We start from the raw sequence: 115343 nt of genomic DNA, 5'->3' as shown, positions 1-115343 counted from the left end.
TGTGACAAGATTGCTTCGGTTGTGACGAAGTATGCAAAGACGGAACGGCAGATGATTATGGCAATCATGATCCTGTCCACCATCATGTCGGCTGGACTCAGCAACTCCGGCACGGTCGCTGTATTTATTCCGATTATCATCGGTATTACCGCTACAACGAACTTTTCACGATCCAAACTGCTGATGTCCGCATTTCTCGGGGCAATGGCGGGCGGCAGGCTGACGCTGGTAGGAGATGCGGCGGTCAATGTACTGATCGGTGATCAGATTAAAGAACTGGGACAGTCCTTCGGTTTCTTTGAAATTTCCAAAATCGGCGTTCCGCTTACGGTAATCATGCTGATTTATATGTACTTTATCGGCTATAAATTTTTACCGGACATCAAAGCGTACAATGATGAGAGCCAGATTTTCTCCGAACGGGCGCCGAAAGATGCGCCGAAGTGGAAGCAGATTACTTCCGTGGCCGTTCTTCTCTGTGTTTTTGTGGGAATGATTTTTGAGGACAGGACAGGAATTCCTTCCTACATGGTGGCAATTATGGGAGCGGTTGCTGACGTGCTTTTGGGAATATTTACAGAAAAGCAGGCATATCAGCTTGTAAGCATTAAGACGGTAATTCTGCTCGGAGGAATGACGCCGCTGGCTACGGCCCTCAAAAATACGGGAGCAGCCCAGATTATGGCGGATACCCTGATAAGAATCATCGGAGGGTCCACCAACGTGTATTATATAACAATTGTGATTTTCGTCCTGACATGCGTAATGACGCAGTTTATGTCCAATGTAGTGACGATTACGCTGCTGATGCCGATTATCATTGCCATTGCGGAAACGATCGGGGTATTCCCTTCAGCGCTGCTGATGGTGCTGTGCATCGCATCCACTATGTCGATTTTAAGTCCGATTGCCTGCCCTCCGGCTAACCTGATTTATGCTTACGGGGGATATAAGTTCTCAGACTATCTGAAGAGCAACATAGGAATGACGGTTGTATTCCTGGCTGCCTGTATCATACTGATACCATTTATCTGGCCTTTATATGTATAATGGAGGAAAAGAATGGATTTACTCATCAATAATGCGGTGGTTACGGACCCGGATACGGGCATAGAGCGTAACATTGCGGCGGGAATCAATAAGGGGATGATTCAGTTTATCACGGAACGTCTGACGGAGAGGGAGGCGGAGAAAGCGGCCAATGTAATACTGGATGCGGAGGGCGCTTATCTTCAACCCGGCTGGATTGATTTCCATACACATCTGTTTACAAAGGGAAGTGGTTTCGGGATAAACGGAGATCTGCTGCTGGCGTCGGGTGCCGTGATGGCCGTGGATATGGGCACAGCCGGCTGCGCCGGGTATGAGGCGTTTCATCAGCTGGACATTATGCCGAGGACAATTAAAATCAGGAGTTTTCTGAACCTTTCACCGTTAGGCCAGCCGGGCGCAGGTATTATGGAACCGCTTGCCCGCACCGCCGTGAAAGAGGAACAGATGGCTGCGCTGATCGGGAAATACAGGGATGAGATACGCGGAATCAAGGTCAGAATCAGCCGCCCGATTGTAGGTAATGAAGGCATTGCCCCTCTGGAACACGCACTGGAGCTGGGGGAGCGGTTTGGTCTTCCGGTATGCGTCCACACAACGGATCCTCCGGTGAGGGCGGAAGAGATTGTAAGACGGCTACGGCCCGGTGACATTTACAGCCATATGTACCACAACAAGGGCATGACAATCCTGGAGGAGGACAAAACCGTACAGCGCGCGTTCCACGATGCCAGGGGGAGAGGCGTCTTTCTGGAAGTGGGAAACGGCAGGATGAATTTTAATTTTGAGGTGGCGGAAAAGGCACTGAAAGAAGGAATTTATCCGGATATTATCAGCAGTGACGCGACCGCGGCCACCTTCGGCAATGCGCCCGATATGAAGGATCTGGCCTTTGTGATGTCGAAATTCCTGAATATGGGAATGCCGCTTCACCGCGTATTCGACTCGGTAACCCGGATTCCGGCCCGCTGTCTCGGGATGGAGAAAGAGGCCGGTGTACTGGAGGAAGGAAGAAAAGCCGATCTGACCCTGGTGAGGCTTGTCAGGAAGAATGTGGAATTTTCAGATTCCGACGGAAATACCAGAATCGGAGACCGAATCCTTATGCCGGAAATGACAATGATTGACGGAAAAATAGTATATCTTCAGGGACGTCCAGCAATCAGAAAAGGGCTCCGCTGATCATCGGCGGATGCAAACGCTATTGTAAAAAGCTGTGTAATACGGAGTATCCCGTATTACACAGCTTTTTTGGGTAAGGAAACCGCGGTACCCGGAATACTTTCAAAATGTAAAAGGTTCACGACTGCATAGTGGCCGCGTCAATACCTCTCCCCCGCACTTGACGAAAGAGACAATCAGCCCCTGAAGCCGGCGGACGGGGCAATACCCTTCGCTGAGTCTTCAGTCCCGCCGACAACCTGCCCGGGGAAGGAAGGAGAAAACTTTCCGAAGGGGACCTTGGAGCCCACCGGTGCTTGCTGACACATTGAGCACTTAGCGAGGACCTATCGAGCTTAGTGCAAAAGCGTGCGGTGGCAGGTTTTTCACGAAGCTAGCATCCGCTGCGCATTCCACAAGCGGGAGCGAGTCCCCGCAGGAATTTTTTCTCCTGGATTCCCCCTCACGACACCCTACAAACCGGGACTGAAGACTCATACACAACCTCCCACCACCCCGTCCGCCGTCTTACAGAGGCGTCCTCGCATCTCAACTAAATCCACATCGCATTGACTCCGCGTCCAGAAATCGCTATACTGTATGTATTCATTAAAGTAAACTTAGCGGCAACAGAGGAGACGTTTTATATGGATGACGGTAATTACAACTGGAGTAAGGTCCAGGAATACAGAAGCGAGGTCAGGCATATCTGCTCCGTGCTGGGATGGTCCCTGGTGGCGCTTGTCCTGCTGACTCAGCTTGCGGGAATCCTTTTTGGGCTGATTGGTTATTTGCTGTCCCACTACAAGGTGATGGGCATTGGAGCGGAATTATATAAGGCGCTGAATTCGGGCTGGTTCTCGATTGCAGGGAGCCATCTGCTCGCCTATGTGCTGGTGCTGCCGGTGACATTTGCCGTCATGGAGCATGTACCTGAAGTCATACCCGAGAAGAAGAGGATGCGGCCCAGTAAATTTATCATGTTTTTCGTCATGACAATGGGAGCCGGATACATTTTAAATATTGCGGGAAGTGTGCTGAACCTGATTGTGGCTGTCTTAACCGGCAGGAATACCTATAATATGAATCCCGTCAACAACCTGTTCGACAGCCTGAATATTGTGGTGATTCTGTATGTTTCTGTGCTTGGGCCGATTATAGAGGAATATATATTCAGATGGAAGCTGATAAACCGTTTAAGGCCGCTGGGGGAAAAAGCAGCGATCCTTTTTTCGGCCCTGATGTTTGGGCTGATGCATGGGAACCTGTCCCAGATTCTCTATGCAACCGCCATCGGCGTGGTGCTGGGATATGTGGCGGTAAAAACGGGAAGAATGAAGTATAACTGCATCCTGCATATCATGATTAACAGTTACTCCACGCTGCTCGTATTGCTGATGTCCAAAGAACAGTTCTCAATTGCCTATCTGTTCATTGTCCTGGCGGTTCCGGTGATTACGCTGGGGGTTATCATTGCGTCTATCGTCATTTTCTGCGTCAATGTGAAGAAGACGAGGCTGCTTCCGGGAAGATGGCCGGAAGGGATTGAATACAGGGATTTTTCTTCGGCCATGTACTTAAATTCGGGTACAATTGTATTTATTGTGCTGAATCTGCTGCTGGCTGCGTTCTACCTGTTTCTGGCTTAGAGCGCCCAAAAACTATCAATGTGCCGGCATACCGGCGCCTTGAAGTACTTGACTTTCATTCATGTGGTTACTATAATAGATAGTAATGAATACTATGTGATGCGAATCGCATGACAGGAGGACGATTATGACATATAAAATTATTGGAGACAGCTGTCTGGACCTGACGGAGGAACTGAAGAAGGACGCCCATTTTCAGATGGTGCCTCTCACACTGCAGGTAGATGATGTCCAGGTGATAGATGATGAGACGTTTGACCAGAAGTCATTTCTGGGATTGGTGAAAAGCGGAAAGGAGTGCCCGAAGACGGCATGTCCTTCCCCTGAGAAGTTTAAAGAGGCATTTGAGTGTGAGGCGGACAATGTGTTCGTCATTACGCTGTCGAGCCATCTGAGCGGCACATACAACGCGGCCGTCCTGGCGAAGGAATTATATGAGGAAGAGCACGGGAAGGACAAGAATATTGCCGTGATTGATTCCCTGTCGGCATCCTCCGGTGAACTGAACGTGGCTCTTACTATAAGGGAACTCTGTGAACAGGATCTTCCCTTTGAAGAGGTGGTAAAGCAGGCCGAGAGCTACCGGGATTCCATGGAAACATTTTTCGTATTGGAGTCGCTTGACTTTTTGAGGAAGAACGGACGCCTGACGGGTCTTCAGGCCTTCTTTGCGACAACCCTGAACATCAAGCCGATTATGGCCGGTGACAAGGGTGTCATTGTGAAGCTGGAACAGGCGAGAGGCATGAATAAGGCGCTGTCCCGCATGGCCGACATTGCGATTGCGCGCGGCGGAGATACGAAGGATAAGAGGCTGATTATCGCCCACTGCAACAACAGGGAGAGGGCGGAGCAGGTCAAAGAGCTGCTTTGCAGAAACGCCTCCTTCCGGGAGACGGTTATAACGGATACCGCCGGTGTGGCAACCGTATATGCCGGTGACGGCGGAGTGATCGTGACACTTTAACTGAGGACAAAAGAGGTCCGCCATATTGAGGAAACGATGAAAAGAAGAAAGAAATTCAGGAAAATATTCATACTGCCGCCGGTGCTTCTGGCGGCAATATTTATATGGCTGGTTGCGTCGCAGAGGGCCAACAGCCGGACTGCGCCAGATATTCTGTCGGGAGGGCCTGTGGAGAATTACAGGGCGTCCGGTAACGGCGGAGATCCGGATGGGAATCAGGATTTGAGTACGGAAAAGCGGGAGAGGGAGACGGAAGAGCTCCTCTTGAAGATTGAAACTGCGCAAAAGGGAGATTTTTCATCCGGTACGGGTAATGAATTCGGCCATCTTCCGGGAGAGGAGGACGGCAGGGTATCACTGTTATTCGGCGGTGATATCTATCTGTCCGATCATGTCCTGAACGCCTATGACAAGGCCGGCGGCGTGGCCGGAATTCTGGATGAGGGGCTGCGAAATGAGATTGCGTCCGCCGATATTTTTATGGCAAATGAAGAATTTCCGTTCAGTGACAGGGGAAGCGCCGCGGAGGATAAACAGTTTACCTTCCGCCTGCCGCCGTCGCGTCTTCACATCATGCAGGAAATCGGCCCCGACATCCTGACGCTGGCTAACAACCATATTCTCGACTACGGAACGGACGCCCTGCTTGATACATGCGCTCTGTTAGATGAGGCGGGTATCAGGCGGGTGGGAGCGGGAGCCAATCTGGACGACGCAAAGAAGCTGGAAGTGATGGAGATTAAGGGGAAAAGGATAGGATTCCTGGCTGCCTCCAGGGTAATTCCCGTTTCGTCCTGGACGGTCGGGAAATCGCACCCGGGAGTGCTGACCACCTATGATCCTTCGATTCTCCTGAAGGAGATACAGGCCGCTGAGGAGCAGTGTGACTATCTTGTCGTTTATATACATTGGGGAATCGAAAGAAATACGGAACCGGAAGAATACCAGAGAACCCTGGCAAGGCAGTACATCGATGCAGGCGCCGATCTGGTGGTGGGAAGCCATCCCCACGTGCTCCAGGGGATCGAATTTTAAAAAGGAAAGCCTATCCTGTACAGCCTGGGGAATTTTGTGTTTGGAAGCTCGATACCGCAGACCATGCTGGTGCGCGTGGATGTGGATGAGGAGAAGGGGGCTGTCCTGTCGGTCATTCCCGCCACATCCTCGGCCGGTTATACAAGGCAGATGGATGCGGGAAAGAAACCGGGATTTTATGAGGGCCTGAAAGCGCTCTCCTTTGATATTACGGTTGACGAGGCGGGCACCATTCACCCTGATACGCCCCAGTCTCCTTAAATGCCCTGGTGAGGGAGTTTAAGAACAGCCGCTTGTTGCCGCTCCATTCTGGTGCAATCAGCAGTTTTTTCGGTCCGTCGCCGCTGAGCCGGTGGATGACGATGTCCGGCGGCAGCAGGCGGATGCATTTCAGAATCAGTTCAATATATTCGTCCATAGACATGACAGGGAACGGGGCCGCCTCATAGAGGGCGGCCAGTTCTGTTTCTTTGAGGATATGGAGCAGCTGGAGCTTGATTCCGTCGATATGAGGGGTGAAGCTGCCGATATAACGGATTGTTTCAAGCATCATTTCTTCCGTCTCTCCGGGCAGGCCGAGGATGACATGGACGATTACCGTGAGTCCGGCTTCCTTCAGTCTTTTAACGGCTGTCTCAAAGCAGGAAAGCTCATATCCTCGGCGGATCAGAACGGCCGTCGGTTCATGGATGGTCTGGAGTCCCAGTTCCACCCACACCGGTTTTTCCAGGCTGATATCCGCAAGCAGGCCGATTGTTTCCGGCGGGAGACAGTCGGGGCGCGTGCCGATGGACAGGGCGGCTGTACCGGGATGGGAGACCGCCTCCCGGAAAAGCGTTTCCAGATAGCCGACGGGGGCATAGGTGTTTGTATAGGACTGGAAATAGGCAATGTAACGTCCGTCCTTTATCTTGGACCGGACGAGTGATTTTGCAGCTTCGATCTGTTCGGTGACCGAGCCGCGCCGGGGTTCGGCGAAATCACCGGAGCCTCCCCGGCTGCAGAAAATACAGCCGCCGGTTCCGGCTGTGCCGTCCCGGTTCGGACAGGTCATGCCGCCGTCCAGCGCCAGTTTATAAACCTTTTCACCAAAGGTCTGTTTCAGATAATAATTCAGGGAATAGTAGGGCTTGTCGCCCCAAAGAGGTGAAGCTGATGGTTCCATGATGCCGTCCCGCCTTTCCGGAATTTTTAGTAAATGTTTTTATCAGCGCTTTTTTACAAAACACTTCTAATAGTATACAGGATATATGTCCTTTCTGGCAAGATCCCGGGATCTATCGGGAAAACCGGCGCAGACGTGTTCTGTCCCGCCGTCTGAATTGTTGCAAATAATTTATAGAAAAATCAGAGAATATCGTATTGAGACATGACAAATGGGATGGTATACTGTAATTAAGGGTAACTATGAAGGTACTGAATAGTTATAATTATAGAAAACATGGGGAAAAGGAGAAAAATCATGACAGTACAGGACACTCTTCAGAAGCTTGACACGCAGGAAGCAAAGAAAATCATGACAGAGCTTTACGGCGGGGCAGGCGCCGCTGAGAATACGGAACGTTACCGTCAGGTGGCCAATGGTTTTAAGAAGACATATGGGGACAATGATATTCTGCTGTTCAGCGCTCCCGGACGGACCGAAATCAGCGGAAACCACACGGATCACAACCATGGCAAAGTGCTTGCCGGAAGTATTAACCTGGACTGCGTGGGCGCGGCCGCGAAGAACGGAACGGACACGGTCCGCATCCTGAGCGAGACGTTTAATCAGAAATTTATCATCAGCCTGAAGGATTTAAAACCCAGCCCGCAGATGGCGGGGACTATCGATTTAACGAAAGGGATTCTTCAGGGATTTAAGGAAAAGGGTTATGAGATAGGGGGCTTTGACGCATACATAACAAGCAACGTCATAAGCGCGGCCGGAGTCAGCTCCTCCGCGGCATATGAGATGCTGATCTGTTCCATGCTCAATACCTTCTTCAATGATGGAAAGATGGATGTGGTTGCATATTCCCATATTGGAAAATATTCGGAGAACAATTTCTGGAATAAGGCATCCGGACTTTTAGACCAGATGGCCTGCGCAGTTGGGGGACTTATCACTATCGATTTTAAGAATCCTGAGAAACCGGTTGTGGAGAAAATTGATTTTGACTTTGGAGCCCAGGATTACAGCCTGGTTATCGTTAATACAGGCAAGGGCCATGCGGATTTGAGCGCGGATTATTCCTCCGTGCCGTTGGAGATGAGAAAGGTAGCGGCCTATTTTGGAAAAGAAGCTTGTGCCGATATCACGGAGGAGGAAGTCATCGCTAATATGTCTGAGCTGCGTGCCTGTGCAGGAGACCGTTCTGTGATGAGGGCGCTCCATTTCTTTGAAGAAAATAAGAGAGTTGAGGCGGAAGTGAAGGCATTAAAGGAAGGTGATTTTGGAACATTTCTTGAAAATATCACCGCATCCGGCAATTCTTCCTGGAAATGGCTGCAGAATGTATATACGACGGCCGATGTGCAGGAGCAGGGAATCAGCATTGCACTGGCTCTTACTGAGCTGTTTATCGGTGAAAAGAAAAAGGGGGCATGCCGTATTCACGGAGGAGGATTTGCCGGTGTGATCATGGTGATGCTGCCAAATGAACTGATTGAAGAATATGTGGCGTATATAGAGAGGGCCATCGGGGAGGGCAATGCGTACCGGATGAGCATCCGGCCGTACGGCGCGATCTGTGTCAACGAAAAGATGTGAGGAAGGAAAATGCCGGATACCTTGGAGGAACAGACTGACGTTTTAAGAGAACTTAAGGAGCTGGCCGACGAGCCGTACAGGATTTTTCAGAGCAGGCTGATCCCGGGGACGGAAAACATTCTGGGGGTACGTATTCCAAAGCTCTGGAAGCTTGCAAGACGGCTTGTAAAGGAAGAAGGAAGCGGCTATCTGGAACGGGCGTCGGACGGCACTTATGAGGAGATTATGCTTCAGGGTATGGTAATCGGCCTTCTGAAGGAAGATGTCGGGCAGATGCTTAAAAGACTTCCGTCCTTTCTGGCGAAAGCAAATAACTGGGCGCACTGCGACATTGTCTGCTCCGGCCTTAAGAAGGTGAAGGATGACAGGGAGGGCGTGCTGGCTTTCCTGAAACCGTATATCACCTCGGAGAATGAGTTTGAGGCAAGGTTCGCCGTAGTCCTGCTCCTGAATTATTATATTGACGGCGTTTATATCGATACGACGCTCAATCTGCTGCAGCAGGCGGTCCACCCGGGATATTACGTCAAGATGGCGGTGGCCTGGGCCCTGTCGGTCTGTTACGTGCAGTTTCCGGAGAAGACGCTCCGGTGTATGAAGGAAGGAAATTTTGAAGATTTCACATATAATAAGGCGCTCCAGAAGATTACGGAATCCTATAGGGTGAGTAAGGAGGAGAAAGCGTTCATACGCAGTCTTAAGAGGTAAAAGTTTATGCCTGTACCGGAGGGGATAGGCAAAAGCAGGGAGGGAGATTTATGGGAAATAAAAATCTGATTATCACTATTGAGAGAGAGTACGGAAGCGGCGGACGTATCGTGGGAAAGAAGCTGGCCGAGGAGCTGGGAATTCATTTTTACGACGACGATATCCTGAAGCTTGCATCCGAGAAGAGCGCCGTGGGAGAGCAGTTCTTCCGTCTGGCGGATGAGAAAGCGGGCAACAACCTGCTCTACAGGCTGGGAGGAGGCAGAAAGCTGGATATTTCCTCAAAGCCTTCACCCAACGCGAAGCTGACTTCGCCGGAGAACCTTTTTAAATTCCAGTCCGAGGTAATCCGCGAACTGGCGGAGAGCGAGCCGTGCATCTTTGTAGGCCGGGCCGCCGGTTATGTACTCGATCAGGACGAGGACGTGGAACGCCTGATCCGGATCTTTGTTTATGCCGACAAGGTGAAAAAGGTGCAGAGGGTTATGGAAGTAGACTGCATCGACGAGGAGAGGGCAAAGAGAAGAATTAAAAAGATCGAGAAGGAAAGAAAAGAGTATTATAAGTATTTTACAGGCAGTGAATGGCACAGCATCAAGAACTATGATCTTCCTATTAATACGACGAAACTGACGCTTGATGAGACCGCGGAGCTGATCAAGGCATATATTAAACTGAAAGGTTTTATGGACTGATTTCCGAGAGAGGAGCGCACTGCCAGCCCGCGTGCAGGCCTGCGAAAATAAAACGTAAAGAATGACCTGTTTAACGGAAAGTGAGGCCGTTTCTCTTGACAGCGGGGGAAACCCCTGCTAGACTGATCGCATAAGAAACGGCACGGCAACACGGCCGATCCGGATAACTCCGTACAGGAGAGATTCCTTGATATGAGGGAGTAGTCAGACACAGGAAATGAACAGCCTGTGCGGCAAGTCAACATGCATGGCGATTACGCCTGGTTTGCCTTAAATGACGAGACTCATATGCAGTATTTGTTTACTGCATATGAGTCTTTTTTTTGCAACCGCGCGGCAGCGCAAGAATCCCGCGGGCGGGAATCGTTTTTTTATTTTACAGGAAATGCTCATATTCGGAGGGAAAAGACGGCATAATATCCAAAATGGGGATTTTACGCCTGTACGTAAGGATTTCCGGGCGTGTGTAGTGCAGATAGAAAGGTAGGAGCCTATGTCAACAATGAAATATTACATGGAACATGCCGAAGCGGCGGTGAAGGAAACGGAAAGCACCCTTCAGGGCCTTGCGGACGGCAATGCAAAAGAGCGGCTGGAACGCAACGGCCCGAATAAGCTTAAGGAGGCTGAGAAGGAGCCTCTTCTCACCCGTTTTGCAAAACAGCTAAAGGATCCGATGATTATTGTCCTCCTGGCCGCGGCGCTGGTGTCGGGAATCACGGCTTTTTATGCGGGAGAATCCTTTGCAGACGTGATTATTATTCTGGCTGTGGTTGTTATCAACGCCGTCCTGGGCGTTTACCAGGAGAGCAAGGCGGAGAAGGCCATTGAGGCTCTGCAGAAAATGTCGGCCGCCGTCTCCAGGGTTTACAGGGACGGTAAAATACAGAGCATTAAGAGTGAAGAACTGGTTGTGGGGGATGTAATCCTGCTGGAGGCCGGAGACGCTGTCCCGGCCGACGGGCGTATTCTGGAATGCGCCTCCATGAAAGTGGAGGAAGCGGCGCTGACCGGTGAATCCGTGCCCGTGGAAAAGCAGAGTGAAGTTCCCGGAGCGGCCGACGGCGTACGGAGCGGGAAAACGAAAGATATCCCTCTGGGAGACCGGAAAAATATGGTCTACATGGGAGGTACGGTTGTTTACGGCAGGGGCACGGCCCTTGTGACGGCAACAGGTATGGATACGGAGATGGGAAAAATTGCCGATGCCCTTGCAAAAGCCAAAGAGAGCCAGACTCCGCTCCAGAAGAAACTGACGCAGCTCAGTAAGACACTCAGCATTCTGGTTTTAGGAATCTGCGTTTTCATCTTCATATTCAGCGTGGTAAGAGCAGGTGACTTTCACGCCGAGGTTCTGATTGATACATTCATGGTAGCGGTCAGCCTTGCCGTGGCGGCAATCCCGGAAGGTCTCGCCACCGTGGTCACGATTGTTCTGGCCATCGGCGTCACTAATATGTCGAAGAAAAAGGCCATTATCAGAAAACTGACAGCGGTAGAGACACTTGGCTGCGCCCAGGTGATCTGCTCGGATAAAACGGGCACCCTGACCCAGAATAAAATGACGGTGACTGAATTTTCGGGAAATGACAGGGAACTCCTTGCAGAAACCATGGCCCTCTGCAATGACGCGGAGGCCGGGGAGGGAGAGGAGGCCGTCGGTGAACCGACGGAGGCTGCTCTCGTCAATTACGCTTCATCCCTGGGAATGTCTAAAAATGAGCTGAAAAACCGCTTTCCGAGAGTGGCGGAGGCCCCCTTTGATTCTATGCGCAAGATGATGTCCACCGTCCATAAAAAAGCGGAGGGCGGTTTTATCCAGTTTACGAAGGGAGCGCCTGATGAGGTCTTAAAATGCTGTATCTCCATATGGGAGAACGGTTCCATCCGCCCGATGACGGAAAAAGACAGAAAGTGGATTGAGTCCGAGAACAAGAGGATGGCCGACAGGGCGCTCAGGGTGCTGGCCGGAGCGCTGAAGGAAACGGCAGAAAAGCCGGAGGATACATCACCTGCAGCCCTGGAGCGCGATCTTGTATTTGTCGGGCTTACCGGAATGATTGACCCTGTGAGGCCGGAGGTGAAAGCGGCGATTCAGGAATGCCGGCAGGCAGGAATCCGCCCCGTTATGATTACCGGTGATCACCGCGATACGGCGGCGGCCATCGCAATGGAACTGGGAATTATAGATTCTGCGGATCAGGCCGTGACTGGAGCCGAATTGGATGATATGGATGAGCAGGAGTTCCGGAACAGGATCGGGAATTACTCTGTTTATGCCAGGGTCCAGCCGGAGCATAAGGTGCGCATTGTACAGGGCTGGCAGGCAAAAGGCATGGTGACCGCGATGACCGGAGACGGCGTCAACGATGCCCCGTCGATCAAAAATGCCGATATCGGTGTGGGAATGGGTATCACGGGAACCGATGTGACAAAGAATGTGGCTGATATGGTTCTGGCTGATGACAACTTTGCAACCATTGTTTCGGCGGTGAGCGAGGGACGGAGAATTTATGACAACATCCGGAAGGCAATCCAGTTCCTGCTTGCCTCCAACTTAAGCGAGGTATTGAGTGTCTTTGTGGCGACCCTGCTTGGTTTTGTTATCCTGAAGCCGGTGCACCTGCTGTGGATTAACCTGATTACAGACTGTTTTCCGGCTCTGGCCCTTGGAATGGAAGAGGCGGAAGAGGATATTATGAGGAGAAAACCAAGAGAAGCAAAGGACGGCGTCTTCTCAGGAGGTCTGGGTACCGATGTAATCTACCAGGGAATTCTGGTTTCTATCCTGACGCTTGCCGCTTACTTTATCGGCCACCGGATAGAGGCAGGAGTATGGGAGATTGCACCCAGCGCCGACGGAATTACAATGGCTTTCCTGACTATGTCCATGACGGAGATTTTCCATTCCTTTAATATGCGTTCACAGAGAAAATCTGTATTCACCCTGAAGGGACACAACAAAGCGCTGTGGGGAGCCATGTTATTTTCATTGGTTCTTACTACCATTGTTATTTATGTGCCGTTCCTGGCAGATGCTTTTGGATTCGAACACATTTCCCTGATGGAATACATCACCGCACTGCTGCTGGCTTTCCTGATTATACCGGCGGTGGAGACGGTGAAGTGGATTCAGAGACGAAGATAATGTGTGATTGACAGACTTGAGATTGTTAGAGCATTCACGGGATTCCTTGTGAACCCGGAAGAGAAAGATAAAATGCCCCGGAACTGAAAACAAGAGTTCCGGGGCATTTTACTGTAGATTGGCAATATAAAATTTATAGAGCAGCTTTTAGCTGTCCGATGGTGAGGCCTCCTGGCAAGATTAGAGGCCTGCCTATAAGACGGTTTCCCTGGCATCCGGCACATTGATTTTTGTGTCCAGCAGCATTCCGGCGAGGATGATGACAAAACCGGCCAGAACGATAGGGGAGGGGTACTCTTTCAGGAAAAGGGCAACCCAGACCGGTCCAAGTATCATCTCCCACAAAGCAATAACCGATGCTTTCTGGGCGGAGATCATCTGGATGCCCAGATTGTAGAACGCATAGCCTGCTCCGATCTGGATGATTCCGAGAATCAGAAGAACCGTCCAGTCCGTTGCAGCCAGAGTTCCTATGTAACCGGCCGTGGAGGGAAATGCCACGAAAACAAAAATGCCGGTGAACAGATTGGCAATAGCGGTAAGCCCGATCGGGTTGCTTCCGGCAGACTTCTTGGCTCCCACACTCATACAGGCAAAGAAAATGCCTTCCAACAGGGCGATTGTGTTGCCGGAACTGCTGCTCTTGTCCGTGCCGGAGAACATAAAAAAGACAACGCCGGCGAAAATAACGCATACAGGCCAGAATGCCTTCTTATTAAACTTTCTTGTTATCACAAAGTTTGCAAGGAACAGCCAGATTGTTGCCGTGTACTGCATGCCGACTGCAATGGCAGCCGATGTTTTGGACAGCGCAATGATAATACTGATACAGAGCGCGCAGTAAGAGCTGATGTAGACAGCCATCCAGGGGGTCCAGTTTAACCGTTTCCATCTGATGAAGGGCATCAGGGTAATTCCGGCAATAATGGAACGAAGGCCGCAAATCAGCAGGGAATCTGCCGTAAGGAATTTCACGAGCGGAGCATTCAGGCTCCAGAAAACAGCACCTAGAAAAACCAGGAGGGTGCCGGAATTACGGATTTTTGACATTCTTGTACCTCCATCTGCAGGGGGAATAGTTGTATTGGTGTGTAACGCTTCATGCATTGCAAAAGCGTGTTATTGAACACGGAGTGAACAGTAACAAACATAAAGACACATATTCTTAAATTGAATATGATGATTGATTATAAAGTAGAAACGTGATATACTGTAGTTGGGTTGGAACCTTGATTAAAAAATAATCATGATTACAAAACTCATTATATGCTCCGCATTTTATTTTGTCAATACTTTATAATTTAATTTTCAGACGGAATTTTCAGCGGCAGCAAAAGTAACTACTCGGATGCCGGTCCACGCTTATCTGTGGAACGGCCGGCTTGACAGGAAGGGAGTTGATTGTCTATGACAGAGATTGAAAATGCCAATGATGAAATGAACTTAACACTTAAGAGAAAGCGGATGATGATTTATTTCATTGAGGCTACGGAGAAACTGATTCGTGCGGAAGGGGTAGAGAAACTTTCCATAAGAAAGATAGCGACGGAGGCGGGTTATAACAGCGCAACTATCTATAATTACTTCAACGATTTGGAACATCTGGCTCTCTTCGGCTCCGTATGTTACCTGCGTGAGTATATTGTCACACTCGGTAAGGAGTTGAAACCGGACATGAGTTCCATCGACAGATACAGAACGATATACAAATGTTTTAACCGGGTTGCTTTCCGCTACCCCGAGATTTTCCATAATATGTTTTTTGGAAGATACAGCAATAAGCTTGCCTCCGTAATCCAGGTATATTATCAGGAGTTGTTTCCGTCGGAACTGGAGGGACTGAGCGACAGGATGAAAAAGATGCTGATGGAAGGAAGTATGCGCGAGCGCGACGAGATAACGATGGAGAGTATGATCCAGGAGGGATTTATACGGGAAGAAAAGGCAGATATCACGCTGGATTTAATCATTGCCCTCCATCAGAATTTTATATATGAAGCCAGCCTGCAGGGAGAAAACCTGGATATAGAAGAACATGAGGAAAAGTTTCGCACGATATTTGAATATGTTCTGGAGATGGGCGGCAGAGATTGATACGGAATGAAGTATAGCAGAGCAGAGACCCCGGAGGAAGGAATTCCCTCCGGGGTTTTTGTCATCCCCCGGGATAAATAGTCCCCAGATTTTTTATACCGTTATTTTTCAGTGCAAAGCGCAAACAGATAAAAACAGTAGAAAAGACTTAAAAAACCAAATGAAAAATCTGAATAAAGAGAAAAATACGGAAGTATTTTGAATCGTTTTGGAAAAGTATGATTAAAAATAAACAAAAAGAAATAAAATATAAAAATAGTCTATATAAATATAAAAGTTTTGTTAAGAAAATACTATTGACAGATAGCTGATATGCATTTATAATCATGATTATAAAGTAAACATTGATTATAAAACGTGATTGAAGGTTGGGTTTAACGGCTGTTCAGGGGACGGTATTCCGTAAAACGGGAACTGTAAAAACACCGGACAGTTATGGGGATTGCAAGAATGTTAAGGAAGGAGTTTCTATGGGATGCAGTAAAGAAGAGTTGCTAAATGAGCGGGTTTTTTATCATTTTTACCAGATTTGCCAGATTCCCCATCCGAGCGGCGGGGAGAAAGCGCTCAGCGATTTTATCCTGAAATGGGCGCTGGATCTGGGGCTTGATGCAAAGCAGGATTCGGTGAATAACGTTTTTATAAGGAAGGCGGCAACGCCTGGATATGAAAATGCACCTGCCGTTATGCTTCAGGCACATATTGATATGGTATGTGAGAAGAATGATAAGAGCACCCATGATTTTACAAAGGATCCTATCTCCTGGGTGATTGACGGGGATATCATCTCAACGGGCGGACAGACAACGCTGGGAGCGGATGACGGAATCGGTGTTTCGTATGCGATGGCTGTTCTGGAAGACAAAGAACTTGAGCATCCGGCGCTGGAAGTTTTATTTACAGTTGCCGAAGAATCGGATTTTACCGGGGCCGAGAATTTTGACATGTCCTGGATGAAGGCGGAGTACCTGATTAACCTGGATCATGCCTGCGACAGGGAAATCTTAAGCGGAAGCTGCGGAGGAATGGATGCGGAAGTTATCCTGCCGATTCAGCCGAAGGAGCTTAAAGAAGACTGGAAGACTTATCATGTAATGATATCCGGCCTGAAGGGCGGACATTCAGGGGAGGATATCCACAGAGGCCATGGGAATGCCAATTCACTTCTCGGCAGATTCCTGGAGGAGGCGCAGAAGCGCTTTACATATGGAATTTCCGCAATAAAGGGAGGAACGTACCGTCTGGCTATTCCAAGGGAAGCTAAAGCGGATCTCAGCCTGGCGGTTTCCGATTATCCGAAACTGGAAGAACTTGCGCGGGAACTGGAAACTGTATTCAGAGGAGAGCTACAGGAGACTGCCGCGTCTCTTAAAATTACAGTCGGTGAGGCGTCTGAGGCTAAAACCCAGGTTGCTCCGGAGCAGATCGTTACTCTGCTTTTGCTGGCTCCGGACGGCATCTGCCAGATGAACGAAGTTCTGACCGGGCTGGTTGATACATCGGATAACCTCGGGGAACTTCACATGGACGATAAGAAGTTCAGGATGGTATTTGAGATACGTTCGGCTCAGGACAGCCTGAAGTACTATGTTTACAAAAAGATAGAGCGGCTGGCGGCCCTTGTGGGAGCTGAGTGTAAAACAGAGGTTGAATATGCAAGCTGGCATTTCAGGGCACAGTCACAGCTTCGTGAGACGGCGGTGGAGGTTTACCGTAAACTTTACGATTCGGAACCGTCTATCCTGACCGTACATGCCGGACTTGAGGTTGGATGCTTCTTCGAGGCAAGGCCGACTCTCGATGCCATTGCGCTGGGACCGGACTGCTGGAATTTCCATTCACCATCCGAGATGGTGAGTATCTCTTCCACCAGAAAGACATACCAGTTTTTATGCAGTATTTTAAAAGATTTAAAATAAAAGCAGTTGTCCGGCAGGTTTACGGATGCCGGCAAAGCAACAAAAAGGGGAAACAAAAAGCTTTATACTTTGTATGAGAAAGGAGAGCAGTATGGAAGAAAACAAATTAAACACCACGGAGGTATCTGCGGAAAAGAAGGAGAAGAAACTCAAAGCGATTAACCCGATGTTCTTTCTGGTAATCATCATCTTACTTTGCGCTCTGGCTTCCTATATTGTTCCGGCAGGTACATATGAGCGTGTATTTGACGCGGTGAGTGAGAGAGAAATTGTCGATCCAAACAGCTTCCACTATATTGATCAGAACCCGGTCAGCCTCTTCAGCCTTCTGATGTCTGTGACACTGGGAATGCAGAATGCGGCTTACGTTATCTTCTTCCTTTTAATTATCGGCGGTACATTTGCAGTTCTGGACGCAACCGGAGCAATTAATGCAGGTATGGCCAACGTGGTTAAAAAGACGAGGGGCAAGGAACTTCTGATGATTCCGATCTGTATGATCGTATTCGGATGCGGTTCCTGTTTCGCAGGAAATTTTGAGGAATTCCTGGCCTTTGTTCCACTGGTACTGGCATGCTGCCTTACCATGGGATTTGACTCTCTGACGGCGGTCGGCATTATCTTCTGTGCGGCGGCTGCAGGTTACGGCGGAGCCATGACCAACGCATTTACAGTCGGTGTAGCCCAGAGTATTGCAGGTCTTCCGATGTTTTCAGGTATTGAGTTAAGAGGAGCACTTTTTGCAGCGCTTCTGGGTGTCAGCATTGTCTATGTTATGTGGCATGCGGCAAAAGTAAAGAAAAATCCGCAGTCCAGCTCCGTATATGAGTTTGATATGGCTCATGCCCACGAGCATGTGATTGACATGGATAACATTCCGAAGATGACAACACGCCATAAACTGGTTCTTATCATTTTCGTGGCAGGTATTGTCTTCACCGTACACGGTGTTATTGTAAAAGGTTACTATATCGATGAACTGGCAGCCATTTTCCTCGCTATCGGCGTTTTAGGCGGTATTGTAGGCGGATTAAAACCGGGTGAAATCTGTGACGGTTTTGAAAAAGGATTTGGAAACATGTTGTTCCCATGTATCATGATTGGCCTTGCTAATGCAGCGATTATCATTCTTCAGGATGCATCTATCATGGATACCATCATCCATGCTCTGGCCAGCGTTCTCGATTCACTTCCCGCATCCCTGATGGCCTGCGGTATGTTCGTAGTACAGGATATTTTCAACGTAATCGTTCCTTCCGGTTCCGGCCAGGCGGCAATTACCATGCCTCTTATGGCTCCTCTGGCAGATATGCTGGGCGTTACACGCCAGACGGCAGTTCTCGCATTCCAGCTTGGCGATTCCTTTACAAACGTTCTGGCGCCTACAGGCGGAGAGATTCTGGCAGCCCTTGCAATGTGTAAGGTTCCTTACAGCAAGTGGGTTAAATACCTGCTTCCGTTATTCTTCATATGGTGGATCGTTGCATTCATCTTCCTGATTTATGCAACCCGTATCGGATATGGACCATTCTAATTACTATATTTTTTAAATAAGCCAAAACAAATCATAATAGAACCCCCAGCGGGCCGGACAATAATTGCCATTTGTCCGGCCCGCGCCCCTTTTAAAAATCCTCCTGTGGTTTTCGCCACAGGAGGATTTTGAGTTGAAGAAGCGGCCTGTCCGCAGAGCGTGCGGTCATTGTTAAGTCAGTTTTTTTCCAGACGGACGGCGGCCAGATCGGCAAAGACGTCCCGGGTGATAGAAATAAAGTCCTTCATATACTGAGGAAGAAAACGTTCCCTGTGGTAGGCGAGCACCAGGCGGTGCCTCACGGGTTCTCCGTTCAGGGCCAGAGGGAAGGTGTTGGCTCCCGGCGCCTTTTCGTTCAGGAGAGGAAGACGCATCTGCGTGCAGAAAAAGGCTCCGTAGTCGCGGGGAAACAGGGATATCAGAAGCTCCGTGGTGCTGGACTCCAAAAAGATTTTGGGTGCGAAACTGGCGTCCAGGAAACACTGATCAATCATCTTGCGAAGACGCATCGGAGGTTTTGGAAGCAGGAAAGGGAACTCCCTGAATGCGCCCAGTTTTGCGCCTTCTGCGGATTCGAGCTTGACGTTCCCGCATTCCTCACCGAGATATTTTTCCATCAGGGAATCGGAGACGACGAGAAACAGGTTGTCGTCCAGAAGGGGAAGGATTTCAAGCCGTAAATCCTCCGTATACTTAATACCGATATAGAGATCCAGTTCGCCTTCAAACACCATCTGTTCCATGACTTCCGAGGTGGCGTCCACCAGCTGGATTGATACGTGGGGCCACAGCTCGTGGAAACGCGGCAGGATGGACGGCAGGCAGATTTCCCCGCGGTAGGAGGGGATCCCGAGCTTTAAGTGGCCGGCGCCTAATTGGGAAATATCGCTCAGGCGGTTTTTTAAATCATTCTCCTCCGCCAGTATCCGGCCTGCCGCCTGAAGGAGCTGCTCACCCGCGTACGTCAGGGCCAGCTTCGGCTTGCGGTAAAAAAGTTCCACCCCATAATACTGTTCCAGCCGCTGTATGTGCTGGCTCAGATTCTGCTGTGAGATATAGAGCTTCTGGGCCGTATTTGTCATATGAAGTTCCCGGGCCAGTTCTGTAAAATAGTAGAGGCTTATCAGATTCATTTCTCCCGCTCCTTTTCTTCCTGCTATACCTTAAAATTTTTCTTCAAATCCGTTTATTTCTTTAAGTATAACACAGAACAGAAAATTTAAAAGAATGACAACAAATATTTGTTAAAAACATAAAAAAACCTTGTTTGAAATTGTGCATCTTGCTGTGCTATGATTCATCTATACAGAAAAGAACTAATTCCAACGGCAGTTTTCGCGGAGGATGAGGCACGGAAAATGACACGATTCAGACAGCAGAGTTTATGCGGAGAATTTCAGATAACACAAAATTTCAGATAACACAAAGAAAGGTATGGTGCAGAAGATGGCAGTTGGTAAACGAATTTATTTGAAGAGACAGATGCCGGATCACGATGTAATGATGCAGTTTAAAGAGATTCCGGCCTCCAATGTGGCGGACGTGATGGGGAGAAGCTGTGCGATGAATCCCAGAATCCGGCTTGTGAGCAGCCCGAAGTCCCAGATGATGGTAGGCCCGGCGCTGACGGTCAAAGCGAGAAGCGGAGATAACCTGGCGCTCCATGCCGCCATTGATATGACCCAGGAGGGGGACGTGCTGGTGGTATCCAATGAGGGCGACAATACCAGGGCGCTGATGGGAGAGATTATGATGGCCCTGCTTTACCATACGAAAAAAGCAGCCGGAATTATTCTGGATGGCCCTATCCGCGATATTGATGAAATTGGCCAGTGGGATTTCCCGGTTTACGCTACGGGAACAACACCGGGAGGCCCCTACAAGGAAGGACCGGGCGAGGTCAATGTGCCGGTTGCCTGCGGCGAAATCAGCGTTAACCCGGGAGACATTATCCTGGCTGATCCGGACGGAATCATCGTCATTCCGAGAAAAGACGCTCCTCAGATTTTAGAGGATGCTAAGAAATTCCAGGCGGCGGATGAGACAAAACTGGCGGCGGCGAAAAACGGGACATCAAAACGCGACTGGGTAAGAAAATCCCTGGAAGAAAAAGAATTTGAGATAATCGACGGAATTTATCAGCCGTAAAGTACATAGGTTTCAATAATAATATGAGAATAATTTATAATCTGAATCAATTTATGCCGCCGGCAGGGCGGCGGAATGGAGAATACGAAGATGAAAATAGGATTTATTGGCTTTGGTGAAGCTGCTTATAATATTTCCCTGGGACTTAAAGGGGAAGGCGTGACGGGGATTATTGCATTTGACAAGATGGCAAAAGACCCGGTGATGGGCAAGATGGTGACGGGCCGCGCCGCCGAGGCCGGTGTGGCGCTTTATGAAACTGCAAAAGAGGTAGCCGCCGAGGCCGATGTGATATTCGGGGCGGTTCCGTCCTCTTTTGCAATGGATGTCTGCGAAGAGATAGAAGGCGTGCTCGGCGAGGGGAAAATCTATGCCGATGTCAGCGCATCCACTCCTTCCGTGAAAGAGAAGATCTGGGATGCTGTCAAAGATACGGGCGTGAAATTTGTGGATGCCGCCATGCTCGGTTCTCTTCCTAAAGACAAACACCAGGTTCCCATCACAGCCAGCGGAAACGGCGCCGCGCTGTTTAAGGAGCTCATGAGCCCTCTGGGAATGAAAATTACGACCGCAGGGGAGAAAGCGGGAGCCGCGTCGGCGATTAAGCTGGTGAGAAGTATTTATATGAAAGGAATCGCTTCTCTGATGATCGAAATGCTCCAGGCAGCCGATGCCTACGATGTATCGGATGAAGTAATCTCCTCGATTTCCAAATCCATGGATAATATTCCGTTCACATCCCACCTGGACAGACTGGTCACAGGCACGGCAATCCACTGCCACCGCCGTGCGGCAGAGCTTAAAGGCTCCGTCGCCATGCTGGAGGAATGCGGATTCAGTCCGGCTATGACAGAGGCGGCCAAGAAGAGAATGGAAGACATGGAAGTGTTCGACTTTGCCGCACGCTATGTGGATAAAAAACCGGATGGATGGAAAGAGATTATCCAGGTGATGAAAGAAGGAAAATAAGACAGATGGTCCGGTGATTTCCCCTCACAAATTGCCGGATCGGGGTATTTTGCCATGAGTTTCTGAAAAGGAGAGTCCGTTTATTGGATTCTCTTTTTTTGGCCTGTTTTCTGAATGCGGCAGTCTTCCTGCAACCGACTGCATATTTATGAAGTATGGCAACCTTAATGGAATCTTAATCTCAAACGATATACTCTTATACTCTATTTAGACGCCTGGTGCTACAATTTAAATCCAAAAAGAAAAAATAGTAAATAAGTCAGGTGCAGTCCAGGAGGATGAGGACACAGGAGGAAGGGTATGGGATTGGAACATCTGTTTTGTACAACGGCTGAAACACTGCTCGCATTTACATTTGACGCCTGCCGGGAGACGGAGAAGAAAGCAGTATCCGTGGGGGCGGGCAGCGATACAGAGGATGTTATTTTGGGAAATATGTTTAGAGAACTGATTGAGTCAAATACCGATATTGAGGTGAAGACGTTATTTGGGCTGGATGGGATATCCGGCTGCTTTGATGCGCTTAAAGAAGGCCATATTGATATGTTTGCGGGAGATATGGGGGCAGCGCTTTCCTTTTTTTCGGCGGAGTCTGTCAATCAGAATAATAAAGGGTTAGAAAGTGCCTATGAGGCGGCAGTTTCATGTATGATGTCGGAGCATCATATCGAGATATCAAAACCGCTGGGATATAAATTTAATCATACCGGAGCGGTATATAATTTTGTGCGCCGGGAGGTACTGGAACATTATCCGGAACTGAAAGAAGTCCTGGGAAAGCTGGAGGGCAGAATCAGTGATGAGGCAATGGCGGAGATGATTCGTCAGGCCAATGTAATAGGAATAGGGGCGCAGGAGGCGGCCTGGCGATTCCTGAAAGACAATAAATTCGTGGATGGAAAATAAAACCTGCATCACCGTGTTTTACAATCCGCCCGTTCCGTGATAAACTGTCAAAAGAAGAATAACAGTTAATAGGAACGGACAAGGGAGAGTAAGGCAGATGAAGAAACTGGCGGTCGGCATTCTGGCTCATGTGGATGCGGGAAAAACTACATTATCGGAAGCAATGCTGTACACGGGCGGAGCCGTTAGGAGGCTGGGTAGAGTGGATAAAGGCGACGCCTTCCTGGATACCTATGAGCTGGAAAAGAAGAGGGGAATCACCATATTTTCCAAACAGGCCATGCTGCGGTGGGGAGAGATGCAGGTTACACTTTTAGACACCCCGGGGCATGTGGATTTTTCGGCCGAGATGGAGCGGACCCTACAGGTGCTGGACTACGCGATTCTTGTAATCAGCGGCACGGCGGGGGTGCAGGGCCACACACAGACGCTCTGGAGGCTCCTTGCAAGATACGGGATTCCCACTTTTCTCTTTGTCAATAAGATGGACCTTGCGGATGGAAGAAAAGAGGACATTTTCCTGGAACTGAAAAAGAAACTGGATGGGAACATTGCGGATTTCAGTGAGCAGGGAACGGAGAGCTTCTATGAAAATCTGGCCACATGCAGCGAGCCGGCGCTTGAGCAGTATCTGGAGAGCGGGCAGATAGCTCCGTCGGATGTGGCGGAAATGATCCGGGCGCGGGAAGTATTTCCGTGCTTTTTCGGATCGGCGCTCAAGCTGGATGGAATAGAAGAATTTCTAAAAGGCATGGAAGATTACATGCTTATGCCGGAATATCCCTCACAGTTTGGCGCCAAGGTATTTAAAATTGCCAGGGATAACCAGGGGAACAGGCTGACTTATATGAAGGTCACGGGAGGCTGCCTGCAGGTAAAAGACTTAATAGGTGAGGAAAAGGTAAATCAAATCCGCGTCTATTCGGGTGATAAATTTGAAGCGGTAAAAGAGGCGGAAGCCGGAACGGTCTGTGCGGTGACGGGACCTGCAAAAACTTCGCCCGGAAGAGGAATCGGGATAGAAGCGGCTTCGGCCATGCCGATTCTGGAACCCGTCCTCACATACAGAGTCCAGCTTCCGGAGGAAGTGGACGCCGCCGCCATGCTGCCGAAACTTTTACAGCTTGAAGAGGAGGAGCCGGAGCTTCATATCACCTGGCAGGAAGAACAGAAAGAGATCCATGCCCAGATTATGGGGGAAATCCAGATGGAGATCTTAAAGAGCCTGATTGCCGAACGGTTTGGAGTAAGGATTGAGTTTGGCGGACGAAGTATTGTATATAAGGAGACGATCCGGAATACGGTGGAGGGAGTGGGACATTTTGAGCCGCTCCGCCACTACGCCGAGGTCCATCTGTTAATGGAACCGGGTGAACCGGGAAGCGGCCTGTCCTTTGCAGCGGCCTGCAGTGAGGACATACTGGACCGGAACTGGCAGAGACTGGTGTTGACCCATCTGGAGGAAAAAGAGCATAAGGGTGTGCTGACCGGTTCTCCCATAACGGATATGAGGATTACGCTGATGTCGGGGCGCGCCCATCTGAAACACACGGAGGGCGGGGATTTCAGGCAGGCGGTTTACCGGGCTGTGCGCCACGGACTGATGCAGGCCGATTCGGTACTCCTGGAGCCGGTTTACGAATTCCGGCTGGAGGTGCCTGAAAAAATGCTGGGCCGGGCGATGACGGATGTGGAGCGGATGCATGGAACATTTGAACCTCCGGCGCTGGAGGGAGAGTATGCGGTCCTTACCGGAAATGCCCCGGTGGCCTGCATGGACGGATACCAGCAGGAGGTGACGGCTTATACCGGCGGGCGGGGACGCCTTAGCTGCACACTGAAGGGATACGTTCCCTGTCACAACGAGGAGGAAGTGATTGAGGCAATCGGCTATGACGCGGATGGCGATACGGACAACCCGTCCGGTTCCGTATTCTGCGCCCACGGCGCCGGATTTGTTGTAAACTGGGACCAGGTGGCGGATTACATGCATCTGGAAAGCTGTCTTCCCCCTGAAATTGTGGAGAACGATAGGGAACAGCCGCAGTCCGGTGGAAAAAGAGCCGGTAAGAGGGGAAAAGCCGGTACGGAGACGGAAGAAATGTGGATAGGAACGGATGAGATAGATGCGATCCTTACCCGCACATATAATGCAAATAAACGTGATAAATCCGGTGCAGCCAGACGCCGCTGGGGAAGCCGAAGCAGTTCGCCGTCCGGGTATTCCGGCTATGGGGCCGGAAACCAGACGCAGTACGGTACGGCCTACGGCAGGGACACGGCGTCCGTGAGTACAGTATCTGCCGGGACTTCTGCAATACGGCCCCATGGAAAAGCGGAGGCCAGGGAAGAATATCTGCTGGTGGACGGTTATAATATTATTTTCGCGTGGGAGGAACTGCGGGAACTGGCCGACCGGAATATGGACAGCGCCAGGGGAAAACTTCTGGACATTCTGTGCAATTACCAGGGAGCCAGGAAGTGTCAGGTAATCGCCGTCTTCGACGCATACCGTGTGCAGGGGCATGCCACGGAATTCCTGGATTACCACAACATCCATGTCGTTTATACAAGGGAGGCCGAGACGGCGGATCAGTATATCGAAAAATTTGCCCATGAAAATGCTGGAAAATATCATGTGACGGTGGCTACCTCCGACCGCCTGGAACAGATTATTATACGCGGCCAGGGATGCCGCCTTTTGTCGGCCAGGGAATTTGAGGAGGAGATAGGCCGGATGAACGAGCAGATCCGCCAGGATTTTGAGGAGAAGAAGACGGGAGAAAAGCAGTACATGACCGACTTTATTTCCGAGGAAATGATGAAGAAGATGAAAGAAGGGATGACGGAAAACGACTGAGTTTTCTATAATAATCAGCTTTTGCATAATCAGTTTCCACCATTTTACACAGATGCCCCGGTATAAGACAAAACCTGTCTTATACCGGGGCTGTTTTACGCATTGTAATTGCGTTTTCCTTAAAGTACCCCATCTCAACAGGAGCCTGCTAAATGTACAGCTCAAATTTATCCCCCACGATCAACTGCAGCGACCGGTGGGATGGCGTCCCGTCCGCATCGTTGGAAAGGCTGGCAATCGAAATAAGCGGGTAGCCGGGAGAGAGGGACAGGTATTTGGCCTGTTCGTATGTGGCGTACACAAGTTTGATTACCTTATAGCTGCTGTTGGTGAATTTTATGCCGTATTTTTCCGACAGGATAGAGAGCAGGGAGGCATTGTTTAAATCTTCGTCGAGCAGGAAGGAAAAACGCTCGGGAAAACGAGAAAACTCGATGGCCACCGGGACAGAGTTCGCATACCGGATACGTTCCAAAACAATTACCCTGGACCCGGGCAAAAGCTTTAAGGCCTCCTGATCTTCCTCTGTGGCCTCTTCAATTACAGATTTGATGGTCTTAGCTCCGGGAGTCTGGTTGGTTGCCTGGCAAATCTTTGTAAAGCTGGTATTATGGGCGATGTCACGTCTCAGCATGACCATAGAGATGAAAGTTCCTTTTCCGCGCTCCCGCACCAGCAGATTTTCCTTTTCCAGTTCTTTTAAAGCTTTCCGTACCGTGATACGGCTCACCTTGTATAAATCACACAATTCCAATTCCGTGGGGATCTTCTGCCCGCGTTTGTAGACTCCGCTCTCAATATCCTTTCGAAGCTGCTCGGTCAATTGAAGATAGAGGGGAAGGATATTGTCATTTTTCAACTCCATAAGAACGCTCCATTCTTTAAGTAATATAATTCCCAGCTTTTGGAATAACTTTATAATACATGATAAGGAATGAAAAAGCAACAGAAAACGCTCCGGCATTATAGAAAGCAAGGAGATGAATAATAACACAATATAAATAAAGAAATAAAAGGTGATATAGTGATATAATCGTTAGATTCTTATATAAAAAATCAAAAAATGAAAAGTAACTTTGAAATTTTTCCATTGTTATCATAAAATACCGTTGACAAACATAGTATGCAAAGTTATAATACAATACATAACAAATAAGAAATTTTTACATAATTGGAAAAAGCATAAAAATCAACGAAGGAGGCATAGTGATGTGGCTGGAACAGATGTTTGGCGTGCAAAAGCCGATCATAGCATTACTGCATTTGAGGGCGCTGCCGGGCGACCCGAAGTACGGGCAGAATGACAGTATGGAGAGGGTAACCGAAATTGCAAAGGAGGAGCTGCATGCGCTGCAGGACGGAGGGGTAGACGGAATTTTATTCGCTAATGAATTCAGCCTGCCTTACCAGCATAAGGCGGATTATGTTACTGTTGCGGCGATGGGAAGAATTATTGGGGAACTGCGGGGCGAGATACGTGTTCCCTATGGAGTGAACGTGGTACTTAATCCAATGGCGACCATTGAGCTGGCGGCAGCGGTGGATGCCCGATTTGTGAGAAATACCTTTACCGGGGCCTACATAGGGGAAAGCGGGATTACCGATACCGATATAGCCAATGTAATGAGAAGGAAGAGCCAACTGGGACTGGAGCATTTGAAAATGCTGTTCAAGGTGAATCCGGAATCGGACGTCTATATTGCGCAGCGTGATATTTCTCAGATCACGAAGTCCATGATTTTCCATTGTTTCCCGGATGGACTTTGTGTCTCAGGGAGCAGCGCCGGTTCGGAGACCGACGGAGAGATCCTGCAGGCTGTAAAGAAGGCGGCCGGAGATATTCCCGTATTCTGTAACACGGGATGCAACCGTGACAATATCACGGACAAGCTCAGGACTGCGGACGGCGCCTGTGTGGGAACCGCATTTAAGGCGGAGGGGCGATTTGAAAACTATGTGGATGCAGGACGGGTAAAAGCGTTTATGGAATCTGTGATTGAATACAGGAAGGCGCTGTAGCGCATTGTGTGATGCAAAGAGGGGAGGAGGAGCTGTATGGAGCACCCGTTTTCCTGCTATATGGGGATTGACATCGGCACATCGGGTACAAAGGGCGTTATCATCGGGCCAGACTGCCGGATTATTGCGGAATACCACATCACCCATGAGATAGAAAACCCAAAACCCAACTACTATGAGCATGACGCGGAGAAGGTCTGGTGGAAGGAATTCTGCGAGGTATCAAAGGGGCTGATCCGGATGGCCGGAATTGACAGCGGGGCGATTGCCGGTGTCGGAGCCAGTACACTGGGGGCCGACTGTCTTCCCGTAGACGAATCCTGCAGACCCCTGCGGAAAGCAATTTTATACGGGATTGATTCCCGCTCCCAGCAGGAGATAGCAGACCTGACCGTATACTATGGGGAGAGGCGGGTAAAGGAGCTGTTCGGCCGGCCTATCTGTTCCGGTGATGTGGCGGCTAAGATTTTATGGCTCAAACATAATGAACCGGAGATATATAAAAAGACGTATAAATTTTTAACCGGTTCTTCCTTTATCACGGCCAGGCTGACGGGGAACTATGTAGTAGATCAGTTTTTGGCCCAGGCGTCATTCCGTCCGTTATACCACATGGATGGACGTGTCAATGAAGAAGAATGCAGGATGTTCTGCAGGCCGGATCAGATTGCCCGCGCGCAGCCGGTCCACGCGTCGGCCGGGACGGTGACGGCCCGGGCGGCAGAGGAGACGGGCATCAAGGAAGGGACGCTTGTCATCACAGGAACGGGGGATTCGGCAGCGGAGGCGGTCAGCACGGGGGTCCTGAATCCGGGTGACATGATGCTGCAGTTTGGTTCCACATTGTTTCTGTACTATTGTTCGGATCACCTGATCATGGATGACCGGGTGCGGGGAAATAATTATCTGATTCCGGGCACGTTCAGTGTGGCGGGGGGAACCAATACGGCGGGGACTCTGACCGCATGGTACCGCGATGTTCTGTTTCAGGATGCGGTTATCGAGGAGAAACGGACAGGACGGAACGCATATGAGACGATGCTGGATGGAATTGAGGAGATTCCACCCGGATCGGACGGACTGATCACGCTTCCGTACTTTGCCGGAGAGAGGACCCCGATCAACGATCCGAATGCCAGGGGCGTTCTCTTTGGACTTAAGCTCACCCATGACCGGCGGCACATGTACCGTTCTGCGCTGGAGAGCATCGGCTATTCGGTGGGTCAGCATCTGAATGCACTGAAGGAGAACGGTCTGCCGATTAGAAAGGTGATGGCCATAGGCGGCGGAGCGAAGAATATCCCCTGGATGCAGATGATTTCCGATATCTGCGGAGTGACGGTCCACATTGCGGAGGTGACCACCGGCGCGGCCTATGGCGATGCGCTGATGGCGGCGCTGGGAGCCGGGCGTTTTCGGGACTTTAATGAGCTGGGTGAGGTGATTCGAATTGGCAGAGTGTTGGAGCCGGATGGCGTTAAACATGAAATTTATAAGCCGTACTGCAGGATATATGAGACCCTGTATCAGAATACGAAAGAATTAATGCACCTTTTATAAGAAATGTATGCAGCGGAAAAGATAGCAGGAAAGGTATCGTAGAAAGTTTGGAAAATACCCGTATTGTGCAGAAGGGTACATAAAAAGAACGAGAGATAAGGGAGGAGGCGCAGCGTGCTGGAAGTGATGAATAGGTTAGCGGGGATGAACTGTCATTATATCCGTCACAGCTTCGATTATTTTCTGGATAAGATGTCCGGGCAGGGCATCCGCAATATTGAGCTTTGGGGAGCATCTCCCCACTTCTACGTGCCGGACTGCGGCGCGGAGGAGGCGTCCCGGGTCAGAAGGAAGATAAGGGAGAGAGAGTTAAATTTAATTTGTTTTACCCCCGAGCAGGTAACATATCCGGTCAATATAGCTGCGAGGGAGAGCACACTCAGGAGAAGGAGCGCGGATTACTACTTAAAAGCCGTCAGGCTGTGCGGGGAACTGGGGACGGAGCAAATGCTTCTGACACCCGGATGGGGATATCTGGACGAGCCGAAGGCCGAGACGTGGAAACGGTCTGCCGAGGCAATCGGAGAGATTGCCAGGCAGGCGGAACGAGAAGGGGTTACCATTCTGCTGGAGCATCTGACCCCGGCCAGTTCCAACCTGATTAACTGCGCGGAGGACTTAAACCGGATGTGCCGGGATGTTCCATCGCCTGCGTTAAAGGCGATGGCCGATACGGTCCAGGTGCAGGTTGCGGGAGAAGAGATAGAGGAATATTTTGATGTTTTGGGAGAAAATCTCCGCCATATCCATATCGCCGACGGAACTCCCGGCGGCCATTTGGCTCTGGGCGACGGGGCGATTCCCCTGAGACAGATGCTCAGCGGGATTGTGCGCAGGGGATATTCCGGTTTTCTTACGATGGAGATTGCGGATCGGCGGTATTTTGCGGAGCCGGAAGAGGCAGACCGCAAATCCCTGCAATGGATTTTACGATATACAGGAGAGGAGGAAACCGGATGGAAAGAGCCTTTAATCCGCCGGACGGATTGGTAAAATGCCGGAAATTGTTAGATGGGGCGGCGATGGCCGCAAGGGCGGCCGGGGCGGTTTGCTCCTTTATCTTTATTACGATTCTATTTATCCAGGTTGCGCTGCGCTATCTGTTTAACAGTCCAATCTATGGGATTGAGGAGACGGTTATTGCTTTGATGGTGTGGTACTCCTCGCTGGGGGCAGCCGTGGTCTATTGGGAAAAGGGACACGCAAGTATTATCTATTTTTTAAAGTTTATGCCCAGGTTTATCCAGATTGGGATTAGACACCTGTCAAACCTTATTGTTCTTGCTACATCGGCAGTTTTTGTGTACGGAGGAATCGGATTGTTCCGGATTCAGAAAAATACGATGCCGGTGGGAGGACTGTCGATTACCAGAGCATATTACTATGCGCTGCCGATCATTGTGATGGGGATTCTGCTGGTTTTATTTTCGGCTTATGACACGGTAGAGTTTCTGGTTATGCCAAAGGATATCTATCTGAAAGAAATCCGCGAGGAGGAGGGTGGTCTGATTGAGTAGCACAGCATTTGTATGGGCGGTTTTTATCTTGTTTGTGGTTTTGATTTTACTGGAGGTGCCGATTCCGTTTGCAATGCTTGGCTCCAGCCTGCTGTTTGCCGTCAGGCATCATGAAAGCTTTGTGATGTTTGCCCAGAAGACGGCCAACTCCTTTGCCGATTACTCACTCCTGGCCGTTCCGGCGTTTATGTTTGTCGGCTGTGCCATGAATGAGATAGGTTTCAGCGACAGGATATTCGACGTAGCGAAAAAGGGGATAGGACATATTCCAGGAGGCCTGGGACACGCAAATATTCTGGCCAGCATGATTTTTGCCGGAATGTCGGGCTCTGCCATGGCGGATGCGGGGGGCCTGGGAGCCATCGAGGTCAAGGCCATGAGGGACGCAGGCTACGACGAGAATTTTTCCGTTGCCGTTACCGCAGCGTCATCCAGCATCGGGCCGATTATTCCGCCCAGCATTAACTTTGTGGTATGGGGTTTTATCGCCCAGTGTTCCACACTGTCCCTGTTTTTGGCCGGCGTACTTCCCGGTATCTTAATGGGGGTATCTATGATGATATATACCTATGTTGCGGTAAAATATCTTCACGTGAAGGCGCCTCTGTACCGGAAAGCGACCGCAAAGGAATTTCTTCATTCACTTTGGAGGGGACTTCCCGCTCTCGGAGCGCCCGCCATTCTCATCGGCGGAATCATGTCGGGTATTTTTACACCAACAGAGTGTGGAGTAGTTGGGTGTGTCTATGTGGTTATTCTGGCGTTCTGCTATAAGAAGATGTCATTTAAAACGGCCTGGATTATCCTGAAGAATACACTTTCCACCACTGCGATGACTATGTTCCTGTGTGCGACGGGAGCGGTGTTTAACTGGATGATTATCACCAGCGGCCTGATGGATCAGCTTTCTTCCCTGTTACTGATGATTCCCAATGCCTATATCGTGATGCTTCTGCTGAATCTGATTCTGCTTCTGATGGGATGTTTTATGGGAAGTATGTCGGTACTGATTATGATGGCTCCGCTTCTCATCAACCTGGCTAATGCTCTGGGGCTCAGCCTGGTTCACATCGGGGTTGTGGCCGTCCTGAACCTGACAATTGGCCTGATTACGCCGCCTATGGCTCCGGCTCTGTTTATCGCGGCAAAGACGGCGGGTGTTTCTTTTGATAAAGCGTTAAAACAAACGCTTCCATTTTTAATTCCACTGGTCATCACTCTGCTGCTTATTACATTCATTCCGGATATTGTGCTTTGCATACCGAAACTGATGAAAGTGGCGGTATAGATTCGATGGAGTACGATACATAAAAACTGCGGCGACAGCAGCCGACAAAAATTAGGGAGGTATTACATATGAGAAAATTATGGAGCACAGCATTAATCACAGTATTGTCATCTTTGGCGCTGGCAGGATGTCTGCCAAGCCAGCCGGCCGCAACAAAGGCTCCGGAAACGGAGCAGGCGGGGGAAGAGTCCCAGGATACGGCGGAATCTGAAAAGGAACAGGCAGCGGGGGAGACTGCTTCGGGGAAAGAACTTGTCATCAAGGTGGGCGCTTCCTCCGGGCCGACGCAGCCGGCCGGAATGGCGGGCCAGAAAATCGCCGATCTGGTAAATGAGCGTTTAAAAGGGCAGGTGAAAATTGAGTATTATCCGGGTGAGCAGCTGGGTAATGAGACAGCCATGCTGGAAAATATGCAGGTGGACTTACAGCAGGGTATGTTTAACTCCTTTGACACCTATGCCAATATTGCCAAGGATCTCAACATAATGAGCATGGCCTTCGCATTTGAGAGTAAGGAACATCTGTATAACTATCTGGAGTCGGATCTTGCAAAACCGGCATTCGATACGCTGGAGAAGAATGGAATCCACGTGGTTGCCTACAAATTCCAGAAGAATCCGAGAGCTATTTTCGGTAAAAAGCCTCTGACCGATGCGGCCAGCCTGAAGGGAGTGAAATTCCGTATTCCCAATATCCCAATCTGGGAAAAGAACTTCAGCACCCTGGGAGCCGTTCCGACGATCACATCCTGGGCTGAGTATCCCCTCGCTATGATGCAGGGGGTAGTAGACGCGGGAGAATGCTCCTATGAATCCATCAATGCCCTGAAGCTGCATCAGTCGGCTCCCTACATATCCCTGGTGGATTACGCCTATCCCCTGGAATGTTTCACATTGAATATGCAGACCTGGAACAAGCTGAGCGACGAACAGAAAAAGGTAATAGAGGAATGCGCGGCTGAGGTGGAAGTATGGTTCAGTGATTATGTAAGAGAGCAGTGGGAAGAGGACAAGAAGGTAATCGAATCCGAGGGTGGAAGCTTTGTGGAATTTGACAAGCAGTCCTTTATTGATGCGATGGCCCCGCTGGCTCCGGAGCTGGAGGCGGACGGATACTGGGAGACAAAGGATCTGTATAATAAAGTGCAGGCTTTAAAATAGCCTGCGCAATAGGCGGGAGGTACCAAGATGGGATATATGATAGGAGTTGACGTAGGGGGCACGTTTACCGATTTTTCTCTGTTCGACGCCGGGACGGGACGGCTTGAGAATTTTAAGCGAAGCTCCACACCCGAGGACCCGTCCAGGGCGATCGTGGAAGGAATCCGGTCCATACTGGAGGGGGAAGGAATCTCGGCAGAGGAGGTGACCTACCTGGCACATGGGACAACGGTCGCAACCAACGCTCTCATTGAGAAAAAGGGCGCGAAAATGGGTCTTATCACAACGGAAGGTTTTAAAGATCTGATGGAAATTGGCTGGCAGAAGCGTCCCTCCCTCTATAACCTGCTGAAAGAAAAGCCGGAGAGCCTGATACCCGAAGGATTAAAATGCGAGGTGTCCGAGCGGATCGTCCATGACGGATCCGTGAAGGTTCCCCTGGATGAGGAGGGAGTGCGGCGCGCAGTCAGATACTTGAAAAAGCAGGGAGTCAAATCGATCGCCGTTTGCACGCTGTTCTCATTTTTAAATCCGGTTCACGAAAATCGTATTGAGGAGATTGTGAGGGAGGAATATCCGGAGTGTTACGTGACGGCATCCAACAAGCTGATTTCTGAATTCCGCGAATATTCGCGTATGAGCACAACGGTGTTAAATTCTTATCTCGGACCGGTGATGGAAACCTATGTCCACAATTTTGAAAAATCCATCCGGGACGCCGGTATTAACGCGTCGCCCTATGTGACCCAGTCCAACGGTTCCATTATTTCCATCTCGGAAACGGTGGACTGCCCAATCAAGACGGCCGTTTCAGGGCCGTCCGCCGGGGTAATCGGCGCAGTGTTCATTGGAAAACAGTGCGGAGAAGATAAGATTATTACTTTTGATATGGGCGGCACCAGCATCGACGTCAGCCTGATTGAGAATGGAAAGGCAAAACTCTCCAACGAGAGGCTCGTAGAGGGATATCCCGCCCGGATTCCCATGATTGATATCATCACCCTGGGAGCCGGGGGCGGATCCATCGCCCGGATCGACGAGGGCGGTGCACTGAAGGTGGGGCCGAGAAGCGCAGGCGCGACTCCGGGACCGGCCTGCTATATGCGGGGAGGGGAATACCCCTGCGTGACGGACGCGAATATCGTACTGGGTAAACTGAACCAGCAGAGAATCCTGGGTGGCAGCATGGAGGTTAGTCTGTCACTGGCCCAACAGGCGATCAGGACTCATATCTGCGAACCCTCCGGGCTGACGATTGGGGAAGCGGCCGCGGGCATTATATCCGTGGTAAACTCAAATATGATGAGGGCGATCCGGGTGGTTTCGGTGGAGCGGGGCTATGATGTGCGGGAATTTACTCTGATGGCATTCGGAGGAGCGGGCCCGCTCCATGCCTGCGAGGTGGCAAGGGAAATGGGTATCCGGAACGTGCTGATGCCTCCATCCCCCGGAACCTTGTGCGCCCTGGGACTTCTGATGGCGGATACCCGTTTTGATTTGAGCCGTTCTCATATCATGCTGGCCAGGACCGAAAACCTCAGCCAGGTAAATGAAATCTTTGAGAGCCTGCTGGAGGAAGGAAACGCCCTGCTGGACAAGGAGGGAATCGCATTGGAAAAGAGGATGTTTGAGGCGGTGGTGGAATGCCGCTATAACCGGCAGAACTATGAGATACCGATCCCCATATCCCTTCCCTTTGCTCAGGGAGCAATGGAACGCATGATTGCGTCGTTCCATCTGGAGCATGAAAGTTCCTACGGGTATCATAATGAGGAGACAGAGATCCAGATGGTTAATTACAGGCTGGGTGCGATTGGACTGATTGAGAAGCCGGATTTGAAAGAAGAACCGGAGGCGGAAGGGGTGAAAGCGCCGGAGCCTGCAGCAGAACGGTTTGTCCTTTTCGACGGAGAGGAGGACTATATAGCAACCCGGATATATGACCGGAGTCAGATTATGCCGGGATGTACGATTGAAGGGCCGGCAATAATCGAGCAGATGGATTCGACCTGCGTGATTCCTCCGGGATGGAGCGCTTACACGGACGGATATCGTAATATCAGGGCAAGAGACACAGGAGGCAGAGCATATGAAGCGTAAAGTGGATGCGGTAACAGTTGAAATTGTGGGAAATCTGCTGTTCTCTATTGCCGAGGAGGTGGGCATTGCGCTGATTAAAAGCGCCTATTCCACCAATATCAAGGAGCGGAGAGATATTTCCACGGCGATGTTTGACCCGGAGGGCAATATGGTGGCTCAGGCGGAACATGTAGCCATGCACCTGGGTTCCCTGCTGGAAATCGTCAAATCAGTCTATAAAAAATATCCAAAAGAAACGATTCGTCCGGGAGATATGTTCATTGGTAATGACCCGTACAATGGCGGCGGTACACACCTGCCAGATATCACGGTCGCAGCTCCCGTTTTTGCGGACGGCGAAATCATCGGCTGGACGGCCAACTGCGCCCACCACAGTGATGTGGGAGGGAAGGTTCCGGGATCCACTCCCGGAGACGCGGTCAGCCTGTTCCAGGAGGGGCTCAAGATTCCCCTGTCCCATGTATGCCGTGCGGGAGAAGTACAAAATGAGATTATTGAGTTCATTATGGGCAACAGCCGGATCCCTCACGAGAGATTCGGTGATCTGCAGGCGCAGATAGCGGCAAATAAGATAGGCGTCAGAAGACTTTCCGAGGCGTATTCCCGATACAAGTCACTGCTGGTGGACAGTATGTATGAGCTTCAGGACTATGCGGAGCGCCGCCTGCGGGCCGGGATCAGCCGTTTGCCGGATGGAGTTTATGAATTTAAGGATTACATGGACGATGCAGGGGAGGCATGCCCGGAACCGATCTGCATCTGTGTGCGGATTACGGTGGAAAAGGATCAGCTTTCCCTTGATTTTAGCGGAACTCATGAGCAGGTGAACGGGCCGATCAATCTGACCTTTAATGGACTCCTGGCGACGGTTTTCTATTCTTTAAAGGCGTTAATCGATCCGGAAATTCCGTCGAATGCCGGAATCTACCGTGCTCTGGAAGTTTATGCGGAACCGGGGCTCATCGTTAATTCAATCAGTCCCGCGCCGGTCGGAGAGCGGATTGACACGGCCATGAGAGTGGCGGATGTGATCTTCGGAGCGCTGGCTCCTGCGGTTCCGGAACGGGCCATGGCCGGCTGTAACAGTTCCTGTACATCGGCAACCTTCAGTGGAAACGATCCGAAAGACAAGGAGCATTACTATGTTTATCTGGAGACTATTGCGGGAGGCTCCGGGGCTCATCGCCATGGAGACGGCCTGAGCGGAGTGCAGGTACACATGACCAATACCTCCAATCTGCCGATCGAGGCGCTGGAGATGGAGTTTCCACTGGTGCTGGTCCGGCGCTACGCCCTCCGGACAGACAGCGGAGGACCGGGAAAATATCGCGGAGGACTGGGGATTGAGAGAATCTTTGAGGCGGTCTGCGACGATCTGTCTTTCACGGGTCTTGGAGACAGGCAGAAGATTGCTCCCTGGGGAATTGAGGGCGGAGAAGCCGGTTACGGCGGAGCCCAGTATCTGATAAAGAAAGGGCAGGAACCGGTCCGCCTCCCGTCGAAGAGTACGGGAATTCAGGTAAACTGCGGCGACGTCATCGTGGTCCGGACTCCGGGAGCCGGAGGATTCGGCCCCGCCGGAGAGCGGAAGCGGGAGGCTGTGCTGAGGGATGTCCGGGAAGGGAAGGTATCCCCGGAGCGGGCAAGGGAAACCTATGGTGTTGAGATAGAAGAGAGAGACGGCTTTTACTATGCTGCGGACGGATATGCAACCGTGGATTGACGGCGGTTCAAGACATCGGAATAAATCATCGGAATAAATCATCGGACAAAGAACGGCCTGCCGGATTTCACAGCCAGAGGGGCGACGCTCACAAAAGACAACTCACAATATCCTTTTTCCGGCCATAAGATACTAAGAGGCAAAGATTGAAAATGACTCCAAAACGTTTTGCGTCTCAGCGGAGCGAAAGGAATTGATAGAAAGATGGCAGGTTACAGTGATTTAAGTATTAACACGAAAGCCTATCTGGATTGCTATTACAGTATCCTGAATGAAATGGTGGAGCAGATGACGTCTGCTCCTCAGGCTGGCAGCATATCGGGAAATTTTATTGTACAGATGATGCCGCATCATCGGGCAGCGATTAAAATGTCTGAAAATCTTCTGCGTTACACAACCTATATTCCACTTCAAAGTGTAGTGCTGAATATCATAGCCGAACAGAAAAAAAGCATAGAGACTATGAAAAAGGTATATCCCTGCTGCTGTACGCTTGTCAACAAGCCGGCAGAGCTTCAAAGTTACCGGAGAGACAATGAGCGCATTCTGCAGAATATGTTCCGGGAAATGAAATCGGCGGGAGTAGATAATAATATCAACGTGTGTTTTATGAGGGAAATGATACCGCACCACAAAGGAGCGGTCCTGATGTGTGAAAACATGCTGCGCTATCCCGGCTGTCCGGAATTATTGCCGATACTTGAGGCAATCACCGTATCTCAGAAAAAGGGTATTATACAGATGCAGCAGATGCTCAAAGAAATACGGTTTTGATGCTCAGCGCACAGGCCACAGGCGCCAACCAAAAAGAATTATGCCGGATAGCAATATCCGGCTGTTTTTATGCCTTAAAACGGACAGAAAGGGGAATACTGATCAAAAAGAGATTTTTACCGAAAGCGGCTGTACAGGCCGGACCGTTGTTTGGAGGCAGTGATGGATTACAGAAAACAAAGTTCAGATAAATATAAAAACCAGGAAACTAAAAATGAAAAACCGGACAACGGGGCTTTCGGCGGCGCGGCCCCGGAGCCTGCGTCACAGAGAGCAGCCAAAAGCGGCGCCTCTGAACCGTCACAGACGAATACCCGGCCTGAAAAGAGGGGTAAAAAGCAGTCCAATTCACAATCGGAAACTCGTTCAGGAACCCGCTCAGAACCCCGTTCAGGAACCCGCTCAGAACCCCGCCGTAAAAGGGCATCGGCAGATGAAAATACATCCCGAATCAAGCGGAAAAAAAGAAGGAAAAAAATCTGGACAACCGTTCTCATCATATTCCTGCTCTGTCTGATTACAGTATCCGTGGCCGGAGGATATTTCCTGAAGCGCATTATCGACAAGGCGCCCGACATAACGGCGCTGAGCTTTCGGCCGGAGGGATTTGCCACTATGCTCTACGACAGCGCGGGTAATGAGGTGGAAAAACTGGTGATGGAGGGGACGAACCGGGAGGAGGCTGCCTATGAGGAATTTCCCGATCACCTTGTCAATGCGTTTATCGCCATTGAGGATGAGCGGTTCTGGAAGAACAGCGGAGTCGACATCCGGGCGATTATGAGGGCGGTAAAAGGAGTGCTTACCGGCAATTCATCCGCCGGTGGAGGCAGCACCATCACCCAGCAGCTCATTAAAAATGCGGTGTTCCAGGGCGGCATGGAATCAACCTTTGAGGAACGTCTGGAACGGAAAATACAGGAACAATATCTGGCCGTCAAGCTGAATAAAATGGTGGACAAGAAGACCATCATGACAAATTACCTGAATACCATCAATCTGGGTTCTAACACTCTGGGCGTCAAGGTGGCGGCCAGAAGATATTTTGATAAGGACGTGTCGGAACTGACCCTTTCGGAGTGCGCTGTTTTAGCGGGAATTACGAAGAACCCGTCCAAACTGAATCCTCTTACCGGCGCGGAGGAGAATGAGAAACGCCGTAAGATTATTCTCGGTAAAATGGAGGAGCAGGGCCTGATCAGCCAGGAGGAAAAAGAGGAGGCGCTGGCGGACGATGTGTACGCGCGGATTCAGAATGTGGATGTAACGGCCAGGGCATCGGCTACGCCGTACAGCTATTTTACCGATGAAGTAATCGATCAGGTGACGGAGGCGCTGATGGACAGGCTCGGATATTCGGAGGCCATTGCCCGCAAGATGCTCTATGGAGGCGGCCTTTCGATTTATACGACCCAGGATCCGTCGATTCAGGCAATTGTGGACCAGGAAATCAATAATCCGGAAAATTACAAAACGGCATTTCTGTCGGCCGATTACCGTCTTTCCGTCCGTCATGCGGACGGCAGCGCGGATAATTATTCGGATCAGGATATCAAGACATATCACAAAAACGAACTGAAGGACAACTATACAGGACTCTATAACACCGCGGAGGAAGTGCAGGCCGATGTGGATCGGTTTAAAGCAACGGTTGTGAAAGAAGGGGACGAGATAACAGGGGAGCGCCTGCAGGCAGTGATTCAGCCGCAGGTCTCCTTCGTATTAATGGATCAGCGCACCGGCGAAGTGAAGGCCATAAACGGCGGACGCGGGGAGAAAACGGCCAGCAGGACATTGAACCGCGCGTCGGATACACTCCGCCAGCCAGGCTCCACGTTTAAAGTGATTTCCTCGTTTGCACCCGCCCTCGACAGCATGGGAGCAACACTTGCAACCACCTATTATGACGCGCCCTATTCCGTCGGGAAGAAATCATTCCGTAACTGGTACAGCCGATTTTTGGGATACTCCAACATCAGGGAAGGAATTGTATATTCCATGAATATCGTTGCCGTCCGCTGTATGATGGAAACGATTTCCCCGGAATTGGGAGTAAAATATGCGGAAAAATTCGGGATAACGTCCATGTCTGATAAAGACTACAATGCATCCACCGCCCTGGGTGGAATTACGGCCGGCGTGTCGAATCTGGAGCTGACGGGAGCTTACGCGGCCATCGCAGCGGGAGGCGTGTATACAAAACCCGTTTTCTTTACGAAAATTGTGGATCACGACGGAAAAGTCCTGATTGAAAATGAACCGGAGAGACATGAGGTCCTGAAACCGCAGACGGCCTTCCTGCTGACGGACGCTTTGCGGGAGGCCATGTCGGGCGGGCCGAAATTTGCAACCTCCCCGGTAAATCCCACCGGCGGGAGAGCCAGGCTGTCCAAGATGACATGCGCCGGGAAAAGCGGAACCACGACCGCCAGCAAGGATTTGTGGTTTACCGGTTTTACACCCTGGTACACGGCGGGAATCTGGAGCGGAAACGATGGAAACCAGGCCGTTAGCGGAGGAACCTCCTATCACAAGGATATATGGAAAAAGATCATGGACCGTGTCCATGAGGGACTGCAGGATCCGGGCTTTACGGTGCCGGAGGGCATCGTGAAGGTGCAGATCTGCCGCAAATCAGGAAAACTGGCAATACCCGGGGTCTGCACAAACGATCCGAGGGGAAATGCCGTGTACACAGAGTATTTTGCAGAAGGAACACAGCCGACCGTGCTCTGCGACCGGCATGTGATTTCAGAAATCTGTACCGAATCGGGGCAGTCCGCTACCGAATTCTGCCCTGAGATTGCCACCGGCGTATTTCTTGTCGTCCCCCTGGGCGAGGGAACGACGGATGATACCCAGTACACATTGCCGCCGAGATGCACGCTGCACGGCGACATGAGTTCGGTTATTCTGCCTCCGGGAACCGGTGAGGACGACGGTCAGAACGAGTCGGGAGGCGCAGCGGAATCCACGGCGGGCCGGGAGAGCCGGCCGTCCTGGGACGTATGGCCGACCCAGGCGACACGTCCGACCCAGGAGAGTAAACCGTCCTGGGATGTGTGGCCGACGCAGGGCAGCAAACCGTCCTGGGATGTATGGCCAACCCAGGCGACACGCCCAACGCAGGAGAGCACGCCGTCCTGGGAGAGCAGGCCGACGCAGGAAAGTACACCGTCCTGGCAAAAACCAACACAGAAACCGACGCAGGAGAGTACGCCCTCCTGGCAGAAGCCGACACAAAAGCCGACACAGGAGAGCACGCCCTCCTGGCAGAGACCGACCCAGAGACCGACAAAGGAGAGCACCCCGAGCGGAAATAATCCCTGGAATAACTGGTGGAGCAGAAATTGATGTGTATTTGCACTTTTTAGAATAAAGCGGACAATGGGGTAGAGTGCACGGTATGTCTGCCTGCTACAGTTAAATGAAGACGCGGTCTCTTTGTTCTGACGGTTTTGGGGCCTTCTCCTGTAATAATACTTACTCTCAGGTTTACATTATGCTTTGCTGGGGAATTTCAGGCACCTTACTTTTTTGACCTTTGTAAATCCTTTTAACCCCCGTAAATAATTGAAACTTCGGCCCTTCTGTGCTACACTAACATTGGTGCCTATATGGACAAAGTAAAATAGTTGTATATAGGTTTCTTTTGTTATGGTAAAATGTAAATAAAACATTCCGGCGCAAGCTGTAACAATATTTTTTAGAATGGCAGGGAAAGAAAAGGAGACAGGAAGATGCTCTCAAAAAAAGTGATTCTGGTTGTGGAAGATAATGAAATTAACCGTATGATGCTAAGTGAAATGCTTTCTTCGGAATATCGGGTACTGGAAGCGGAGAACGGACAGGCGGCGCTCTCGGTGCTGGAGGAGCACAGAGAGGATGTTTCCCTGATTCTGCTGGATATTACCATGCCCATCATGGACGGATATACGTTCCTTTCTATTGCAAAAGCAGATCCGGTTCTTGCATCTATTCCTGTAATCGTTACAACACAGAGCGACAGCGAGGCGGACGAGGTTGCGGCCCTGTCCCACGGTGCGACCGACTTTGTGGCAAAACCGTATAAGCCCCAGATTATCCGGCACAGAGTGGCCAGCATCATCCACCTCCGGGAAACAGCGGCGATGATTAATCAATTCCAGTATGATCGGCTGACCGGCCTCTACAGCAAGGAGTTCTTCTACCAGCGGGTAAGGGAAATCCTCAACCAGAATCCGGGGCATAAGTATGATATTCTCTGCTCGGACATTGAAAATTTCAAGCTGATTAACGACGTGTTCGGTGTGGCTGCCGGCGACCAGCTCCTGTGTGGAGTTGCGGATTTGTACCGCAGGCTTACGGGAGACGGAGGTACATGCGGACGTTTGAGCGCGGACCAGTTTGCCTGCCTGGTGGAACACAGGGATAAATATGAGGAGGATATGTTTATCCGTGCCAATGACGTAATAAACGCCCTGCCCAATGCGAAAAATGTTGTGATGAAATGGGGGATTTTCTTCGTTGAAAATCGCAGCGTTACGATAGAACAGATGTCCGACCGCGCCCTCCTTGCGGCGCGCAGCATCAAGGGACAGTACAGAAAGTATTTTGCCGCCTATGACGACAAGCTCCGTGATGAACTGCTGCGGCAGCAGACCATTATTGACAGCATGGAATCCGCCCTGAAAGAGGAGCAGTTCCTGATTTACCTGCAGCCCAAGTACAGGATACGGGATGAAAAACTGGCCGGTGCCGAGGCTCTGATACGTTGGAAACATCCCGAGTGGGGATTCCAGTCTCCGGCAGAGTTTATCCCGTTGTTCGAGAAAAATGGATTTATTACTAAACTGGATCAGTTTGTCTGGGATAAAACGTGTTCTTATCTGAAGGAATGGGACAGTAAAGGTTATCCGCAGATACCGGTCTCCGTCAATGTCTCACGCGCCGATATCTATAATGCAGATATTGCGGATACCCTGATTAAGATTGTACATAAATACGGTCTTCCGCCATCACGTCTTCATCTGGAAATTACGGAGAGCGCCTATACTGAGAATCCCGGCCAGATTATCGAGACGGTCAGACGCCTGCGAAAGCTGGGATTTATCATAGAGATGGACGATTTCGGCAGTGGATACTCTTCACTGAATATGCTGAACCAGATGCCGATCGATATCCTGAAGCTGGATATGAAATTTATTCAAAGTGAGACGGCAAAACCAATCAGCCAGGGAGTGCTCCAATTCATTATGGAGCTGGCGCGCTGGATGCATCTGGGCGTTGTAGCTGAGGGTGTGGAGACGAAGGAGCAGCTGGACCGCCTGCTTGAAACAGGCTGTGACTATGTGCAGGGGTATTACTTTGCAAAGCCGATGCCGGGCAAGGAGTTTGAAGAGTTGCTGAAGAAACAGGAAACTGTGGAAATAGAGGAAATACGGGAAAAAGACGGCAGAGAGGGCCGGACGGGAGAAAGGCGGACCGGATCCGGAAAACAGGTCCTCTTAGTTGCCGACGAGGATGCGAAGTACAGGAAGCAGATCATTGAAAATTTTTCAGAGTATTATGAGGTTATGGAGGCTGCGGACACTGGAACCACGTTGGAAGCCATTGCAGGAAATGCGGACTGCCTGGATATGGTTCTTTTGAGTGTTTCTCTGTCAGGTATAGGAGGAAGTTCCGTGCTCCAGACCATTAAGAGAGATAAAACAATATGGAATATCCCGGTCATTGTTACCGGACCGCCGGATATGCAGACGGAGAAACAGGCGATGGCTATAGGCGCGGACGATTATGCAGTTAAACCACATGCTCCCGAAAGTCTCAGAAAGAGAATCAACCATGCAATCAGGCTGGCGACATTCCCGAAGCGTGAGCAGGATTTGAAGGAAGAGGCATACAGGGATCCCATGACCAACGTGCTGAACCGCCGGGGGTGGGAAGCAGCCACCGCTTCCCTTCAGAAGGAGGATGCGCCATTTGCATTCTATCTCTTTGATCTCGATAATTTGAAGGAGGTCAACGATACCCTTGGACATATGGAAGGGGACCGCCTGATTCAGGAATTCGGGGATCTTCTCCATGCCCACACCAGAAAAACAGATATTCTGGCCCGGTATGGGGGAGATGAATTTGTGGCTATTATGAAACAGATGAAATCGGATGACGCCGCAATGAAAAAAGGAAGAGAAATCTGCCAGGCGCTAGCCGAAAAACGTTTCGCTGAGAAAATCACGGTGACTGCCTCTGTGGGAATCGTAATATGGAACGTGGAGGAGCCGCTTGAGGATGTCATTAAACGAGTGGATTTGGCATTGTACCGTGCAAAAGCTAATTGTAAAGGTGGATGCTACCTGTGGAAGGAATAAAACAAATGAAGTATTATACTACGGCGAAAGATACTGCCCAGGCGTTCTGCCGGGCCTGGTTTGAACAGCGTGACGGGGAAGCGGCAATCGCTTTTCTCTCTGATGATATTGACTTTGTCGGTACAGGTGAAGATGAATTTGCCTGCGGCAAAGCTGAGATGACCGCCTATGTAAATCAGGATATTGGGGAGATTGCGGAACCGTTCTCCTGTGAGATGAGGGTGATCCATGAGCAGAGTATTACGGCGGAAGTAACACATCTGTCTATGGAAATGACGCTTAAAAACAGGCAGTATATCTGGCATCTGCGGACGTTCTTTACACTGGCTCAGGAAAACGGAAAATGGAAGATTAAAAGCTTTCACGTGGCGGAACCCGGAAGCAGCCAGAGAGGCCGGGAGCACTATCCGCAGACGCTTGTAATGGAACATATTACGAGACAGAGGCAGGAGCTTTTGAATGATTCTGTGGCCGGCGGCATGATGGGGGGATATATCGAAGAAGGTTTTCCGTTCTATTTTATTAACCGGCAGATGCTGGATTATCTGGGGTATGAGAATAAGACGGAATTTGTCCGTGATATAGATGGCCTGATTTCTAACTGTATGCATCCCGACGATCGGAAATCGGTGGATGAGACGGTGAATGTGCAGCTTCTGGACGGCGACGAGTATACAGTTGAATACAGGATGCGCAAGAAAGACGGAACTTACATATGGGTTCACGATACAGGCAGAAAACTTACAGCGGAAGATGGACGTCCCGCCATTGTTTCGGTTTGCATTGATATTACGGAAGAGAAAAAGATGAGGGATGAACTGATTCATCTCTACAATAATATACCAGGAGCCGTTTTCAGGAGCCGTTATGACGAGGAACTTTCCGTGATTGACGCCAACAACGGTCTGTTTGAGTTTCTGGGATATACCAGGGAAGAATTTTCTGCTAAGGGTAATAAAATGTCTGTCGTGATCCACCCGGATGATATGCCGGTCATGCTCCAGAAAATCAGGACGCAACTGCAGTACGGGGACACGGTCCGCAGTGAGAGCCGAGTTATTTGCAGGGATGGGGCAGTCAAGTGGTTTTCACTTAAAGCGCAGCTCTTTCAGGAGAAGGATGAGGGGCAGCTTTTCAGTGTACTTCTTGATATTACGGATGAGAGGTCTCTGCAGGAGAGAAACGATGAACTGTATGAGCAGGAACTGGCCTATTTTGTGGAATTATCCTCCGAGGAGGGCAGCGCTCAGGGACGCCTCAATGTCACACGCAACCAGGTGGAGAGTTACATCTGCACGCCCCAGATGGCGGTTGCCAGTATGGGGAATTCTTATGACGAACTGGTGGAACATCTGTCGGAGGCAGCGGTGGAACCGGTGTATGGGGAGGTAATCTGTGATACGCTGGCCCGTGAGAAGGTGCTGGCGGATTATGCATTGGGAAAGACGGATTATCATTTTGAATTTCTGAGAAGACGCGGGGAGGAAGGCGTTTTCTGGAGCAGTACAAGCTTCCGCTTATACAGGGAACCGGAAAATGACGACGTAATTGCATTTTTCTATACCACGGATAGTACGGCCCACAAGATTCAGGAGGAGCTTCTGAAAAAAATTACCAGACTTGATTATGAACTCCTTACGGAAGTCAATATAAGATGCGACACCCATCGCTTGATTTCTTTTGACGAGAGCAGTCAGAAGGCAGGAACCGCCGAGGGAGAGTTCCAGGCCGAGGCCAGACTGTTTGCAGACCGTTTTATGGATGAGCCGGCCAGGCAGGAGTATCTGGAGAAGTTGGACTTTGGATATATGGAAAAGAGGCTTTCACAGGAGCCTGTGTACTCTTTTGTGGTTGAAATGATGGACGAGGAGGGGAGAAAGAGGGTAAAACGTTTCCAAATCTTCTACATCGAGAAGGAACTCGGCAGAGTCTGCGTGGCCCGAAGCGACGTGACCGATGTTGTCCAGAAGGAACAGCGCCAGAAGGAGGAACTGGCCGCCGCCCTTGTGGCCGCGGAACAGGCCAATGCCGCCAAATCAGATTTTCTGTCACGCATGAGCCATGAAATCAGGACGCCAATGAACGCGATAATCGGCATGAGTACGATTGCCGCCCAGGCGGTTGGCGACGATGAGCAGATTGCCGACTGTATCTCAAAGATAGGCATCTCATCACGGTTCCTTCTGTCGCTCATCAATGATATCCTGGATATGAGCCGGATTGAAAGCGGCAAGATGCTGCTAAAGAATGAAAAGATCCCCACAGAAGAGTTTATCGTGGGGCTTAATTCCATATGTTACTCCCAGGCATCTGCAAAAGGCGTGGAGTACGAGTGTATCGTGGATCCCGTGCTGGACGATTATTATGTCGGCGATGCGATGAAACTGCAGCAGGTGCTTCTTAATATCCTGAGCAATGCCATTAAATTTACCGGAGAGGGAGGCAAGGTCACCTTCTCGGCGTCACAGCGACAGAGAACGAAAAATACCGCTGCGCTGCGGTTTATTGTAAATGATACCGGCGTTGGCATGAGCGAGGAATTCATTCCCCGTATCTTCGAACCGTTTTCTCAGGAATCCATAGGGACTACGGCGCTTTATGGCGGTACGGGGCTGGGGCTTGCGATCTCGAAAAGTATTGTTGATTTGATGGACGGTAAAATTACGGTGCGTTCCATCAAAGGAATTGGAACGGAATTTACGGTAGATGTAAAACTTGGGATTACCGAGGAAGAGAAACTGCTCCACGGCCAGAAAAAGCAGAACTATAATTTTTCACACCTGAAAACGCTGGTGGTAGATGATGATGTGGTGGTCTGTGAGAGTGCCGTTGTCACCCTGCGTGAGATGGGAATCACCGCAGAATGGGTGGACAGCGGGCGCAAAGCAGTTGAACGGGTGCAGGGACTCTGGAATGCGGGCAAATACTTTGACATGATTCTGATAGACTGGAAAATGCCCGGGATGGACGGTATTGAGACTGCCAGACATATCAGGGCGATTGTGGGGCCGGAGGTTACGATCATTATCATGACCGCATATGACTGGATCTCCATAGAGCATGAGGCGAAACTGGCAGGAGTTAATATGCTGATGAGTAAACCGATGTTCAAGTCCGCTTTGGTATCGGCTTTTTCCAAAGCGCTGGGGGAAAAGGAAGAGAGAAAGCCGCAGATGGATGCGGCGGACTATGATTTTACCGGAAGACGTCTGCTGCTGGCGGAGGACAACGCCATTAACACAGAGGTTGCCGTAATGCTTCTCCAAAGTAAAGGTTTCACTGTGGATACGGCGGAAAACGGCCTTAGGGCGCTGGAATTATTCAGCAAATCATCGACAGGGTATTACGATGCGATCCTGATGGATATCAGAATGCCGCTCATGGACGGCCTGACGGCAACTACAAGTATAAGGCATTTGAGTAATGCGGATGCCGCAACGGTTCCAATTGTTGCAATGACAGCCAATGCATTTGACGATGATATAGAGAAGAGCAAAGCGGCCGGAATGGATGCCCACCTGGCAAAGCCGATTGATTCGGACCGGCTATATCAGACGCTTTACCATCTTATTTTCAGAGAGGAAGGATAAAATCGATGCAGAGTTTCAGGGAAATACTGGAGTCCTATGGTGTGGATTATGACAATACAATGACACGGTTTTTAGGAAATGAGACATTCTATCTGAAAATACTGGGAAGACTGCCTCAGGACAATAACCTTGCCGCCCTGGAAGATGCTCTGGACAAAGGAGATTTGGGCACTGCTTTCGAAGCGGCGCATACGATTAAGGGATTGGCCGGAAATCTGGGCTTACAGTCCATCTATGAGGCGGTTTCCGCTATGGTGGAGCCTTTACGGGCCGGGAATCTCAGGGAAGATTACAAATCACTTTATCAGGTGCTCCGGAGGGAGTACCTGAAAGTGGAGAAAATGAGGCTGGAACTGGAGGAACATGAAGGCTTTCAGCCTTTTGGCGGAGTTTGAGCCGTATTAAAAAATTGCTTCAGGAACCGTTTGACTTTATAGAGAAAATAGCTGAGAATATAGGTATGGAGAATTTAGGTTAATTCTGTATTAAAAAATTCTTTCTATGATGAAACAGAAACAAATGTCCACCGGCTGTGTTCGGCAGATAAAGAAAACTGTTGGGAAGATATGCAGGGATGTTTACATTGACGGCGGCGGATAATTTGGTATCAGTGAAGGAGTCTGTATGAAGCAAATATACGGCTGTAAGATGAAAAAATACATAATGTTTTTACTCGCGGCGCTGCTTATGATGGCAGTGTCATTTCCATGCGCGGCTGACGAGGAGGAAGAGGATAAGGTCCTTCGCGTAGCTTTTCCCAAAACGGAAGGTTATACCATGCTCACAGCGGATGGAGAAAGGTATGGACTGGTGGTCGATGTCCTCAATGAGGTTGCCAAGTATACCGGTTGGAAATATGAATATATTGATGTGGATAATGAAGAAATACTGAGCCGGTTTGAAGCCGGGGAATACGACCTGATGGGTGGCCAATATTATATGGACAGCGTCAAGGACGAGTATGGATATCCTGAATATAACTGCGGTTACACAAAACTGATCCTGCTGGCCAGAAAAGATGATGACAGTATCAAGGGATTCGACCTCAATTCCCTCAATGGAAAAACGATTGGAGTTTTCGAACGGGCTGCAGAGAATATAAGACGGCTCCAAATTTATCTGGAACTTAATAACATGGACTGTACGATTAAGTATTATAGCCGAGAACAGTTGAAGGAACATGGAAGTCTGAATTATTATCTGGAGAACGGCGAGGTGGATTTGCTGCTGGGCAACAGTGCGGATTACGGTGATAAATTTTATGTCGCCGCCACATTTGACTCACAGCCTCATTATATTGTGACACAGCCGGATAACCAGGAGGTTCTGGACGGCCTTAATATGGCGCTGGAAAAGATTTACGAGGCAGATCCCAACTTTGCAAAGAAATTATATGAAACTAATTTTCCTGCCGCCGCCAATATGAATGCGGTACTTAATACAAAGGAAAAGGAATACATAGAACAGAGGGGGACGGTGACGGTGGCTGTCCCGAGTGACTGGCATCCGCTTTTCTGCCTGGATAATAGTGACGGCCACAACGGTTACGTACCCGATATTCTTCAGAAAATTTCCGAGTATTCCGGTCTGGAGTTTTCCTATATATACTGTGACAGTTATGCGCAGACGCTCGAGAAGATGCGGAGCGGTGAGGCGGATCTTCTCGGTTTTTACCTTGGTTCGGATGAAGACGCCGTAGAACAGGATCTGGCGCTGACAACGCCTTTCGTAGAACTGAATTCTATCCTGGTGAGGAATAAGGAATCAAGCTATCCCGCACAGGGACTGGTCGGAGCCGTCCTGGAAGGGGAAGACATGCCGGACAATATTACGGTGGATAAGGAAATCTATTATTCCGATATTGCAAAGGCGCTTTCGGACGTCAACCGCGGTAAAGTAGACTTCTTTTATGGTGTATCCGCTCATCTCGAAAGCATTATACAAAAGAATAATTTTACCAATCTGATGCAGGTAAATCTGATTAATGATCACCGGGAAACCAGTTTTGCAATGAGAAGCCCTGTACAGCCGGAACTTTTTTCAATTATTAATAAAGCGATCAACAATATCAGCAGCGATGATTATGCCGCCATTAGCAGCCGCAACATGGTTTCCATCGGGGAATCCCATATGACACTCACCAGCATAGTTTATGCCAATCCATCCCTGGCTATAACGGTTGTGGCTACCGGACTCATCCTTCTTCTGGTTGTTGTCATTATCATAGGCAGATCGCGTCTGCACGCCGCAGCCATGCAGGGAGAGCTTGAAAAGGCGGAGGCCGGCAATCATGCAAAAAGTGAATTTCTGTCCCGCATGAGCCATGAAATCAGGACTCCGATGAATGCGATTGTCGGGCTGACTGATTTGACCGCGATGATGGAAGGAGTGCCTGAAAAGGCATTGAATAATCTGGAAAAGATAAAGACATCGTCCAATTATCTGCTGAGTCTGATTAATGATATTCTGGATATGAGCCGCATTGAAAATGGTAAGATGACATTTGCATCCGAAAGCTTTTCAATACATGAAATGCTGAGGGATGTTGAAAATATGCTGCAGCAGGACGCGGCAAACCGGTCGCTGGATTTTGGTCTGGAAGAAAATATCGATCACGATGTAATAGTGGGGGATGAACTGCGTCTGAGGCAGGTAATTCTCAACCTGCTTTCCAATGCATTTAAGTTTACCGGGGCCGGAGGCAGTGTCCTTCTGAGGGTTTCGGAGGAATCTTCCACGGAATCGGAAGTTTCATATAAAATTCTTGTACGTGATACGGGAATTGGAATTGCCCAGGACGAACAGCACCGTATTTTTGAGAGCTTTGAGCAGCTGGGTTCCAACTATTCAAAGAGCCAGGGAACCGGGCTTGGTCTGGCTATAAGCCGGAATATCGTTCATCTGATGGGCGGAGAACTCTGTCTTAAGAGCGAAGTGGGGCAAGGAAGTGAGTTCTATTTCACCGTGACATTTCCCAGAGGGCAGATGGAGAAAAAAACTGCACCTGAGACAAAGGTCAGGGAGGACCGGTTTGATGGTGCAAAGTTCCTTCTTGCGGAGGATAATGATCTCAATGCGGAAATTGCCATGGAACTGCTCCGTATGCAGGGAGCCGTTGTCACCCGGGCGGAGAATGGACGGGAGGCGCTGGAGCTGTTTAAACATAGCACTCAGGGAGAAATCCGGGCAATTCTTATGGATATCCAGATGCCGGAGATGAACGGACTGGAGGCCACCGCCGCCATTCGCGGACTGTCACGTCCGGACGCATCCACAGTCCCGATTATTGCAATGACTGCAAACGCGTTCCGGGAGGACCGGGAAGCGGCAATTGCGGCGGGAATGAACGGTTTTGTGCCGAAACCAATTGATGTGAATGAACTATATGAGGAGCTGCATCTCAATATTGATGTTCAGGATGGGAAGAAGAGTAATCTTCAGTAAGGGCCTGTCCAAAGGTTTAAAGAAAAGAGAACGGGCTGGCGTTTGCATGACGGACCGCAGGCCTGATCTCTATCAGAAGTTCAGTGCCGATTTTCAGAAAATAAGTGATCCGGAACCTTGATATGGAAGGAGTACGGATGACTATGTAAACAGAAATAATGGTGGGAGTTTTAAATAGTTTGCAGGATATATCCCGGCAGTTCAAAATAGTTTTGGCTTTCTGAGCTGCCGGGATAAGATTCCCACATCTGCGAGAGTATGTTCTATTTCATCTTTTTCTCCAGTAACGTAATCCCCTGGTACAGTATCGCCGATACAATACAGAGAATCACAATGCTCATCACAACGAGATCCATCTTAAATACCTGGGAACCATAGATAATCAGATATCCGAGCCCTTTGTTGGCGGCGAGGAATTCGCCGATAATAACACCCACCAGGCAGAGTCCCACATTGACCTTCATATTGCTGATGATCAGCGGAACCGATCCGGGCAGCAGAACTTTTGTAAGAACATCCTTCCGCTTTCCGCCCAGGGAGTAAATCAGTTTAATCTGATCCGGATCCGTGTGGCTGAAACCGTTGTGAAGCGTCATAATGGCTCCGAATACGGCTACCGATACGGCGGCTACGATAATTGTCTTGATGTTATTGCCCAGCCATACGATGAGAATCGGGGCCAGGGCTGATTTAGGCAGGCTGTTGAGCATGACGAGATACGGCTCCAGAATATCGGAGAGGCTTTTGCTGGACCACAAAAGGATTGCCCCGAGCAGTCCGATAGCGACGACGAGAAAGAAACTGATCAGCGTTTCCATGATCGTAACACCTGTGTGTAAAAAAATACTGCCGTCCTTCACCATGCTGATAAAGCAGAGTACGATTCGGGACGGAGAGCTGAAGATGAAGTCGTTGATAATACCCAGTCTGGCACAGACTTCCCAGAGTACCAATAAAATAAAAAGAAGCAGAATGCGGCAGACTGAGACAAATCTGCGGCGGCGTTTCTGCCTTGCGATAAATTCCTGCTGGGCCAGGGTTTCATGTAATTCCATGAGACACCTCCTGATAGGGAAAAGAATTGTTAATTTTGAAGAATCTTCCAGACCTCGTTGAAATAACCTGAGAATTCAGGATCGTTTCTCCGTTCAAGAGGACTTAAATCCGGAGTGGAAAACGGGGTTGGCAGAATTCCTTTAATCCTTCCGGGCCGCTTTGAGAGAATGATAATGCGGTCGGCAACACTGACGGCCTCCGACAGATCATGGGTGATCAGGATGGCTGTCTTACCTCTTCCTCTGATAATTGTGCTGATATCATCGCAGACAGAGAGGCGTGTCTGATAATCCAGTGCAGAAAAAGGCTCATCAAGGAGAAGAATATCAGGCTCTAAGGCCAGGGTCCGTATGAGGGCGGCACGCTGCCGCATTCCACCCGACAGCTCGGACGGACGGGCATTTTCAAAGCTGCCGAGTCCATAGGAAGTCATCAGTTCCTGGAGAGTGTTTTTATGGCGTTCGTCCATTTTATGCTGGATTTCCAATCCAAGGGAGGCATTGGAGAGAATTGTGCGCCATTCAAACAGGTGATCCTTCTGGAGCATATAGCCGATCCTCACCTGACTCTCGGAGAGAGGGGTTCCGTCTATGAAAATTTTGCCCTCGTCCGGTTTGAGAAGCCCGCTGAAAAGGGAGAGGAGAGTGGATTTACCGCAGCCGGACGGCCCGACAATGGCAATAAACTCTCCGGTGTTTACGGTAAACGATATATTAGAAAGAGCCTGAGTTTCCCCATCCATCGAATGATAGGAATAACAAAGGCCTGAAACTTCCAGTTTTGGAATCATGTAACACCTCTTAAATATACTGGCTTTAGTTTAAGATATGTGGATTTTACAGGGACGTGAGGCCGTAAAGAGGGAATCACGATGATTTTTGGTTGCCGTGGCCTCCCGCGTGTAGTAAAATAATTACCAGAAATACAGGCCGGTTTTTACGCGGCTCTGTAAAGATACGGCCGTAGCCGGGAAAAGAGGCGTTACGTGGCAGTGACGGAGAAGAAATCAGGCAGCACGCCGGAGAAAACAGACAGGAAACAGGATTTTACGCAGGGCAATATTGTGAGGCAGATTGTGGCATTCACGCTGCCCTTAATCGCATCCAGCCTCCTGCAGGCCCTTTATAATATGGTAGATATGGTGATTGCAGGCCGTTTTGCAGGTCCTTCCGCTATCTCCGCCATCAACAATTCCAGTCAGATACTGGTGATCATCACGAAGATTGCCATCGGAATCACGACCGGCGGAAGTGTGCTGATTGGGCAGTTTTATGGAGGTAAAGACAGTAAGAGCAGGGAGGAGGCGACCGGGACGCTCGTATCCCTCTCTGCTATACTGGGCATTGCCTTCTCTCTGGTTCTGTATGCCATGTCCGGGGTAATCTTGAGGCTCCTCCAGGCGCCCGCCTACGACGAGGCGCTTGTTTATCTGAGAATCTGTTCCGCAGGAATGTTTTTCGTCTACATATATAATGCATTTTCTTCTCTGCTGCGCGCCGTGGGCGACAGCAGGACACCGATGCGGATTGTCATTGCAACGACGGTGCTGAATGCCGTATTAGATGTGATTTTTGTCGGAACTTTAAAAATGGGAGTGGCAGGCGCGGCACTTGCTACGGTGATCGCTCAGATACTCAGCGCCGTGCTCAGCCTGGCGGCCATTATAAGGGAAAAAGAGCTAATACGTTTTACATTCGATTTCCTGAAAATCAGAATAGGGATGCTGAAGGAGACTTTGAAGGTCGGAATTCCCAGCGCCGTTCAGATGACGATAGCCGGATTCTCCTGGCTGGTGGTGACCTTTCTGATTAACCGTTACGGCACCGATATTTCGGCCGGAAACGGAGTGGCGATCAAGATTAAAGATATGTGCCAGCTTCTGCTCAGCGCCATGTCTACGGGAGCGGTCTCCGTAATCGCACAGAACCTGGGCGCCCGCCTTTACGACAGGGCGAAAGAAGTTATGTATACAGCCATGAAGATGGCCCTGGTGGTTAGCCTTGCGACAATCGTCCTGGTGGAAATCGGAGGCCCCTGGCTGGCCGGAATTTTTACCGATGATCAGGTGGTAATCGCCAATGCGGTGCTGAATATGCGGATTGAGATTTTCGGTCAGGTTTTCTATGCAATCTTCCTTATTTATCATGCGATGATGATCGGTGCGGGCCATTCCACATTCGCGATGATGTCCAGCTTTACGAACTGCATTATCTTCCGGGTGATTCTGGCTGTTTCCTTCGAGAAGCTTTGGGGCCTGGAGGGGATTTACATTGCCTGCGCCATTGCGCCGTTTTCCTCGGTGCCGTTCGGATATTTATATATTAAGTCGGGAATCTGGAAGAGGAGCCTCATTAAGCAGCGTGGGAATAATGTGAGTGACGAGCGGGCAGAGGGGAGATCAGACAGAGAGACGGGTGGTGGAGATGAAAGAAATTATTGATTTTATAGAGGAAAATATAAACGGTAAAACGCTGTTTACGAAGGAGTTAGTTTACCAACTGGAAGATGGTGCGTTACAGGGCGTATACTCAGATCAAATATCCTTTTCTAATCTTAAATATTCTCAAAGCGGGTTTCAGTTGGATATGTTTATTGTATCAAACGAGAAGATCTGGCTCATGGGAGAGGATGGACAACGGGAGAAACTGCGGAAGGATTTCAGCGCTGTATCCCTGTTCCGTTTTGAACTGGCAGAGCGGAAAAGTACAAATGGAATTACAGGTTGTTTTCGCTTTATCTCAGCATCGGGGAAAAACGTGGCGGCTGAAGCTGTCATAAGTGGTATTTACGACGTCTGCCTGGAAAATGAAGTATTAAAATTAATGGAAGATCAGGCGCTGTATCGGGATCAGCCGGTACAGGGCGAGCGCTTCAAAACGGTTGCATTTCAATCGGAACACCGTTTTTACAGTAAAGACGGAAAACTGCACTATGAATACGACGGCAGATGTTTTGACGTAGATACAGAAACGATGCAGCGCAGCAGCAGCCCGGATACATTTCCTCCGTTTGTCTCAATTGAGAAGTGATCCCATCGTTTCAACCTAGCCGCGGGGAGAGGCTGTGAAAACGTTTGCTCTTGAATAACATCTGAACGATAGGCACCTGAAACGGCAGTTCCGGCAGTAAAAAAGAGCTTCATAAACAGTATAGTAAGGCCAATTATATCATTCCATAAATAAGGGAATAGTGATAATATAAAAATATGAAGAAACGGCAAGGAGGTACCAATGCGTAAATACATGATAGCAATGGTCCAGATGGACACGCAGAACGATAAAGGAGAAAACCTGAGGAAGGCAAAGGCCTGGATTGATGAGGCGGCATCTATGGGTGCAAAGCTGGTCTGCTTCCCGGAGGTCATGAACCTGATTGGCCGTAACGTGGGAGAAGGCGGAGGCAAAGAACAGATTCCCGGATATACCACGGAAGTCCTCTGCAGAAAAGCAAAAGAACATGGAATTTACATCCATGGAGGCAGCATAACAGAGGAGCGCCCCGGTGAAAAGCGTTCCGCCAACACCAGCGTCCTGATTTCTCCTGAGGGTGAAATCCTTGCAAGATACAGTAAACTCCATATGTTCGACATCACCCTGGCGGACGGTACGCCGTTTAATGAATCGGACAAGGTTCAGCCCGGGGAGGAGATTGTAACCGTTGAGACGGAACTGGGGATATTCGGCATGTCGATCTGCTATGATGTCCGTTTCCCGGAACTTTACCGCCTGATGGTGCTTAAGGGAGCACAGGTGATTTTTGTTCCTGCCAGTTTTACCATGCCGACCGGAAAGGATCACTGGGAGCCGCTTCTCAGGGCAAGAGCCATAGAAAACGGCTGCTATATTGTAGCGCCGGGGCAGATTGGAAAGAAACCGGCCTATGTGGCCTATGGAAACAGCCTTGTGGCCGATCCGTGGGGAACCGTGGTGGCCAGGGCCAAGGATGCGCCGGGCATTACCTATGCGGAAATTGATTTGGACTATCTGGATCAAATCAGAAAACAGATTCCTTCTTTGGAAAACAGGAGAACCGATTTATACAGCGTGAAAAATGCAAAAGAGAGTTGATAGGAAAGGGGAAACAGATGGAAGCATTACAGGCAATCAAAGAAAGAAAAAGTTATAGGAGCACTTTTAAACAGGAACCGATTCCGAGGGAGGATTTAAAGGAACTGGTGGAAGCCGGATTTCTTGCACCGTCGGGCTGTAATATGCAGACAACCAAATTTATCGCCGTGGATGATCCGGAGTTAGTAAAAAAGCTGGCCGATATCTACGGACATGAGTGGGCGGCCACAGCGCCCGCAGCGATTCTTTTACTGACAAAGCATACGGTTGCCCCGAGCGGGGAATCCTACCATATCCAGGACTTTGCCGCCGCCGCGGAAAACATACTGATCGCCGCCGCAGCCAAAGGATATGCAACTACGTGGATAGAAGGACAGCTTCACCACAACGGTGAGGACAGGAAGATGGCAGAACTGCTGGGAGTTCCAGAGGATCTGAATGTGGCCGTTTATATGCCAATCGGCATTCCGGCTTCCACGGTGCCTGCGGCAAAAAAGAAGACGTTTGAAGAGAGGGCATGGTTTAACCGATACGGTGAGAATTAGTTGAAGAAAGAGAACGCCGCCGCACCCCCCGGGTTATTTGTGACTTCTGTTACGCTCTACTCATAAAAAACACATCGCGGAATACAACCGGTGAACAGTATCGGATGCTGTTCCTTTCCCGCGCCGCTTTAGCGCGCTTTGCAGCGCTTTAAAAGAAAACCTTGCACTTTATACAGAAAGGTGTTATACTTAGCGAGATAACATAATAAACTGACTAGAGAGAGTGGACAGAAGTCCACTCTTTCACTTTGTTCAAAGTCCGGTTCGGGATGCTGCGGCGGAATGATGGGCAGCAGAGAAAAAGTCGGTTACCTGCTAAAAAGGTGGTGTAAATATGACAAAAAGAGAGCAATATGAAAAAAAAGTAGAATCGTGGCTGCTTCCCCTTCTGGAGGAACACCATTTTGAACTTGTGGATGTGGAATACGTCAGGGAAGTCGGAGTATGGTATCTTCGCGCTTATATTGATAAAGAGGGTGGAATCGCCGTTGACGACTGTGAGATTGTCAGCAGAAAGCTTGGAGAATGGCTTGATAAAGAAGACTTCATAGACGACAGCTACATTCTGGAAGTCAGCTCCCCCGGTCTTGGAAGACCGCTTAAGAAAGAAAAGGACTTTGTTAGGAATACAGGAAAAAATGTGGAAATAAAGCTCTACAAACCGCTTAACAAACAGAAAGAATACACAGGGGTTCTCAAAGCCCATGATGCAGATACGGTTACAGTTACATTAGAAGACGGCAATGATCTGGTGTTCGCAAAGACGGATATTGCTTTAATACGTCTGGCCTTTGATTTTTAGACGGTAGGAGGATAAAAGAAAATGAATAAAGAGTTGATTGAAGCGTTAAACGTGCTGGAGAAGGAAAATAATATCAGCAAAGATATTCTTCTGGAGGCAATTGAAAATTCTTTACTTACAGCCTGTAAAAACCATTTTGGTAAAGCAGACAATGTAAAGGTCACCATCAACAGGGAAACCGGTGATTTTTCCGTTTATGCCGAGAAGGAAGTTGTTGAGGACGTGGAAGATCCGATGCTGCAGATCAGCCTTGCGGAAGCAAAGATGATGAACGGCAGATACGATCTTGGCGATGTTGTCCATGTACAGATTAACTCCAAAGAATTCGGAAGAATCGCAACACAGAATGCGAAGAATGTGATTCTCCAGAAAATCCGTGAAGAAGAGAGAAAAGCGCTTTTCAATGACTGGTACTGCAAAGAGAAAGATGTTGTTACAGGAATAGTGCAGCGTTATGTAAACCGTAATATCTGTATTGACCTTGGAAAGATTGATGCCATTTTAAATGAAAGCGAACAGGTGAAGGGCGAGGTATTTAAACCGACGGAGCGCGTTAAGCTGTATGTCCTGGAGGTAAAGGATACGAACAAGGGGCCGAGAATCACGGTTTCCAGAACCCATCCTGATCTTGTTAAACGCCTTTTCGAGTCGGAAGTGGCGGAGGTAAGAGACGGCACAGTTGAGATTAAAGCAATCGCCAGAGAGGCAGGTTCCAGAACCAAGATTGCGGTATACTCCAACAACGAGGATGTGGATCCGGTCGGCGCCTGTGTCGGTCTTAACGGAGCAAGGGTTAACGCGATTGTAAGCGAACTTCGCGGAGAGAAGATAGATATTATCAACTGGGATGAGAATCCTGCCTACCTGATTGAGAATGCGCTCAGCCCGGCCAAGGTTATTTTCGTTGCCGCAGACGAAGATGCAAGAGAGGCGCAGGTCATTGTTCCTGATTACCAGCTTTCACTGGCAATCGGTAAAGAGGGACAGAACGCAAGGCTGGCTGCAAGACTGACCGGTTATAAGATCGATATCAAGAGCGAGACCCAGGCAAGGGAATCCGGACTTTTAGACGACCTGGAACTGGGATATGAGCAGGGCTTTGAGGGATATGCGGAAGAAAACTTTGACGGTTTCGGTGAAGAAGCTTATACAGAGGAGATAACTGCAGACGAAAACATTGAGACGGCAGCGGATACGGAGCAGGCCGTTCAGACGGCGGAGGATGCCGTCCGGGAGGAAGAATAAACTACCTGGAACAGTAAGATGTGACGCGCAGCTGAAAAAGAAAAAGAAGATTGGGAAGTGAGAAACGTTGAGTACAAAGAAGATACCGCAGAGACAGTGCATCGGGTGCGGAGAGATGAAGAACAAGAAAGAGATGCTCCGGGTGCTGAAAACAACCGACGAACAGATCATAATTGATGCCACAGGCAGGAAGAACGGCCGGGGCGCCTACATCTGTCCATCTATGGACTGCTATAAAAAAGCGGTGAAGAATAAAGGACTGGAGCGTTCTCTGAAGATGGCCATTCCAAAGGAAGTATATGAAGCATTGGAAAAGGAGATGGACAGCATTGGAGAACAATAAAAAGATATTTAACCTTCTGGGCCTGGCCACCAAGGCGGGGAAAACCGCCAGCGGCGAGTATATGGCTGAGAAGGCGGTAAAAAGCGGAAAAGCTCATCTGGTTATCGTATCGGAAGAGGCATCCGACAATACCAGGAAGATGTTCCTGAATATGTGTACTTACTACAAAGTCCCGATTTACTTTTTCGGAAAAAAAGAAGAGCTGGGGCATGCAATGGGAAAAGAGATGCGCGCATCTCTGGCCGTACTGGATGCAGGTTTTTCCAAGGCACTCGTGAAACAGATTGAGCTGAACGGAGGTAGTGAGTATGAGAGTTAACGAATTGTCGAAAGAACTGGGTAAAACCAATAAAGAAGTTTTAGAAATATTACAGAAGAATCAATTTGATGTCAAAAGCCACGCATCCAGTATTTCGGATGAACAGGCAGCTTTAGTAAAAAGAACGCTGTCGTCAGGGCATGCATCACATAAGGCGGCAACGCCGGTGACGGGGACTTCAAAACCAGGTACAGGAAAGGCGGAAACGAAGCGAGTGGAAGAAATTAAGAAAGAGCCAGTAAAGGCAGAAATAAAAGAAACAGAGACAAACGCGGCTAGCAGGGCGGAAGGAACGACTGAACCGCCGAAGAAGAGAATCGCGGCAGTATACCGTCCGCAGAACAGCACCCAGATGAGAAATAATAACCGTCCGGCAGGACGTCCCGCACCACAGCAGAAAGACAGACCGGTTCAGGCCCAGAGCGTTGCCGAGGCTGTAAAACCGGCAGCGCCGCAGAGCCAGCCGGCAGCGGCTCCAAGCCCGGCGGCAGCTCCAAGTCCGGCAGCAACTTCAAGTCCGGCAGCAGCTCAGGCTCCGCAGTCTCAGGCACCAGCGCCGCAGGTCAGCCAGGGAGGCTATCAGGGAAACCGCGACGGCCAGAGGACCGGAGGCTACCAGGGAAACCGTGACGGCCAGAGAACCGGAGGCTATCAGGGAAACCGCGACGGCCAGAGGACCGGGGGCTACCAGGGAAACCGCGACGGCCAGAGGACCGGAGGCTACCAGGGAAACCGCGACGGCCAGAGGACCGGAGGCTACCAGGGCAATCGTGACGGCCAGGGAGGCGGCTATCAGGGCAACCGCGGAGGCTATCAGGGTAATCGTGACGGTCAGGGAACCGGAGGTTATCAGGGAAACCGTGACGGCCAGAGAACCGGAGGCTATCAGGGCAACCGCGATGGTCAGGGAGGCGGCTATCAGGGCAACCGCGGAGGCTACCAGGGCAATCGTGATGGCCAAACCGGAGGTTATCAGGGAAACCGCGACGGCCAGAGAACCGGAGGTTATCAGGGCAACCGTGACGGTCAGAGAACCGGAGGCTATCAGGGCAACCGCGATGGTCAGGGAGGCGGCTATCAGGGCAACCGCGGAGGCTACCAGGGCAATCGTGATGGCCAAACCGGAGGTTATCAGGGAAACCGCGACGGCCAGAGAACCGGAGGCTACCAGGGCAACCGTGACGGTCAGGGCGGAGGCTACCAGGGCAACCGTGACGGCCAGAGAACCGGAGGTTACCAGGGCAACCGCGACGGTCAGGGCGGAGGCTATCAGGGCAACCGCGGAGGCTACCAGGGCAATCGTGACGGCCAGGGCGGAGGCTATCAGGGCAACCGCGGAGGCTACCAGGGCAACCGTGACGGCCAGGGCGGAGGCTACCAGGGCAACCGCGACGGCCAGAGAACCGGAGGCTATCAGGGCAACCGCGGAGGCCAGGGCGGAGGCTACCAAGGCAACCGTGACGGTCAGAGAACCGGCGCTCCAAAGCCGTCATTCGACGGACCTGTAGTACAGAAACCACAGAATAATAAGCAGAATAAGAACGCTTATAAGAGTGATAAATACGATAAGAAAAACCACGATGACGGAACACACGCAAAACAGGGCAAGGGCGGAAAGAATACCAAGGCTCCTGTACTGCAGCCACTGCCACGCAAGGAAGAGCCAAAGGTGGAGGTGGTTAAGACCATCATCATTCCTGAGGTGATTACGATCAAAGAGCTGGCTGAGAAGATGAAGCTGCAGCCGTCCGCAATTGTAAAGAAACTGTTCCTTCAGGGCAAAGTTGTCACAATCAACCAGGAAGTGGATTACAACCAGGCAGAAGAAATCGCCATGGAATTTGACGTACTCTGCGAGATGGAAGAGAAGATCGATGTCATCGAAGAACTGCTGAAAGAGGAAGAGGAGAATGAGGCAGATATGGCTGAAAGACCGCCGGTAGTCTGCGTAATGGGTCACGTTGACCATGGCAAAACCTCTCTTCTGGATGCGATCCGCCAGACCAATGTAACAGCCAAAGAGGCAGGCGGCATTACACAGCACATTGGTGCTTATATGGTTGAAATCAACGGACATCCAATTACGTTCTTAGACACACCAGGCCATGAGGCATTCACGGCTATGCGTATGAGAGGCGCCAAATCTACCGATATCGCAATTCTTGTAGTTGCGGCAGACGACGGCGTTATGCCTCAGACGATTGAGGCGATCAACCATGCCAAAGCGGCAGGCGTTGAAATCATTGTTGCAGTGAATAAGATCGATAAGCCAAGTGCTAACATTGAGAAAGTAAAACAGGAATTAATCGAATATGAACTCGTTTCAGAAGACTGGGGCGGCAGTACTATTTTCGTTCCCGTATCTGCCCATACCAAGGAAGGTATCCCGGAACTTCTCGAGATGATCCAGCTTACCGCCGAGGTGAAAGAATTAAAGGCAAACCCGGATCGTACGGCCAGAGGCCTTGTGATCGAGGCAGAACTTGACAAGGGCAAGGGTCCTGTTGCCACTGTTCTTGTCCAGAAGGGTACACTCCATGTAGGAGATCCGATTGCGGCAGGCGCCTGCTATGGTAAGGTACGTGCAATGATGGATGACAAGGGACGCCGCGTCAAAGAAGCGACTCCATCCACACCGGTCGAGATCCTGGGACTGAACGATGTGCCGAAGGCCGGAGAAGTATTTGTTGCAACTCCTAGCGAGAAAGAAGCAAGAAGCTTTGCGGAAACATTTATTTCCGAGGGTAAGAATAAATTAATTGAAGATACTAAGGCTAAATTATCATTAGACGATCTGTTCTCACAGATTAAAGCCGGAAACGTCAAAGAACTTCCTATCATCGTAAAAGCGGATGTACAGGGTTCGGTAGAGGCGGTAAAACAGAGCCTTGTCAAACTGTCCAACGAAGAGGTAATGGTAAAAATCATCCACGGCGGTGTCGGCACGATCAACGAGTCCGACGTCAGCCTGGCGGCGGCATCCAATGCCATCATTATCGGTTTCAACGTGCGTCCTGACGCTACGGCGAAATCCATCGCAGAGCGCGAGAAAGTGGATATGCGTCTGTACCGCGTAATTTACCAGGCTATCGAGGACGTGGAAGCAGCCATGAAGGGAATGTTAGACCCGATCTACGAGGAGCAGATCATCGGCCATGCCGTAGTGCGTCAGACTTTCAAGGCATCCGGCGTTGGAACGATTGCCGGTTCCTATATTCTGGACGGTAAGTTCCAGAGAGGCTGCAAGGTGAGAATTACCCGCGACGGCGAGCAGACCTTTGACGGCCCGCTGGCATCCCTTAAGAGATTCAAGGATGATGTCAAGGAAGTCAACGCAGGATATGAGTGCGGTCTTGTATTTGAGAAGTTTAACGACATCCAGGAAGACGATGTAATCGAGGCATACGCAATGGTAGAAGTTCCCCGCTAAGGGGAGCTCTGCCTGACTGATGACGGCGCCCGGCAATTTAGCACCGTTAGAAAGAGAGGCATGAAACATGCGCAAAAACAGCATTAAAAACACCAGAATCAACAGCGAAGTCCAGAGAGAACTGAGTGAGATTATCAGCCGTGAATTAAAGGATCCCAGAATCCATCCGATGACGACCGTCATTTCGGTTGAGGTAACCCCGGATCTGAAGTTCTGTAAGGCATATATCAGTGTGCTCGGCAATGAAGAAGCCGGCAAAGACACGATCCAGGGCCTGAGGAGCGCGGTGGGTTTTATCCGCACCCAGTTAGCCAGAAGAATCAATCTGCGCAACACTCCGGAACTCACCTTTATTCTGGATCAGTCCATCGAGTACGGTGTCAATATGACAAGGCTGATCAATGAAGTGACGGCGGGCCTGAGTGATGAAACACAGACGGAAGAGGAGATCGCAGAAGAAATTCCTGAGGAGGATTGCGAAGCGTAATCTATGAGTTACTGTTCACTCTGTGCACAGTAACATCCATGACACTGATTTAGCGGGAGATGATATAGAGGATGAGTAATTTATTAAATGAAGTACTTGACGGTGTGAACAGCGTTGTCCTTCTGGGACATCTCCATCCGGACGGCGACTGTGTCGGCACCTGTCTTGGAATGTATAATTATCTGTCGGAAAATTATCCGCAGCTTACCGTGGAGCTTTTTCTGGACCACCCGGCCGAGAAATTTTCTTATTTGAAAAATTTTGATCGGATTAAAACGGACTGGGAAGACGGGCGTACCTTTGATCTGTGCATCACGATGGACAGCAGCGATACGGAGCGGCTCGGCGTTTTCCTCCCGTATTTTGAGACGGCCGGAAAAACGTTCTGCATTGATCACCATGTGACTAATGCGGGGTTTGCAGAAAAGAACCATATTATTTCCACTGCCAGCTCCAGCAGCGAAGTTCTGTTTGGCTTACTGGCGGAGGACCGGATCAGTAAAGAGACGGCAGAGTGCCTCTACACCGGCATCGTTCACGACACAGGAGTCTTTAAATACAGCAACACCTCCAAAAAAACAATGGAAATTGCCGGTAAACTGGTGGATAAGGGACTGAACAGCGCTAAAATCATAGACGACAGCTTTTACCGCAGGACCTATGTCCAGAACCAGGTTTTAGGCCGTGCGCTTCTGGAAAGCTTTCTGTTCATGGACGGCCGCTGCATTTTCACTGCGCTGAAACAGAGGGAGCTGGATTTTTACGGAGCCGACAGCAATGATCTGGACGGAATTATCGACCAGCTCAGAATTACGGAAGGTGTCGAGTGCGCCGTATTTATTTATGAAAAAGAACCGCATGTATATAAGGTAAGTATGCGCTCCAACGATTATGTGGACGTCAGCAAGATCGCATCCTACTTTGGAGGAGGCGGACACGTGCGGGCAGCCGGATGCACGATGAGCGGCAGCGCCTACGATGTGCTGAATAACCTTTCAAAGCATATTGAACAGCAGATGAAAGAGCATGAAGACAAATGATCCATGGAATAATTAATATCTATAAAGAACCGGGATATACGTCCCATGACGTGGTTGCAAAACTGCGCGGGATTTTAAAACAGAAAAAAATCGGTCATACGGGAACACTCGATCCGGCAGCGGAGGGAGTGCTTCCCGTATGTCTCGGAAAAGGTACAAAACTCTGCGACATGATGACGGATAAGAGAAAAACTTACCGCGCCGTCATGCTGTTGGGTATCGAGACCGACACGCAGGATACGACCGGTACCGTGCTTTTTGAGAGAAGCACCGGAGAGCTGACGGAAGAACAGGTCAGGGAGGCCGTGCTGGGATTTATCGGCCATTACGAGCAGATCCCTCCAATGTATTCCGCATTGAAGGTAAACGGCAAAAAACTCTATGAGCTGGCCCGCCAGGGAAAAGAAGTGGAGAGAAAAGCCAGGCCGGTGGAGATCTACAGTCTGGAAATCGAGAACATGGATCTTCCGAGGGTCACGATGAGCGTCAATTGTTCCAAGGGCACCTATATCCGCACATTGTGCCACGATATCGGTAAGGCGCTCGGATGCGGCGGCTGCATGGAAAAGCTGGTCAGGACAAAGGTGGACCGCTTTGAGATTGCAGAAAGTTTACGCCTCGATGAGGTAGAAAAACTTGCCGCTTCAGGACGGCTGGACGAAAAGATTGTTCCGGTCGATCAGATGTTTTCTTCCCTGCCGGAATTCATTTCCCAGGGGGAGGAACTGGACAGGCTGCTGCACAACGGAAACTTTTTCTCCCGGGATTTTATTCCGGGAACGCTTGTGGATGAGTGGATGCAGAAACTTCAGGGCGATCCGGAACATGCGGCGGAAAAAGTGGAGGATGCTAAAACCATAGAAGCCGGAGTAAGCCGCGGCAGCGCTGAAGAAGACGGTACCGCACAGGAACTGCGGATCCGTGTTTATGACAGCGGCCGCCGTTTCGTAGGGATTTATTCGTACGTTGAGGAAGAAAACAAGTGGAAACCAAAGAAGATTTTTCTGGGAGGAGATTGAGATGCAGTACATTACCGGAACCAGAGAATTTCATATAGAAGAACCGACCGTTGTCACGCTGGGTAAATTCGACGGCCTTCACAGAGGCCATCAGAAGCTGCTGAGCGAAGTATTCCGTTTCAGGGAAAAGGGATATAAGACAGCCGTTTTTACATTTGAAACGGCTCCCGGGACTCTGATGAAGGGAAAACTTCAGACGATGATCACGACGAATGCCGAACGGAGGGAGAACCTTCAGCAGGCAGGGATTGACTATCTTGTAGAATATCCGTTTAATCAGGAAGTGGCGCATATGCAGCCGGAGGAATTTATTTCTCTTATCCTCACAGGCCAGATGAAGGCAAAAGCTATTGTTACCGGTACTGATTTCCACTTTGGATATCAGCGGCAGGGTGATGTGGAACTCCTAAAGAAGCTGGCATCCAAATACGGCTATGAGATGATCGTCGTAGATAAAGCGCTGGATGGCGAAAGAGAGATAAGCAGTACTTATATCAGGGAGGAACTGGCCGCAGGCAATATTAAGAAGGCTAATGAACTTCTTGGATACACTTATATGATCCATGGCCGTGTGATCCACGGCAGGCATCTGGGTTCCACCCTCGGTTTTCCAACTGTTAATATCGAACCCAGAGAGCAGAAGCATCTGCCTGCCTTCGGTGTCTACCTGTCCGAGGTGGTGATAGACGGCGGGCATTACAAGGGAATCACGAATATAGGAAGAAAACCTACGATAGAGGGACAGCACCCGGTTGGGGTGGAGACTTATATTTATGATTTGAACGCAGATCTGTACGATAAATGGATCGAGGTAAGGCTGACGGACTTCATCCGCCCGGAACTTAAATTTTCCGGTGTGGAGGAGCTGAAGGAGAGAGTGCTGGCCGATAAAGAGGCGGGACGGAAAATGCATGAGAGAGCAGCAAGATAAATGATAATAGAGAGAGCCGGAAGATTACATCATATAATGTACCTTCCGGCTCTTTTATTTTATGTATTTAAAATCCATTTGCCGACTTCTTCACAGACAAGCTTTATGTATCCGCTCAGGGACATGTCGCTGCATCCCACAACCGTATGGTGGCAATGCTGGCTGACCGGGATCAGGATCTTGTGGGCGCGGCTGCTTCCGATAGCGGAGGACATCGCCGGTGTAATCTCACCGAGCAGGGAATCTGCGATGACGATTCCCAGGGGACCGATAATAATATCAGCGTCCCGGCAGGCGACGAACACGGGATTTTCTCCGGTTGCGCCCTGGTCGGCCCCTGCCTTCAGCATGGCGGAGGTGGCGATACTGTTGGTACCGATGGCGGTTAGAGGCAGATCCGGGTATGTATGTTTTAACTGTTCCACTACTGTTTTACCCATCCGGCCGCCCTGGCCGTCAATCACCACGATTTTTTTCATAAAAATTGACGAATCCTTTCCGCTTTTTAAAATAATACCCCAGTATATTTTTACCAGCATATCATAAAAAATGTCAAAAGGGAAGAGAAAAACATGTTTTTTTGGTTTACAAGGCGGAACTTTTCTATTATAATCTTGATAATGCCTTACTGGGGCCTTTAACAAGATAAAGGTTCCGAACGGCTTTTGAAGAGCGTCCGTCTGACGGACCTTTGTAGATAACGGTGACCTGTACGCGGAGCGTGCGGCTTATCGCTGAAAATGTAAACTGCAGACAATGAGAGGGAAAAAACATGAGGAGAAACGACATTCACAAAGTGATGATTATCGGTTCCGGTCCAATTATTATCGGACAGGCATGCGAGTTCGATTATTCCGGAACTCAGGCGTGCAAGGCGTTAAAAAACCTTGGTTACGAGATTGTACTGGTAAACTCTAATCCGGCTACGATTATGACGGATCCGGAGACAGCAGATGTGACCTACATCGAACCACTTAATGTTGAGAGATTGACACAGATCATTGATAAAGAGAGACCGGACGCATTACTTCCGAATCTGGGAGGACAGTCAGGTCTTAACCTTTGTTCTGAACTGGCAGCAGCAGGTGTTCTTGATAAATATAATGTAAAAGTAATCGGAGTTCAGGTTGATGCAATTGAGCGTGGTGAGGATCGTATCGAATTCAAGCATGCAATGGAAAGCCTGAATATCGAGATGGCAAGGAGTGAAGTTGCCTATACGGTAGAAGAAGCTCTTGCAATTGCCGACAAGTTAGGTTATCCGGTTGTTCTTCGTCCGGCTTATACGATGGGCGGCGAGGGCGGCGGCCTTGTATATAACGTAGAAGAATTAAAAACAGTCTGTGCGAGAGGCCTTCAGGCCAGTATGGTTGGCCAGGTGCTCGTCGAAGAATCGATCTTAGGCTGGGAAGAATTAGAGCTGGAAGTTGTACGTGATTCTAAAAACAATATGATTACCGTTTGCTTTATTGAAAACATTGATCCTCTTGGCGTTCACACCGGCGACTCATTCTGCTCCGCACCAATGCTTACTATTTCAGAAGAAGTCCAGAAACGTTTACAGGAAAAATCTTATAGAATTGTTCAGGAGATCGAGGTAATCGGCGGAACGAACGTGCAGTGGGCGCATGACCCGAAGACAGACCGCGATATCGTAATTGAGATTAACCCGAGAACATCACGTTCCTCAGCGCTGGCATCCAAGGCAACAGGATTCCCGATTGCCCTTGTATCGGCTATGCTTGCAACAGGCCTTACCCTGGATGAAATCCCATGCGGCAAATACGGCACACTGGATAAATACGTTCCATCCGGCGACTACATTGTTATCAAATTCGCACGCTGGGCATTTGAGAAATTCAAAGGTTCCGAAGATAAATTAGGTACTCAGATGAAGGCCGTAGGCGAAGTCATGAGTATTGGTAAGACATATAAGGAAGCTCTTCAGAAGGCAATCCGAAGCCTGGAGAGAGGATGCTACGGCCTTGGCCATGTGAAAGATTTAGATCAGAAGAGCAAAAAAGAACTTCTGTCCATGCTTCACGTACCGACCAGCCAGCGTCAGTTTATCATGTATGAGGCTCTGAGACAGGGCGCGACCGTTGATGAACTTTTCGAACTGACAAAGATTAAACACTATTTCATCGAGCAGATGAAAGAACTGGTGGAAGAGGAAGAAGCTCTGATGCAGTATAAGGGCCAGGTTCCTCCTGTGGAAGTGCTCCGCCAGGCTAAACTCGACGGATTTGCAGACAAGTATTTAAGTGAAATCCTGGAAGTTTCCGAAGAAGATATCAGAAATGCCAGAACAGCGGCCGATATCGTGGAAGGCTGGGAAGGCGTTCACGTAAGCGGAACGGAAGATTCTGCTTATTACTACTCCAGCTACCATATTAAAGATGAGAGCCCATGCAGCGACAATAAGAAGATTATGATTCTCGGCGGCGGCCCGAACCGTATCGGCCAAGGTATCGAATTCGACTACTGCTGCGTTCATGCTGCAATTGCACTGAAAGAGCTCGGTTTTGAGACAATCATTGTAAACTGCAACCCGGAGACGGTATCCACAGACTATGATACCTCCGATAAGCTTTACTTTGAGCCTCTGACACTGGAAGATGTATTAAGCATCTACCACAAAGAAAAACCTCTGGGCGTTATCGCGCAGTTCGGCGGACAGACACCGCTTAATCTGGCAGCCGACTTAAAGAAATATGGTGTGACAATTCTCGGAACAACACCTGAGACAATCGACATGGCGGAGGACAGAGACCTGTTCCGCGATATGATGGATAAATTACACATTCCAATGCCTGAGTCAGGTATGGCTGTCAATGTAGACGAGGCTCTTGTGATTGCAAACCGCATCGGTTATCCGGTAATGGTACGCCCTTCCTACGTTCTCGGCGGACGCGGAATGGAAGTTGTACATGATGACGATGCCATGACATATTATATGAAGGAAGCTGTCGGCGTCACTCCGGACCGTCCTATTCTGATTGACCGTTTCCTGAACCATGCGACAGAGTGTGAGGCAGACGCCATCAGTGACGGAGTGGATGTATTCGTTCCGGCCGTTATGGAGCACATTGAGCTTGCCGGAATCCATTCCGGAGACTCAGCCTGCATCCTGCCGTCCAGAAACCTGACAAAAGATCAGGTGGACACCATCCGCGACTACACAAGCCGTATCGCAAAAGAAATGCACGTTGTCGGCCTTATGAATATGCAGTATGCAATTGAAGACGGAGAGGTTTATGTACTTGAGGCCAACCCAAGGGCATCCAGAACCGTTCCGCTGGTTTCCAAGGTCTGCAATATCAAGATGGTAAAACTGGCAACCGATATTATGACTTCCCACCTGACGGGAAGACCTTCACCGGTTCCGACACTGACCGAGAAGAAGATTCCTCATTACGGAGTAAAAATGCCGGTATTCCCATTCAAGATGTTCCCGGAGGTTGACCCGGTTCTGGGACCGGAGATGCGTTCCACAGGAGAAGTTCTAGGAATGTCCGCGAACCTGGGCGAGGCGATTTACAAAGCACAGGAGGCAACACAGACAAGACTTCCAAGCTCCGGAACCGTGCTTTTAAGCGTCAACGATATGGACAAGCCTGAACTGATTGAGGTTGCAAAGGGATTCTATGACTGCGGCTTCAAGCTGATGGGAACAGGCAGAACATACGATATCATGGCAGCCGCAGGACTTCCTGCAGAAAAGATTGCCAAGATTGACGAGGGCCGTCCGAATATCCTTGATAAAATTACGAACAAGAAGGTTGATATTATTATCAATACTCCGGTAGACAAAAAGGGAATGGGAGACGACAGCTATATCAGAAAGGCAGCCGTTAAGGGTAAAATTCCTTACTTCACCAACATGGCGGCCGCAAAGGCAACTGTCCAGGCTCTTAAGACTATTACAAAGAACGGGGATATTGAAGTGAAATCACTTCAGGAGTTCCATAAAGAAATTAAATAAGCATTTGCTTTGAATTATGATAACCCGCATGAAATACCTTGCCGATTCGATAAGGCAGGTGTTTTGTGCGGGTTCTATTAGAGTGAGGGTTTAGTTGAGATGCGAGGACGCCTCTGTAAGACGGCGGACGGGGGAGTGGGAGGTTGTGTATGAGTCTTCAGTCCCGGTTGGTAGGGGGTGGTGAGGGGAATCCGGAGAAAAAAATTCCTACGGGGACTCGCTCCCGCTTGTGAAGCGCACAGCGGATGCTAAGCTCGAAAGGACCTCGCTAAGCACCGGCGGGCTTCAAGGTCTCCCTTCGGAAAGTTTTTCTCCTCCTTCCCCGGGCAGATTGTCGACGGGACTGAAGACTCAGGGAAGGTTATTGCCCCGTCCGCCGGCTTCAGGGGCTGATTGTCTCTTTCGTTAAGTGGGGAGAGCGTATTGTCGCATCCACTATATCCTTGTGATGCTTTTACATTCTGATGACATTTTAGGCTGCATAAAAAGAGTATCCGAATAAACACTCTAAGATTATAAGATTATAAGATTACACAGTTTCATAGTGAATAGAATATAGTTTTTAGGCATCCTTAGGCATTCTGAAAAACGTAGTGGCAGCGACAAGCGCCTCCCCCATTGAAGAAATAGGACCGATCAGCCGCCGCAGGCCGGGGGCCGGACCGCTATCCTGGCTGAGTCTTTCGTCCCGGCCATAACCTTCCTGCGGGGAAGAAGGGAGAAAAAGATTCCGGAGGGAACCTGGAGTTCATTGGTACTTACCGAGGTTTTTTCGAGGTTAGTACCATTATGTACTCCAAAGAGCGCGAGCGTTTCCCGCAGGAACTTTTTCTGCCCGGATTCCCCGCCCGCGACACCCTAACGCCCGGGACGAAAGACGCATCGATCCCCCTCACCACCCCGGCCCCTAGCCTGACGGCGGCGTCCTCATTTCTCAATCAAATCCCCATATAGCTCGGCGCCGGTATCCAATATGAAGAACAAAAGCGCCGAACACGATCGTACCCAGATAACTCAAATCCCCCGCCATAATCCCAAAGCGGTCTGCTATTATAGAAAAAACAGGCTGCGTTGTAGGATAGTACGGCGTGATGTAAAACATATCCGGGTACCCGTAGGGACTTGCCAGGATATTGATGGCGGTCGCAACGAGACAGCACACCAGAAAAATTCCGGTAGCCCCCGCCAAGCCGCGGTACGACGCAGTCCCCATATCGGAAAAAAGAATCAGCAGCCCGATGAAAACAAGGACAATATGCCAAAGAAAAGAGTGGAGGGTGAGAGTCCAGTAGGGATGCATCATTCCATAGGGCGCCGCAAAGACGAGGATGCTGCCCGGCAGATTGTAGCTGTACATAAAGGTGCAGAGAATACGCTGCCATTTCCCTCCCGTTTTTCCCATAAAGGGCAGAAGAAGGCAGAGATACATCGGGATACTGCAGAGCTGGAAGGGGAAATACCACCAGTCATAGTTATGGTGATTAACCACGTAGTAGAGGAAAAGCTGTTTATAGCATTCCGATAAGGCAAGCAGTATTCCCATTATAAATAAAATTACGACCCTTGAGGAATGAGGAAGATGTCTGAGGCGCCAGGCTAAAAATGCCGCGGCAGCCAGGCCGAATATGGTAAAGCAAATATGAAATGCGGAAAAAGGCAGCGGCGGAGTCATAGGCCAGGCCGTTTTTAACAACCAGTCCTCCATAAAAACACCTCACTTTCTGGTATTACATTTTCACAGCTTTTTGCGGCCAGATGTAATCGTATCTGATGTGTTACTAGCTTGTAGTATAAACCTAAACGTGATATTTGCCAATAGTTGTAAATCATAGGGGGCTTTTTGCATAAAAATTCATAAACTTCTGGAAAAACGTAAAAAAAACCGAATTAGCACTTGATTATTTTCTAAAATACGTTATAATGAATTACTAGAAAACAAAATCTATATTTATACATATTTAATGCATAAATTTCACTTCTTAAACGGAAGAATCAGGGAAGTGACCCGGAGGATTAACAGCAGAATACCTCAGGTAATGTATAATAAATCAATTTATGCATCCGATATGACAAGAGGAGGATAATTATGAAAAAACAGTTTTTAGCTTTAGCAATGGCAGCAATGATGGCGGCATCTCTCGCAGGATGCAGTTCGAAACCGGCAGAGACAAAGGCTCCTGAAACAGCAGCAGAGACACAGGAAGCAGCTGGTGAGACAACAGAAGCAGCAGATGAATCTGCTGAAGAGACAAAAGAAGAGGCAGCGGCAGGCGGAGTGCTTGTAATGGGTACCAACGCAGAGTTCCCTCCCTATGAATTTTACGAAGATAACGATATCGTAGGTATCGACGTTGAGATTGCAAAGGCAATCGCTGAGAAGATGGGCATGGAGCTTCAGATTGAAGATATGGCATTTGATGCAATCATTCCTGCAGTTACAAGCGGCAAAGCAGATTTCGGCGCAGCCGGCATGACAGTAACGGAAGAGCGTCAGAGATCCGTAGAATTTACAGACACATATGCAAACTCCAACCAGGTTGCAATCGTAAAAGAGGACAGCGACATCGCAGGTTCCGCTGATCTGGAAGGAAAGACAATCGGCGTACAGCTTGGAACTACAGGCGACGCACTTGCAACAGAGCTTAAAGATGCAACAGTAGAGCGTTACAATAAAGGCTTAGAGGCAGTTCAGTCTCTGACACAGGGCAAGATTGACGCAGTTGTAATCGACCAGGCCACTGCTCAGGCATTCGTTAAGAAGACAGAAGGAATCAAGATTCTGGAAGAGAAGATGTCGGAAGAAGAATACGCAATTGCAATCAAAAAAGGAAACACAGACCTTGTTGAGAAAATGAATGCTGCAATCGCTGAACTGAAATCAGAAGGAAAAATTGACGAAATCGTTGCAAAATACATGGATGCAGAGTAAAATATAAATTGCAGCCTGTATAAAAAAGTATTAAAAGGTCCGAAGGCAGTAACAGCCCGGCGGATAGAAATATAAATTAATGTACAAAGTAATATGGAGGCTGGCAACAGCCTCCATAAAATAACGCTGAAAGAGTAAGATATCGTTCAATGAACAGATATCACTAAAAGAATACAAAAGTGCTGAATGTTTGATGATCCGGATAAAGCAGTTAATAACAGATGACAGATAAGGAAAAAAGATATGTGGCAGAAATTCACTGAGGATTTTTATTTTAATTTTATTGAGAAGGACCGCTGGCTTTACCTGGTAGACGGCCTCAAGATTACGCTCACCGTAACATTGATGGCAGTAATTCTCGGTATTGCTATTGGTCTGATCGTGGGTGTAGTCCGTTCTACTTACGAGAAGACACACAAACTGAAAATACTCAATTTCATATGTAATCTGTATCTGACGGTGATCCGCGGTACACCTGTCGTAGTTCAGTTGATGATTATTTACTATGTCATCTTTGGAAGCCTCAGGGTGGACAAGGTTCCGGTTGCCGTACTTGCCTTTGGTATTAACTCCGGCGCTTATGTGGCTGAGATTTTCAGAAGCGGTATTATGTCCATCGACAATGGACAGTTTGAAGCCGGGCGGAGCCTGGGATTCAACTATCCCCAGACAATGTGGTATATTGTAATGCCCCAGGCGTTTAAAAATATTCTGCCTGCGCTATGTAACGAGTTTATTTCCCTGTTGAAAGAGACATCGGTTGCGGGCTTCATTGCCCTCCAGGATCTGACAAAGGGTGGAGATATCATCAGAAGTATCACATACAGTGCGACGATGCCGCTGCTTGCCGTCGCCGCCATTTATCTGATTATTGTAATTATATTTACCCAGCTTATCAAATGTCTGGAAAGGAGGCTGAGGCAGAGTGAACGATAATTATTTTGAACAACCTCTGATTCAGGTGAAAAATCTGCAGAAAAGCTTTGGCCCCAATGTAGTTCTGGACGGAGTAACGGTGGATATTTATAAGGGAGACGTCGTTTGTGTCATCGGCGCTTCCGGTTCCGGGAAAAGTACTTTTTTACGCTGCCTGAACCTTCTCGAAGAGCCAACAGGCGGACAGATCTTATTTGAAGGCACAGATATCACGGACAGAAAAACCGATATTAACAAACACCGACAGAAAATGGGAATGGTATTTCAGCAGTTTAACCTTTTCCCACATATGACAATTCTTGAAAACCTGACATTGGCGCCAATTAAACTTCAGGGAAAGAAGCGGGAGGAGACCGAGGCGGAAGCTATGAAGCTCCTGGAACGTGTCGGCCTTCAGGACCGCGCCGGCGCATATCCCAACCAGCTTTCAGGCGGCCAGAAGCAGCGTATTGCGATTGTCCGTGCACTTTGCATGAAGCCGGATGTGATGCTGTTTGATGAACCGACATCGGCGCTGGATCCGGAGATGGTCGGAGAGGTGCTGAGCGTTATGCGTGATCTGGCAGAGGAAAAGATGACCATGGTCGTTGTAACTCACGAGATGGGATTTGCCAAAGAAGTGGCGACACGCGTTATGTTTATGGATGGAGGAAACTTTGCGGAGGAGAATGAACCGAAGGAATTTTTTGAACATCCTAAGAGTGAGAGATTACAGGCGTTTTTAAGCAAAGTGCTGTAAAACGTTCTATATAATTTATGTAACAGGCAGAACTCCGGGAGAGAAATTCTTCCGGAGTTTTTCCGTAGCAGCTGTAAGAGATAGCTTGAAACAGGTGTTTAGTGAAGCACATCCCAACGGGTGCCTTCCGGATTTGTAGTTCACAGATAATAATTAGCCAGTCTATAATTCACGAGTCTACAATTCACCAGGTAATAATCCGGTCCAGCAGAGCTTTCTGCTCCTGGCTGGACCGCGTGAGGTAAATACGGGTGGTCTCTATACTGTCATGTCCCATCAGGTCGGCAAGCAGAGAGATGTCGTTAAAACGTTTTAGGAAGTTCTTGGCAAAACGGTGGCGGAATGAATGGGGATAAACGGTCTTGGGGTTGATTTTATAGAGCTTGGCAAAATGTTTCAGGCGAAGTTCTATGCCGCGCGATGTAATCAGGTTACCGTGCCGGTTTAGAAAAATAAATCCGCTTTTGATGCCCTTTTCCATAAACCATGGGATTGCTTCCGCACAGAGGCTGCGGGGGAAATACAGACGCCGTATTTTTCCCCCTTTTGTGTAGAGATCCAGGTATCCGAGACGTAAATCTTCTATTTTAATCTGCAGCAGTTCGCTGACCCGGGCTCCGGTGGCGCCCAGAAAGCGGATGACAAAGTACCAGTACATATTCCCGTCATTTTTCAGCCTTTTTTTCATTCGTTCATAATCTCTCTGGGAAATCACAGTATCCAGATAGCTTTTTTTTTGCTCTTTTACTGACTGCATCCTGTAGGAACCGTCCCTTGTCTTCTTGACGGAATTTAAGTCTACCGGTTCCTGGGGGGCTGAATATTCCGTATTGGAGAGCATTAATGAAAAGGGGAGCTGCCCGATTTCCTGCAGATAACTCAGGTAGCGGTTCATTCCATAGATTCTTGCATTGACGGTGTTAAACTGATAATTTTTTAAAAGATATTCCCTGTAACTCTTCAGGTTTTCTACGGAAAGCTCATAGTCAAGTGAAAAAAAGAGGGAGACGGAACAGGTATACGAGGTGATGGTCTTTGCAGATCGCCCCTGTTTTTCAAGATGCACCCTGAAACCGTCCAATGAATTTTCGAGCAGTTCTTGCATAAATAACTCCTTTAGTCTTATGTACTTTCAGCTGTTACCAGTCGACAACCTTGTTTATAATTTCATATTGTTCGCTGCTGGAGCGCCGAAGATAAATTCTTGTAGTCTCCAGATTTTTATGCCCTAACAGATCGGAGAGCAGAGAGATGTCCCCGCACTTCTCAATAAAGCTTTTTGCAAAACGGTGACGGAAAGAATGAGGATGAACCACTTCTGGGTTCATCCCGTAGGCGATGGCCATATTTTTAAGCTGTCCCCGGATACCGCCGGGGGTAATGGGGTTTCCATATCGGTTTAAGAAGACGAAACCGTGATTCTGTTTCAGCGTTTTCAGCCAGGTTATGGCATCTTTCTGCAATGCTTTCGGAACATAGATGCGCCGGACCTTATTTCCTTTTGAGTAAATATCCTTGTATCCGGAAAAAATATCCTCAGCTTCGAATTGAATCACCTCGCTGACTCGTGCTCCGGTTGCAGCCATAAAGCGGATGATAAAATAATACAGATATTTATGATCACGCAGCAGACAGTTTTTAAGATACTCGTAGTCGGCCTCGCTGATGACGTTATCGAGATAATTCTTATGCTGAATGCGTACCATCGGAATTTTTCCGGGATTGAGATTTCTGAATTCTATATAGGAATTCATTGCACGAATCCGCAGATTAACGGTCTGAGGTTTATAATGTTCCAGAAGAAATACCTTATATAATTTCAGATTTGAGTATGTAATATCATGATAGAGTGCAAAAAATTGCCGCAGGGCGTAAACATATACATGAATTGTGTTGAGTGACATATTCTGCGTTGAGAGATAGTGACGGTAATCTTCTATATTTAAAGCATGGCTTACGGCGGCCTGTTTCGCATATTCCCTTCTCTCCTCCTCAGAGGATAAATCGGAATAAAGAATTCCTGAAGTCTGCTCAGGCGCTTCATCACCGAAAGTATGAAAGCCGCCGGCGGACGACGTCTGGAATGCTGATAGATAGTTCATAGGGGAAGCTCCTTTCATAAGTTGTATTTTAATGTCATAGGAATCCAGGGAGTTGCAAGAAAGGATGACATGCCAAATAAACAGAATGCATCATTTCTGATTTCGGCAGGAACAGAATTTCTGCATAAATATTCTATAATTCACCCCAAATAGTATACCCCATTCTCTTTTTCTTGAAATTCAATGCTCAAAAATCTTATATTACTATATCATCGTATTGAATGAGAATCAATGAAAATTAACTTAATAATACAAGTAAATCTATTTAAAATTAAAATAGTAAGACAAAATGGGGCGTTATGATATCCTTAACTTGCGATAATTTTCCTTATCCGAAGTATAATGACCTCGTAATGCAATTAGGAAATTTCGAGAAATAGTTCAAAAAGAAAAAAGGAGAGTGCATTAATTATGAGAAAGCAGACTAAATTAGTTGCAGTTCTTTCTGCAGCAGCTTTACTCGCTATGGGTGCTTCCATGACATCTTTCGCCGCTGGTTGGGAAAAAGATGACGCTGGAATCTGGCACTATTATGATGGCGATGATGAGATGGTAACAGGCGAATGGGCCAAACACGGTGGAAAGTGGTTTTACTTAGACGATGAAGGCGGAATGCTGACAGATTCTTGGGTTGACGACGAGTACTATGTTGGTAATGATGGCGCTATGCTGATCAATTCCTGGAAAAAGACCTTAGCTGATGACGAGCAGGATGATCCGGAAGATGATGGTGAGCATTGGTACTACTTTGGTAGCAAAGGTAAAAAAGTTACTGATACTACAAAAAAAATCGGCGGAAAGACATATCTTTTTAATGAAGATGGAGAAATGCAATACGGCTGGCAGTATGACAGCACGAACAATGAAGGCTATTACTATGGAACAGAAGATGAAGGCTGGAGAATTGAATCTCAGTGGTTATGGCTTGAAAAATCCGGCTTAGTAGACGATGATGACGAAGAGCAGGAAGCTATTCTTGGTTGTAGTGATGCTGACGGCGAGATGTGTGATGACGAAGGATGGTACTGGTTCCAGTCCTCCGGTAAAGTTATGCATAAAGCAAGTAAACAGAAAATCAATGGAAAATGGTATATGTTCAATGACCACGGCCAGATGATGTATGAATGGATTAATGCAAATGCGGCTGTTAAAGTTGGTTCCAATGCTCAGCTTGACGGAGTAACCGGTAATGCCAAGACAGCATCTGCTTCCGATATGGTGTACTACAACGTAGTAGAAGAAGGATGGAGAGGCGATGGCTGGTATGAACTGGATGGTTCTGAAGACGTTGGTACCGATAGCGATACCGATTGGTACTACATTGATGACGGCAAAGTAACTGCTGCTACCAAGGAGTCAAAATATTTCGCCACAACAGACGGAGACACCAATGCTGTATACGTAATGAGAAAGAAGATTAAAGAATCCGGTAATAAATATTTTGCATTTAATGAAAAGGGCCAGATGCTTGACGGTCTTCAGTTTGCAAAAGATGATGGTGGTTTCTTCTATTTTGCATCAAATGGTTATCAGCAGACAGGTAAAGTAACGTCTGTAGAGTGTGACGATGATGATTACACATTCTATTTCACAACAACTAACGGGAAGAATGGTCTTGGCTACACAGGTGAGAAAGATGGCTATCTGTATTTCAACGGTAAGAGACTGGAAGCAGAGGATGACTACAGATTCTACTATGTAGACGGCAAAATCTACCTTGTAAATACAAAGGGCAAGATCCAGAAATCAACTTCTTCTAAGAAGTATGATGACATCGAGAATGCAACTTATTCTGGTAAAGATGATGTTTATGTTACTACAAACAAGTCTGGCGTAGTTTCCTCTATTAAAGTGGGCACTGCTACAGCAATTGAATCTGATACGTTAATTGCTAATCTTAAGACAGATATGGGTGCATCTACATTTAATGCAGTTGATTATGACGCTAGTGTATCTGTTCCATCTATTCAGCTTTATGACAAAGTATATACTTATAATCTTTTGAGCGGTGTGATTAAAGAGACTTGGAATTAATTATGTATCAAGAATAGTATAATTAAGGCGGCGGTGACTAACCGCCGCCTTTTCACATCATTATGCATACTGTTCTGCGCACTGCAATTCTGTCGGTAATGTGTACTGACTGATACTCTTCAATTAAATGGTAAATGCTCCAGTTCATCAGTTTTTTACCCATTGTTTATCATCGTTCTATTAGTCTATCAAAATCCCATTCGAATCCACTATTTTACCATCCGGAGCTGTATAATTAACAGCCATAACCCCGTTATCTAAAAAATACCGCCAATTACCAGCCTGATCCTGTGCCCATCCCGTAGCCATAGAACCATCCTGTAGCAGCAAATGCCATTCCTGATTTACAAGTATCAGGCCCGTAGCCATGGAACCATCTGGATTCAACAGATACCATTTTCCGTCTACTAAAGTCCATCCCGTTCTCATAATACCATCTTGTCCCAGATAATACCATTTTTTATCTGTCCATTGAAGCCAATCAGTAACGGGTTGATTATTAGCATTCATGTAGTATCTGAATCCATTTATTAAAATCCATCCCTTATCATCCACTGTTGCAATCGTTGTACGCGCCGTTTGAGCCGGCCCTACGACTGTTGAACTTCCCGCCGGACCAGATGAACCTCCTGAACCCCCCGAGCCACCTGAGCCGCCTGAACCACCCGAGCCGCCTGAGCCGCCTGAACCGTGTGAGGAACTCGAGCGATAGGTGATATGATATACCAGAGGAAGCGGACTCATATTGCCTCCTGCAAGATAACCTAATTCACCATTATATCCATCATCGTATGCAATCACTAAATCAGTGAATACGTTGTATTTATCAATCACATGTCCATCTGATATGGCCTCATTCCTTAATTCCAAGAAACTTTCCTGTTTCATTTTAATGGGAATTGTAATCCAACCTTCATTCGATATATTCATAGGTATTTTGGTAGAACCGTCTGTAAATGTGAACCACCCATCAGGATTTATTTGAACTTCGGCAATTGAAGCATTCTCAGTTCCAGCTAAAGGTTTGAAATAATGTTTAATAGAAAATTCAGGTATAACAGATTGGTTTAAATTGACTTCACCTATATTTACATATTTACCATTAATAACAGGCCCACTATAATATTGGGGATATTCCGCACTATAATGAGTATAAAAACCGTCTGCTCCATATAAAATAGATAGTTTTTTTAATATGTCATTTCCAGATTTTATTTGGAGATAAAATTTACTGTTACTTCCGTTTGGAAGATCCGTTTTATCCCCAATATTTTTATCCACAAAGGAAACTGAAAAGCTGACAGGTGTGTCGGGACCCAGGCTCGTATTTCCAATTGCCTGTACCCTGATTCTTTCTCTGTCCGCATTGATAACAGGAGAAAGGGCTATTGAAATATTACCAATAGACGAACCATTATTCTGCCGAACAGTTACAATGATTGGGTCAGGTATAATGACTTCATTGGTACTGGAATTGCGATCCAGATAAAAGGTAATACTGTCTGATTCAGTTCCATCCACTTCAACTGTGACCTGTTCACCCAGTGATTTATCTTCTGGAAGATCTGAACCATTATAATCTTCCGTATTATTATCCGGTAAAGAGTCATAAATGCTGTCGGGTGAAGATTTTTGCCATCCTGAAGGCATATTAAAATTAAAATCCATAATACTACTGCTCTCTGTTGTAATAGTTCCCCCAAGGGCAGTTACCGGACCTGTCAGAACCAAAACGGCAGTTAAGACTACAGCAATGATTGAATCAGTCTTTTGCATATTTCCCTCCTTATATTTGTATTCCAAGAATGAGTTAAAACTTATTTGTAAAAAATCCCCCCAACTATAAATAGTTGAGGGGAAAAATAATTATTTGCTTACACTTACTTCTGTAGTACTTCTGGATGAAGTAGATGTAGTAACTTCGCTTGTTGCGATTTCAACTTCTGTATCATCAGAAATTGCTTTACCATCAATTATTCCATCAGCTTTAGCAACATAGTTGTGGTCATACAGAGCGATGTGTGGAAGAGTTACTTTCATAATTCCGCTGTTGTATGGTTTCTTGTGGTCTTTATCTGTATAAAGTCCCATTACCTGATCACCATCAAAGTCTACATATAAATCGTCAGCATTGCCTTCGATATCGTATTTCTTAGACTCGGATTTCTGGATCTTACCGGAAGTATTTACAAGGTAAGTCTTATCCTCATATGCGTAGATTCTGTATTCATCATCTGCTTCAAGACGTTTTCCGTTCCAGTATAAGTAGCTGGATTTATCACCAGTCCAACCTTTACCGTTTCCACCGTTCTTGGTGCTGAAGTAGAATGTAAATGTATCATCGTCATCTTCTACGTTAGAAACTTTACCTGTCTTCATATAGCCATTGTCGTCGAAGTAGTAGAAACCATCATCCAGCTTCTGTAAACCTGTCTGCATACGGCCGTACTGATCGAAACAGAAGTACTTGTTGTTGCTTGCTTTAATCTTGAATTTCTCTCTGTATACTGCATCACCGTCGCCATCTGTTGTGATGTAGTCTTCTGCTTTCTTAGCTTCGCCCTTGTCGAAGAAATACCAGTCGGTATCATTATCTGTATTGGTATCCTGAGAACCATCGATTTCGTACCAACCATCAGCTCTCCAGCCTTCTTCTACCTGATTGAGGTAAAGCATATCACTTGGAGATGCTCCGGAGTTGTTGCCATCGAGAACTGCGTTTAAGTTAGCTCCTGAGCCTACGCTCACCTTAGAGTTATTAATCCACTCATACAGCATCTGGCCATGCTCGTTGAAGTAGTAATATTTTCCGTTTACTTTCTTCTTTTTAGCATCTTTGTACATCTTACCATTGCTTCCGAAGTAGTACCAGCCTTCTTCATCACAAGGATCAGTCTCGTCGTCGTTGCATCCGCCGATTTCATCGTCCTCGTCCGGTTTTTCAAGCCATAACCACTGGCTGTCTGTTCTCCAGCCTTCGTCTTCTCCGCCTAAATAGAAGATGTCTTCGTTTTCATCTTCGTACCAGCCGTCTTCCATCTTGCCGTCGGAATCGAAGTAGTATGTTCTGCCATTAATTTTCTTGGAATCAGAAGTGGTTTTCTTACCCTTGCTGCCAAAGTAATACCAGGAATCACCATCGTCTTCCGGATCTTCTACGTCATCATCAGCAGTAGTCTTAATCCACTGATTGATTAACATAGCACCGTCATTTCCAACATAGTACTCGTCGTCAACCCATGAATCTGTCAGCATTTCGCCTTCGTCATCCAGATAGAACCACTTTCCACCGTCCTTCTTCCATTCTCCAGTTACCATCTCATCATCACTATCATAGTAGTGCCAAATCCCAGCGTCATCTTTTTCCCAACCAGCGGCGAAAGATGTCATGGAAGCACCCATAGCGAGTAAAGCTGCTGCAGAAAGAACTGCAACTAATTTAGTCTGCTTTCTCATAATTAATGCACTCTCCTTTTTTCTTTTTGAACTATTTCTCGAAATTTCCTAATTGCATTACGAGGTCATTATACTTCGGATAAGGAAAATTAAGCTGTGTTGCTTTTTAGAAAAAATTCACACAATGTATATTAAAATTTGGTATAAAAACGTGTTTTATTATTCAAAACTTTAATCATTTATGCAAACAACATGTCCCGCTTTTTATCAATGAAGAACAAAATAAAGAATAAGACTTGACAATGTGCTTAATAATATATAATAATTAAATTACTAATCCACAGATTAGTAATTTAATTATTAGTGAATTTTTGGGAGGTGATTTAATGTTCGTTGGAAGACGCAGAGAGTTAAAAAAACTAGATACAATGTATGCCAGCAATAAATTCGAATTTGCGGTTATTTATGGAAGAAGGCGCGTAGGAAAAACTACGCTGATTAATGAATTTTGCCGTGATAAAAAAACAATCTTTTTTGTGGCATCGGAAGCGACACCACAAGAAAATTTAAAACAGTTTTCTAAAGTAATTTTTCAAACACTCTTACCCGGTAGTCCAACCCCAGCGTTTGGAAGTTACGAAGAACTTTTTAGTTATATTGATGGAATTTGCCAGGATGAACGCCTAATACTTGTGATCGATGAGTTCCCGTATCTTGCAACCAGTTATAAAGCAGTATCTTCTCTTTTGCAGGCCCATATAGATCATCAGTGGCAAACCAGTAAGTTGTTCTTAATTTTATGTGGATCTTCTATGAGCTTTATGGAGCATCAGGTTTTGGGTTATAAAAGCCCTCTTTATGGAAGACGTACCGTACAGTTTAAAATTCATCCATTTACTTTTTTTGAATCAAAAGATATGTGTTCCTCATTCACAAGTGAGGAACAGGCTATCATTTATGGAATTACTGGTGGAATTCCAGAGTATATTAGTCGTATTCAACCTCACAGAAGCCTGGATGAGAATATAATAGAATTATTTTTCGAAGAGAGTGGACGTTTATATGAAGAACCTTCAAACCTTCTAAAACAGGAGCTCAGAGATCCCTCTACTTATAATTCTGTTATTAGCGCTATTGCAGGTGGCGCCAGTAAGATGAATGAAATTGCGACAAAAGCAGGTATCGAGACAGGTGCAGCCAGTAATCTGCTTCAATCTCTTATTGAACTGGGTATAGTGAGAAAAGAAGTGCCGATTACTGAAAAAGAAACCAGCCGTAAGACCATTTACTTGCTGGAGGATCAAATGTTCCGCTTCTGGTACCGTTTTGTCGGACCAAATATAAGCAGTATCGTTCGTGGAATAGGCGAAGCCGTATATTTAAAACAGGTAAAACCACATTTAAATCACTATATGGGACTTGTTTTCGAGGAAATCTGTATGCAGTATTTATACTTACCGCGGATAATATCGGAAGCGCCATTCTTATACAGTAAAGCAGGACGATGGTGGGGGAATAACCCGATTGAAAAACGTCAGGAAGAAATTGATATTGTTGCTTTAAATGACGATAATATTCTTTTTGGCGAGTGTAAATGGCAAAATGCTCCTGTTGGCATGGATGTGTTAAAGGATTTAATAAAACAGGGAGACTTGTTCCACTCGGAAAATAAATGGTTTTATGTTTTTTCTAAAGATAGCTTTACAGAAGAATGTGAGAAATATGTAAAAAATAAATCTAATTTCTCCCTTATCACTTTTCAACAAATGATAGAAAACAAGAACTTATAAAAAAATCCACTTGATAGATTCTCAGGCTACAAAATTGTCGCTCTTAAAATTCTATCAAGTGGATTTTTTTGCCTAATATTTGTTAATTCGTATCAATGCGTTAATAGATTGACCATAGATATGTTTGTATTAATATTCTGCTTTTTACGTATAAATACACATCATTAAGTTACTGTATTTAACTGCCTAAGATATTTTTAGGTACTTATCCTAATTTTCCTTATCCGAAGTATAATGACCTCGTAATGCAATTAGGAAATTTCGAGAAATAGTTCAAAAAGAAAAAAAGGAGAGTGCATTAATTATGAGAAAGCAGACTAAATTAGTTGCAGTTCTTTCTGCAGCAGCTTTACTCGCTATGGGTGCTTCCATGACATCTTTCGCCGCTGGTTGGGAAAAAGATGATGCTGGGATTTGGCACTACTATGATAGTGATGATGAGATGGTAACCGATGAGTGGCAGAAGGACGGCGGAAAGTGGTTCTATCTGGATGATGACGGTGAGATGCTGACAGACAGCTGGGTTGATGATGAATACTATGTCGGAGAAGATGGTGCTATGTTGATTAATACATGGCTTAAGGCTTTCGCTGATGAAGATCAGGATGATCCGGATGATGACGGTGAACATTGGTATTACTTTGGAAGCAAAGGTAAAAAAACTATTGACGGAACCAAAAAAATCAATGGCAGAACTTACTACTTCAATGAAGATGGTGAGATGCAGCATGGCTGGCAGGAAATCGATGACGAGGGCTACTACTTCGGCGGTGAAGACGAAGGATGGAGAGTCGAGAACCAGTGGTTATGGCTTGAGAAATCCGGTCTGTTAGATGATGATGATGTAGATGACGGCCAGGAGAAAGTCTTCGACTGCACCGATGACAGAGATGAAATGTGTGATGAAGAAGGATGGTATTGGTTCCAGTCCTCCGGTAAATTGTATCATGGTGAAGCTAAGAAGAAAGTTAATGGAAAATACTATATGTTCAATGACCATGGTCAGATGCTGTATGAATGGATTAATGGTACAGCAAAGACTGTAGGTTCCAATGCACAGCTTGATGGTTCTTCTGCAGGTGCAAGTGCTTCCGATATGCTCTATTACAATGTAGTAGAGGAAGGCTGGAGAGGCGACGGCTGGTATGAAATTGACGGTTCCGAAGATATGGGTAATGACAGTGATACAGACTGGTACTATATTGACGACGGCAAGATTACACATGCCGGAGCTAGCGATAAGATCGCTGATATTCTTGACGATGACAACAATCCTATTTTCGTCATGAGGAAGAAAATCAAAGAAAGCGGCAATAAATATTTTGCATTTAATGAAGACGGACAGATGCAGGATGGTTTACAGTATATTGAAGCTGACGACGGATTCTTCTATTTTGATGAAAACGGCTACATGAAGACCGGAAAAGTTTCTGATGTAGAGTGTGAAGATGATGATTACAACTTCTATTTTACAACTACAAATGGTAAGAACGGCCTTGGCTACACAGGTGAAAAAGACGGTTACCTTTACTTTAACGGTAAGAGACTGGAAGCAGATGATGATTACAGAATTTACTATGTTGATGGCAATTTCTACCTTGTAAATACAAAAGGTAAAATTCAGAAGGCAACTGGCAGCAACGGCAAGAAATACGATGACATTGAGAACGGATTCTATAATCGCTACGATGATGTTGTAGTTAAGACAAACAGCAAAGGCGCTATTCAGTCAATCACAGTTGAGGATGTTTCAGATGATACTGCTGAAGATTTACGAGCTGATTTAGCTCAGGATCTTATCGCGGGTATAGATGTTACAGATAATGATAATTGGTGTTCCGTACCGTTTATCGCCCTGTATGATGACAATGTATATACTTATTCAGCAAAGGATACAGGAAGAGTCGATGCAGATGGAAATAAACTCTATACTATTTCTGAAGGATGGCAGTAATAAAATTTGTCTGATATATTAACAAAGTGAAAATCTAATAGGGAGTAAACCGCTCCCCATCAAGTAGACAATTAAAAAAATAAAACTTTTCTGCCAGTAGGTGCTACCTGCTGGCAGTTTTTATTTCACTTGTCTACCTAGAAGGGAGCATATCAGATTCAGTAATAGCTTGAGAAACTCCCTCTTTTATACCTTTATAAATAATTCATTTTAGCATATTATCAATTGTATAAAAACCTCCTCGGTTTTATTTCTCCTAATGCAAATTAGAATCAGGCGGTGGATGAAGCCACCGCCTGATCATTATTTAATCATAGAATTTTGAAACATATTACATAGAGAAATATTATTATTTTGTCGGATCGTTAACTCCAAGCCAACCTTCGGTAGGTGTAGCATCTGCCTTGATTTCAGTATATGTGTAAAGATCATCATCATATAACTGGATAAATGGAACGGACACGATCATGTCATCAGTTACACTGGTGTATTCGCCATTAATATCCTCAATCATCATTTTGATAAGTTCTTCAGAACTATACTCTGTCTTATCGTTTAGTTTGATAGACTGAACTTTCTTTCCGCTGATATTAACTTCTACATCATCTTCAGCAATACCCTTGTTTTCGATATCGTATTTCTTGCTGCTCTTTTGAACTTTACCCTTAGTATTTACAAGGTAAATGTCACCACCGTAGTAGTACAGTCTGTAGTCATCATCTGCATCAAGTCTCTTTCCGTTGAAGTACAGATAATCATCCTTTAAGCCCTTGTACCCCTGACCGTTCTTACCATTCTTTGTATTGAAGTAGAATGTGTAATCATCATCATCACACTCAACGCTTGTTACACGGCCTGTCTTCTGATAGCCGTTTTCGTCGAAATAATAGAAACCATTGTCAGCGCTGCAGTACTGTAAGCCATCCTGCATTTGACCTTTTTCATTGAATGCGAAGTATTTTCCGTTAATTTTCATTCTCTGAACAAAGACTTGTTTGTGGTCCTCATCGTATGTTGCGAAATCTTTATTACCACCATCAGCGTATTTAATCTCGCCGTCATCTACATAGTACCAGTCTGTATCGCCGTCTGTACCAACGTCTTCAGAACCATCCATCTGATACCATCCGTCTGATCTCCAGCCTTCTTCAACTGCGTTGTAGTATCTCATATCCTGAACTTTTGCAGATCCTGCACTTGCAACACCGTCAAGCTGAGCATTAGAACTTACAGTCTTAGCAGTACCATTGATCCACTCATACAGCATCTGGCCGTGATTGTTGAACATATAGTATTTGCCGTTGATTTTCTTCTTGTTTACGCCTGTGTAAACTTTACCTGAGGACTGGAAGTAGTACCATCCTTCATCATCACAGTCGTCATCTTCGCTACAGCCAAGAACTACTTCAAGATTGTCATCATCATCTACGTCGTCTTCGTCGAGACCTGATTTCTCAAGCCATAACCACTGGCTCTCAGCTCTCCAACCCTGGTCTTCATCACCTAAGTAGAAAGCGTCGTCGCCGTCCTGATGCCATCCTGTTAACATTTCACCATCTTCGTTGAAGTAGTATGTTTTGCCGTTGATTTTTTTGGAATCATCAGTAACCTTTTTGCCTTTGTTTCCAAAGTAGTACCAATGTTCCCCGCCATCATCGGGATCATCCTCTTCGTCATCTGGCATTGCCTTAATCCAGGAATTTACCAGCATACGGCCTTCACTGTTTACATAATAGTCGTCGTCGATCCACGTGTCAGTAGCCATCTCGCCGTCTTCATCAAGATAGAACCAGTAAGCACCATCCTTCTTCCACTCATCGGTTACCATCTCATCATCGCTGTCATAATAGTGCCAGATTCCAGCATCATCTTTTTCCCAACCAGCGGCGAAAGATGTCATGGAAGCACCCATAGCGAGTAAAGCTGCTGCAGAAAGAACTGCAACTAATTTAGTCTGCTTTCTCATAATTAATGCACTCTCCTTTTTTTCTTTTTGAACTATTTCTCGAAATTTCCTAATTGCATTACGAGGTCATTATACTTCGGATAAGGAAAATTATAGAGATGAAGAAAATCAGAAAAAGAAGAAGAGAGTTCTTGTCTGCCGAACTAACTATTTATGCATAGAAACAATCGGACACATGCTCCACAGACTATAATTACCGTTCTTACCGCTCAATAAAACGGCAGAATCAGGATATTCACATAGATCCCAATTCTGCCGTTAGCCGATTACTTATATAAACACCATCAATACGTTCAATTTGAGCTTAAACCATAATCCTGCGATATCGTGTTTCACGCCATATAACAAAACAGCCTGCATGGCAGTCAATTAACACTTTCCTGTGCATTTCCGCCTGCCTACCCAATCCTATCCCGCAGCGCATCACAGTCATAACCAACTTTAAATTTCTCCATCAGTTCCGTCAGCCTTCTGATACAGAAATCCATATCCTTTAATTCATCTTCCGTATAGGCACTGAGGCCGTAAAGGGTGGATTCCAACATCCCTCTCTTAAGGTCGTCCATCATATCCCTGCCATGGTCGCGGATACGGATGTAAACTCTGCGGCGGTTCTCCTTGTCGTGGATCCGTTCAACGAGTTCTTTCTCCTCCAGCACGTTGATCAGTTTGGAGAGCTGTTGTTTCGTTATCTGAAGTTTATCAGCCAGTTCCGACATGGTGTAGTCCTCATCCGCCCAGTTGTCAAGTGCAACCAAGGTAAAGAAGGGGAGAGAATTGACCTTGACATCATTATCATGCTGATATTGGCATTTAGCCAGTGTAAGAAAGGCAACGGCAAATTCGAGGAAATGTACTCCAACTGAATTGATATCAGCTTTTGCTGAGCTTTCAAGACTTTGGTTATTCTGAATATTTTCCATAAGAGGTACCTCCAAAAAATATATTATAGAAAAAATAATAAATCAATCCCACATTTAAAAACAAAAGTCAGGTAAATAAAAAACAAAAAGTTGATAATGGCAAAACAAAAAGCAGGTGAAGATAAAACCAAAAAACAGATGATTATTAAAAAAAGCGGATAAATGCAAAAAAGCGTAAGATATATATAAAAAACATGCCAATAAATGCTGATTACCCACATTCCAATACTAGCACACATTGATTTACAAGTCAATAATTATTAAAAGTAAATAAATATTTACTATAATATATTGACAAATATAAATATAAGAGTTATAAATTTAGTAGATCAGGAATACAAAAAAGTTTATTGAGATTCATACAAAACTCAACCAATGTTAAGAAACGCCTGATATGGATATGATATAGGATAACAGTACAAATAAGAGGAGAACAATATGAACGAAAGTAATAACAGCAACAAAGCACCGAAAAAATCTTTCCTGTATTATTACGGACTGGTAATGCTGGTACTGATGCTACTGAACATTTTCATTTTTCCGTCATTAATGGACAGAACCGAGCAGGTCAGATATGATCAGTTTATAGATGAATTGGACAAGAAGAATGTGGACGAGGTGTATGTGACGACGAACAGCGAGATCATCTATACCCTGAAAGACAGTAAATGGAAAATAAATTATAAAACAGGTGCGTTCCCTGGCGACGACCTTCAGAAGAGAATTACGGAAGCCGGCGTAGAAAAATACAGCACCGAGACTCCAACCCAGGCATCGCCACTGCTTAATTTCCTGGTTACCTGGATTCTGCCTCTGATTATTTTTATCGGCCTCGGCCAAATCATGAGCAGGGCGATGATGAAGAGGATGGGCGGCGGCAACGCGATGACATTTGGAAAGTCCAATGCTAAAATATACGCAGAATCTGAAACTGGAAAAACATTTGCCGACGTAGCCGGCCAGGATGAGGCGAAAGAGGCATTGCAGGAAATTGTAGATTTTCTGCATAATCCGCAGAAATATGCAGAGATTGGTGCGACACTTCCAAAAGGTGCATTACTCGTAGGCCCTCCTGGAACAGGCAAGACGCTGCTTGCGAAGGCAGTTGCCGGTGAAGCACACGTGCCGTTCTTTTCTATTTCCGGTTCCGAGTTTGTGGAAATGTTTGTCGGAATGGGCGCGGCCAAGGTGCGTGACCTGTTTAAACAGGCCAGTGAGAAGGCTCCCTGCATTGTATTTATAGATGAGATCGATACGATTGGTAAGAAACGTGACGGAGCCGGAATGGGCGGCAATGATGAACGCGAGCAGACTTTAAACCAGCTTCTCACGGAGATGGACGGATTTGACGGCCGCAAGGGAGTTGTTATCCTGGCAGCTACAAACAGGCCGGAATCGCTTGACAAAGCTCTGTTGAGACCGGGACGTTTTGACCGGAGAATTCCGGCCGAGCTTCCTGACTTAAAAGGCAGAGAAGCAATTCTTAAAGTTCACGCCAAACAGGTGAAGGTTGATGAAACGGTTGATTATAATGCAATTGCCAGGGCCACAAGCGGCGCCAGCGGAGCAGAGCTTGCCAATATAATTAATGAGGCGGCGCTGAGGGCGGTCAGAATGGGCCGTAAGACCGTTTCACAGGCAGATCTGGAAGAAAGCGTGGAGACGGTGATTGCCGGATATCAGAGAAAAGACGCCGGTGTTTCAACCGATGAGAAAAAGATTGTTTCCTATCATGAAGTAGGCCATGCGCTGGTGGCGGCTCTTCAGAACCACTCAGCTCCGGTTCATAAAATTACAATTATTCCAAGGACATCGGGAGCGCTGGGGTACACAATGCAGGTCGAGTCAGATCAGCGGTTCCTGATGAGTAAGGAGGAGGCGTTTAATAAGATTGTAACATTGACGGGCGGCCGCGCTGCGGAAGATTTGATTTTCCATTCTATCACAACAGGCGCATCCAATGATATTGAACAGGCCACAAAGATTGCAAGAGCCATGGTTACCCGATACGGCATGAGTGATCAGTTCGGTATGGTAGCCCTGGAGACCGTAAACAATGCCTATCTGGGCGGTGACGCTTCCCTGGCCTGCTCGGCAGATACAGCGACCAGAATTGACGATGAAGTGATATCGATGGTAAAAGAGGCTTATGAGAAGGCCAAGAATATTCTGACCGGAAACGAAGAAAAACTTCATGAACTGGCAGCATACCTTCTCGAGAAAGAGACGATTACCGGCGAAGAATTCATGGAGATCCTTAATAAAAAAGAGGAATAAAAAGACGGATAAACGCAAAGGACAAACGCGGAGGACAAATGCGAAGGACAAACGCGAAGGACAAATGCGAAAAATAGCAGAAAAAATATACGCTAAAATAAATGCTAAGAATAGACAGATGGATAAAGAAACCTGATAAAAAGGAATTATAAAAGAACAGGATAATAAGGGATATGCCCTGACGATGCCAATATTTAACGGCCGTCGGGGTATATCCCTTATGCTTTTATCTCACAAGAAAGTACGTCCTGTGAAATAAACCACTCCATGCAGGGATGCGCGCCCGGGTGCAGATGCAATATGCCGCTAATCGGCTGCGCCCGGCGCGATAGTCCGCTCAGGCAGATTCAAAATTTAAGCAGTACCGGCTTTATTGGGATGTCATCTAAAATGTATAATTTATCAACAAATCGAAGGTATAAGCGGAGGATTCTGACTTATATGAATGTAGTCATGACATTTTATATTTAGTTACAAAATAGATATAATAAACCTATCACTCATGAGAAAGAATTAAAAGAAAACTGAATTTTAGAGTATATTTAAAACAGGACCTGGGGTAACTGTAAATTGCTATTTTTCCGAAGACAGGCGCGCTGAGAAATAAAAATAGTATGAGTGGAGGAACAGATGAAATTTGACGTTATATTAAAGGGCGGGAGAGTGTTTGATCCGGTTAACCGTGTGGACGGCCATTTTGACATAGGAATCCGGGAAGGCAGGATCGCCGGGCTTGGCGGGGATCTGCGCCAGGCGGAAGAAGTGATTGACGTCTCCGGCCTGACGGTGGTTCCGGGAATTATCGATATGCATGTGCACGTGACGAAGCTTTTGGGAGGAAGGGTCGGATATTACATGGCAGCCAGGACCGGAGTTACGACGCTCATTGATTATGCGGGGCCGGTTTCCGATATTACGTCCCAGTTGGGAGAGTATGGCTGCGGCATGAACGTAGGCTGCATTGATGCGGTGCTGCCGGATTTGGTAGGGGAATCGCCCTCCAGAGAACAGGTGAGGGGATTTTTAGAAAACTCCCTGCAAAACGGTTCTTTGGGCCTTAAGATTCTGGGAGGCCATTTTCCATTGACTCCCGGTGCGTCCAGATTCTGCGTGGAAGAAGCCAATGCAAAAAAGGTGCTGGTGGCCTGCCACGCCGGAAGCACGGAAAACAGAAGCGATATATACGGACTGAAAGAGGCGGTGGATTATGCCAAAGGCCAGAGGCTTCTGATGGCCCATATCAATGCCTATTGCCGTGGAAACCGGTATCACTATCTGGAAGAGCTGAGAGATGCTTTTAAACTTCTCAGGGATAACAGAAATATCATTTCAGACTCCCACATGGCGGTGAATAACGGAACGGGAGGCGCCTGCAGAGATGGCGTTCCCTGTGATGCGATTACGGTCAATTGTTTAAAAATGTTTGGATATGAGCCGACGAAAGAGGGACTTGCGCTGGCAATGAAAGATGGGCAGGTGAAAGCCATAGCCGTTCTTGAGAAGGAAAATGTGCTTTTGGAAAAAGAAGAGGCGCTTCAGTACTGGATTGATCATGGGACGAACATCAATGTAAGTTTCCCGGCCAATCTCGCTTCCGTCGCCTCAGCCTGCATTGTAGAGAGAAGGACACCCGGAGGAGAGCCGCTTATTGAACTGGCTGCGACGGATGGGGGCGGTTTCCCGAGAAACGGCCTGATTCAAAAATTACTTCCTTTTTACCGCTTGGGATATCTGACGCTGGAGGAGGTAATTGAAAAATGTTCGGTCAAACCGGCGGCGGTTTTTGGGCTTACGGGCAAAGGCAATCTTGGGATTGGCGCGGATGCGGATATTACAGTATTGGATTTAGAACGCCTGGACGCGGTTATGAGCTTCGCCGGGGGAAGGAAAATTATGTATCACGGATCAGTTACAGGAACGGGAGGTACGTTCCTGACAACAGAGGCCGGAGTGAAAACGGCGGAGAAGAGGCAGCTTAAATACCAGTTGGCGGATACGGCCGGAAGCACTTTATACAGGGAATGGTAGGAGCGGCAGAGAGCCCGTTTCTATGAATTAATTCAATTCGGATTTAGAAAGGAGATTCTTATGATGATTTTTAATTTGCCTCCTATTTTGGGGTTAACTCCATTGATTGTTTACATAATTCTGGCTTTTCGGCCGAAGATCCATCCGCTGGTGAATGTTTCAATTTGTTTGGCGATCGGTGCGGTCCTTACAAAGACAAACCTTCTGGAATTTGGCGCTGTCCTCACAACCTCTTTGGGTTCATTTCTTGGGCAGGTCGGTTTTATTATCATGATCGGTTCCGGCCTGGGCCTGATTTTGAAAGAATCCGGGGTTGCGGAAAACCTTGTTCATCTGATGGTACGGAAAATCGGTATCAATTCAATCGGCAGGGCAATCATAGCGTCCATGCTTGCGTCGATGTTTATGGTTCTGGTGCTGAGCACCCTGACAGGAGGCAATGCGGTCATAGCGCCGATTCTCATCCCCCTGGTTGCGTCTGTCGGAATGACTCCCAGTACGCTGGCTATCATCATGCAGACCGCAGGCGTGACCGGACTTTTTATCAGTCCGTTTTCACCTCCAATGGTAACGATTATGGAGGTGACGGGTCTTGCTTATCAGCAGGTTTTACTGTATGCCAGTTTGCCGGTGTGTATTCCGATGTGGCTGATAACCTATTTTAATGCAAAACGTGTTCAAAAAGCTACGGCGGGCGTAAGTGACTATCCGGAAGGGACAGCCCTGTCGGTGAATGCTTATAAAGCCTCTCCCGAGGCCAAAAGAGCGACCCTGTTCTTTGGTGTGGCGATGGCGCTGATTGTGGGTTATGGGATTATGTTTAAACTGGGAGTTGCCCATGCGATCACCGTTATTACAGTGGCCGTGCTGGCAACCGGATTCGGAGCCCGGTTTAAGATAGACAAAACCATTGATCTGTTTATGAAAGGATGTGCGCAGTATTTCTGGATCTTCATGCTGTTTATTCTGATGGATCCATTCCTGAATTTCATCTCCAAGAGCGGCGCCTTTGATGCGCTTGTGGAAATTGGCGCACCGTTAGTGGAGAGCGGGGGAAAGGTCGGACTGTCGATGCTCGCCTCTTTGATTGGTACATTTGGTATTCAGGGAGCTGCCGTTGCACAGGCGGTAATGCTTAATACGGTATTCCGTCCCCTGGTGGATGCGACCGGTCTCAGCATGCATGTCTGGGCGATTGTAATCTTGATTGGTTCCCAGATGACATCGTTTGCCTATCCCGGCCTTGACATGGTTGCGGCAACGGGTACGGCGCGTTCCAGTGATATGAAATCCCAGGTAAAGCATGGCTGGATGGTTACGGCAGCCGTATTGGCGGTGTGCTTTGTAATGTCAATTCTGTTCGGGTAATTTGTGGAAGGAGAAGAGTAAATATGTGTTTTATGCTAATCGGCGGTAAGAATGCATTTAAAAACGGAACAATGCTGGGGGGACATAATGACGATCTGTTTGGATATGAGGCGGCGTCCATGGAAATAGTTCCTCATATGATACAGGAACCCGGAGCTTCAGTGAAACTGCCTACAGGACCGGTTATCCCTCAAACGCGGGAAACGGCCCGCTGTATTTTGTTAAAAACGTTCCGCGGAAATCTGGCGGGTGATACAATTGCGGTAAATGAACACAACGTCTGTCTTATGGGCGGAGAAAACCTGGCGGTTGATCGCAATGACCGCGCAGCCGAAGCAGATCCCATCGCAGAAAACGGCGTCGCAGGCGGAGTACGGTTCGTAGCGCTGACTCAGAGCAGGACTGCGAGGGAATGTGTGGAGCGGATTGGGCGATACTATACAGAGTATGGAAACCGTTTTCCATGTGCCGTCGGTGTATTCGATACGGAGGAAGCGTGGTATATCGAGGGAGGCGGCGGTTCTGCCTGGCTCGCGGTCAGAGTTCCCGACGACTGCTATTTAATCCAGTCCAACGGTTACCGCATCAATGAAATCGACTGGGATGACACAGAGAATGTTCTGTATTCAGAGGGATTAAGGGAGTTTGTCATTTCAAAGGGACTCTGGGATCCTGCCGCCGGACCGTTTAACTGGGCTAAAGCATTTGGACGGAAATTCCTTGAAGATCCCCGGACATACTATTATAATTCCAGGAGAGTCTGGAGGGCAATTAATTTGCTTTCTTCTACAGAACTTGGTCCGGATCAGGAGGAGTATCCTACATTTATGAAACCGTCTGAGCCTATCACGGCGGAGATGATCATGCGGCTGCTTCGGGATACGAATAATGAAAATGATTTCTGCGCATTTACGGAAGCCGGCGTTAATAGTGACGTGCGCCCGATCGGCGTGCCGCATTGTATCCACTCGGCAGTGGTGGAACTGAACCGGGGATTGCCCGCAGAACTGGGCGGCGTTTTATGGAGCTGCCTCGGGTCTCCGCTCACGGCCCCTTACCTTCCGCACCATTTTGGCGTTACGGAAATCGCGCCTGATTTCCTGGAGGGCAGCGACATTTACAGCGATACCGCGGCTTTCTGGCAGATGAGAAAACTGACGAACCTGGCAATGGCGGACTACTTCCATTATGCTCCGGTTATTACAAATGAATGGATGAAGCTGGAACGGAAGGCATTTTTAATGAAGGAGATAGTGGAGAAAGAGGCATCGGCCTGTTACGAATCCGAGCCGGAGAAGGCAAAAGAACTGCTGACGTCATTTGCGGCTAGTCTGGATTTCGAAGCGCTGAAAACAGCGGAACGGCTCGAAGGACAAATACATCGGGTGATCGCGGGGAATCTTTACAAATACTTTGCCAAGGGTAATTTGCAGTGGTAATTTCAGAATTCATTGAGGGGCAAATCCGTTTTTACGGTGTTTGCCCTTTTGGTGAGAACGGTGACCTGTACGCAGAGCGTGCGGGTTTTCGTCGATGATAAAGCTGTTAAAAACGGGGGATTTCAGGGAGAGGGAATGTGTATGACAGTTGAGATGGAATATGTTTATGTGGTTTATCAGGAAAAAAGTTTTTCCAAGGCGGCACAGAAGCTGTTTGTGAGCCAGTCTGCGGTCAGCGCTATGGTGAGAAAGGCGGAGGCGAAAATCGGCTGTCAGCTATTTGACAGAAGTACGATTCCTCTTACAATAACAAAAGAAGGGGAATATTACATCCGGTGTGCGGAACAGTTTATGCGGCTGGAGAAAAATATGGATGCCTATTTCAGGGATATGGCCGACATAAAGACAGGCCATCTGTCCGTTGGAAGTTCCTCCTTCTTCTGCGCATATCTGCTGGCCGGGCTGCTGAAACGTTTTAAAAACAAATATCCCGGCGTTTCGGTGGAGATCCATGAGGGAAATATCAGGGAGCTGGGGGCTGGACTGTTTGACGACTCGATTGATCTGCTGCTGGAGGCGGCCATACCGGCGGATGACAAAGTGGAGCGGTACCTCTTTGACTATGAAGAGATTATCCTGGCAGTACCAGGTGAATATGAGGTAAATAAGAGGCTGCGGGAATACCAGATGACGTTTGAGCAGGCCAGGGACGGGGCTTTTACCGGGAAGGATATACCGTCGGTACCTATGAAGGTTTTTAAGGACTGTCCTTTTATACTTCTGAAAGAGGAGAATGACATCTGGAGGAGAAGTAAAGAACTCTGTGAAAATGCCGGTTTTGAGCCGCGGGTGGAGCTGTACCTGGATCAGATTATGACGGCATTTTATGTTGCAAAATCAGGCTCTGGAATTACATTTATCAGAAGCAGTCTTCTAAGCCTCGTATCCGAAACAGATGCCCTGGTCTACTACAAAATAGGAGACCCCTTAGCTCGGAGAGGAATTTTCCTGACGCGAAAGCGAGGGCGTTATATGACGAAAGCCATGGAGGCATTTTTGAGTCTTTGCCGTGTCAGGCCGGACAGACCAATAAGGTAAGATTATACCAGGAAGACAGGCGAATCCCCGGTTTTTGTATGCAGTTATCCAATTCTGGGAACAATAAGAAAAAATCTCGACAAATTCCGTTAAATCTCTTGCAAAACTTACCGGAAAATGTAATAATTGTTCAGTATTGACATTCATTTATCTTAATGAGGAGGAAAGAAAATGAAAAAAGTATTAAGCGTGGTACTGTCCGCAGCCATGGCACTTTCTCTCTGTACAGGATGTTCATCTTCATCCGGCAAAGAGACAACCGCTGCACAGACCGAAGCCGCTGCATCTGAAGCAGCAGGAGAGACTGCTGAGGCAGGTGAAGAGACAGAAGCAAAGGCAGCAGAGGGCGTTATGCCGGCAGTTGCAAAGGAAGACCTGAAGGTTGGCGTAATCCATATTGGTAACCCGGCAGACGGTTCCGGTTACTCTTATGCACATGATCTTGGCATCGTTGCTATGCAGAAGGCAGTAGGCCTGGATGACAGCCAGATTATCCGTAAGAATAATGTAGCTGATGATGATCAGACTGCAATTGAGACAGCTATGAGAGAGTGCGTGGAAGAGGGATGTCAGATTATCTTCGCCACAAGCTGGGGATACATGGATGCATGTGAAGCTCTTGCAGAAGAGTTCCCGGAAGTTGTTTTCTCACACGGCACAGGATATAAAGCCAACGGCGTTAACTTCAATAACTATTTTGGAAGAATTTACCAGTCCAGATATTTATCCGGTATTGCGGCAGGCCTTAAGACAGAGTCCAATAAGATTGGTTATGTTGGCGCCTGGGGCAAGGACAATGCAGAGGTTACAGGCGGATGCAACGCATTTGCAATGGGCGTTTACTCTGTAAATCCCGACGCAACCGTTTACATTAAAACAACTAACAGCTGGTATGATCCGGAAGGTGAGAAACAGGCTGCAGTTGCTTTAATCAACGAAGGATGTGACGTAATCGGACAGCATTGCGATACACCGAACCCACAGCTTGCCGCTGAGGAAAACGGCGTATTTGGCGTTGGTTATAACTCAGATATGAGCAAAGATGCTCCTAAGGCAGTTCTTACTTCCACAGTCTGGGACTGGGGCGCATACTATACGACAGCTGTTCAGAGCCTTGTTGACGGAACATGGACAGGCGAGAACTACTTCGGCGGCTTAAAAGAAGGCCTTGTAGACCTGGCTCCGTTATCTGATCTTTGTGCAGAAGGCACAGCAGAGAAGATCGAAGAAGCAAAAGCTAAGATGGTTTCCGGCGAATGGGATGTATTTGACGGCGTAATCGAGTGCAACGACGGAACCACCGTAGGCACAGAGGGCGAGCATATGTCGGATGCTGATATCACAGGAAACATTCACTGGTATTTCAAGAACGTTGTTGAAAAATAATAGTAACTGTCCGGGATTTTTACAGTTACAGACAGCGTTACAGTTAATATGTTGCTGGGCACAGAGTGAACAGTAACATAGATATCACTAAGACAGGCTGAGAGATGAGGGATGCTTAAAAATGGTGAATTACATAAATTCTCATTTTACGGCATCCCTTTTTTGACGCCGTACAAATCACGGTTACTATTCATAGCGGCTGTCCTGCGGTATGCTTTTGCAGGGCTGTGAACAGCAGCGAATCACGAGGTGAAGATATGACAGAACAGTATGCCATTGAGTGCAGACAGATTACAAAGGTATTCGGAAGTGTGGTCGCCAATGATAAGATCGACCTGTCGGTGAAGTATGGGGAAATCATGGCTCTCCTGGGAGAGAACGGTTCCGGTAAGACAACACTTATGAATATGATTTCCGGCATCTATCATCCGGACTCCGGATCGATTCTGGTGGGCGGAAAAGAAGTGGCGATCAATTCGCCTGTGGATTCCAGAAACCTGGGGATCGGAATGATCCATCAGCATTTTAAACTGGTGGATGTATTCAGCGCGATGGATAACATTGTACTCGGAACCAGCGGAAAGCGGCTGGGAAGAAAAGCTTTAAAAGAGAAGATTAAGCAGATCAGCCAGTCTTTTGGACTCGAAATTGAACCTGAAAAGAAGATTTTCGATATGTCCGTCAGCGAGAAGCAGACGGTGGAAATTTTAAAGGTATTATATAGAGGCGCCCAGATTTTGATTCTGGACGAGCCGACTGCGGTACTGACCCCGCAGGAGACGGATAAATTATTTGCTATTCTCCGCAAGATGAAGGAGCAGGGCTGCGCCATTATTATTATCACACACAAACTGCATGAAGTGTTATCCATCAGCGACCGCGTGACGATCCTGAGAAAAGGCCAGAGTATTGAAACGGTCAATACGGCCGAGTGCAATGAGAAGAAGCTGACGGAGCTGATGGTCGGCCGCCCGGTGACTTTGAATATCGAGCGTCCGGAGATGGAGAAACGGGAGACGATCCTGAAAGTCGTTGACCTGACCGTGGATAAGAGCGACGGCTCTATGGCCCTTGACGACGTATCCTTTGAGATTAAGACAGGGGAAATACTGGGTGTGGCCGGAGTGGCGGGCAGTGGGCAGAAAGAACTCTGCGAGACGCTGACGGGCCTGATGGCGGCAAAACAGGGAGCTATCCTTTATCATAAAGAAAACATTGTGGGAAAGACACCCGCAGAGATTATTAAGCTGGGAATCAGCATGAGCTTTGTGCCCGAGGACAGGCTCGGCATGGGACTGGTTGCTTCCATGGGTATGGTGGACAACATGCTGTTAAAGTCCTACACGGATGGAAAAGGGCCTTTTGTGGAGCGGAAACCGGCCAGGGAGCTGGCCCAGAAGCTGGTGGATAAGCTGGGAATCGTGACTCCGGGCGTGGACACGCCGGTCCGGCTGATGTCGGGAGGCAATGTCCAGAAGGTGCTTCTGGGACGTGAGATTGAGTCCAGCCCCCAGGTGCTGATTACGGCCTATCCGGTGCGCGGACTTGATATCAATTCATCCTATACGATTTATGATTTATTAAATGAACAGAAGAAAAAGGGCGTAGCCGTCATTTATATCGGTGAGGATCTGGACGTGCTCCTGGAGCTGTCGGACCGAATCATGGTACTCTGTCACGGCCAGGTAACAGGAGTTGTCGATGCAAAACACGTGACAAAGGAGCAGATTGGACTGATGATGACAGGCACTGAGGCGGCCGAGGCCCTGAAAGGGCCGGAAGAGGAGGAAAAAGCATGAAAGAGCCGTTGATCCGTGTAGTAAAAAAAGCGGAGCTGGGCAGCAGGGAGACGTTTATCCTGCGTCTGGAAGCGATTCTGCTGGCGCTTGTGGCCGGCGGGCTTTTTATTCTGATAATCGGACAGAATCCGTTTGTAATTTATAAAACAATTATCACGGGAGCGCTGCGCAGCCAGATGGCAATCCAGGCTACGGTAAAGATTGCGATTCCGCTTCTGATTGCGTCACTCGGCGTAACGCTGGCATTCAAGATGAAATTCTGGAATATCGGTGCGGAGGGCCAGATTATCGCGGGCGGTATCTGCGCCTCCTATTTTGCCCTTTTCCATTCGGGATGGAACCACTGGGTGCTGGTTATTGTTATGTTTATCGCGGGAGCCGTGGGAGGCGGTCTGTGGGGGCTGATCCCGGCATGGTTCAAGACAAAATACGACACGAATGAGACTTTATTTACGCTGATGTTAAACTATATTGCCCTGAATATCATCGTATTCCTGAGAGAGGGTCCATGGCGCGATCCCGGTTCCCAAGGTTATGCAAAGATTGCCAGATTCGACAAGAATGCGGCTCTCGACAAGGTGTTCGGAATTCAGTTCGGCTGGATTATCGCACTGGCGCTGGTGGTTCTGGTACTTATCTATATGAAGTATTCCAAACAGGGATACGAGATAGGCGTTGTGGGAGAGAGCCAGGAGACGGCGCGGTATGCGGGAATGAACGTGCAAAAAGTCGTTCTTCGCACGATGTTCCTTTCCGGCGCGGTGTGCGGTATCGGCGGAATGGTCCAGGCGGCCGGTTCCGACGTGACGCTGACGACGGCGGTGGCCGGAGGCGTCGGATTTACGGCAATCATCGTGGCATGGCTGGCACAGCTCAATCCGCCGGCAATTCTCATTGTCACAATTCTGTTCAGTATTCTGGAAAAAGGAAGCAGCGTGGTCCAGTCCTCCTTCGGACTGTCGTCCGACAGCGCGGATGTCCTTCAGGGAGTAATCCTGTTCTTTATTCTGGGATGCGAGCTGTTTATACGTTATAAATTTGTTTTGCGGGGGAAAGGAGGCGCCAGGGCATGAATAGTGAAATCTTAATTAAATTTCTTGTGGCTGCAGTACTTGCGGGAACACCGTTCCTCTTCGGCACGGTCGGCGAGATTCTGAGCGAAAAAGTGGGCCATCTGAACCTCGGTGTGGAAGGTATGATGTCCCTCGGAGCCTGCGCCGGATTCATGGCCGGCTATATTACAGATAATTTCCTGGTTGCAGTCCTGGCTTCGGCCGCTGCGGGAATGTTAGGCGCCCTGATTTACGGCGTGCTGACCGTTACCTTCATGGCAAACCAGAACGTAACGGGTCTTACGATGACGATTTTCGGAGTCGGGCTTTCCAACTTTATTGGCGTGTTCATGCTGGAACGATCCGATGGAGGCACCTTAAAGCTTCCGGACACGATCACATCCCAGATGAGAAATATCCATATCCCGGGGCTGAGTGACATTCCGGTATTGGGAGAGCTTCTGTTTTCCTACAATCCGTTTGTTTATCTGGGACTGGTTATCGCCATAGCAGCCAGCATCTATCTGTACAAAACCCAGATGGGACTGAATGTGCAGGCAATCGGCGAGAACCCCGGAGCAGCCGACGCGGCCGGAATTGAGGTTACAAAATGGCGTTATATTAACATCCTGCTTTCCGGCGCTATCTGCGGAATCGGCGGCGCTTACTGTTCCATGATCATCAACAGCGGCGTATGGCTGAGGGACAGCGTGGGCGGCCTTGGATGGATTTCCGTGGCCCTTGTAATCTTCGCTTCCTGGAAACCGGTCAATGTTATCTACGGTTCCTTCATTTTCGGCGCTCTCAGGGTGCTGAAATATTACGTTCCAAAGAATACCTATGCAATCCCGACGGCATTTTTCGACGCACTTCCGTTCCTGATTACGGCGCTCGTGCTTGTTATCTCTTCTATGAGAAAGAGTAGGGGCGGCCATATCCCGGCACATCTGGGTATGAATTATTTCAGGGAAGAGCGGTAAGGAAAAAGAGCTGGCAGGAGAAAGTAAATACCAGAAAAAACTAAGGAGTCCGTCTTGCCGGACTCCTTAGTGCTTTCCGGGGGACACCCCTTTGCGCCCACAATATTTCCCATAAAACCCAAAAAAATATGGGAATTTATGCCGAACAAATGTTTGCAAAACATACCGGAATATGCTATACTGGGATAGCTACAGATAGACAGGAACCATACAAAAAGCTGAATTGATACGGGGTTATTGAACGCTGCGTGCCGTTTTCTGCAGGGAGTGGTCAGTAACACAGTTAAGACAGGATAATAAGCAGCAGGAATCCAATGATGCTTGTATACACAGGAGTTTGAATAATGGCGAAGCAGTATATTAAAATACGTGGTGCCAATGAGCACAATCTGAAGAATGTTTCACTTGATATTCCGAGAAATGAGCTGGTCGTCCTGACCGGTCTGTCAGGCTCGGGTAAATCGTCGCTGGCGTTTGACACGATCTATGCGGAAGGCCAGAGAAGATATATGGAATCTCTATCCTCCTATGCGAGACAGTTCCTGGGGCAGATGGAGAAACCGGACGTGGAGAGCATAGAGGGGCTTTCCCCGGCTATTTCCATTGATCAGAAGTCCACGAACAGGAACCCGCGTTCCACGGTAGGAACGGTTACGGAGATTTATGACTACATGCGTCTTCTCTATGCGAGAATCGGTATCCCCCACTGTCCGAAGTGCGGCCGTGAGATTAAGAAGCAGACCGTGGATCAGATGGTGGATCAGATCCTGGCTCTTCCTGAGAAGACGAGAATACAGCTTCTTGCGCCCGTAGTAAGGGGACGCAAGGGCCGTCATGAGAAGGTGCTGGAACAGGCCAAGAAGAGCGGCTATGTCCGCGTCAGGATTGACGGCAATCTCTATGAGCTGACGGAATCGATTGCACTGGAGAAGAACATTAAACATAATATTGAGATCGTAGTGGACCGTCTGGTGGTCAAAGAGGGAATTGAGAAGCGTCTTTCCGATTCCATCGACACGGTTATGGGGCTGACCGGCGGACTGATGATGGTGGATGTATTCGGACAGGAGCCAATTATGTTCAGCCAGAGTTTTTCCTGCCCGGACTGCGGAATCAGCGTGGACGAGGTGGAGCCGAGAAGCTTTTCCTTTAATAACCCCTTCGGAGCCTGTCCCGACTGTTACGGCCTGGGATATAAGATGGAGTTTGACGAGGATCTGATGATACCGGACAAGAGCCTCAGCATTAAGCAGGGAGCCATTGTGGCGATGGGCTGGCAGTCGTGCTGCGACAAGGGCAGCTTTACCGGCGCGATTCTGGAGGCGCTGGCGGAGGAATACCATTTCAGCCTGGACACCCCGTTTGAGGAGTACCCGAAGGAAGTGCACGATATCCTCCTGAAAGGCACCGACGGAAAGATCGTAAAGGTACGTTACAGGGGCCAGAGGGGCGAAGGAATTTATGACATTGCCTTTGAGGGCCTGATACAGAATATGAATAAGAAGTACAGGGAGACATTTTCCGACTCGATGAAGGCGGAATATGAAACATTTATGAGAATCACTCCCTGCCCGACCTGCCGGGGACAGCGTCTGAAACAGGAAGCCCTGGCCGTAACGGTAGGCGGCTGCAATATTTATGAGGCCACCAACATGTCCATCGTGAAGTACCGTGAGTTCCTGGACGAGCTTCAGCTTACCACGATGCAGGAGACGATCGGCGCTCCGATTCTCAAGGAAATTAAGGCCAGAGTGTCCTTCCTGATTAACGTAGGACTTGATTATCTGTCACTGGCCCGTGCCACGGGAACACTTTCGGGAGGCGAGGCCCAGCGTATCCGTCTGGCCACCCAGATTGGTTCCGGTCTGGTCGGCGTGGCTTATATTCTGGATGAGCCGAGTATCGGCCTCCATCAGAGGGATAATGACAAGCTCTTGCAGACGCTTCTCCATCTGCGCGATCTGGGCAATTCTGTGCTTGTCGTGGAACACGATGAAGATACGATGCGTGCGGCCGACTGTATAGTCGATATCGGGCCGGGAGCCGGAGAACATGGCGGTAACGTGGTTGCCGTCGGTACGGCGGATGAGATTATGGCATGTAAGGAGTCCATCACCGGAGCCTATTTGAGCGGCCGGGAGAAGATTCCGGTTCCCGGTGAGCGCAGGACGCCGACCGGCTGGCTGACCGTGAAGGGAGCCGCTGAGAATAACCTGAAGAATATCGACGTATCCTTCCCGTTAGGAGTAATGACCTGCGTGACGGGGGTTTCGGGCTCCGGAAAGAGTTCCCTGGTGAATGAGATTTTATATAAAGCTCTGGCCAAGAAGCTGAACCGGGCCCGTACGATTCCGGGAAAACATAAGAAGATTGAAGGTGTGGAGCAGCTCGATAAGATTATTGCAATCGACCAGTCCCCAATCGGAAGGACTCCGCGTTCCAACCCTGCAACTTATACGGGGGCGTTTGACTTAATCAGGGATTTATTTGCATCGACCTCCGATTCCAAGGCCAAGGGATATAATAAGGGACGTTTCAGCTTTAATAAGAAGGGCGGACGCTGTGAGGCTTGTACCGGAGACGGAATTATCAAGATTGAGATGCATTTCCTGCCCGATGTTTACGTTCCGTGCGAGGTCTGCGGGGGTAAGCGATATAACAGGGAGACTCTGGATGTCAAGTATAAGGGAAAGAGCATTTACGACGTCCTCAATATGACGGTGGAGGAGGCGCTCAAATTCTTTGAGAATGTTCCGTCTATTTACCGTAAGATAGAGACTCTCTACGATGTGGGACTTTCCTACATCCGTCTGGGACAGCCGTCCACCGAGTTATCCGGCGGTGAGGCCCAGCGTATCAAACTGGCCACGGAGCTGAGCAAGAGAGGTACCGGAAAGACGATTTACATTCTGGATGAGCCGACGACCGGCCTCCATTTTGCCGATGTCCACAAGTTGATCGAGATTCTGCGCAGACTGTCGGACGGCGGCAATACGGTTGTTGTTATTGAACATAACCTGGATGTGATTAAGACGGCCGACTACCTGATTGATATCGGACCGGAAGGCGGAGATAAGGGCGGTACGGTGATTGCCCAGGGAACGCCGGAAGAAGTGGCGGAGAGCCCTGTTTCCTACACCGGAGAGTATGTGAAGAAATATTTGGAACTGTAATGAATAAGCAGTTTCGGTTAATGGCAGAAGGTATGATATAAGTTATATTATAAGCCATAATATAACTTATGATATAATTTGTGATAGAAGAAGAGGGAAGAATACCCGGACAGAGTGATTTTGTCCGGGTATTCTTCCCTTTCTGACTTTTGTTTGAACCTGATTTTAACCTGAAGAGATTTAACCGGGACAATAAACCTATTCGGACTGGAATTTATGAACAGCGGACGGCATCACCTCATTGGGGATCGGCTGATAAAGTTCGCCGTTTAACTGTTCCTTCCACTCTCTGCGTGCCTCTTTGACTGTTTCGGGGTTGAGATACAGATCGATTGCCCCTCCGGCTATGACTTTTCCGGCATAAATCAGACCTTTGTGCGCGATGGAGCTTTTACCCTGCGCAGTTCGCTGCCAGGAGTGGGCGGGGGTGCCGCAGCACATGGTGGCGGCCTGGATCTGTCCGGTTGGGCAGATAAAACTTACATCCCCGACATCCGTGGAGGACGGGAGTGTCATCGTGACGGGCAGATCCGGTACGGCAAAAGAGTGGATTGGTTCTCCGATATAAGGCTTAACAAATGCCCGGACGTTTGGACCAAGTTTTTCGGCGGCCGCTATGAGACTGTCTTTTACGGGAAGAGTGGACTGGATTTCAACTGCATAAGCCAGTTCTTCCTCCGTAAATTGATTGGCCGGGACTTCCAGCAGGTTGGCGGCGAGGACGCTTGACAAGGTCCTGTTTGGTACAATGTTTGCGCATGATTTAATAAACTGGATCTCCACACTGGTTCCGGTCATCAGGGCGGCGCCCTTTGCCACATCGTCCACACGTTTGGCAATCTCTTTTACCTGACTGATTTTCGGAGCGCGTATCAGATAGACGGCCTCGGCCTCGGCCTGAACGACATTCGGCGAAAATCCTCCCGTATTTGTCACGGCATAGTGTACCCTTGCCTCCGGGATAATGTGTTCTCTGAGGAACTGGACACCCGTATTAAAGAGGGTTACGGCATCCAGCGCGCTGCGGCCCAGGTGCGGGGAGGCCGCGGCGTGGGAACTGGTTCCATGGAAACGGTAGAGCACCTCCTGGTTTGCCAGACAGCTGACGGCAGTGCCGGCATTGATATCACCCGGATGCCAGGACAGGGCGATGTCCAGTTCATCGAAGATCCCGTCACGCGCCATAAATGCCTTTCCGGCTCCTCCTTCCTCACCGGGGCAGCCGTAGTAAATTACGGTGCCGGGAGTGTTTGTCTCCGCAAGAAAATGCTTTACCGCAATGGCGGCGGCCAGGGAACCGGCGCCGAGAAGATTGTGGCCGCAGCCGTGGCCGTTTCCACCCGGCGTTACCTCTTCATGGTGAAAGATATCGGCTTTCTGGCTCATTCCCGAGAGGGCATCGTATTCCCCAAGAATCCCGATTACTGGAACGCCGCTTCCAAAGCGGCCCGAGAAAGCGGTCTCCATGCCGGCCAGTCCGCGCTCTACTTTAAAACCTTCCTGTTCCAGCGCCTGACATAAAATGCCGGCTGCAAAATGTTCTTCAAAGGATGTTTCCGGATGTTCCCATATTGCATCGGAAATGCTGCAAATCCAGTCTTTTTTCTGGTCGATTGCCGACCACGCGTTTTCTTTTACTGTCATATTGACCTCCTGATTCTATAATTAATGTTGGTTATGTCTGCCTGTCCTTCCCGGCTCCTCATACCGCCGCATTTGCATTTTTGCATACAATCCCCGTCTGCTCTTCCGGTGCATCCTGCATTTTTTTAGAGCGCTTATACAGACCGCGGAACAGGAACAGCAGTATGACGGAAAAGATCAGAACAGCCGTTACGGTGAGGAAAATCTGCATGCGCGTCCCGTTCTTTAGTGCATAGTAGATGATGAGCGTCAGCGGAAGGGATATTAAGTTAAACAGGGACATTCCCAGGCTGACGTCGTTGAGCGCCGTTGTCTTGTACTCGGGATCACAGATTTTAAGCAGCATCATGCCGTTAATGAGCACACCGGTTTCCAGGCCCCAAACCATAATGGAATGCTCAAAGGGATGGCGGGACGGAAAGAGCCATTTGAAGATGATAAAGGTTGAGACAAAGGTGACTGCGAGCCCGGCAATCACCATAACAAACAGAGGTCCGGCATAGTCGGAGAGCGTTTTAACAGGAATGCTGGCAATGGCAGCTGCAATGGCAAAGTCGCTCATGGAACCGATGATGCGCGCCTTTACTTTTGTGTCAATCAGCCAGCCAAGACCCAGCTTCGAGATGGCCCAGTCCACCGGATACATGCCGGCCATGCAGAAAAACCATACGGGAAGATTGTCACCCGGATCAACAATTCCCTGAACGATAAAACCGATGCCGCAGGCCAGGAGCAGGATTGCCAGATGTATCGTGATGGTATCAATGGAGGAACTCATCATCGTTTCTCGGCCGATGGATTCCTGGCGGCTGGTGTCGGGATCATATCCCCGGGCCATGGATTCCGGGATTTCAGACGGTTTTTTAAGAATCGCCGTATATCCTTTTCGGGAAGCTACATTGATTGTGATAATGCCGATGATCATACCGGCGATCAGGCCGATGGTGGCGGTTGTGGTGGTAACGCCCTGGGACGTTTCCCAGTAATCAAAACCATATCCCTGCAGCAGACTGCCTACCATTCCGGCGGAGCCGTGGCCTCCGGCAAAACCGCGGGCCAGTTCATAACCGAAGGTCTTATAAAGTCCGGAGTCCGGGCTGACGGCGGAGTAGATTACATTAGTGCCGAGGCCGACCACTTCCTGCAGGGAGGTTACAACCTTGATAACGGCGCCTGTGGCCAAAAAAGCGGCCAGAGCAATGAGGCCTTTTTTAACCGGTTTTGCTTTTGGTTTATTCCCGGTTCGCTGTAAGGCGGAGCCGGAAGCAGAAGACATTTTTGTCTTCCCATTTTTGGAAGAAAACATCCCCAGAGGAGTTGCCGCGAAAATAGGAATTACAAGAATGCTGGGAAGTGCGGTCCAGGCGTCCAGCCACTCTTCACTGACCGGAAGCAGAGAAAAATTTCCCAGAATCCTGGGGCCGAGCAGTAATCCGATGAACCCTCCGATTACCGATGCCGGAAGAAATAATTTCCGGAACAGAGGGACTCTGGCCCTCAGCCAGGCGCCTGCCAGCAGAAGCGCCGACAGCAGGCAGATACTTTTGAGAAGTTCAAGCATACTTTGAGAAGTCACTTTACTTCCTCCTTTCGTTTCCTGTTGATTTATGTTAAAATCACTATAACATTTGGGGAAAAGTTTGGGAAATACGACTATCTGATACCCCTATAGGGGAAATGAATTGCAGAACTGTCCGGAAAATGCAGTCTGTATTTTACGGGTTTGGGAGGAAGTTTATGAATACTCAGCAGCTTAAAATTATTCTCACGGTGGCGGAGACCGCCTCTATTTCCAGGGCGGCCAGGGAACTGTACCTGTCCCAGCCTACGGTGAGCAATTCAATTATGACCGTGGAAAACGAGGTGGGATTTCAGATATTCGAACGGACAAACAGGGGAATTTCGGTGACGGACAGGGGCAGGCAGATGCTGCGCCATGCGGCGGTGGTGGCGGAACAGATGGAGGCGATCGGAAGGATTTCGCAGGAAGAGATCGTCAGACGTTTCCGCCTTATTGCGCCAAGCAGCCTGAGAATCGAGAGAGCCTTTGCACGCTTCTGCAGGAAATACTGCCGGTCGGAGAAATTACAGTTTTCCATGTATGCCGAAGGAATCGGTGAGGCAGTCGATTCCCTGTATCAGGGAAAGGCCGATATGGCTATTGCTTTTTGCCCCATCGGCACTGTGGAGACGCTGTCGGGACAGATGCGCCAAAAGGATGTGCTCTACACCTATCTTGGCAGACAGCCGTTCGTGATAACGGCGTCAAAGGACCATCCGATGAATCAGGAGGAACTGACGCCGGAAACACTTTCAAAATACACATGCATCAGATACAGAAATTCTATCAGGGTCGAGAGTTTTATCCCGGAGACCATGCGCGTTGCGATAGGAACCGACCGCGTAATCCGGGTGGAATCCAGGGAACTCAGGATGAAACTGGCCTCCCAGGGCGTAGGTTTTCTGGCCGGAACGCCTATCGATCCGGCGGAGCTTGAAGAATACGGCCTGGTCAGCCGCCCTGCCTATGGGCTGAGCGGTGAAATGGGGTACATGGTGCCGAAAGCCAGGCAGAAGGAGCCTCTGGTAAAGGAGTTTCTCCAACTGCTCCTGGAGGAACTGCGGACAATTGAAGGGTTCCAGGAAAATGCGGAGCTGAAGGTTTAAGACACTGAGAGGGGGAGAAGAATGAACGGTGAGATGGAACGGGAACTGGAAGAAATGCTGCGGCAAAAAGGAGCCGCACTTGTCGGATTTGCAGATATGACGGAGGCAACGTCCGGCGAATGGCCGTCCGGCGTTTCCATGGCCGTGACGATACCAAAGGAGATTGTACGGTCGATAAGCGACGGACCGAATGAGAAATATTTAAAAACATATTATGAATTGAATGCGAAGCTGGATGAACTGGCTGTTGCCTGTAAGGAGTATCTGCAGGAAAGGGGATATCAGGCGCTGGCCCAGACCGTGGATTCCGTGAAGGAGTTTGGGAATTACCGCACCTGGCTGCCGCATAAGACGGTTGCCACCTGTGCCGGAATCGGATGGATCGGGAAAAATGCACTGCTGATAACAAAGGAGTACGGTTCTGCAGTCAGGATTACGTCGGTCGTCACGGATGCTCCCCTTAAAACGGGAAAAGCTATCAGGGAATCGCAGTGCGGAGGCTGCATGGTGTGCACAAATGCCTGTCCTGCGGGTGCTGTCAGCGGAAAACTGTGGAACAGAGGGCTGGATCGCGATGAATTTGTGGATATCGAGGCTTGCAGGAGTAAAGGACGCGGGATGGTGAAAGAAAGACTGGGAAAGGAACTGACTTTATGCGGCATCTGCATAGCCGCCTGTCCTTATACGAAGCGGTATCTTTGCAGCAGCGTTTAAAAGCCTGATGCAAAGGGAGCTGTTTTTTGACCGATTTTCCCCGGGCTGTAGTAAAGATACAAAATGCATGACGAAAAATGGCAGAAAACCGTGAAAAAACTTCTTGTCAAGGGAACGTCGTTATTTTATAATAAGTAATACGCCTCAGGACGGCTGCACATAACAACGCGGCTGCGTCGCTGCGGTTCAATCAATTTATAAATTATAGTTCTTATGCCAATAATAACATTGTAAAGTATTACAAGTATCAGGGGAAAATCACCAACGGAAAATTATTAGGAGGAATACTCGTGGAAAAAGAGATGATTATCGTATTGGACTTTGGCGGACAGTATAACCAGCTGATTGCCAGAAGAGTCAGAGAATGCAACGTGTATTGTGAAGTACATTCATACAATATGCCGCTGGAAAAGATTAAGGAAATGAATCCGAAAGGAATTATTTTCACAGGCGGACCAAACAGCGTGTATGGGGAAGACTCTGCAACATGTCCAAAGGAAATTTTTGAACTGGGTATTCCGATTTTAGGAATTTGCTATGGCGCACAGCTTACCGCACATTTACTTGGAGGCAAGGTGGCAACCGCCCCTGTCAGTGAGTACGGCAAGACAGAGGTGGCTGTGGATACGGCCTCAAAACTCTTTGAAGGAGTTTCCGCGAAGACGATCTGCTGGATGAGCCATACGGATTATATAGAGAAAGCGCCGGAAGGTTTCAAAATAACATGTACGACTCCGGTCTGCCCGGTTGCAGCCATGGAGTGTGAAGAAAACAACTGGTATGCCGTCCAGTTCCATCCGGAAGTAATGCATACACAGGAAGGCACAAAGATGCTTTCCAACTTTGTATACAATGTCTGCAAGTGTGCTGGCGAATGGAAGATGGATGCATTTGTAGAGCGTACAATCGGCGAGATTCGCGAAAAGGTTGGAAACGGCCGTGCGCTTTGCGCCCTGTCGGGCGGCGTGGACTCATCGGTGGCCGCTGTTATGATGGCAAAGGCAATCGGCAAACAGTTGACCTGCGTATTTGTAGATCACGGTCTGCTCCGCAAAAACGAGGGAGATGAAGTTGAGGCTATATTCGGACCGGAAGGACAGTATGATTTGAACTTCGTACGCGTCAACGCCCAGGAACGTTTCTATGAGAAACTGGCCGGAGTGTCGGATCCGGAGCAGAAACGTAAGATTATCGGAGAAGAATTTATCCGTGTATTTGAGGAAGAGGCGAAGAAGATTGGAAAGGTTGATTTCCTGGTTCAGGGAACCATTTATCCCGATGTGATCGAGTCCGGCCTTGGAAAATCAGCCGTTATCAAGTCCCACCACAATGTAGGCGGCCTTCCCGAACATGTTGATTTTAAAGAGATCATTGAGCCGCTGCGCATGCTGTTCAAGGATGAGGTGAGAAAGGCGGGCCTGGAGCTTGGCATTCCCGAGAGGCTTGTATTCCGCCAGCCGTTCCCGGGTCCGGGACTTGGCGTCCGCATCATCGGCGATGTGACACCTGAGAAGGTGAAAATCGTCCAGGATGCCGATGCGATTTACCGCGAGGAGATTGATAAGGCAGGAATCGCAGGCGATTTAGGCCAGTATTTCGCCGCTATTACCAATATGAGATCCGTAGGCTGCATGGGTGACGAGAGAACTTATGATTACGCTATTGCCTTAAGAGCCGTGCTGACTTCCGATTTCATGACCGCTGAATCCGCTGAACTTCCCTGGGAAGTGCTTGGGAAGGTTACAAGCAGGATTGTGAATGAGGTAAAAGGGGTTAACAGAGTGTTGTATGATTGTACGGGGAAACCGCCGGCAACGATCGAATTCGAATAGAAGACAAAGCCGCTACAAACCTTGATTTCACAGGGCTTGTAGCGGTTTTGTCATATACGCCGTTCAACATAGAATACCAGACACAGCAGCTTGCAGACACTCATATCCGACTCTTCGTAAAAGATTATGGCAGTTGATGTCCTGCTATTCTGATTGAAAAACAAGTATCATATTGTTCTTTAATTTACATTTCCTTAAATCCTGTTCCGGAATACTTTTTATATTTTTGTTTTCAATTAGGTGTAAATATTCCGCATGCGATAAATGTAATTTTTGTTTCACCAATGAAGAAACTTTTACCGGAAACGGATATTGACTCTTAATTTCAAGTTCTACATTTTCACTCAAAAGAAAGTCATCACCAAGAATCGAGTATGGAGGGATTTCAACTTCATCAACGCCATTTCTATAAAGGAAATCACTATCCATTGCATATTCCTCTACGAGAGCTTGATTGTTTGTGTGAAAGCCCTCTAATTGTACCGGATTTATAGATTGAGGGGAAATGTGGGAATACACTCTAGCGTTCCATGTAGTATTACAATCCGAGCAATTATATATCAGCCAAACGTCCAATGCCCGCCGTTGGGCATTCACGCGGAATTTTTCCGAACAAAAAAATTGAGATTTTTTTCCACATTTTTTACAATGTTTAAACACCGCCGACAAAGAATGATATTGCACTTCCCATGTAATTTTTTTCATACACACCTCCGTCTTTGCTTTATTACTCCAAAGAAAAAGGTGGATTTTCACAGCTTTTTTTCATAAAGGACCTCCTTTGTTTTGATAAGAAGATTTTAGCATTACACCTTATCAAACCCAACCTAATGATCTCTTATGAGATAAATATGAGAAAGCGGCTGATATGGTTTTGAGTAAGCCATATCAGCCGCTTTTCAATTATTATTTTTTAACTGCCCGACAATCCGTTGAATACTTTTCAAAGACAGATAATATTTCTCTGCTAAAGTTTCCATATTTGTCCCTGCAAGATAATCTGCATAAATTTGTCTGTTTCTGTCCTGTAGCTCTTGACGGGTTGAGGTCGTGTCTCCCCAGCTCTTTTTATTATCTGCGACTCTGGGTATATAGAGAAATTCTCCATCAATGTACTCTTGAACCTTTAGCAATAATTCTTGTGGCAGAACGTGTGTTGCTTTCTTATAACTCATTCTCGTGCTCCTAAATAATGTTTTTTACAGGAACAGCAAAGACTATCTGCAACACGTATTCACTTTTTATTTGTTGCGATAGCTTTGCTTACGCAACAATAACGATAGGATTAAGCATATACCTACAAGCCTCCTTTTCATGGTCTTATCTTTATATTTTATTGCGGTGCAGCAAATAGGGATACCTCAAATTCGATTAATAAAAGAAAATGAGCATTACCCGCAGCAGCCCCTTAACAAAAATAAGGATAGAGTATTATATCATTTTTTTTGCAGAGGTACAATCCGCCCCCATTAGATGATATATACCATTTCATCCAAATATTGGTATTATGTAAATATATCCAGTTTTATTACTGACTGATATTCTTTCAAAGGTGGGACCATACATAAAAGGGAAGTTGATAGTGCTTTTGCAATATTGGTAATTATTTAATAAAAATAGTAAAATCAGTCCCCAAAACCTAATTGTATATCCCCTCATATCATGATAATATGAATATAGTTTCACTCACTACACTGACTAAGAAGGGAATCAGGGAAAATGGTATTTGAGCCGGATGAGAAAATGAAAAAGAAAATGTCGAAAGACGGAAGTGTGCTGAAATTTATGTACAGTGTGGCCGGACTTGGAAAAGGGCTGGCTGCTGCGGGGGGCATGCTGGTAGGCATCGGCATATTGCTGGGAGCTGTATTTCAAATGACTCTTGAGATGGAGATGGTACAGATTCTGATGTTTGCCGGGGCCTTTGTGATTCCAGGGATCCTGCTCGTTTTAGGCGGCGTTAGGCTGCAGAAGACACGGGATGACAAATGGCTGAAAAAGTATGAAAAAGAGACGGGACTTCCGGAAGCAGAGATTCTGAAAGCAGATCAGGAGTTCAGGGAGCCAGGAACTATTCTGTTCAGCTTTGAAAAACAGAAAGATACCAACAGTTTAAAGAAGATGGGTTTTATAACGAAGCATTATATCAAGATGCCGGGGATAGGAGCTTCCATGGCACGCATGGAGGACTTGGTGGCCTGTTTTTATACAAATAAGTTCCGGTGCCAGGACGGCGGTTATGACCGGGCGTTTATGGCTTATTCCAACGATAAGAAGATGGTGTTTCTCAACACTTCGATTAAGGAAAAAGACGCAGTGGAGATTGTACAGGCGGTTGTCAAACGGAATCCGTCCGTCATTCATGATCACCATTTTATGTATGAGAACAAACAATATGATGCCGCACGTGATATAGATGAAGTCATTGCATTACATAATGAGGTTACAGGAGCAGGAAAATCGTGAAAATTACAGAATTAAGATGTTCCGCTTGTCAGGGAACGATGATTGTTGATCCGGAAAACCCTAACTATGCCATATGTGAATATTGTGGAACCAGGTATTTGATTGAATGGGATACGGCAGGGGGAAATGGGGCTGCGGGAGAGGGAAATCCTTCTCTGAAAAAGATACCGGAGCCGATTAAGTATCAACCGGTCAAGACACATGAAAAGAAAAAAACAGGATGGGAACCATACGGCTGGAAACGCGGAGCCGCGCTCATAGC

At 48.1% G+C, this 115343-nt stretch carries 83 protein-coding genes and 1 pseudogene (2 of these 84 cut by a window edge); 66 read left to right on the top strand and 18 right to left on the bottom strand.

Annotation, left to right across the window (positions count from 1 at the left end):
* The 6 genes from EJL91_RS23080 to EJL91_RS25310 all read left to right on the top strand — a co-directional run.
* Positions 1 to 1050 carry the 3' portion of an SLC13 family permease gene (locus EJL91_RS23080; RefSeq protein ID WP_125144327.1) on the top strand. The gene continues 222 nt to the left of window position 1, outside the view, so only the last 1050 of its 1272 coding nucleotides appear in the window; its start codon lies off the left edge, out of view; the stop codon is at positions 1048 to 1050.
* A 12-nt stretch (positions 1051 to 1062) separates the two neighbouring features.
* Complete coding sequence (locus tag EJL91_RS23075) at positions 1063 to 2232, top strand: amidohydrolase family protein (RefSeq protein WP_125144326.1); 1170 nt, start codon at positions 1063 to 1065, stop codon at positions 2230 to 2232.
* A gap of 626 nt (positions 2233 to 2858) precedes the next feature.
* Complete coding sequence (locus EJL91_RS23070) at positions 2859 to 3860, top strand: CPBP family intramembrane glutamic endopeptidase (protein WP_125144325.1); 1002 nt, start codon at positions 2859 to 2861, stop codon at positions 3858 to 3860.
* Positions 3861 to 3987: 127 nt separating this feature from the next.
* Positions 3988 to 4827, top strand: coding sequence for a DegV family protein (locus EJL91_RS23065; protein WP_125144324.1), 840 nt, complete (start codon positions 3988 to 3990; stop codon positions 4825 to 4827).
* A 36-nt stretch (positions 4828 to 4863) separates the two neighbouring features.
* Positions 4864 to 5862 carry a CapA family protein gene (locus EJL91_RS23060; RefSeq protein WP_341467050.1) on the top strand — a complete coding sequence of 333 codons (999 nt, stop codon included), beginning with the start codon at positions 4864 to 4866 and terminating at the stop codon, positions 5860 to 5862.
* A gap of 36 nt (positions 5863 to 5898) precedes the next feature.
* Positions 5899 to 6123, top strand: a complete 225-nt coding sequence (locus EJL91_RS25310; RefSeq protein ID WP_341467049.1) for a hypothetical protein — start codon at positions 5899 to 5901, stop codon at positions 6121 to 6123.
* Here the strand turns inward: EJL91_RS25310 and mnmL are convergent.
* On the bottom strand, positions 6071 to 7027 hold the full coding sequence (gene mnmL / locus EJL91_RS23055) for a tRNA modification radical SAM protein MnmL/YtqA (protein WP_125144323.1): 957 nt from the start codon (positions 7025 to 7027) through the stop codon (positions 6071 to 6073). The genes EJL91_RS25310 and mnmL overlap by 53 nt on opposite strands.
* Positions 7028 to 7324: 297 nt before the next feature.
* Between mnmL and EJL91_RS23050 the strand changes: the two genes are divergently transcribed.
* The 4 genes from EJL91_RS23050 (at position 7325) to EJL91_RS23035 (ending at position 13165) form a co-directional block, all read left to right on the top strand.
* Complete coding sequence (locus EJL91_RS23050; RefSeq protein WP_125144322.1) at positions 7325 to 8614, top strand: galactokinase; 1290 nt, start codon at positions 7325 to 7327, stop codon at positions 8612 to 8614.
* A gap of 9 nt (positions 8615 to 8623) precedes the next feature.
* Positions 8624 to 9322 (top strand): DNA alkylation repair protein, encoded by a 699-nt coding sequence (locus EJL91_RS23045; protein ID WP_125144321.1) that lies wholly within the window; start codon positions 8624 to 8626, stop codon positions 9320 to 9322.
* Between the two features lie 50 nt (positions 9323 to 9372).
* Entirely contained in the window at positions 9373 to 10017 is a 645-nt protein-coding gene (locus EJL91_RS23040) for a cytidylate kinase-like family protein (protein ID WP_125144320.1), read from the top strand.
* Between the two features lie 502 nt (positions 10018 to 10519).
* A complete protein-coding gene (locus EJL91_RS23035; RefSeq protein WP_125144413.1) occupies positions 10520 to 13165 on the top strand; it encodes a cation-translocating P-type ATPase in 2646 nt (881 codons plus the stop codon).
* A 192-nt stretch (positions 13166 to 13357) separates the two neighbouring features.
* On the opposite strand, the gene EJL91_RS23030 is transcribed toward EJL91_RS23035, so the two are convergent.
* Positions 13358 to 14215, bottom strand: coding sequence for a DMT family transporter (locus EJL91_RS23030; protein WP_125144319.1), 858 nt, complete (start codon positions 14213 to 14215; stop codon positions 13358 to 13360).
* A gap of 357 nt (positions 14216 to 14572) precedes the next feature.
* On the opposite strand from EJL91_RS23030, the gene EJL91_RS23025 reads away from it, so the two are divergent.
* The 3 genes from EJL91_RS23025 to EJL91_RS23015 all read left to right on the top strand — a co-directional run bounded on the left by EJL91_RS23025 (position 14573) and on the right by EJL91_RS23015 (position 18712).
* Complete coding sequence (locus tag EJL91_RS23025; RefSeq protein ID WP_125144318.1) at positions 14573 to 15259, top strand: TetR/AcrR family transcriptional regulator; 687 nt, start codon at positions 14573 to 14575, stop codon at positions 15257 to 15259.
* Positions 15260 to 15729: 470 nt separating this feature from the next.
* Entirely contained in the window at positions 15730 to 17178 is a 1449-nt protein-coding gene (locus tag EJL91_RS23020) for an aminoacyl-histidine dipeptidase (protein WP_125144317.1), read from the top strand.
* A 91-nt stretch (positions 17179 to 17269) separates the two neighbouring features.
* Positions 17270 to 18712, top strand: coding sequence for a YfcC family protein (locus EJL91_RS23015; protein WP_243125539.1), 1443 nt, complete (start codon positions 17270 to 17272; stop codon positions 18710 to 18712).
* A 176-nt stretch (positions 18713 to 18888) separates the two neighbouring features.
* On the opposite strand, the gene EJL91_RS23010 is transcribed toward EJL91_RS23015, so the two are convergent.
* Complete coding sequence (locus tag EJL91_RS23010; protein ID WP_125144316.1) at positions 18889 to 19845, bottom strand: LysR family transcriptional regulator; 957 nt, start codon at positions 19843 to 19845, stop codon at positions 18889 to 18891.
* A gap of 313 nt (positions 19846 to 20158) precedes the next feature.
* On the opposite strand from EJL91_RS23010, the gene EJL91_RS23005 reads away from it, so the two are divergent.
* The 4 genes from EJL91_RS23005 to EJL91_RS22990 all read left to right on the top strand — a co-directional run bounded on the left by EJL91_RS23005 (position 20159) and on the right by EJL91_RS22990 (position 25595).
* A complete protein-coding gene (locus EJL91_RS23005; RefSeq protein ID WP_125144315.1) occupies positions 20159 to 20860 on the top strand; it encodes an RraA family protein in 702 nt (233 codons plus the stop codon).
* A gap of 90 nt (positions 20861 to 20950) precedes the next feature.
* Entirely contained in the window at positions 20951 to 21829 is an 879-nt protein-coding gene (locus EJL91_RS23000; protein WP_125144314.1) for a DUF1932 domain-containing protein, read from the top strand.
* A 300-nt stretch (positions 21830 to 22129) separates the two neighbouring features.
* Complete coding sequence (locus EJL91_RS22995; protein WP_125144313.1) at positions 22130 to 22735, top strand: glycine betaine ABC transporter substrate-binding protein; 606 nt, start codon at positions 22130 to 22132, stop codon at positions 22733 to 22735.
* Positions 22736 to 22832: 97 nt separating this feature from the next.
* Complete coding sequence (locus EJL91_RS22990; protein WP_125144312.1) at positions 22833 to 25595, top strand: translation factor GTPase family protein; 2763 nt, start codon at positions 22833 to 22835, stop codon at positions 25593 to 25595.
* Between the two features lie 148 nt (positions 25596 to 25743).
* Here the strand turns inward: EJL91_RS22990 and EJL91_RS22985 are convergent, their stop codons facing one another.
* Complete coding sequence (locus tag EJL91_RS22985; protein WP_125144311.1) at positions 25744 to 26460, bottom strand: GntR family transcriptional regulator; 717 nt, start codon at positions 26458 to 26460, stop codon at positions 25744 to 25746.
* Between the two features lie 344 nt (positions 26461 to 26804).
* On the opposite strand from EJL91_RS22985, the gene EJL91_RS22980 reads away from it, so the two are divergent.
* The 14 genes from EJL91_RS22980 (at position 26805) to EJL91_RS22915 (ending at position 51120) form a co-directional block, all read left to right on the top strand.
* Positions 26805 to 27614: a BtpA/SgcQ family protein gene (locus EJL91_RS22980; protein ID WP_125144310.1), complete on the top strand. Its 810-nt coding sequence runs from the start codon at positions 26805 to 26807 to the stop codon at positions 27612 to 27614.
* 36 nt (positions 27615 to 27650) lie between these two features.
* Positions 27651 to 29174, top strand: coding sequence for an FGGY-family carbohydrate kinase (locus tag EJL91_RS22975; RefSeq protein WP_125144309.1), 1524 nt, complete (start codon positions 27651 to 27653; stop codon positions 29172 to 29174).
* A 114-nt stretch (positions 29175 to 29288) separates the two neighbouring features.
* Positions 29289 to 30167: a TIM barrel protein gene (locus tag EJL91_RS22970; RefSeq protein WP_125144308.1), complete on the top strand. Its 879-nt coding sequence runs from the start codon at positions 29289 to 29291 to the stop codon at positions 30165 to 30167.
* A complete protein-coding gene (locus EJL91_RS22965) occupies positions 30131 to 30691 on the top strand; it encodes a TRAP transporter small permease (protein WP_164516930.1) in 561 nt (186 codons plus the stop codon). Before EJL91_RS22970 ends, EJL91_RS22965 begins: the two co-directional genes overlap by 37 nt.
* Positions 30684 to 31979 (top strand): TRAP transporter large permease, encoded by a 1296-nt coding sequence (locus EJL91_RS22960; RefSeq protein ID WP_125144306.1) that lies wholly within the window; start codon positions 30684 to 30686, stop codon positions 31977 to 31979. Before EJL91_RS22965 ends, EJL91_RS22960 begins: the two co-directional genes overlap by 8 nt.
* Before the next feature lie 68 nt (positions 31980 to 32047).
* Positions 32048 to 33139, top strand: a complete 1092-nt coding sequence (locus EJL91_RS22955; RefSeq protein WP_125144305.1) for a TRAP transporter substrate-binding protein — start codon at positions 32048 to 32050, stop codon at positions 33137 to 33139.
* Positions 33140 to 33166: 27 nt separating this feature from the next.
* On the top strand, positions 33167 to 35239 hold the full coding sequence (locus EJL91_RS22950) for a hydantoinase/oxoprolinase family protein (RefSeq protein WP_125144304.1): 2073 nt from the start codon (positions 33167 to 33169) through the stop codon (positions 35237 to 35239).
* A complete protein-coding gene (locus tag EJL91_RS22945) occupies positions 35229 to 36962 on the top strand; it encodes a hydantoinase B/oxoprolinase family protein (RefSeq protein ID WP_125144303.1) in 1734 nt (577 codons plus the stop codon). Before EJL91_RS22950 ends, EJL91_RS22945 begins: the two co-directional genes overlap by 11 nt.
* Before the next feature lie 204 nt (positions 36963 to 37166).
* The gene (locus tag EJL91_RS22940; RefSeq protein WP_125144302.1) at positions 37167 to 37736 is read left to right on the top strand and encodes a DUF305 domain-containing protein; all 570 of its coding nucleotides are present in this window, start codon (positions 37167 to 37169) and stop codon (positions 37734 to 37736) included.
* Between the two features lie 162 nt (positions 37737 to 37898).
* Entirely contained in the window at positions 37899 to 41090 is a 3192-nt protein-coding gene (locus EJL91_RS22935) for a transglycosylase domain-containing protein (RefSeq protein WP_243125538.1), read from the top strand.
* A gap of 386 nt (positions 41091 to 41476) precedes the next feature.
* On the top strand, positions 41477 to 44086 hold the full coding sequence (locus EJL91_RS22930) for an EAL domain-containing protein (RefSeq protein ID WP_125144301.1): 2610 nt from the start codon (positions 41477 to 41479) through the stop codon (positions 44084 to 44086).
* A 5-nt stretch (positions 44087 to 44091) separates the two neighbouring features.
* Positions 44092 to 47676: a response regulator gene (locus EJL91_RS22925; protein WP_125144300.1), complete on the top strand. Its 3585-nt coding sequence runs from the start codon at positions 44092 to 44094 to the stop codon at positions 47674 to 47676.
* A 5-nt stretch (positions 47677 to 47681) separates the two neighbouring features.
* Positions 47682 to 48071, top strand: coding sequence for an Hpt domain-containing protein (locus EJL91_RS22920; RefSeq protein WP_125144299.1), 390 nt, complete (start codon positions 47682 to 47684; stop codon positions 48069 to 48071).
* A 229-nt stretch (positions 48072 to 48300) separates the two neighbouring features.
* Entirely contained in the window at positions 48301 to 51120 is a 2820-nt protein-coding gene (locus EJL91_RS22915; protein WP_125144298.1) for an ATP-binding protein, read from the top strand.
* Between the two features lie 263 nt (positions 51121 to 51383).
* Here EJL91_RS22915 and EJL91_RS22910 read toward each other — a convergent pair whose 3' ends face one another.
* Positions 51384 to 52175, bottom strand: a complete 792-nt coding sequence (locus EJL91_RS22910; RefSeq protein WP_125144297.1) for an ABC transporter permease — start codon at positions 52173 to 52175, stop codon at positions 51384 to 51386.
* A gap of 29 nt (positions 52176 to 52204) precedes the next feature.
* Positions 52205 to 52966 carry an ABC transporter ATP-binding protein gene (locus EJL91_RS22905; protein ID WP_125144296.1) on the bottom strand — a complete coding sequence of 254 codons (762 nt, stop codon included), beginning with the start codon at positions 52964 to 52966 and terminating at the stop codon, positions 52205 to 52207.
* A gap of 195 nt (positions 52967 to 53161) precedes the next feature.
* Here EJL91_RS22905 and EJL91_RS22900 point away from each other — a divergent pair, with 195 nt between their 5' ends.
* The 13 genes and pseudogenes from EJL91_RS22900 (at position 53162) to EJL91_RS22840 (ending at position 66404) form a co-directional block, all read left to right on the top strand.
* Entirely contained in the window at positions 53162 to 54616 is a 1455-nt protein-coding gene (locus tag EJL91_RS22900; RefSeq protein WP_125144295.1) for an MATE family efflux transporter, read from the top strand.
* Positions 54600 to 55205 (top strand): hypothetical protein, encoded by a 606-nt coding sequence (locus EJL91_RS22895; protein WP_125144294.1) that lies wholly within the window; start codon positions 54600 to 54602, stop codon positions 55203 to 55205. The genes EJL91_RS22900 and EJL91_RS22895 overlap by 17 nt, the downstream gene beginning before the upstream one ends.
* Positions 55206 to 55406: 201 nt before the next feature.
* On the top strand, positions 55407 to 56243 hold the full coding sequence (locus EJL91_RS22890) for a carbon-nitrogen hydrolase family protein (protein WP_125144293.1): 837 nt from the start codon (positions 55407 to 55409) through the stop codon (positions 56241 to 56243).
* 17 nt (positions 56244 to 56260) lie between these two features.
* The gene (locus EJL91_RS22885; RefSeq protein WP_125144292.1) at positions 56261 to 56788 is read left to right on the top strand and encodes a nitroreductase family protein; all 528 of its coding nucleotides are present in this window, start codon (positions 56261 to 56263) and stop codon (positions 56786 to 56788) included.
* A 334-nt stretch (positions 56789 to 57122) separates the two neighbouring features.
* Positions 57123 to 57590: a ribosome maturation factor RimP gene (locus EJL91_RS22880; protein WP_125144291.1), complete on the top strand. Its 468-nt coding sequence runs from the start codon at positions 57123 to 57125 to the stop codon at positions 57588 to 57590.
* 21 nt (positions 57591 to 57611) lie between these two features.
* Positions 57612 to 58835, top strand: coding sequence for a transcription termination factor NusA (nusA, locus tag EJL91_RS22875; RefSeq protein ID WP_243125537.1), 1224 nt, complete (start codon positions 57612 to 57614; stop codon positions 58833 to 58835).
* A 67-nt stretch (positions 58836 to 58902) separates the two neighbouring features.
* Positions 58903 to 59178, top strand: coding sequence for an RNase P modulator RnpM (gene rnpM / locus EJL91_RS22870; RefSeq protein ID WP_125144290.1), 276 nt, complete (start codon positions 58903 to 58905; stop codon positions 59176 to 59178).
* Entirely contained in the window at positions 59165 to 59497 is a 333-nt protein-coding gene (locus tag EJL91_RS22865) for a L7Ae/L30e/S12e/Gadd45 family ribosomal protein (protein WP_125144289.1), read from the top strand. The genes rnpM and EJL91_RS22865 overlap by 14 nt, the downstream gene beginning before the upstream one ends.
* Positions 59498 to 59546: 49 nt before the next feature.
* A pseudogene (gene infB / locus EJL91_RS22860) lies at positions 59547 to 62927 on the top strand (translation initiation factor IF-2); the annotation flags it as partial.
* A 67-nt stretch (positions 62928 to 62994) separates the two neighbouring features.
* Positions 62995 to 63414 (top strand): 30S ribosome-binding factor RbfA, encoded by a 420-nt coding sequence (rbfA, locus tag EJL91_RS22855; RefSeq protein WP_125144287.1) that lies wholly within the window; start codon positions 62995 to 62997, stop codon positions 63412 to 63414.
* 71 nt (positions 63415 to 63485) lie between these two features.
* Positions 63486 to 64454 (top strand): DHH family phosphoesterase, encoded by a 969-nt coding sequence (locus EJL91_RS22850; RefSeq protein ID WP_125144286.1) that lies wholly within the window; start codon positions 63486 to 63488, stop codon positions 64452 to 64454.
* On the top strand, positions 64451 to 65473 hold the full coding sequence (gene truB, locus EJL91_RS22845) for a tRNA pseudouridine(55) synthase TruB (RefSeq protein ID WP_125144285.1): 1023 nt from the start codon (positions 64451 to 64453) through the stop codon (positions 65471 to 65473). Before EJL91_RS22850 ends, truB begins: the two co-directional genes overlap by 4 nt.
* A 1-nt stretch (position 65474) precedes the next feature.
* A complete protein-coding gene (locus tag EJL91_RS22840; protein ID WP_125144284.1) occupies positions 65475 to 66404 on the top strand; it encodes a bifunctional riboflavin kinase/FAD synthetase in 930 nt (309 codons plus the stop codon).
* Between the two features lie 59 nt (positions 66405 to 66463).
* Here the strand turns inward: EJL91_RS22840 and EJL91_RS22835 are convergent, their stop codons facing one another.
* Positions 66464 to 66883 (bottom strand): DUF3842 family protein, encoded by a 420-nt coding sequence (locus tag EJL91_RS22835; RefSeq protein WP_125144283.1) that lies wholly within the window; start codon positions 66881 to 66883, stop codon positions 66464 to 66466.
* A 293-nt stretch (positions 66884 to 67176) separates the two neighbouring features.
* On the opposite strand from EJL91_RS22835, the gene carB reads away from it, so the two are divergent.
* A complete protein-coding gene (carB, locus tag EJL91_RS22830; protein ID WP_125144282.1) occupies positions 67177 to 70389 on the top strand; it encodes a carbamoyl-phosphate synthase large subunit in 3213 nt (1070 codons plus the stop codon).
* Positions 70390 to 71323: 934 nt separating this feature from the next.
* Here carB and EJL91_RS22825 read toward each other — a convergent pair.
* Positions 71324 to 72094, bottom strand: a complete 771-nt coding sequence (locus EJL91_RS22825) for a TMEM164 family acyltransferase (protein ID WP_125144281.1) — start codon at positions 72092 to 72094, stop codon at positions 71324 to 71326.
* A 381-nt stretch (positions 72095 to 72475) separates the two neighbouring features.
* Here EJL91_RS22825 and EJL91_RS22820 point away from each other — a divergent pair, with 381 nt between their 5' ends.
* The 3 genes from EJL91_RS22820 to EJL91_RS22810 all read left to right on the top strand — a co-directional run bounded on the left by EJL91_RS22820 (position 72476) and on the right by EJL91_RS22810 (position 74993).
* Entirely contained in the window at positions 72476 to 73318 is an 843-nt protein-coding gene (locus EJL91_RS22820; RefSeq protein WP_125144280.1) for a basic amino acid ABC transporter substrate-binding protein, read from the top strand.
* A gap of 243 nt (positions 73319 to 73561) precedes the next feature.
* Positions 73562 to 74254, top strand: a complete 693-nt coding sequence (locus tag EJL91_RS22815; protein ID WP_125144279.1) for an amino acid ABC transporter permease — start codon at positions 73562 to 73564, stop codon at positions 74252 to 74254.
* Between the two features lie 16 nt (positions 74255 to 74270).
* Positions 74271 to 74993 (top strand): amino acid ABC transporter ATP-binding protein, encoded by a 723-nt coding sequence (locus EJL91_RS22810; protein WP_206429543.1) that lies wholly within the window; start codon positions 74271 to 74273, stop codon positions 74991 to 74993.
* Positions 74994 to 75177: 184 nt separating this feature from the next.
* On the opposite strand, the gene EJL91_RS22805 is transcribed toward EJL91_RS22810, so the two are convergent.
* Together EJL91_RS22805 and EJL91_RS22800 are read right to left on the bottom strand one after the other, a co-directional pair.
* Entirely contained in the window at positions 75178 to 76098 is a 921-nt protein-coding gene (locus EJL91_RS22805; RefSeq protein WP_125144277.1) for a tyrosine-type recombinase/integrase, read from the bottom strand.
* A gap of 34 nt (positions 76099 to 76132) precedes the next feature.
* A complete protein-coding gene (locus EJL91_RS22800; RefSeq protein ID WP_125144276.1) occupies positions 76133 to 77095 on the bottom strand; it encodes a tyrosine-type recombinase/integrase in 963 nt (320 codons plus the stop codon).
* A gap of 411 nt (positions 77096 to 77506) precedes the next feature.
* Between EJL91_RS22800 and EJL91_RS22795 the strand changes: the two genes are divergently transcribed.
* Complete coding sequence (locus tag EJL91_RS22795; protein WP_125144275.1) at positions 77507 to 79129, top strand: PspC-like choline-binding domain-containing protein; 1623 nt, start codon at positions 77507 to 77509, stop codon at positions 79127 to 79129.
* Between the two features lie 180 nt (positions 79130 to 79309).
* On the opposite strand, the gene EJL91_RS22790 is transcribed toward EJL91_RS22795, so the two are convergent.
* Entirely contained in the window at positions 79310 to 80905 is a 1596-nt protein-coding gene (locus tag EJL91_RS22790) for an N-acetylmuramoyl-L-alanine amidase family protein (protein ID WP_125144274.1), read from the bottom strand.
* A 90-nt stretch (positions 80906 to 80995) separates the two neighbouring features.
* The gene (locus EJL91_RS22785) at positions 80996 to 82585 is read right to left on the bottom strand and encodes a PspC-like choline-binding domain-containing protein (protein WP_125144273.1); all 1590 of its coding nucleotides are present in this window, start codon (positions 82583 to 82585) and stop codon (positions 80996 to 80998) included.
* A gap of 326 nt (positions 82586 to 82911) precedes the next feature.
* Between EJL91_RS22785 and EJL91_RS22780 the strand changes: the two genes are divergently transcribed.
* Positions 82912 to 84315: an AAA family ATPase gene (locus EJL91_RS22780; RefSeq protein ID WP_125144272.1), complete on the top strand. Its 1404-nt coding sequence runs from the start codon at positions 82912 to 82914 to the stop codon at positions 84313 to 84315.
* 304 nt (positions 84316 to 84619) lie between these two features.
* The gene (locus EJL91_RS22775; protein ID WP_125144271.1) at positions 84620 to 86269 is read left to right on the top strand and encodes a PspC-like choline-binding domain-containing protein; all 1650 of its coding nucleotides are present in this window, start codon (positions 84620 to 84622) and stop codon (positions 86267 to 86269) included.
* Positions 86270 to 86618: 349 nt separating this feature from the next.
* On the opposite strand, the gene EJL91_RS22770 is transcribed toward EJL91_RS22775, so the two are convergent.
* Both EJL91_RS22770 and EJL91_RS22765 read right to left on the bottom strand, forming a co-directional pair.
* A complete protein-coding gene (locus tag EJL91_RS22770; protein WP_125144270.1) occupies positions 86619 to 88235 on the bottom strand; it encodes a PspC-like choline-binding domain-containing protein in 1617 nt (538 codons plus the stop codon).
* A gap of 398 nt (positions 88236 to 88633) precedes the next feature.
* Positions 88634 to 89158, bottom strand: coding sequence for a MarR family winged helix-turn-helix transcriptional regulator (locus tag EJL91_RS22765; protein WP_125144269.1), 525 nt, complete (start codon positions 89156 to 89158; stop codon positions 88634 to 88636).
* 438 nt (positions 89159 to 89596) lie between these two features.
* Here EJL91_RS22765 and ftsH point away from each other — a divergent pair, with 438 nt between their 5' ends.
* The 10 genes from ftsH to uvrA all read left to right on the top strand — a co-directional run bounded on the left by ftsH (position 89597) and on the right by uvrA (position 105758).
* On the top strand, positions 89597 to 91435 hold the full coding sequence (gene ftsH, locus EJL91_RS22760; protein WP_125144268.1) for an ATP-dependent zinc metalloprotease FtsH: 1839 nt from the start codon (positions 89597 to 89599) through the stop codon (positions 91433 to 91435).
* Between the two features lie 630 nt (positions 91436 to 92065).
* Positions 92066 to 93463: an amidohydrolase family protein gene (locus EJL91_RS22755; RefSeq protein WP_125144267.1), complete on the top strand. Its 1398-nt coding sequence runs from the start codon at positions 92066 to 92068 to the stop codon at positions 93461 to 93463.
* 60 nt (positions 93464 to 93523) lie between these two features.
* A complete protein-coding gene (locus EJL91_RS22750; RefSeq protein ID WP_125144266.1) occupies positions 93524 to 94831 on the top strand; it encodes a GntT/GntP/DsdX family permease in 1308 nt (435 codons plus the stop codon).
* 23 nt (positions 94832 to 94854) lie between these two features.
* Positions 94855 to 96270 (top strand): dipeptidase, encoded by a 1416-nt coding sequence (locus EJL91_RS22745; protein WP_125144265.1) that lies wholly within the window; start codon positions 94855 to 94857, stop codon positions 96268 to 96270.
* Between the two features lie 141 nt (positions 96271 to 96411).
* Complete coding sequence (locus EJL91_RS22740) at positions 96412 to 97368, top strand: LysR family transcriptional regulator (RefSeq protein WP_125144264.1); 957 nt, start codon at positions 96412 to 96414, stop codon at positions 97366 to 97368.
* 171 nt (positions 97369 to 97539) lie between these two features.
* Positions 97540 to 98754 carry a BMP family ABC transporter substrate-binding protein gene (locus EJL91_RS22735; protein WP_125144263.1) on the top strand — a complete coding sequence of 405 codons (1215 nt, stop codon included), beginning with the start codon at positions 97540 to 97542 and terminating at the stop codon, positions 98752 to 98754.
* A 257-nt stretch (positions 98755 to 99011) separates the two neighbouring features.
* Entirely contained in the window at positions 99012 to 100553 is a 1542-nt protein-coding gene (locus tag EJL91_RS22730; RefSeq protein WP_125144262.1) for an ABC transporter ATP-binding protein, read from the top strand.
* Positions 100550 to 101626, top strand: a complete 1077-nt coding sequence (locus EJL91_RS22725) for an ABC transporter permease (RefSeq protein ID WP_125144261.1) — start codon at positions 100550 to 100552, stop codon at positions 101624 to 101626. Before EJL91_RS22730 ends, EJL91_RS22725 begins: the two co-directional genes overlap by 4 nt.
* Positions 101623 to 102585, top strand: coding sequence for an ABC transporter permease (locus EJL91_RS22720; RefSeq protein WP_125144260.1), 963 nt, complete (start codon positions 101623 to 101625; stop codon positions 102583 to 102585). Before EJL91_RS22725 ends, EJL91_RS22720 begins: the two co-directional genes overlap by 4 nt.
* Positions 102586 to 102929: 344 nt before the next feature.
* On the top strand, positions 102930 to 105758 hold the full coding sequence (uvrA, locus tag EJL91_RS22715; RefSeq protein ID WP_125144259.1) for an excinuclease ABC subunit UvrA: 2829 nt from the start codon (positions 102930 to 102932) through the stop codon (positions 105756 to 105758).
* Between the two features lie 198 nt (positions 105759 to 105956).
* Here uvrA and EJL91_RS22710 read toward each other — a convergent pair whose 3' ends face one another.
* Both EJL91_RS22710 and EJL91_RS22705 read right to left on the bottom strand, forming a co-directional pair.
* Complete coding sequence (locus EJL91_RS22710) at positions 105957 to 107402, bottom strand: amidohydrolase (RefSeq protein WP_125144258.1); 1446 nt, start codon at positions 107400 to 107402, stop codon at positions 105957 to 105959.
* A 58-nt stretch (positions 107403 to 107460) separates the two neighbouring features.
* Positions 107461 to 108978: a sodium/glutamate symporter gene (locus tag EJL91_RS22705; RefSeq protein WP_125144257.1), complete on the bottom strand. Its 1518-nt coding sequence runs from the start codon at positions 108976 to 108978 to the stop codon at positions 107461 to 107463.
* A gap of 161 nt (positions 108979 to 109139) precedes the next feature.
* Between EJL91_RS22705 and EJL91_RS22700 the strand changes: the two genes are divergently transcribed.
* From EJL91_RS22700 to guaA, 3 genes are all read left to right on the top strand, one after another.
* Positions 109140 to 110069 (top strand): LysR family transcriptional regulator, encoded by a 930-nt coding sequence (locus tag EJL91_RS22700; protein WP_164516929.1) that lies wholly within the window; start codon positions 109140 to 109142, stop codon positions 110067 to 110069.
* Positions 110070 to 110090: 21 nt separating this feature from the next.
* The gene (locus tag EJL91_RS22695) at positions 110091 to 110783 is read left to right on the top strand and encodes a 4Fe-4S double cluster binding domain-containing protein (protein WP_125144255.1); all 693 of its coding nucleotides are present in this window, start codon (positions 110091 to 110093) and stop codon (positions 110781 to 110783) included.
* 290 nt (positions 110784 to 111073) lie between these two features.
* Positions 111074 to 112615 carry a glutamine-hydrolyzing GMP synthase gene (guaA, locus tag EJL91_RS22690; protein WP_125144254.1) on the top strand — a complete coding sequence of 514 codons (1542 nt, stop codon included), beginning with the start codon at positions 111074 to 111076 and terminating at the stop codon, positions 112613 to 112615.
* 144 nt (positions 112616 to 112759) lie between these two features.
* Here guaA and EJL91_RS22685 read toward each other — a convergent pair whose 3' ends face one another.
* Together EJL91_RS22685 and EJL91_RS22680 are read right to left on the bottom strand one after the other, a co-directional pair.
* Positions 112760 to 113320 (bottom strand): DUF1062 domain-containing protein, encoded by a 561-nt coding sequence (locus EJL91_RS22685; protein ID WP_125144253.1) that lies wholly within the window; start codon positions 113318 to 113320, stop codon positions 112760 to 112762.
* Positions 113321 to 113514: 194 nt separating this feature from the next.
* A complete protein-coding gene (locus EJL91_RS22680; protein ID WP_125144252.1) occupies positions 113515 to 113790 on the bottom strand; it encodes a CD3324 family protein in 276 nt (91 codons plus the stop codon).
* Positions 113791 to 114358: 568 nt separating this feature from the next.
* On the opposite strand from EJL91_RS22680, the gene EJL91_RS22675 reads away from it, so the two are divergent.
* Positions 114359 to 115081: a hypothetical protein gene (locus EJL91_RS22675; protein WP_125144251.1), complete on the top strand. Its 723-nt coding sequence runs from the start codon at positions 114359 to 114361 to the stop codon at positions 115079 to 115081.
* Positions 115078 to 115343, top strand: partial view of a leucine-rich repeat domain-containing protein gene (locus EJL91_RS22670; RefSeq protein ID WP_125144250.1) — the beginning only. The gene runs 1702 nt beyond the window's last position; the window shows 266 of its 1968 coding nt (coding positions 1-266); it begins with the start codon at positions 115078 to 115080; the stop codon falls past the right edge of the window. Before EJL91_RS22675 ends, EJL91_RS22670 begins: the two co-directional genes overlap by 4 nt.

The sequence above is a fragment of the Clostridium transplantifaecale genome, from assembly GCF_900626075.1.
Classification (GTDB): Bacteria; Bacillota; Clostridia; order Lachnospirales; family Lachnospiraceae; genus Otoolea; species Otoolea transplantifaecalis.
This window is presented reverse-complemented; position numbering and strand designations above follow the sequence as displayed.

Bases quoted from the DNA above. Each gene is read 5' to 3' on its own strand.
- EJL91_RS22745 (WP_125144265.1), top strand. From the start codon at position 94,855: ATGTGTTTTATGCTAATCGGCGGTAAGAATGCATTTAAAAACGGAACA.
- nusA (WP_243125537.1), top strand. From the start codon at position 57,612: ATGAATAAAGAGTTGATTGAAGCGTTAAACGTGCTGGAGAAGGAAAAT.
- EJL91_RS22750 (WP_125144266.1), top strand. From the start codon at position 93,524: ATGATGATTTTTAATTTGCCTCCTATTTTGGGGTTAACTCCATTGATT.
- EJL91_RS22675 (WP_125144251.1), top strand. From the start codon at position 114,359: ATGAAAAAGAAAATGTCGAAAGACGGAAGTGTGCTGAAATTTATGTAC.
- EJL91_RS22770 (WP_125144270.1), bottom strand. From the start codon at position 88,235: ATGAGAAAGCAGACTAAATTAGTTGCAGTTCTTTCTGCAGCAGCTTTA.
- EJL91_RS22825 (WP_125144281.1), bottom strand. From the start codon at position 72,094: ATGGAGGACTGGTTGTTAAAAACGGCCTGGCCTATGACTCCGCCGCTG.
- EJL91_RS22680 (WP_125144252.1), bottom strand. From the start codon at position 113,790: ATGAGTTATAAGAAAGCAACACACGTTCTGCCACAAGAATTATTGCTA.
- EJL91_RS23030 (WP_125144319.1), bottom strand. From the start codon at position 14,215: ATGTCAAAAATCCGTAATTCCGGCACCCTCCTGGTTTTTCTAGGTGCT.
- EJL91_RS22730 (WP_125144262.1), top strand. From the start codon at position 99,012: ATGACAGAACAGTATGCCATTGAGTGCAGACAGATTACAAAGGTATTC.
- truB (WP_125144285.1), top strand. From the start codon at position 64,451: ATGATCCATGGAATAATTAATATCTATAAAGAACCGGGATATACGTCC.
- EJL91_RS22950 (WP_125144304.1), top strand. From the start codon at position 33,167: ATGGGATATATGATAGGAGTTGACGTAGGGGGCACGTTTACCGATTTT.
- EJL91_RS23035 (WP_125144413.1), top strand. From the start codon at position 10,520: ATGAAATATTACATGGAACATGCCGAAGCGGCGGTGAAGGAAACGGAA.
- EJL91_RS22975 (WP_125144309.1), top strand. From the start codon at position 27,651: ATGGAGCACCCGTTTTCCTGCTATATGGGGATTGACATCGGCACATCG.
- EJL91_RS22905 (WP_125144296.1), bottom strand. From the start codon at position 52,966: ATGATTCCAAAACTGGAAGTTTCAGGCCTTTGTTATTCCTATCATTCG.
- EJL91_RS22930 (WP_125144301.1), top strand. From the start codon at position 41,477: ATGCTCTCAAAAAAAGTGATTCTGGTTGTGGAAGATAATGAAATTAAC.
- EJL91_RS22840 (WP_125144284.1), top strand. From the start codon at position 65,475: ATGCAGTACATTACCGGAACCAGAGAATTTCATATAGAAGAACCGACC.
- ftsH (WP_125144268.1), top strand. From the start codon at position 89,597: ATGAACGAAAGTAATAACAGCAACAAAGCACCGAAAAAATCTTTCCTG.
- EJL91_RS22735 (WP_125144263.1), top strand. From the start codon at position 97,540: ATGAAAAAAGTATTAAGCGTGGTACTGTCCGCAGCCATGGCACTTTCT.
- EJL91_RS23010 (WP_125144316.1), bottom strand. From the start codon at position 19,845: ATGAATCTGATAAGCCTCTACTATTTTACAGAACTGGCCCGGGAACTT.
- EJL91_RS22890 (WP_125144293.1), top strand. From the start codon at position 55,407: ATGCGTAAATACATGATAGCAATGGTCCAGATGGACACGCAGAACGAT.
- EJL91_RS22755 (WP_125144267.1), top strand. From the start codon at position 92,066: ATGAAATTTGACGTTATATTAAAGGGCGGGAGAGTGTTTGATCCGGTT.
- EJL91_RS22765 (WP_125144269.1), bottom strand. From the start codon at position 89,158: ATGGAAAATATTCAGAATAACCAAAGTCTTGAAAGCTCAGCAAAAGCT.
- EJL91_RS22740 (WP_125144264.1), top strand. From the start codon at position 96,412: ATGACAGTTGAGATGGAATATGTTTATGTGGTTTATCAGGAAAAAAGT.
- EJL91_RS22725 (WP_125144261.1), top strand. From the start codon at position 100,550: ATGAAAGAGCCGTTGATCCGTGTAGTAAAAAAAGCGGAGCTGGGCAGC.
- EJL91_RS22965 (WP_164516930.1), top strand. From the start codon at position 30,131: ATGGAAAGAGCCTTTAATCCGCCGGACGGATTGGTAAAATGCCGGAAA.
- EJL91_RS22790 (WP_125144274.1), bottom strand. From the start codon at position 80,905: ATGCAAAAGACTGATTCAATCATTGCTGTAGTCTTAACTGCCGTTTTG.
- EJL91_RS22920 (WP_125144299.1), top strand. From the start codon at position 47,682: ATGCAGAGTTTCAGGGAAATACTGGAGTCCTATGGTGTGGATTATGAC.
- EJL91_RS22995 (WP_125144313.1), top strand. From the start codon at position 22,130: ATGGGATTGGAACATCTGTTTTGTACAACGGCTGAAACACTGCTCGCA.
- EJL91_RS23015 (WP_243125539.1), top strand. From the start codon at position 17,270: ATGGAAGAAAACAAATTAAACACCACGGAGGTATCTGCGGAAAAGAAG.
- EJL91_RS22955 (WP_125144305.1), top strand. From the start codon at position 32,048: ATGAGAAAATTATGGAGCACAGCATTAATCACAGTATTGTCATCTTTG.
- EJL91_RS22990 (WP_125144312.1), top strand. From the start codon at position 22,833: ATGAAGAAACTGGCGGTCGGCATTCTGGCTCATGTGGATGCGGGAAAA.
- EJL91_RS22720 (WP_125144260.1), top strand. From the start codon at position 101,623: ATGAATAGTGAAATCTTAATTAAATTTCTTGTGGCTGCAGTACTTGCG.
- EJL91_RS22710 (WP_125144258.1), bottom strand. From the start codon at position 107,402: ATGACAGTAAAAGAAAACGCGTGGTCGGCAATCGACCAGAAAAAAGAC.
- EJL91_RS22945 (WP_125144303.1), top strand. From the start codon at position 35,229: ATGAAGCGTAAAGTGGATGCGGTAACAGTTGAAATTGTGGGAAATCTG.
- EJL91_RS23025 (WP_125144318.1), top strand. From the start codon at position 14,573: ATGACAGAGATTGAAAATGCCAATGATGAAATGAACTTAACACTTAAG.
- EJL91_RS22885 (WP_125144292.1), top strand. From the start codon at position 56,261: ATGGAAGCATTACAGGCAATCAAAGAAAGAAAAAGTTATAGGAGCACT.
- carB (WP_125144282.1), top strand. From the start codon at position 67,177: ATGAGGAGAAACGACATTCACAAAGTGATGATTATCGGTTCCGGTCCA.
- EJL91_RS22925 (WP_125144300.1), top strand. From the start codon at position 44,092: ATGAAGTATTATACTACGGCGAAAGATACTGCCCAGGCGTTCTGCCGG.
- EJL91_RS22915 (WP_125144298.1), top strand. From the start codon at position 48,301: ATGAAGCAAATATACGGCTGTAAGATGAAAAAATACATAATGTTTTTA.
- EJL91_RS22695 (WP_125144255.1), top strand. From the start codon at position 110,091: ATGAACGGTGAGATGGAACGGGAACTGGAAGAAATGCTGCGGCAAAAA.
- EJL91_RS22835 (WP_125144283.1), bottom strand. From the start codon at position 66,883: ATGAAAAAAATCGTGGTGATTGACGGCCAGGGCGGCCGGATGGGTAAA.
- EJL91_RS23065 (WP_125144324.1), top strand. From the start codon at position 3,988: ATGACATATAAAATTATTGGAGACAGCTGTCTGGACCTGACGGAGGAA.
- EJL91_RS22785 (WP_125144273.1), bottom strand. From the start codon at position 82,585: ATGAGAAAGCAGACTAAATTAGTTGCAGTTCTTTCTGCAGCAGCTTTA.
- EJL91_RS22775 (WP_125144271.1), top strand. From the start codon at position 84,620: ATGAGAAAGCAGACTAAATTAGTTGCAGTTCTTTCTGCAGCAGCTTTA.
- EJL91_RS22940 (WP_125144302.1), top strand. From the start codon at position 37,167: ATGGCAGGTTACAGTGATTTAAGTATTAACACGAAAGCCTATCTGGAT.
- mnmL (WP_125144323.1), bottom strand. From the start codon at position 7,027: ATGGAACCATCAGCTTCACCTCTTTGGGGCGACAAGCCCTACTATTCC.
- EJL91_RS23045 (WP_125144321.1), top strand. From the start codon at position 8,624: ATGCCGGATACCTTGGAGGAACAGACTGACGTTTTAAGAGAACTTAAG.
- EJL91_RS22805 (WP_125144277.1), bottom strand. From the start codon at position 76,098: ATGCAAGAACTGCTCGAAAATTCATTGGACGGTTTCAGGGTGCATCTT.
- EJL91_RS22795 (WP_125144275.1), top strand. From the start codon at position 77,507: ATGAGAAAGCAGACTAAATTAGTTGCAGTTCTTTCTGCAGCAGCTTTA.
- EJL91_RS23050 (WP_125144322.1), top strand. From the start codon at position 7,325: ATGACAGTACAGGACACTCTTCAGAAGCTTGACACGCAGGAAGCAAAG.
- EJL91_RS23040 (WP_125144320.1), top strand. From the start codon at position 9,373: ATGGGAAATAAAAATCTGATTATCACTATTGAGAGAGAGTACGGAAGC.
- EJL91_RS22700 (WP_164516929.1), top strand. From the start codon at position 109,140: ATGAATACTCAGCAGCTTAAAATTATTCTCACGGTGGCGGAGACCGCC.
- EJL91_RS22820 (WP_125144280.1), top strand. From the start codon at position 72,476: ATGAAAAAACAGTTTTTAGCTTTAGCAATGGCAGCAATGATGGCGGCA.
- EJL91_RS22685 (WP_125144253.1), bottom strand. From the start codon at position 113,320: ATGAAAAAAATTACATGGGAAGTGCAATATCATTCTTTGTCGGCGGTG.
- EJL91_RS23000 (WP_125144314.1), top strand. From the start codon at position 20,951: ATGAAAATAGGATTTATTGGCTTTGGTGAAGCTGCTTATAATATTTCC.
- EJL91_RS22880 (WP_125144291.1), top strand. From the start codon at position 57,123: ATGACAAAAAGAGAGCAATATGAAAAAAAAGTAGAATCGTGGCTGCTT.
- EJL91_RS23060 (WP_341467050.1), top strand. From the start codon at position 4,864: ATGAAAAGAAGAAAGAAATTCAGGAAAATATTCATACTGCCGCCGGTG.
- EJL91_RS22780 (WP_125144272.1), top strand. From the start codon at position 82,912: ATGTTCGTTGGAAGACGCAGAGAGTTAAAAAAACTAGATACAATGTAT.
- EJL91_RS22985 (WP_125144311.1), bottom strand. From the start codon at position 26,460: ATGGAGTTGAAAAATGACAATATCCTTCCCCTCTATCTTCAATTGACC.
- uvrA (WP_125144259.1), top strand. From the start codon at position 102,930: ATGGCGAAGCAGTATATTAAAATACGTGGTGCCAATGAGCACAATCTG.
- EJL91_RS23005 (WP_125144315.1), top strand. From the start codon at position 20,159: ATGGCAGTTGGTAAACGAATTTATTTGAAGAGACAGATGCCGGATCAC.
- EJL91_RS22895 (WP_125144294.1), top strand. From the start codon at position 54,600: ATGAAAGAAATTATTGATTTTATAGAGGAAAATATAAACGGTAAAACG.
- EJL91_RS22800 (WP_125144276.1), bottom strand. From the start codon at position 77,095: ATGAACTATCTATCAGCATTCCAGACGTCGTCCGCCGGCGGCTTTCAT.
- EJL91_RS22980 (WP_125144310.1), top strand. From the start codon at position 26,805: ATGTGGCTGGAACAGATGTTTGGCGTGCAAAAGCCGATCATAGCATTA.
- EJL91_RS22815 (WP_125144279.1), top strand. From the start codon at position 73,562: ATGTGGCAGAAATTCACTGAGGATTTTTATTTTAATTTTATTGAGAAG.
- EJL91_RS23070 (WP_125144325.1), top strand. From the start codon at position 2,859: ATGGATGACGGTAATTACAACTGGAGTAAGGTCCAGGAATACAGAAGC.
- EJL91_RS23075 (WP_125144326.1), top strand. From the start codon at position 1,063: ATGGATTTACTCATCAATAATGCGGTGGTTACGGACCCGGATACGGGC.
- EJL91_RS22910 (WP_125144297.1), bottom strand. From the start codon at position 52,175: ATGGAATTACATGAAACCCTGGCCCAGCAGGAATTTATCGCAAGGCAG.
- EJL91_RS22935 (WP_243125538.1), top strand. From the start codon at position 37,899: ATGGATTACAGAAAACAAAGTTCAGATAAATATAAAAACCAGGAAACT.
- EJL91_RS23020 (WP_125144317.1), top strand. From the start codon at position 15,730: ATGGGATGCAGTAAAGAAGAGTTGCTAAATGAGCGGGTTTTTTATCAT.
- rbfA (WP_125144287.1), top strand. From the start codon at position 62,995: ATGCGCAAAAACAGCATTAAAAACACCAGAATCAACAGCGAAGTCCAG.
- EJL91_RS22850 (WP_125144286.1), top strand. From the start codon at position 63,486: ATGAGTAATTTATTAAATGAAGTACTTGACGGTGTGAACAGCGTTGTC.